Raw genomic sequence first — 112198 nt, forward strand, 5'->3', positions numbered from 1 at the left:
AACGATCGAGGCCAACGAATGCAAGAACTATTTCGCAAACGCCGGCTACGCTTCCGTCAAAACGTGAAACGCTCTAGGGCGTAGCAAGGAGCGAAGCGACGCGGCGCAGACCCTAGGATGACGAAGTTGAGGAAGGTGCGACGGTCGCGGTCTCCTACTCCGCCATCCTCAACCCAAGCGCCTCGACCATCGCCGGGTCCAGCGCTCGCGTGGCGTCGTCCATCATGCCCATGCCGTCGAAGAGGTCCCAGAACGCCCAGGGGAAACCGAACGACTCGGCGCTCTGCCTGACATCGGAAATGTAACGGGCACGGTCGGGGTTGGGCGCGGCGGTGTAGCGGGCGTCAGTGCGCAGCGCGCCGAATTCGCCCATGATGACGCGCGCCGGCGCGATGCCGTGGCTATCGGCCCAGTCGCGCGCCTGGCCGAGATATTTGTCGATGAACCAGCGGTCGGGCCGGGCGTCGAAATAGACCTTCAGCACACGTTCGGTTTGCGCATAGGCGGCTTTCTTGGCCTCGTCCGTGGTTTCGGTATCCTTGGCCATGCGCGCCCTGACGGAAGCCAGCGTCCGCTCGAGCGAGCCGGCGGATGCCGGCCAGGGCACATTGTTGAGCGCGCGGTAGACGGGTTCGCGCATCCAGGGCGCGCCCTGGTGGCTGAACAGATAGGGTTCGTAGAAGTGGAAGGTGAACAGGATCGGCTCGAAGGCGGCCAGCGGCGCCGGATCGAGTGCCGCCAGCCCACCCACCATCGAGCCGCAGCCTCCGGTGACGACCAGCGGCAAGCTACGGGATGACGCCCTGGCCGCCGTCAGAAGGGCTGCCTGGACCTGCGACCAGACGTCGGAATCGCAGGATTGCGGCGGCTCGTTGACCGGCTCCAGCGCCACCATGCCCGGCTGAAACCGTTCCAGCCTGCCGGCCAGTTCGCCGACCAATCCGCGATAGGCTTCGAATTCGGGCGCGGCGGTGCTGGAGACCATGCGATCGGGATTCCAGTAATGGGTGGCGCCATTGGCCTGGACGTTGACGATGATGCCGAGACCGGCCTCGAGCGCGGCGGCGACCGCCGCGTCGATCATGTCCAGCAGCTTGCCGCGCGTGGCGGGCTCGGCCGCCAGGAACGGGCCGGGATCGACGGGCAGGCGGATGAAGTCGAGCCCCGTCCGGCGCAGTCGGTGAAGGTCGTCCGGTGTCGGCACTGGGCGCTGCGACTGGAAGGGCGGCCAGTCATAGTCGGTGCGCGGCGCCGGGAATTCGCGCGTCAGCGCGAACCACGGCCAGGCATTGACGCCGCGGCGAAAACGCCATTCTGCGCTGGCGGCAAGGGCGGGCGCCATGGGCGAAAGCGGCGCCAGCGCGGCGGGCATCAGCGCCGTCGACAGCGCGGTGCGCAGAAGCCGCCGCCGCGACCAGCCCGTCATACGGCGCCGGGCGAGGGGCGCTCGATCGCGGCCGGCCGCGATCGAGCGCCGAGAAGCCGGTAGGCTTCATTCTCATAGGCAAGCAGGACGTCGTCCCAGCGGAAGGCTTCGCGCGCACGCTTCCTGGCGGCTTCACCACCGGCCTTGACCAGCGCGTCATCTTCCATCGCCTGCCGCATCCGCTCGGCGCAGCTCTGCGTGTCCGTGAAGTGGATGGCGGCGGTGCCCGCGGTCCATCTGTTGTACGGATTGTCATGGGCGATCACCATGTTGCCGGCGGCCAGCGCCTCGACCAGTGACGGGTTGGTGCCGCCGACCGTGTGGCCATGCAGATAGGCGCGGGCGTGGAACCTGAGAGCCTTCACCGTTGCCTGGTCATAGATGGCGCCCGGCAGGACGACCGAGCCGTTCGCCGCCTTGCGGACGGCGACATGGTAGGGAATGTCATCGGAAAGCGTGCCCAGCACCACCAGCTTCATGTCGCGCTTCTGGCTGCAGAAGGCTTCGACGATCGGCAGTATGTTGTTATCGGGCTCGATGCGCGCGATCGAGATCAGGTATTTTCCAGGCTCGAGGCCGAGCGCGCGCACCGGCGCCTCCGGTGCCGCTGTCACCGGGTCGGCGCCATAGGCGATGGTGGCGATGGCGCTGCGCGGCCGGCGCGTTGCCAGATGATCCGCGATGACGGGATGGTCGGCGATCAGGCGGTGCGAGGCCCAGGCGCCAAGCCACTCGTTGAGCCAGAACCATGTGCGCGCCGCGGCACCCCATTTGGGCCGGCGCCACTCGATGCCGTCCATGTTGGTGATGATCTTGCGCCGCATCAGCCTGAGCCAGGTCAGGAAGACCGCGCCATTATAGCCAAGCACGAGGCAGACGCCGGGCCGCCGGGCGGCGTCGAGCACGCATTGCCAGTCGAATTCCAGCGTCGCGCGCGGGCCTTTCGAGGCGACCTGGATGTGGATGAGGTCGATGCCGTTCCAGCTTGCGACGCGCACCCTCTGGTCGACCCGCGCAACCTCGTCCTGGCAGTAGACCCCGACCTTCCAGCCGCGCCCGACAAGAAAAAGCGCCAGCTTCTCGGCGAAGGTTTCGAAGCCGCCATGGGCCGCGGGGATGCCGCGCGTTCCCAGGATCAGGATGGAGGGCTTTTCCGATTTCATGGCCATTGGCGCTTTCAAGTCCGCTCGATCCGCGGTGCGAGGCTGTCTGATCTCGAAAGCTGGCATGCAACATGTCTGCCAGCTCCGACGCGGCAATTATCGCACCCGGGTTGTAAAATATTTCTTCCGAACGCCGGAGTCGTTTCACTATCGGTCAACTTTCCGCACGTATGTGTATCGAAACGAGGCATTGCCGGCCCTGGCGACCACCAGACGGAGAAATCAGGCCCGGCATGATCCTTGCTCAGGGATTTCTGTGCGTCAGAATCGGCGGAGGACGTGCGGAATGGTGTGGCTGATCCGGATTCGACATCCGCTTCATGACCATACCGGCAACCAGTGAAAGTCCAAAGGGTGTTGGGCTTGAGATTTCCAGTCGCCTGTACCGTCAGGCGGCGGGGATCGTCAAACTTCCCCTGGCAGAAAGATGCTTGGGAATATGCGGATTGCATGCGTCCATCAGGGCTATGAGCTCTATGGCTCCGACCGCAGCTTCGCGGAGAGCGTCGCCGCGTTGCGCGCCGCGTTTCCGTCCGCCGACATCGAGGTGGTCCTGCCGCGTAGCGGGCCGATCGTGCAGATCCTGGAACCTCACGCCAGCCGCATCGTCTTCGAGCCGCTTTGGGTGCTGAGGCGCCAGGCCATGGCGCGCCTCGCCACCATCGAGATGGCGCGGCTGCCGGTCGCGGCTTGGCGGGCATGGCGCCGGCTAAGGGATTGCGATCTCACCTATGTCAACACCTCGATCGTGGCCGATTACGCGCTGGCGGCGCGTCTTCTCCCGCACAAGGCATTGCTGCACATCCACGAAATTCCCGAAGGCGTGCTGCGCCGGATCCTCGTCGGGTTGATGCATTGGAGCCATGCCGATCTCATCTTCAATTCGAAGGCGACGCGCGCCGCGTTCGGCGATCCCGGATCGGCGCGCTCCCATGTCGTCTATAATGGCGTTGCCGGTCCGGCGGCGGCCGAAGCGATGACCTATGACGGCAAGCGCCCACTGCGCGTGCTGCTGCTTGGCCGCGTCAACAGGATCAAGGGCCAGGAGGTGCTGCTGGAAGCGATCGCCTCGCTGCCGGCGGAGCTGAAGCCGAGGATCGAGGTGCGGCTTGTCGGCGGCGCCTTCGAAAGCGTCGAGCGCGAGCGTGCGCTCGCCGAACTGGTCGGCGGCATGGGGCTCACCGAGCGGGTCAGCGTGCTGCCGTTCATACGGGACCCGTCCGAGCATTATCGCTGGGCCGACATCGTCGCCGTGCCGTCGCGGCGCCCGGAATCGCTCGGCCGCGTCGCCATCGAGGCGATGGCCCATGGCCGCCCGCCGCTGGTTTCGGCGATCGGCGGGCTGGTCGAAGTGGTCGCCGACGGCGAGACCGGCTGGCACGTTCCGCCGGGCGACGCAGCCGCACTCGCCGCGAAATTGCAGGAGATCGTCCTGCGGCCCGAAACCTGGCGCGGTTTTGTCGCCGCCGGGCGCAAACGCTACGAGACGCTATTCAGCGAGCCGGTCGCCGCGGCCGCGATCACCGCCATCGCCGCCGACAAACTGAAAGCGGCCATGGCAAGGCCGGCCAGGGCGGCAACCGCCCGCCAGGCGGAGACACGGCCATGAAATTTCCTGGCCATCTGGTGCGGCGGCTCGTGCTGATGATCGGCGGCGAGGCGATGCAGAGCGGCTTTCACTTTGCCCTCAACATCACGCTGCTGCACATGCTGTCGGCGCAAGGCTACGGCCTTTTCGCCATCGCCATGGTGATGGGCGGGGTCGGCCTGTCCTATATCAGGTCGCTGACCGCCGTTCCGGCCTCGATATGGATGGGCAAGAGCACCAACAGCGCCGGCGTCGACGCCCATGACGTGGCCTTCGGAACGGCGGCGCTGGTCGTGGCACTGCTGATGGCGATAGGCACGGCTGTCCTGATGCATCTCCTGGGCGACCCGAGCGGCATAGCCGCCGGCTGCTTCGTCGGCGCCTGGTCGCTGCGCAGCCACATGCGCACGGCATTCTTCGCGCGCCGCCTGCAGGTGATCGTCTCCATCAGCGATGCCGCCTTCACAATCTCCGGCACCGTGCTGGCCGGGCTGGCAGTCTGGTTTGCAAAGGACGCGCTGCAGGCCACGTTCTACGCGCTTACCGCGGCAAATCTGGTTGGCATCCTCGTCCTGGTCCGGCTGGCGCGCCGCACGCTTCGCATCAGCTTCCGCATGCCGACGCGGCGGCGCTATGCCAGGCTCTGGCGCCAGCTGTGCTGGTCGGCCTTCAGCGCGACCACCACCAACATCCAGGGGCAATGCCTGGCGCTGCTGGTCGCGGGCATCGCCGGGCCTGCCGCCTACGCACCGCTGGCGGCGGTGCTGGTGTTCTTTGCGCCGTTGCGCATCATCAGTCTTGCCTTCGTGAACATGACGCAGCCGGAACTCGCGAAGCTCATGCAGCACAATGAAACAGGCCGCGTCTGGACGCAGGCGAAGATCTGGTCGCTCGTCATGGGGCTGGGCGGCCTGGTCTATGGATGCGCTGTCATGTTCGTCCTGCCGATGGTGAAATCCCAGGCTCTCCAGGATGCCTCGGTCGGGTTCATCGGGCTTTTCGTGATCGCGAATTTCGTCCCGATCATGCTTTACATCATGCCCCGCATCGTCCTCGAAATCCTCGGCGATTTCCGGATCGTCGCCTTCATCACGATGGGCGGCGCGATCGTCGGGTTGGCGCTGATCGCGATCCTGCTGGCGATCGCCTCCCCACCCTGGGCGCTGCTGGGTTCGGCGGTCTCCGAGACCTTCGTGCTCGCGGCATCATGGTATTTCACGCATCACCGCATGTGGAACATCGAGCATCCGGACCAGCAGCACGACAGTCTGCCGGGTTCGTGGCGGCGGCGGGCGGTCACGTTCGCCGCGGCAAAACGATAGGAGAGGGATGTGGCAGGCCAGGCAGTGCGAATTGCTGAGGTGACCGACGTGCCCGGCGGGCAGGTCTCTCCTCCCGTCGCCATAGCCGCGAACGACATCTACACGGCACGATTGCACACCAGCCTCGAAACGGTCAGGCCGCTCTGGCTGCGTTTCCAGGCAGACGGCGTGTGCACCGCCCACCAGCATTATGCGTGGGCCGAGGAGATCATCGCGCGGCTGATGCCGAAAGGTGCCGAAGCGATCATCGTCGAGGTGAGGGACGCCGCGACGGGCGCGCCCAGGATGCTGGTGCCACTGATGCGGCGGCGCTCTTTCCACCATTGGGTGATCGAATGGTTGAGCTGCGGCGTCTGCGACTATTCGGCGCCGCTGCTGGCGGATGCGAACCCGTGGACCAGGCAATCGGCCGAGGCCGCATGGGCGGCGGTGCGTTCCGTGCTGCCGCCGGCGGACCGCGTCCACATCACTGGAATTCCGCAACGGATCCACGGCGTTGCCAATCCGCTGGCTTTGCTGCCGGCCACGCGCGATTCCATCCAGACCACCTTCGGCCTCGCCATCGACGGCGACCCGGAAACCGTCCTCAAGCGCCTGTGCAGGCCCTCCTTCGTCAAGGAGTTCGGCAAGGACTGGCGCCGCCTCGAACGGCTCGGCGGCGTGGAACTGGTCGAGGCCGATACGTCGGCCAAGGTGGAGGATACTTTCGGCGAGCTGGTCCGGATGCGGCTCGACCGCTTTCGCGAGCTTGGCCGCTTCGACCTGCTGACGCAGAAGCCGATTGTCGATTTCTACCTGAACGCAGCCATTCGGGCCCTGTCGGACGGTTCGGTGCGGCTTTTCGGCCTGCGCGTCGGCGAGGCCCTGATCGCGGTTCAATATCTGCTGGTCCATCAAGGGACCGTTCACGCTCTCCTGATAGCGATGGACCAGAGTGTCGTGCCCAACGTCTCACCGGGACTTGCAATCATGGGCAGGTTAATGAGCTGGGCACGCGAACAGGGGCTCGGCTATTTCGACCTGTCGGTCGGAAACCAGAGCTACAAGCAACATATGGGCGCCACGGGTTCGGTCCTGGCCGAACTCCGCCACGGGTTCACGATGCGGGGCAGTGTGGCGAGCAACGCCATCGAGTTCCGCAACCGGGCCGAGGCTTTCGTGCGCGCCAACCCACGGCTGCTCAAGGCGGTCCAGGGAACGATGCGGGGTTTGCGGCGCTTGCGTGGAGGAAGCTGAGGGCGGGCCAGAACGACAGGAGAAGCATGTGGCAAGCCAGGCAATGCGAGCGGCTGCGATGACTGATAGACCCGACGGGCCGGTTTCGCTGGTTGCCGCGGGCACCGGCACCTCCGCGCGCTATACGGCGCGGCTGCACACCAGCCTCGACAGCGTAAAGCCGCTGTGGCTGCGCCTCGAGGCGAATGGTTTGTGCACCGGCCACCAGGCCTTTGCCTGGGTGGAAGGGATCGCCAGATGGCTGATGCCCAAAAGTGCCGACCTGCTCGTCGTCGAGGTCAACGACGCCGCCACGGGCGCACCGGCCATGCTGCTGCCGCTGATGCGGCGCCGGGCGCTGGGCCATCATGTGATCGAATGGCTGAGCTGCGGAGTCTGCGATTATTCGGCGCCGCTGCTGGCCGACGCGAGACCCTGGACCCAACAGAGCGCGGACGCCGCCTGGGCGGCGGTCCGTGCCGTGCTGCCGCCGGCGGACCGAATCCATATCGCGGGGATCCCGCAACGGATCCACGGCGTCGCCAATCCGCTGGCGCTGCTTTCGGCGTCGCGCGACTCCATCCAGATCGCCTCGGGCCTGGCCATGGATGGCGAGCCGGAGACGCTGATCAAGCGCATCTGCAAATCGTCCTTCGCCAAGAATTTCCACAAGCACTGCCGCCGTTTCGAACAGATGGGCAAGCTCGATCTGGTCGAAGCCCGAACGCCCGATATGGTGGAGAAGCAGTTCGCGACGCTGCTGGAGCTCAGGCTCAACCGCTTCCGCGAGCTCGGGCGTTTCGACCTGCTGACGCAGGCGCCGGTCGTCGCGTTCTACCGCGACGCCGCCCTGCAAGGTCTGTCCGACGGCTCGGTGCGGCTGTTCGGGCTGCGTGTCGGGGAAGCCTATCTCGCCGTGATCTACGTGCTGGTCATGAAGGGCACCTTGCACGCCCTTCTGCTGGGGATCGACCAGGACGCGGTGGCCAACACCCCGCCAGGCCTGACGACGATCGGCAAGCTGATGATGTGGGCGCGCGCCCGGGGGCTCGACTATTTCGACCTGTCGGTCGGCAGCCAGGGGTACAAGCAGCATATCGGCGCTTCGAGCGCGGTGCTGGCCGAGTTGTGCGAGGCGATGACGCTGCGAGGCGGGGGCGCGACCGCCTATATCAAGCTGCGCGGAAAGACCGAACTTTTCGTGCGCTCCAGGCCGGGACTGTTCAAGGCGGTGCAGGGCGTGATGCGCCGGCTGCGGCGATTGAAGAACTGAGGTTCCCGCCAACACGGATTGACGGGCTCCCCGCAAACCATCACGCTGCCGAAAGAGCAACGGCTTCGGGGAGGGAATGATGGCAAGCCTGGTGGTGATGTATGGCACGCCCGCGGATCCGGCGGCGTTCGACGCCTATTATCGCGAAAAACACATTCCGTTGGCCAAGACCATCCCGGGATTGCGACGCTACGAAATCAGCAGCGGTCCGGTGATGACCCCAGCGGGGCCGGCAAAGGTCCATCTGGTCGCCACCTTGCGGTTCGACGATCTGGCCGCCATCCAGAATGCATTCGCCAGCGCCGAAGGGCAGGCGACCGCCGCCGACCTCCGGGTCTTCGCGACCGGCGGCGCCGATATGCTGATCTTCGACAGCGAGGATGTGTAAGGCGGGCATTCCTGCCTCAGCTCTTGATTCAAGCCGAGGCGCGAAGCCCTTCGAAGGTCTGGAAAAATTCCTCCCATCGCAACTCGCCTGACACCAGCGGGTCGTCAATCGCCGAAGGGCGTGGCCCACCAAATTGACAGGACAGCGCGTCTCCGTCATCCTTGAGCCCAGTCGCCGGGCCGCGGAAGCGGCCATGTTGCGTGTCAGGGCGACCGAGGGCAGCGTCATGTTCAGTCCCGTCACCGGCCAGAATGCCAAGCGTGCCGCCGTGCGCAAGGCGCTCGACCGCCACAAGGTCTACATCACCGCGCAGAGCTTTTCGGACGGCGCCTACCGGGCGCGCGTGCTGGTCGACGGCGAGGCCTATTGGGTCGACGAGTTCCGGCTTGCCCAGTTGCAGCAGGGGTTGACGCCGGCCGAACTCGAACTGACACCGGCTGCTGACGATTGAAGGGCTGTCCCTAGGATGAAAACGGCAAGGCCGGCGGGACAGCGCCCCCCTCTGTCCTGCCGGACATCTCCCCCACTTGGGGGGAGATTAACAGTTCCAGCGCCGGCGCTCCCTTTACAACGTCGGCGGTTAGCGAAGGCGGCGATGACATCTGATCTCCCCCCTTGTGGGGGAGATGTCCGGCAGGACAGAGGGGGGCGCGAAGGAACGCGGCGCTCATTGCTTACGCCTGCCATCACGCCTACCTAACCCATGCCCTCCAACCTCAAATCCTACCGCGCCAAGCGCGAATTTTCCCGCACGCCGGAGCCAGCCGGCAGTCTCGCCGGGCCAACCGGCGGCAACCGCTTCGTCGTGCACAAGCACCACGCAACCGCCGATCACTACGATCTGCGCCTGCAGGTCGGCGATGTGCTGAAGAGCTGGGCGGTGCCGCGCGGGCCTTCGCTCAATCCAGCCGACAAGAGGCTGGCGGTCGAGACCGAGGACCATCCGCTCGAATATATCGACTTCGAGGGCGTCATTCCCGAGGGCGAATATGGCGGCGGGCCGATGATCGTCTGGGACACCGGCACATGGGCGCCGATGGACGATGTCGAGAAGAGCCTCAGGACCGGCGCCTTCAAGTTCCGGCTGGCCGGCGAAAAGCTCAATGGCGGCTGGATGCTGACCCGCCTGAAGCCCAAGGCCGGCGAGGATGAGAACAAGAAGAACTGGCTGCTGTTCAAGGAGCGCGACCTCGCTTCCGACACCAGGCTCGACATCCTCGAGGCGCGGCCGGAGAGCGTGAAATCCGGCCTGCGCATCGAGGAGCTGGTGGCGCCGCCGAAGCCGGCGGCGAAGTCCGCGCCGAAGCCGGGTTCGCTGAAGCCCGGCACGCTGCCGGGCGCGGTCAAGGCGCCGGCGCTCCGGCGCATCGAGCCGCAGCTGGCGACACAGGTGCCGAAGCCGCCGGGCGGCGAAAGCCTTGCCGAGAACACGAACGAGCTCTGGCTGCACGAAATCAAATTCGACGGCTACCGCACCATGGCGCATCTGTCCGACGGAGAGGTGCGGCTGATCACGCGTGGCGGCATCGACTGGACGAAGCGCTATGGTGATCTCCCGCATGCCTTTGCCAGACTGCCTTGCCGCGAGGCGATCATCGATGGCGAGATCGTCGTGCTCGACGCCAAGGGCATTTCCCGTTTCGCGCTGCTGCAGGACGCGCTGGCCGAGGGCGCCGGCAGCAAGCTGCATTTTTATGCCTTCGACCTGCTGCATCTCGACGGTTGGGATTTGACGAAGGTGCCGCTCATCCGGCGCAAGGCGTTGCTGGTCGAACTGCTCACCGGCCTCGGCGCCAATTCCGCCATCCAGTTCTCCGATCATGTCGAAGGCTCGGGGCAGGGGCTCTATGACCAGGCTTCCGATCTGGGCCTCGAAGGGATCGTCTCCAAGCGCGCCACGGCCATCTACCAGAGCGGCCGCACCAAGAGCTGGACCAAGACCAAGGCGCTGAAGAACGGCGATTTCGTCATTGCGGGTTACACGACCTCGGAAGCGGCGGAAGGGCTGGCCGCGCTTGGCATGGCCGAGTGGGAGGATGGCGAACTGCATTATCGCGGCAAGGTCGGCACCGGCTTCGACGCCGAGACGGCGGCCGACCTGCTGGCCCGGCTGGAGCCGATCACCTCGGGCGCGACGGCGCCCGAGGGCGTGCCGCGCGAGATCATGCGCGAGATGCACTGGGTCAAGCCGCTGTTTTCGGCGCGCATTCACTACGCCAACCGCACGGCGGACAATGCGTTGCGCCATGGCGTGTTTCGCGGCCTCAGGGATGTCGGCCTGTCGACGCCGGTCTCGGCCAAGCGCAAGCGGCTGATCTCGGAAGCCGACCTTGCCACCATCTGGGTGACCAATCCGGAGCGGCGGCTGTTCGGCAAGACCGGGCCAACCAAGCTTGATATCGCCGTCTACTACGCGCTGGTCGGCGACTTCATGCTGCCGCATATCCTTGGGCGGCCGGTGTCGCTGGTGCGCTGCCCGACCGGCCTGCCCAAGGACTGCTTCTTCCAGCGCCACGCCTTCACCGGCATGCCGCCCTCGGTGGTGACGTTCCAGGCGACCAATTCCGAGGGCGAGACCAAATCCTATCTCTCGGTCGAAGGGGTCAAGGGCTATCTGGCGCTGGCGCAGTTCGGCGTCGTCGAGTTCCACACTTGGGGCACCCACCGCGCCAGCCTCGACAAGCCCGACCAGATTGTCCTCGACCTCGATCCGGGCGAGGGCATTTCGTGGCGCGAGGTGGTCGAGGCCGCCGTGCACATCAAAAGCGAGCTGGAGGGGCTGGGGCTGGTGCCCTTTGCAAAAACCTCCGGCGGCAGCGGCATCCACATCACCGTGCCGGTGACGCAAAAGCAGAACTGGAAGAAGCTGCACCAGGCGACCAGCGCGATATCAACGCATCTGGCGGCGACCGCGCCGGACACTTTCACCACCACCATGGGCAAGGACAACCGCAAGAAGCGCATCTTCATCGACTATCACCGCAACGCGCGCGGCCACACCTCCGCCGCGCCCTATTCGCTGCGCGCCCGCACCAATCTGCCGGCCTCGACACCAGTGAGCTGGGCGGACCTCGAAGCGATCGACGCGCCGCAGGACCTGAACTATTCGTCGCTGCCGGGCTTGCTGGAGACGTCGGGGGATCCCTGGGCGGAGATCGACGGGTTCGCCAGGGATTTGCCGACCCACCTTTCGTCATCCTAGGACGAAGCAAGGAGCGAAGCGACGCGCGCAGACCCTAGGATCCATGCCGTGACGTTGGCCGCAGAATACCACCGGCCTGAATGTCCACCGGCAATAACATCAAGTAGGGTCGCCTCATGGCCGGCTACGTTTACATGACCGCGAGCCAGAAGCGTGGCACGATCTACATCGGTGTGACCAACGATCTTGGCCGTCGAATGCCTGAGCACAAGTCCGGCCAGGGTTCGCGCTTTACCAGCCAATACGGCGTGCAAAGACTGGTCTGGTACGAAGAGTATTTCGATATCACCGATGCCATCCAGCGCGAGAAGTCTCTGAAACGCTGGCCTCGCCAATGGAAGATCGAGCTGATCGAGAAGGGCAATCCGGATTGGTTCGAACTCTTTCGCGGAACTGGGTGGTGACGTGGGCATTCCCTTCGTCATCCTCGGGCTTGACCGAGGATCCATGCCGTGACCGTGCTCGTGGAACCGACGGCTGCAGATTCTGCGCTGTCGCGGTGGTTCTGATGTCCCGGCATGGATCCTAGGGTCTGCGCGCGTCGCTTCGCTCCTTGCTCCGCCCTAGGATGACGAAGGAATGGGGCGCTTTGCTTCTATCGTGCACGGTATCGACAACGGTGTGGGTAGCGCGCCTGAAGCCCCTCCGATCGTCATCCTCGGGCTTGACCCGAGGATCCATGCCGTGTCAGTCGGCGGGGAGCGCGGCGGTGCGGAATTCCCGCAGCACCAGCACGGCACCCGAACCGTGGCAACGCTTCCAGGTTACGGCATGGATCCTAAGGTCCGCGCGTGTCGCTTCGCTCCTTGCTCCGCGCCAGGATGACGAAGCCTTGAGGCATTCGGCTGATCGCAAGCCCCCCCGCCATCGACGCTTCTTACAATTTGAATTATTCTCTGCCTCCGACCCCTCCGGCGGGCTAAAACATTTCGTCAGGATTTGCCGGTAAAGTGCGGGGTCGGTGTAGGATTTGCGCAGCCTTGATCGTCCTTCGGACGAACAGCGCTGCTTAGAGCATGGTTCCAAAAAGTGGGAACCGGTTTTTGGGACAAGACCATGCTCCAACAGATTGTCAGTGCATGGCCGCGTAGGAGTGTATCATGGCGCCCAGGGCAAGTTGGAAAGGTTACCTCAAACTCAGTCTGGTCAGCTGTCCAGTGCGGCTCTATCCCGCCACCAGCGCCAGCGAACGCATCTCGTTCAACCAGCTGCACAAGAAGACCCACAACCGCATCAACATGAAGCCGGTCGACCCGGAACTGGGGCTTGTCGAGCGCTCGGACCTGGTCAAGGGCTATGAGTACGAGGACAAGCAGTACATCATCATCGATGATGCCGACCTCGACGCGGTGCGCATCGAATCCAACCACACGATGAACATTGAGGCCTTCGTCGACGAAAGCGAGGTCGACGTCATCTACCAGGACGCGCCCTATTACCTGGCCCCGGATGGCGCGATGGCGGAGGAGACCTTCGCGGTGCTGCGCGAGGCGATGCGTAAATCCGGCAAGCTGGCGATCGCCCGGCTGGTGCTGTCCAGCCGCGAGCGGGTGGTGACGATCGGTCCGCGCGAGAACGGCATGTTCGTGTGCACGTTGAGGAACCCGAACGAAGTTCGCGGCACGGCTGAGTATTTCGGCAATATTCCCGCCGGCAAGCCCGACCCGGAAATGCTTGAATTGGCCGAAGCGCTGATCAAGCAGAAGGAAACCACCTTCGACCCGAAGAACTACGAGGACCGCTACGAGATCGCGCTGATGTCGATGATCCGCGAGAAACTCAAGGGCCACAAGCCGATCATCGCGGCCGCGCCCGAGCGCGGCAACGTCATCAACCTGATGGATGCGCTGAAGGCGAGCCTGTCGCAGTCGAAGCCACCGGCCAAGTCGAAGAGCAAGGCCGAGGAGGCGCCCGCCAAGCCCGCCAAGAAGGCGGCAGCGGGCGGTGCGCCTGAAAATCCGCTGAAGGCCAATCTGCTGAAGGCGGTCGGCAAGAGCAAGAAATGACGGCACGAGCCGTCTTGGTCCCGGGCGCCGTCTTCGGCACGATCGGCGCGCTGGCGGCGTTTCCGCTGCGGCTCGCCGCGCGCGAGGTCGAGCGCCAGCACGGCCAGCTCCGGCGCGGCATCACCAGACGCACCACTCATATCGTGTTCGGCCGGACTTTGCTTGCCAAGGCAGGGCTGACCCGGAACGGCGATGCCGGGATCGAGCGCCGCATCGCCGCCGAGCAGGCGGCCGGGCGCACGCTGATCAGCGAGAACGGCTTTTTGCGCCTGCTCGGGCTGATGAAGGCGCCGGAAGCTTCGTCCCTGTCCAGGCAATCGCTGATCGAGCAATCGCGGCTATCCGGCGCCGACCTTGATCTTTTGTCACTGTTCGATGCCTTCGAACACGACGCGGAACCCTATTCCTTCCGCGACCTGATCCTGGCGCGCAAATATGCCGGGCTGGTCGCCGGCGGGGCGACGTGGGTCGCCATCGCGCGCTCCGTCCACCGCTCCGGCCCGGTCGCCTCGCTCACGGCGAAGTCGCTCAATGTCGGTTCGCAGCATGGCCGGCCGGACGCGATCTATCTCGAAGGCGGCCAGAGCGAGCTCGACGGCCAGTTGCTGTTCGATCTGGGTGCGGCCGCGCAAGGCGACGACACGCTGGAAGAGCTGTTCAGCGACGCCGAAGCGGCGGAGGAGGGCGGCGACCATGACGGGGCCGCCGCGCTCTACCAGCGCTGCCTCGCCATCGATCCCAGCGATGCGATCGCCGCCTTCAACCGCGCCAACTGCCTGCGCGCCGGCGGCCACGCGCGGGAAGCCGCGCACGACTATGCCCGCGCGATCAAACTCGACCCGGCCTTCGTCGAAGCCTGGTTTAACCTTGCCGGGCTGATGAGCAAGCAGGGCCGCGACGCCTCGGCGCGAAGGCACTTGCAGAAAGCGATCGCGCTGGACAGGAATTATGCCGATCCGGTGTTCAATCTGGCTCGGCTGGAGTTCGACGCCGGCAATCTGGTTGAGGCACGGCGGCTGTGGGGGCGGTATCTGGAACTAGACTCCGAGTCCGAATGGGCTGGCGTGGCCACCAGGGGCGTGCAGTTCGTGGACATGCAACTGGCGCAGAAGTCGGCGGGGTGAGGGCGCCGACGCTGGTCTTCCCTTCTCCCCTTGTGGGAGAAGGTGGATTGGCGCGCAGCGCCAAGACGGATGAGGGGTGTTGGAAGGAATGAGGCGTTGGTGCTTTCTAGAGCACCCCTCATCCGACCTCGCTTCGCGAGGCCACCTTCTCCCACAAGGGGAGAAGGGGTCACCAACGCCGAGCCATGGAGCTCCATGTCATGACCACCAGCTTTCTCTTCGACGGCGACGACACCGCGCCCGTCACCATCCTGCTCGCGCATGGTGCTGGGGCGTCGATGGATTCGCCCTCGATGACCGCCACCGCCAAGGCGCTGGCCGTCGCGGGGTTCCAGGTCGCGCGCTTCGAGTTCCACTATATGGCGGCGCGCCGCTACGGCCACCGCAAGCCGCCGCCGCGCGCCGAGACGGTGAACCCGGAATACATCAAGGCGATCGCCGATCTGAGGGCCAGGGGCGTGAGCGGGAAGCTGATCATCGGCGGCAAGTCGATGGGCGGGCGCGTCGCCTCCATGGTCGCCGACGAGATGTTTTCCAAGGGCGAGATCGCCGGGCTGGTGTGCCTGGGCTATCCCTTCCACCCGCCGGGAAAGCTGGAGCAGCTGCGGACAAAACATCTCGCCGGGCTGAGGACGCCGACGCTGATTTTTCAAGGCACGCGCGACGAGTTCGGCACCAAGGACGAGGTGGCGGGTTATGGGCTGTCCGATGCGATCGAGGTGATCTGGCTGGAAGACGGCGACCACGACCTCAAGCCGCGCAAGGCGATCTCCGGCTTTTCGACCGCCGATCATCTCAAGACGGTGGCGGAGACGGTGAAGGTATGGGTGGCACGACAATCAGTGTCGTCATCCTAGGGCGGAGCAAGGAGCGAAGCGACGCGCGCAGACCCTAGGATCCATGCCGTGACGATAAGGCGATGCAACGGTTCGGAATTCTGCCCCGCCGCGTTCCACCGTGAGGGTCACGGCATGGATCCTCGGGTCAAGCCCGAGGATGACGAAGCGAGGGTCGCCTTCGGTATTCAAAAATGAAACTCGCCACCTTCAACATCAACAACATCAACAGCCGGCTCGAAAACCTGCTGGCGTGGCTGGCGGCCGCAAGACCCGATGTCGTGTGCCTGCAGGAACTCAAGGCGCGCGACACGCAGTTTCCGCTGACCAGGCTCGCCGCCGCCGGCTATGGCGCGGTGTGGAAGGGGGAGCCGACCTGGAACGGCGTCGCCATACTCGCGCGAGGATCCGAACCCGTCCTGACCCGCGACGCGCTGCCCGGCGACGATGCCGACCGGCAGAGCCGCTACATCGAAGCGGCGGTGGACGGCATCGTCGTCGCCTGCCTTTATGCGCCGAACGGCAATCCGCAGCCGGGGCCGAAATTCACCTACAAGCTTGCCTGGCACGCGCGCCTGGAAGCCCATGCCGAACAGCTGCTCGACACCGGCCTGCCGGTGGTGCTGGCGGGCGATTTCAACATCGTGCCCGAGCCGCGCGATATCTACGCCACCCGCTCCTATGACGACAACGCGCTGGTGCAGCCGGAAAGCCGCGCCGCCTTCGCCGCCCTGCTCGAACAGGGCTGGACGGATGCGCTGCGCAAGAAGCATCCGAAGGAAACGCTCTACACCTTCTGGGATTACCGGCGGAACCGCTGGCCGCGCGATGCGGGCCTGCGGCTCGACCACATCCTTTTGTCGAAGACGCTCGCCCGCCGGCTGAAAGGGGCGGGCATCGACCGCGATGTGCGCGGCGAGGACGGCGCCAGTGACCATGCGCCGGTGTGGGTGGAGCTGAAGTAATCAGCCGACGTCGTCGGCCAGCGCCGTGATCCGCTCGCCCGGCGCCTACCGCTTCGCGGTTTCGACCCCGCAGGGCGGGCGCTCGCCGGCGCCAACGCGACGCAACCGCAGGATTTCCGGCTGGCGCCCGGCTCGCCCGCCGGGCTGGTGTCACAGGACCTGCCACGGCCGGTCGGCCTGGCGCCGGCGCCCGGCCTGGCCGGCGGGCTGGCCGACGCCACGCATGAGAAGCTGTATGGCGCCGGACGCCATGGCTGACGCGGGCGGGGGGGCGCACGTTGGGGTATGCTGGGCGCCCGCGTCAACCAGGGCGGCTCGTACCGCCGCAACGACACCATTGCACATTGCCTTATGTTTGAAACTTCCGCGAAAGCGGAATAGGCAGGAACGGCAGCGCGGCGTCGCCGGTGCGCAACCGATGGCAGGCAGGAAAAGTGGCCCGGCGGCCAGATGCCGCCTGCCGCGCTTTCATCAGTTTTTCGCCGCGCGATCGGCCGTCTGCACCGATCGGGCCGGCACGGAGGAGAGCGCATGCTGATTGGACGGCTGTTCGCCGAGATAGAGCGCGCCGCCCAGGACGAGGAAAACGATGCCGACCACCACCAGCCCGACCGTCAGCACGGCAACCGCCGTGCCCGGACCGTGACCTGTCTTGATGATGATGGATCGATGGGACATCACTTCCTCCCGGGGATGAGCCCGGTTTGCAGACCCTTGCAAACGGCGGCAGGGGCCGGATGTTCCCGGAGGAGGGGCCCTCATCGGCCCTTTGCGTTTTCTTCTAAGACTAAGGTCTTGGGTGACGCACGCAAAGGTCCGAGGGGGCCTGTTCGGTTCCGGCAATGTCCATTGGACGTTCCGCTATTTTAGCCAATTGCAATATAAAACCTTTACCTTGTTGAGAGGTGAACGCGGGCGTTGGGACGGGCAAAAAGGCGATGCGCGGCCTCCCATTTCATCGGGAGAAGGGCCTCTTTCAGGCAGGTTCGGTGGGCTCCCGCGCAAGGCGGACGGCGATGCGAAAAGGCCCCTGCCGATCTCCACGAATTCAAACTTGCAGGCCTCGCGCCGGTTGGCCGGCAGCGCCACGTCGCGGCTGCGCACCGGTATCGCGAAGCCGAATTCGCCGCCTTCCCGTCCGCCGCGGTCGATCCAGTACCGGTCCATGTCGGCGCGCTTGCCGGCGCGCTTCCTGGGGGTGCGGAAGTTGATGGTGTGCCTGGCGTCGGAGACGCCGAGCAGATGACGGGCGCCGCCGCCGGTCGCGATCCCTTCCATGACCAGGAGTGCCGCATCCTTGGGCCTGAGCCCGCACAGGTCGCGCGTGGCGTCGATGACGGCCCGCTTGGCGCCCGGCTCGCGGCTGCCCTGGAGTCCGCCGATCGCCACGGTGTAGCGGCCGTTGCCGAGAGAATAGAGAATGAAGCTCAGCCGCAGCAGGTCGAGTCGGTCGCTCTGCCGTGTCAGCCTTATCGAGAAGGCGCCTTCATGGCTGGTGCCGGAATGAACCGACAGAAGCATGGTGATCGCATAGGCATCGAGCCGTCCGGTCACATGGCCGATATCCACCGCCCGTCCGCGCCAGGCCGCTTCCAGGACGTCGCGTGGCAGGCCCGTCGCAGCCAGATTGAAATGGTCGACCAGCAGCTCGAAACCGCGACGGCCGGGCAAGCCAAGGGCAAGGAATTTGTAGGGCTTCTTGCGCAGCAGATCGTCGCTCGGGCAGCCCAGCCCATGCCGCCGCCGGAAACCCGCGAGGAAGCGGAACCATTTGAAGAAGCTCACTGGTTTGCTGGCAAAACGGGTGAGGAAAATCCTGGACTGTCCGATCCCCAGCCGCCTGCAAAGACCGAGGACCTGGCCGAAGACGCCGGCCGTTTCCCGCAGCAAGGCGCGCTCGCTCGTTTCGGTGATCAAGATACATCCCACATGGTTGTCGTGGGGCGGGTTAGCTCCAGGGCATTACGCGGACATTGCGGGGTGAGCGTCTCGTTCCCGATCGGACCGGCCAAAAGGTAAGCTGATGGTTTCCGGGTTCACTGGATTTCGGGGCGAAAAACTCGATGATGAAATTTCTTTCCGGAAACTGCCATCGAAGCTTGGCCTCGTGGATTTGCCTCGGCACCGTGCCGAGGGAGACAAGCTTGTCGGCCCCGCCCCAATTCGCCAAAGATCCTTCAATCGGCGAAGTTATACCGGATTCGGCGGCAGGGAATTTCCAACGATCGAATCACGTCTCGTCGAAGCGGCCCTCAAGGCCGGGACGGCGGGCGATTGCGGCTTCTTCCTCGTCGTCGGGCAGGGCCTCGTCACTCTCCTGGTAGGGATTGTCGTCATCCTCTTCCGGCAGGTCGCCCTCTTTCTCGGTGCCGTAGCGCATGTCGCCGTTTTCCGGCACGCTGTCGGGCAGGATCTGGCCACCCTTGACCGCGTCCCAATCCTGCTGCTCGATGGTCGGGCTATCCGCCTGCGGGCCGTCATCATCGTCGGTGCGGGGTTTGCCGCGCGGTGCCATCGTGGCCTCCAATAGTTGTGAAGACTGGAGGCAAAACTCGGGCTGCCGGCGTTTGTTCCCGCACTCGCGAGTACGGGCCTGGCCCATCACGGATTGCCGTCTGCCTTGGTGGCGGGCTACCGCAGCCACCACCACAATGCGGCGACCGCCGCCGCGACGGCCGCCACGCTCAGCCCCAGCATGATGTAGGAGCCCTTGATGATGTCGCGGATGATCTTCTTGATCGTTTCGCGGTCGTTGAGGTTGGGGAAGGGTTCGTTGGGCACGGCGACGCCCAGAAAATCGCACAGCGGGCCCCAGCCTTCTGTCACCTTATAGACCAGCAGCTTTTCGGGCGGCACCGCGGCCTTCACTTCGTCGATATAGGCGTTGTAGCGCGCCACCGCCCTAGCGCGGTCGTCCATCACGCCCTTGAGCGCGCGGCCCCACACCAGCTTCTTCGACATGTCGCCGAATTTCCAGCCGAACGGCGTCAGCCATTCCAGGATCTTGAACTGCCAGACATTCTCGGTGAAATAGATCGTGTCGATCGTGCTCTCGTACCAGGCTTCGGCGCCGCGCGGGTGCAGCGTCAGCAGCACCTTGGCGTCGGGATAGGCGACGAGCAGTTCCCGCCACACGCAGCAACCGGGATTGTCGACGGTGGCCGTATAGTTGGCGAACACCCGGTTCCAGTCGTGCTGGGTGCCGGGCGGACTGTTGGCCACCATGCGCCAGAAGTCGAGATGGCCCTTGTTGGCCTTGTTCATGATCACTTCCTGCATGTGGTAGGAAGGCAGGCCGAGCCTGTTCAGCGCGGCAAAGGTCGACCACGTGCCGGTGCGGCCGAAACCGGCCCCGATCAGCTTGAGCGCCATTTCCCCACTCCCATCGGACTTGTTTTCTTTGTTGCCCGGTCCGTGAGCATCAAATTGCTCCCGACAGGGCCACGGTGCAACAAATTTCGAGAGTCGGCGCCAAGCCGATCCTGTAAGGACCGATCACACACTTGCGCCGTTGCTAAAATAATGAAACGTTGGGCGCGGGTATCGGGAATTCGGGCAGGGGAATCGGCCGAATTGGGACGTTCGGCGATTTGCGCATCGATGTATGTTGGGCGGTTTCTCGTGGGGATGTCGGCGACGACCATCATTGTCGCGGTCTGGGCGTATATGGCCACCGGTTCGTTCTGGAAGGCGCTCACCTGGACGGTGGTGACCCTGGTTGTCCTGCAGGTCGGATATTTCGTGCTCGTCGTGGGGCTGATCCATAGGCGCGCACAAGATGCCGCAACGAGCCAGGATTCGATCGACGCAGTCCCGCCGTTACATCGGGATGGTGTCTCGTTCTGACGCTCGCGCCAGGCCTGGGCTATGGCCGAGATGGCCGACCCTGCGGTCGGCCGGTCGGCGCGGCGATCCTGCCGAACTGGCTGTAAGCGGCAGCCCTGCCTCAGCCACTATCCATTCGCCAGTGCGCCAGCAATTCCCTGCAAGGGCACCGCCAGCGCGATAACGACGGACATCAGCGGGAAAGATGCTTGATCACGCGGGTCGGGGGCCGCATCGCCTCCTTGGTGGAATTAGGACGACGTGGGTTGCATCACACCGGCAGGCCACGTCGCATACCGGTGGGAACCATAAGCCGAAGCGGGCGTTTTCCCGATGTGACCGGTGAGGTCGCCACCTCCGCCGGTTATTGAAGGCTCGTCCTGCCCCTGGCAGGGCGGGCCTTTTTTTGTGCACAGGGTTGTGGCACCTGGAACGACACCGCACGCTCCACGTTAGCTGTTGCTAAGGCAGAACAGTGGGTTCAGCATCGACGAGGCGCGCCTGTGCTGTCACGGGGGGCCTTGTGTGCATCTCCGATTATTCCGTAATCCAACGAAATTTACATGCGAATTTTCAAAGCATATTCGCTGATGTCATGCGTGGATGCTAGCAATTGAAGCGATCTTGCGATTTTGCGTTGCCACATTTATTCCAGAATCGCGGATGGAACCTTGGAGCGGCGATGGAGTTTCCTTGCAGGGTGGCTTTCAGATATCCCGACAAGGAGGTTGTTATGAAGTATTATCTTTCAAGTGCGGCTGCTGCGATCGTTCTGATGGGCGGCGTTGGTGCGGCCCTGGCCGAAACCGTTGTCCTGCAGCCGGAACAGGAGACAGTCGTACGCGAATACGTCAAGAGGGAGCCGCTGGCGTCGGTGAACCTTTTGGGCCTCGAACTCAAGCTTGGCTCCCCGGTACCGGACAAGGTTGAACTGCGCGAGGTGCCGAACGTCAAGTACCGCGTCGCGGTCATCAATCACGAGACCGTGCTGGTCGATCCCGACACGCGTCAGATCGTCGAAGTCCTGCACTGAGTCGTATCGTAGGCTCGCCTTGGAAAAGCCCGTCACGATCCCGTGACGGGCTTTCCTTTTCGAATCCCTTTTGAGACAGGCTTTTGAACCAGGCCTTGGGCAGGCACCAGCCGCGTGGCCGGGCTGGCAAAGCGGCGCGCCAAGGGGCATGGTCGCGCTCGTGCGAAACTTCCCGCGCGCCAGCTTGCGCCCGAGGCGGCAGACGTTGCATGGGAGCGCGGCCCGCCGCTCGGCTGAGACCTGAAAGCCTTCGATGACCATCCAGCCAGCCGAGATGAATGTTCGCGAGGGCGCCCGCGTCATCCTTCTGCTTGGCAGCGCCCCCGACGCGGTGCGTTGCGAGCCCTGGCCGAAGCAGGCCTTCAGCCGGATCGTCGCCATCAACAATGCCTGGCGCGTGCGCCCCGACTGGGATTTCCTCGTCCATGCCGGCGATTTCCCGCCGAACCGCCTGCCTCACGACGCGACCTTGCGGCAGGCCCAGATATTCAGCGCCACCCAGTATGTCCCGGCCCAGAACGCCTTCGGTGGCTTCGTCTATGCCGGCGCCACGATGGCGCTGACGGCAGCCTATTGGACCATTCACAGCCAGAAGCCGGATGTGCTGGCATTCCTGGGCTGCGACATGATCTACGACCAGCCGGGCAAGACGCATTTCTATGGCATCGGCCGTGCCGACCCTCTGCGCGATGACGTTACCCTGCGCAACCTCGAGGCCAAGTCGGCGCGCCTGCTTGTCCAGGCCCTGAAGCACGACTGCCTGTGCATCAACCTGTCCGACCTGCCGCGCAGCCGGCTGGTCTTTCCCAGCCTCGCCTTTGACCGGCTCGGCGGCCTGTCGCCAGCGCGGATCGCCGAAATGAAAGCGGAAATTCTGGGCACCATCCAATTCGACCAGGCCGAAAAGGCCGAACGGATCGAGAAGGATCTCGGCTATTTCTATGAGGATGGCATGTACTGGAACCATCTCGACGAGATCGACGAGACGGTTCTTGCCGACATCGACCGGCTATGGATATCGGCCGTCGAGCAGAGAGCGGTGGGTTGAAGCGGCTGACCTCCCCCCACAGGGAGGAAGGCCGACGCGTCGTCCGTTCAGCTCACTCCGCCGCCAGCCTGTCCTGCGTCCGGGTTTCGAAATCGCTGGCGTCGTGGCGCTCGTGCAGCTGCATGGCCGGCTCGCCGAAGGCACGGTTGACCATGCGGCCACGCTTGACAGCCGGGCGCTCGTCGATCGCCTTCGCCCAGCGCTGCACGTTCTCGTAATCCTGCACCGACAGGAAAGTGGCGGAATCATTATACTGCCGACCGAGCGCCAGTCCGCCATACCAGGGCCAGACCGCCATATCGGCGATGGTGTAATCCTTGCCGCCGAGATATTCCACCTCGGCCAGCCGCCGGTCGAGCACGTCGAGCTGACGTTTCACCTCCATCGAGAAGCGGTCGATGGCATATTCGATCTTCTCCGGCGCGTAGGCGTAGAAATGGCCGAAGCCGCCGCCCAGATAGGGGGCCGAGCCCATCTGCCAGAACAGCCAGGACAGCACTTCCGCGCGGGCCGGCTGCTCGGCGGGCAGGAACTCGCCGAATTTCTCGGCGAGATAAACCAGGATGGAACCGGATTCGAAGACCCGCACCGGAGTGGCGCCGCTGCGGTCCATCAAAGCGGGGATCTTGGAGTTGGGATTGACCTCGACGAAGCCGCTGCCAAACTGGTCGCCATCATTGATCCGGATAAGCCATGCATCGTATTCGGCGCCCTCGTGGCCGCGCGCCAGAAGCTCCTCCAGCATGACGGTCACCTTGACGCCATTCGGCGTCGCCAGCGAATAGAGCTGCAGCGGGTGCTTGCCGACGGGCAGTTCCTTGTCATGCGTCGGCCCGGCGATCGGCCTGTTGATGCTGGCAAAGGCGCCGCCATTTGCCTTGTTCCAGGTCCATACTTTCGGCGGGGTGTAGTCGGTCATGTCGAGCCTCGGGCGGTGGGAAAAATGGATAGGTCGCTGTACAACTAGGGTTGGCGAGGTGGAAGTTCAACTTGTGTTGAACTATTGTTGATATGGCGCTGGGGCTTCTTCCTTCTCCCCTTGCGGAAGAAGGTGGCCTCGCGAAGCGAGGTCGGATGAGGGGTGCCAAGCTTGGCACCCACCGCATTCCTTCCAACACCCCTCAACCGTCTCGGCGCTGCGCGCCGATCCACCTTCTCCCACAAGGGGAGAAGGCCAGCTCTCACCCCTTGCACCATGCCCCCCGAGGCATACCTATAAGAGAAGCCGCCAAGGCATTTTGCATCGCAGGACAAAAGCATGACCATCAATCCCAATCCGCGCTCCGTCGTCGCCGTGCGGGCCACCGTGCCGGAGGATGCCTTCACGGCCGGCGCGCTGGGCACGCTCAGGGAAGGCAGCGGCGTCGTCATTCGCGACGACGGGCTGGTGCTGACCATCGGCTATCTCATCACCGAGGCCGAGGAGGTCTGGCTGACTTCGCATGACGGCCGCGTCATCCCCGCGCACGCGCTGGCCTACGACCAGGAATCAGGCTTCGGCCTGGTCCAGGCGCTCGCGCCGGCCGGCCTGCCGGCGGTGGCGCTGGGCGATGCCGGCAAGGCCCGGATCGGCGATGCGGTCGTGCTTGCCGACGGCATCGGCCGGGCGGTCGAGGCCAGGATCGTCACCAAGCAGGAATTCGCCGGCTATTGGGAGTATCTGCTCGACGAGGCGATCTTCATCGCGCCCGCGCATCCGTCCTGGGGTGGCGCGCCGCTGTTCGGCGCCGATGGCGCGTTGCTCGGCATCGGTTCGCTGCGCCTCCAGATGAGCCGTGCCGGCGAGGTCGCCGATATAAATATGATCGTGCCGATCGACCTGTTGCCGCCCATCCTCGACGACCTGCTGACGCGCGGCCAGGTGGCCAAGCCGCCGCGTCCATGGCTCGGCGCGCTGTCGGCCGAAAGCGACGGCAAGGTGGTGGTGATGAGCGTGACCGAAGGCGGCCCGGCCGCCAAGGCCGGCCTGCGCGAGGGCGACGTGATTTCCGAAGTGCGCGACGGCGCGGTCGACGGGCTCGCCGATTTTTACCGCAAGCTGTGGGACAGCGGCTCGGCGGGTGCGGAGATCCCGATGCGCGTCGTGCGCGACGGACGCGAGACCTGGCTGCGCGTCAAGTCCGCCGACCGCGGCAGCTTCCTGAAAAAGCCGCAGCTGCAATAGGCCGGGCGGCGGGCAAGACTGACGCCGGCAGCGCCGCCACCGGCATAGTTACCTTGCCATTCGAGGCGGGAGGGATATGCCCAGGCGGGCATTCCAGCGTTTGATAGAATCGTTGACCCGCTCTAACTCGTTCTTTTTACGCAGTCCCGGACGGAAAACCGCTACGCACTTTTCCTGGAATTGCTCTAATCCCGCAGTGCACTCGCAAACACCACCAGGTTCCCGTCGGGATCGCGCATGCGCATGATCCAGAAATCGTCGGCCTCTTCGATCGGGCCGGGTTCGAGGCCCGCCTTCACCAGCCTCTGTCTTTCGGGCGCCAGCGGCAGCACGCCGAGCGTCAGCGTCGAGGTGCCGGCCTTGTCCTTGTCTTCGAAGAGTTGCACCTCGGCGCTTTCGGTGAATTGCCATTCGGCCAGCCCCGGCATCGGCCGGCGCAGCGGCGCCTTGCCGAAGAGCTTTTCATACCAGCCGATGCTGGCCTTCAGGTCGGAGCAACTGACATGGGCAAAAATGGTTTGTATTGCCATGGCGATCTCCCTGGGCGGTGGCACTCTTGCCGCAACGCGACGGCGGTTGGTGCGTTCCGTTGCCTTGCGGCAGCGTGCCCCACTGCTGACGAAAGCTGACAGTAAATCATGCAATAATGCCGGAAATCGTATGATGCCGGAGGCAAGATGACAGTGACGCCAACACCGAACAGGCAGGCCGCCTGATGGCCCCGGTCAAGGTCGATCCCGCCAAGGTCCGGGAATTTCCCGACGCGGCCAGTTTTTACACCTGGCTCAGCGAGCACCACGCCACGGAAACCGAAGTGTGGATCAAGGTGCACAAGGTCGGTTCGGGGCTGAAGTCGATAACGCCCAAGGAGGCCATCGACGTCGTGCTGTGCTTCGGCTGGATCGACGCGGTGCGCAAGGGGCTGGACGAGAACAGCTTCCTGCAGCGCTACACGCCGCGCGGCAGGAAGAGCATCTGGAGCAAGATCAACATCGACAATGTCGCGCGGCTGGTCGAGGAGGGCCGCATGACCGAGCATGGGCTCAAGCAGGTCGAGGCGGCCAAGGCCGACGGGCGCTGGGCGCGCGCCTATGGCAGCGGCAAGGAGATGAAAATCCCCGACGATCTGCAGGCGGCGATCGATGCGGAACCCGAGGCCAAGAAGATGCTGGAAAAGCTCAGCGCGCAGAACCGCTTCGCGCTCGCCTTCCGCACCCACAACATGAAGACAGAGGCCGGCCGCAGGAAGAAGATCGAGACCTTCGTCGCGATGCTGAAGCGCGGCGAGACGATCCATCCACAGGGCAAGAAGTAGAGCTCTCAGGCTCCAGAATGTGGGTCGATGCCATAGGGATGGACCGGGTAGCCTGGACCGATGGCTTCGCGCACGCGGCCGGCCCAGGCGAGCAATGCCGGGTAGTCCGGAAGAGAGAATCCGCAATCCCCGGCGCGGTGGCTGTAGGCATGGACGGCGATGTCGGCGACGGTGAGATCGTTTCCGGTGAGGAAGCGCGTCTCGCCAAGGCCGCGGTTCAGGGCGGCGAGTGTTCGTGCTCCGGCTTCGCGCTTGCCGGCCACCATGGCCTGGTTGCGCTCAAGTCGTCCGGTCAGGGTCCAGAAGCGCAGCGAGCCGATGACGGGCTCGACATTGTATTGTTCGAAGAACAGCCACTGCATGACCTTGGCCCGCCGGTAGCGGTCGGCCGGCAGCAGGGGCGTGCCTTCGGCGAGATAGGTGAGGATCGCATTGGATTCGGCGATGGCGCTGCCGTCTTCGAGCTGAAGCACCGGGACCGCGCCCGCCGGGTTGAGCGCCAGGAACGCGTCGGTATGGCTCTCGCCCTCGAAAATCGAGACGATGCGCGTGTCGTAAGGAATCTTCAGCAGTCCGAGCAGGACGCGGACTTTCCAGCCATTCTGCGATGGCAGATAATCATGAAGCGTGAGCATGGCCGATCCTCGTGATGGATCGATGCTCGCATGGTGCGCTGCGCGCCGACACCCGATTCATGCGTTCGGTCAGTCCACAGGGGCTATGTGCCGCTGCTCGGATATGTCGGCACTTGAACACCCCCCTCTGGCCTGCCGGCCATCTCCCCCGCAAGGGGGGAGATCGGCAGCTTCAACCTTGCCACCCGGCACTGGGGAATTTGGCGATTGGTGAGAGCCGCGGTGACGTCCAATCTCCCCCTTGCGGGGGAGATGTCCGGTAGGACAGAGGGGGGTGTGACGGAACGCAACGTCGCGAAAAAAGCGGGCCATTCACTGTTCCTCGAGGTGATGGTTGCTGTCACTGGTCGAGGTCGACCGGTGTCACGCCCAGAAGCTTCAAGGCGTTGGCGTAGGTCCGGATGCCTTGCGCCTGCTTGCGCTCGGCACAGAACCGGTTCGCTCTGTCCTGGAGTGCCGTTGCCTGGGCGATCTGGCTCGCATTGGCACCGGGTGCGGCTTTGGTCCGGATGGCCCCGTCAAGTTGAAGACCGAGCCGGCTGCAATATTCGCTCCGGGTAACCGCCGCTTCCGCGCTCGACTGTGCGACCGCAAGCATGGCGAGAGAAATGCCGGTTACGGCACCGATCCATCCGGTCGAACGTCGTTGCATTGTCAGGCCATCCCTTTGCGTCGGCGCGGCGGGCCGCTGTCCGGTTGCCGCGGGGCTGCTTATGCCTGCTGATGTTTTCCTTAGTTTTTCTGAGGTGTTGAATCTTGTTTCTGGAGTGTTTCCGGGAGGGATTTCCTTCTCCCCTTGTGGGAGAAGGTGGATCGGCGCGCAGCGCCGAGACGGTTGAGGGGTGTTGGACGGAGTGCCGTCGGTGCCAAGCTGGAGCACCCCTCATCCGACCTCGCTGCGCGAGGCCACCTTCTCCCACAGGGGGAGAAGGAAGAGTGTCGCGCTATCTGCGGCGCTTCTGCCTCTTCCCCCCGCACTGTCATTCGCGTAAGGGCGCGGGCAAATCCTCCAATCCGCTTGAGCTTCCCGGACCTCCCATGATCAGACTTGAAAGCATCGGCAAGCAGAACGGCCGACAGATCGTCTTCATTGAGGCCTCTGCCGCCTTGCAGAAGGGCGAGAAGGTCGGCCTTGTCGGTCCGAACGGCGCCGGCAAGACGACGCTGTTTCGCATGATCACCGGCCAGGAGCAGCCCGACGAGGGCCAGGTGCAGGTCGATCGCGGCGTCACCATCGGCTATTTCAGCCAGGATGTCGGCGACATGGCGGGCCACAGCGCGGTCACCGAGGTGATGAACGGCGCCGGGCCGGTGAGCGAGGTGGCGGCCGAGATGGCGGAACTCGAGGCCGCCATGGCCGATCCCGACCAGGCCGACCGGATGGACGAGATCATCGAGAAATACGGCGAGGCGCAGCACCGCTTCGAGGAGCTCGACGGCTATGCGCTCGACGGCCGGGCACGTGAGGTGCTGGACGGCCTGGGCTTCAGCCAGGAGATGATGGACGGCGATGTCGGCAAGCTCTCCGGCGGCTGGAAGATGCGCGTGGCACTGGCCCGCATCCTGTTGATGCGGCCCGACGTCATGCTGCTCGACGAGCCTTCCAACCATCTGGATCTCGAAAGCCTGATCTGGCTGGAGCAGTTCCTCAAGGGCTATGACGGCGCGCTCTTGATGACCTCGCATGACCGCGAGTTCATGAACCGCATCGTCAACAAGATCGTCGAGATCGATGCCGGTTCGCTCACCGCTTATTCGGGCAACTATGAATTCTACCAGCAGCAGCGGGCGATCGCCGACAAGCAGCAGCAGGCGCAGTTCGAGCGCCAGCAGGCGATGCTGGCCAAGGAGATCGCCTTCATCGAGCGCTTCAAGGCGCGCGCCTCGCACGCCGCGCAGGTGCAGAGCCGGGTGAAGAAGCTCGACAAGATCGACCGCGTCGAGCCGCCCAAGCGCCGCCAGGTGGTGAATTTCGAGTTCCAGCCGGCGCCGCGCTGCGGCGAGGATGTCGTGACCTTGAAGAACGTCCACAAGGCCTATGGCAGCCGCACCATCTATGAAGGGCTCGACTTCCAGGTCCGCCGCCGCGAGCGCTGGTGCATCATGGGCGTCAATGGCGCCGGCAAGTCGACGCTCTTGAAGCTGGTGGCGGGCGCATCCGACCCCGACACCGGCACGGTGGCGCGGGGGCCGAGTGTGAAAATGGGCTATTTCGCCCAGCACGCCATGGAACTGCTCGAAGGCGAGCGCACCGTGTTCCAGACGCTGGAGGACAATTTCCCGCAGGCCGGCCAGGCGCCGCTTCGCGCACTCGCCGGCTGCTTCGGCTTTTCCGGCGACGAGATCGAGAAGAAATGCCGGGTGCTGTCGGGCGGCGAGAAGGCGCGGCTAGTGATGGCGCTGATGCTGTTCGACCCGCCCAACCTGCTGGTGCTCGACGAGCCGACCAACCATCTGGACATCACCACCAAGCAGATGCTGATCGAGGCACTGTCACAGTATGAAGGCACGATGCTGTTCGTCTCGCACGACCGGCACTTTTTGGCCGCGCTCTCCAACCGCGTGCTGGAGCTGACCCCGGAAGGTATCCACACCTATGGCGGCGGCTACACGGAGTATGTGGAGAGGACAGGACAGGAAGCGCCGGGATTGCGGAGCTAGGGACGACCCATCGCGGCCACCCGGCTCGCGATTGTATACGCCGGCCTGGTGCAACCACGTCCCGGGCTGCCTTATCAGAGCGATCTCCTTGTGGGGCAAGAGTTCCATGTACTCTCTGCAAAGGCTGGGAAAGGCTTCGGGATGAGCATTGCGGTGAGACTTGCAATGTCGGTGGCATTGGCCGCGGCAGTGGCTGGGTGTGCGACCTCTCCGGTCGACTACGGAGCGTCGCTTTCGCCGCGGGACCAGAAATGGGCGTCGCCGGAATGCCAGCGGGCCCGGGCGGCGGCGGCTGATTACGAAGTTCGCGAAAAGCAGCACCCGGGTTGGGAATTCGCGGCGCTTGGCCCGTACGGGCTGGGGCTCATAGCAGCCGTCAAGGAGCACGAGCAGAAGCAGCGAAAGCTGTTCGCCCGCAACGTGCATCTGCAATGTTCAAGCCTCCCCCTGCCGAAGGAGTTGCAGGGGATTTGAGCCCCGCCGGCGAAAGTCAGGCGAAATATCCTTAGCCATGCTCGCCCTCGAAGCTGAGGTGCCTCCCGGCTTCATCCACCGTTCGATGCGTTGGTGAAAACCGCCAGCTGGGCGGCGAAGGCGCGCTGGAAGGCAGGCCGCGCTTCGCCGCGCGCGACATAGGCTGCGAGGTTTGGGTATTCCTCCAGCAAGCCCGACCGCTTCAACCGGCGCAGCACCATTATCATCAGAAGGTCGCCGGCGCTGAAGGCACCGTCGAGCCACTCGGCATCGCCGAGCCGGTCGGAGAGTTCGCCGAGGCGACCGCGGATCCGGTTCTCGACCATGGGCAGGCGCTGCTCGTGCCAGCTCTCCTTGCCTTCGACGAGCACGGCGACTTCCCGTTCGACGATCGCCGGCTCCATCGTGCTGACGGCGGCAAACATCCACATGACCGCGCGCGCTCGGGCATTCGAGTCATTGGGCAGCAGGCCCGCATGGCGCTCGGCGATATGGAACACGATCGCGCCGGAGTCGAACAGAACGAGATCGCCTTGCTCATAGGTCGGAATCTGCCCGAAAGGCTGCAGCGCACGGTGCGCGGGCTCCTTCATCGCGCGGAACGACACGAGGCGAACGTCGTAGGGCTGGCCCACTTCCTCCAGCGCCCAGCGAACGCGCATGTCGCGTGCCTGTCCGCTGCCGCGGTCGGGGGATCGTGCAAAGGCGGTGATGGTGGGGGTCATCGGAAAGGCTCCGGATGGGGTGATCGGTCGGGTGTCGGTCGTTGCGCTTGGCACCCATAGGACGAGCGACCGGTGTCGTTCCCGACAAGTTGTTCCGGGTTTGCGCCGTTCGGTCTCGCGGGCCGAACCCGCTGACTCCCCCCAGGTTAGCGGAGCAGTCCTTCCGCCTCGAACGTGTCCCAGCCTTCGAGCTTTGGCGCTGGAGCATCGTCCTTTGCCGAATTTCTGGTCTTGCGAGCCTTGTCCGTCCGCTTGCCTGCACGAGTGAGCGCCGCCTTGCCGGCCCCGCGCCGTCTGTTTTCGGACACTTCCCGCGCATCGTCCTCCCGCCAGGCGGTCGCCAGGTCACGATCGAGAATGTCCTCGATGTGCCGTGGGTCGAAGACATGGAAGGTTACCTTCCTGGATCGCCCGCGCATCTTCACGGTGCGCGTGCCGATGCTCTTCAGGCGGCCATCCCTCAGCCATTTGTGACGCTCGCGCGAAGAGATGGTGAGAATATCCTCCGCCTCTCGCGGAAGCACGGCCAGGGCTTCGATCCCCTCCAGCGTGGTGGAGATGGCCGCCGAAGCGGACTGGAACGCATCCGCGTCGGCTTGCGGCATGCGCAACACGATGCGGCCCGTCTCGGCCCTGGCGAATTTCCTCACCGTCCACGGCAGCCTGGCGCGGATTTCGCGTTCGATGCCCTTGAGGCGCAAGGAGGAGCCAAGCGTCGCCGATGGCGGCAGCGGCCATTCGGCGACCGTTGACGGGGTGGCGGTGCTCATGCCGCGCTTCGCTGGGCGGTCAGGGGCGGCGATCGCCGCAACAATGCCGCTCAGGATATCGCGAAAGGAACCGCGCTGTCTTTTCGCCGGGTTCATGTCTCATCTTCGCTCTTCAGGTGCCTCCGTGGAACGGCGGTTCGCACAGCAGACAACCGAAACCGGGCTCAAACAGTTCCTTTAGCACGGGGAACCGCTGGAAGGCTCGATTTCATCGGCGAAGGTCGCCGTGCCAAGCCAAGGCGTTACGTTGATCCGCAACGGGTAGGACGGACGCGCGAAAGGACAGGCAAAGACGAATTGCCGTCGTTGATTTTTTCAACGGTCGCTCGCGATAGTGCCCGGTCATCATTTGGAACACCGATCTCCAGCCGCTCGCACCTGACAGCCTCGACCGCCCTACGAAATCCGCCGCCCGCTTTCGTCCAGAAGCACGCAGCCTTCGGGGTCGAAGCCGAGGTCGATCACCTCGCCTTCGCGAAGCACGCGGCCACTGATCGATGCGTTGGCGCGGATGTTGGTCCTGCCGCCGATATCGACCTCGTAGATGGCGCTGCCGCCCAGGTAGGAGGCGGAGACGACACGGCCGGACAGCCGGTTGGCGCTCGCCGCCGCGCCGACCGACAGTTTCTGCGGCCGCACCACCACCGTGACATTGCTGGCTTGGGCAAGCGGCCTTGGGCAGGCCACGTTGATCGTCTGGCCGGTGGCAAGCACCATCGTCGCTGTGCCCTGGCCGGACACGCTCACCGTCCCGGCAAGCATGTTGGCCTTGCCGAGGAAATCGGCGACGAAGGCGGTGGCGGGCCGCTCATAGACTTCTTCCGGCGTGCCGATCTGCTCGGCCGAGCCGGCGTTCATCACCACGATGCGATCCGACATCGAAAGCGCTTCTTCCTGGTCGTGGGTGACGAAGATGGCGGTGATGCCGGTTTCCTTCTGGATCTTCTTGATCTCGACGCGCATCTCCTCGCGCATGTTGGCGTCGAGCGCCGACAGCGGCTCGTCGAGCAAAAGCACCTGCGGCTCGAAGACGATGGCGCGGGCGAGCGCGATGCGCTGCTGCTGGCCGCCCGACAGTTGCGACGGCAGTTTCTTCTCGCTGCCCGGCAGCCGCACCATCTCGAGCGCCTTGCCGACCCTGCGCTTGATCTCGGGCTTCGGCACGTTGCGGTACTTCAGGCCGAAGGCGACATTGTCGAACACGGTCTTGTGCGGGAACAGCGCGTAGCTCTGGAAGACCAGGCCGATGTTGCGCCTGTAGATCGGCACGTCGTCGACCCGCTGCCCGCCGATCATGATCTGGCCGCCCGAAATGTCGACCAGGCCGGCGATGGAGCGCAGGATCGTGGTCTTGCCGCAGCCCGATGGCCCGAGCAGGGTGACGAAGCTGCCCTTGCGGATCGACAGCGAGAAGTCGCGCACGGCGACGAACTTGCCATAGGCGATGTCGATGTTGCGGAATTCGACCGCCGGGCTGTTCGCCTCGGCGCCGACCGGGGCGGGTCTCGCCGCGCCGGCTTTGGCCACCCCGGCCGTTTCCGGCCGGGGTGCTTCGGTCAGGTTCTGGCTGTCAGGCACCTTTGGAGATCCTGTTCCACTGCTTGGTCCAGGCGTCCTCGTTGGTCGCCCAGTAGACCGGATCGGCGAAGGTCAGCGTCTTCATCGTCCCCGTCTTGTCGAAGGCCGGCAGCTTCTCGATCTTCTCGGTCAGCTTGACCTTGGTCGGGTCGAGCGACGGCGGATAGCTCTGGCCTTCCGCCACCGCGATCGAGGTCGCCGGGTCGAGCATGAAGTTGATCAGCTCCTCGCACTCGGCCATCGGCGAGCCCTTCAGGATCAGCATGTCCTCCATCCAGGCATAGGAGCCCGCAGGATCGAGATAGCCGATCGGATGGCCCTGGTCCTGCAATGCGGCGACCCGGCCCGACCAGGCGTCGGTCACCACGATCTCGCCTTTGGAAAGCAGGTCCATCAGTTCCGCGCCGGAACTCCAGAACTTCTTGGCAAGGTCGCGCGTCTCGCGCACCTTGGCCCAGATCGCGTCCATGTCCTTGATGTTGTTGGGGTCCTGTCCGGTGGCGAGTGCCGCGTACCAGACCCGCGTCGTCATGTCGTCATAGCCGCCGACCTTGCCGGCGTACTTCTTGTCGAGCAGAAGTGCCGCGCCCTTTTGCTTGGCCTCTTCCGGCGAAATCACCTTGGTGTTGTAGGCGATGCCTGTCGTGCCGTAGTCGTAGGGCACCGCCGACAGCTTCGGCGTCAGCTTGCGGAACGGCTCGATCATCGGCTGCAGCACATTCACCATGTTGGGAATGTTGGCCTCGTTGATCTCCGAGGTCAGGCCGCCGTTGACGTATTTGATGTAGTAGTTGACGCCGGAGGAATGGATGACCTGGTAGTCGCCGGGCTTGGCGGTCTTGATCTTGGTGATGATCTCGTCCTCGTCGCCGAACGTGCCCTGGACCACCTTGATCTTGGTCTTGGCCGTGTAGGGCTGGAAGGCATATTTGTCGATCGCGTCCTGCACCGTGCCGCCCCAGCCGTCGAAGCGGACCTGTTCGACGGCCGCGAGCGCCTGCCGCATCCATGGCATGTCGAGGCCCGCCGCGGCGGCCGCGGCAGCCGTCAGCGTCAGGAAGGTGCGGCGGCTGACACCGCCATTCATGTATCGGTCTTGCAGCCGTTCCAGCCGCTTGCTGTTGGTGAGTTTCATTTCATCTCCTCCTTTGGTTCGCCACGTCTTTTCAATCTTGTCAGGCTCTGCAGGATCAGACCGCCGAGCAGCGGGATGCCGACGGTCACCAGGATCATCACGGTGCCGAGCGCGTTGATCTCCGGGCTGATCGAGATCTTGAGCATCGACAGGATCTGGGTGGGCATGGTCTCGACGCCCGCCGGCCGCCAGAACAGGCTGGCCGACGTGTTGTCGAAGGAGATGGTGAAGGCGAGCAGGGCGCCGCCGACAACGGCCGGGATGAGCAGCGGCAGCGTGATTTCGCGGAAGGACGAAAGCCGTGAGGCGCCGAGCGAGAGTGCGGCCTCCTCATAGACGCGCCTTATGCCGACCATGCGCGCCTGGGTAATCAGCACCACATAGGGCACGGCAAGCAGGATATGGCCGAGCACCAGCAGAAGCATGGTCCTTGGCTGATCGATCGCCTTGATCAGCACCAGCAGGCCGACGCCGAGAATGGTTTCCGGCACCAGCGCCGGCAGGATCACCAGCGTGCTCAGCGCCTGCTTGCCGGGGAATTCGAAGCGCACCAGTGCGAACGCGGTGACGACGCCTATCGCGGTGGTGACGGCGGCGGTGACCAGCGCGATCCACAGCGAGGTGCGGAAGGCGGCCAGCACGGCCTCATTGGTCATCAGCTTGCTGTACCATTGCAGGGAAAACCCGGTCATCGGGAAGCCGCCGAACATCGAGGCGTTGAACGACAGGACCACCGTCGCCACGATCGGCGCGAACATGAAGATGTAGACGCAGACCGTGACGAAGCCGGTCAGCCGCCAGGCCCATCTACCTTCCTGCTTGCGCCGTGTCCCTCTCATCCTGCAAGCCCTTTGACGATCTGCGACATGCCCATGTAGCGCGTGTAGATGGCGGCGAAGAAGCCGAGCACGACGAACAGCACGATCGAAAGCGTGGCGCCCATCGGCCAGTTCAATTCGCCCATGATGGTGTCGTAGATCAGATTGCCGAACAGCGCGTCGCGGCCGGAGCCGAGCAGCTGCGGTGTCACATAGCTGCCGGCGGCCAGCACGAAGCAGAGCAGCAGGCCCGCCGCCAGGCCCGGCAGCGACAGCGGAAGGGTGACCTCGCGGAACGCCTGCGCGCTGGTGCAGCCCATCGAGCGAGCCGCCGAGATCAGCGTGCGGTCTATGCCCTCGAGGCTGACATAGACGTTGAGGATCATGTAGGGCAGCAGGAAGTGCAGCATGCCCAGGATGACCGCGCCCTCATTGTAGAGCATCGGCAGCGGCTCGTTGATGATGCCCAGTTTCGGCAGCGCGACGTTGATGACGCCCTGTTCGCCCAGGATGTTGATCCAGGAAAAAGTGCGGATGGTGAAACTGATCCAGAACGGAACGATGAGCAGAAGCAGAAGCAGCCATTTGTGCTTGAAGGTCGTCGCCCAGATGAAATAGGCGGGAAAATAGCCCAGCACCCCGCAGAGCAGCGCGGTGATCGCGCCGACCCGCAGCGTCTTCAGAAGGAAGCCCGAATAATAGCTGTCGGTGAAGAATTCGTGCCAGTTCGCGGTCGTCAACGCGCTGGTTTCCACGCCGGCGGTGACGAAGGTGAAGAAGGTGTAGGCCGCCATCACGGCGATCGGCAGCACCAGGAAGAAGATCAGCAGCAGGAGCACCGGCGCGACCAGCATCCACGCCAGCCGCGGATCATACAATGTCCATCGTCGTTCCATGAGCACCCGGACGTCCGCGCTTTCTTTGAAGCGCCTGTTTTGTTCCCGGGCCAAGATTGGGTGATTGGCGGCCCGATGTCTACAGTCGGCGATTGAGCCAGTGGATATCCGGGTGTCGGCCCGATGGACCAGAACAATTATCGGCGAACGCAATACGACGGCTGGGGATGGCCGTCCGATCAGATGCGTTTGCCGGCGGCAGCCGTCTTCTAAGCCGGCAGGCCGGCCATGCGCAGGGCGTCGGTGACGTCGTCGATTATGCCAGGCGCAAGCCCGACGGCGGCGGCCCAGCGGCCGATGGTGAAATGCGGGTCGAGCGCCAGGAGCCGCGCGGCCGACGCCCTTGCCTCCTCGATCCGCCCGAGCCTCGCCAGCGGCGCCGCCAGCCAGCCGTGCAGGATGCTGAAACCGGGGTTCAGCTCCACCGCCCGCCGGCCGGCCGCGACGGCCTGTTCGTGCCGGCCGGACAGAAAGTTGCCGAAGCCGACAATGCCTTGCGGCACGCAGCTCATGGCGTCGAGCGGGGAGAGCCGCATCGCCTGCTCGCACCAATCGATGGCGCGCGCCGCGTCGCCGCCATAGGCCACCGGGACGCAGCCAAAAGTATAAACGAAAGCGCAGGAGGCGCTGAGCGACAGGGCCTGCGCGAACGCCTCGTCGGCCAGCCTGCGGTCGTGCTCGACCAGGCCGATGGTGAAGCCGGCCAGGGCCAGTGCCATGGCGTCGCCCGAGCCGTGCTCGATCGCGGCGTGGGCGTGGCGAGACGCCTTCTCGCGGTGCTGTGCCAGCATGCCGCCGCGGATGAAAAGGGTTTGGTGCGCCCAGGCGGCAAAGCCATGGGCAAGCGCGTAATTGGGCTCGATGGCCAGCGCCTGGTCGAGCAGCGGCAGGCCCTTGGCGGCGCCCTGCGGCATGAAGGTGTAGACATCGGGCAGGGCGCGCAGCAAGAGATCGTAGGCGTCGAGACTGTCGGGGCGCCGGCGCTTGACGCGCTCGATCTCGGCCCGGCGCAGATTGGGTTCTATGGCGGCGACCACGCTGACGGTGATCTCGTCCTGCAGCGCGAACACGTCGGTCAACTCGCGGTCGTAGCGTTCGGCCCACAGATGGCTGCCATCCTCGGCGTCGATCAATTGGCCGGTGATGCGCACGCGGCTGCCGACCTTGCGCACCGAGCCTTCCAGCACATAGCGCACGCCGAGCTCGCGCCCGACCTGCTTCACGTCGACGGCGCGGCCTTTGTAGGTGAAGCTCGAATTCCGCGCGATGACGAACAGCCAGCGGATGCGCGACAGGCCGGTGACGATGTCCTCGACCATGCCATCGGCAAAATAGTCCTGATCCGCGTCGCCGCTCATGTTCACGAAAGGCAGAACGGCGATGGAGGGGCGGGCGGGAATGCCGAGGCCAGGCTTCGGTGTTCCCACCGGCGCCGCCGCCTCGGCGCCGGCTTCCTCACGCACGGTGCCGACGAAACGAAAGCCCCGGCGCAGGATGGTGCGGACGAGGCGCTGCTGCTCGCCATTGTCCTGAAGGGCGCCGCGGGCGGCATTGACGCGGCTGGCAAGCGTGGCGTCCGAGACGATGCGCCCCTGCCAGACCGCATCGACCAGATCGTCCTTGCTGACCACCCGCTCGCGGTTGCGGATCAGATATTGCAAGAGGTCGAACACCTGCGGCTCGACCGGAACCAGCTCGTTGCCCCTACGCAGTTCGCGCCGGTCGCCGTCCAGAGCGAAATCCTCGAAAAGATACGGCAAATTGCTGGCTCCAGATGGGGCGGAAACGCTGACCTGGACACTGTAGACGTGTCGTGGCCGCAAAATCAAAGCCATCTCAAGACAAAATCAAGAGGTCCTGAAGGTCACCTCAAAGCGAGCGCGGCGGCCCCGGCGCATAGTCCTCCTGCAACCAACGCAAACAACGATTTGAAAAGGAGAACTCAAATGTCCAACACCGCAGCAAATTCCGTCGTCCTCGTCCATGGCGGCTTCGTCGATGGCTCCGGCTGGGAAGGGGTCTATCATCAGCTCAAGAAAGACGGTTACGACGTCACCATCGTCCAGAACCCGACCACCTCGCTCGCCGACGACGTCGCTTTCACCAAACGCGCCATCGCCGCCGCCCCAAGCAATGTCATCCTGGTCGGCCACTCCTATGGCGGCGTCGTGGTGTCGGAAGCCGGCACCGATCCCAAGGTTTCAGCCGTCGTCTACATCGCGGCCTTCGCGGCGGATGCCGGCGAATCGGTCGCGACCCTGATCGCCAACCCACCTCCCGGCGCCGCCGTGCCGCCGATCCTGCCGCCCATCAACGGCTTCCTGATGCTCGACAAGGCCCAGTTCGCCGCCTCGTTCGCCGCCGACGTGCGTCCCTCGCTCGCCTCCTTCATGGCGGACTCGCAAGTGCCGTGGGCCGTGGCCGCACTCGAAGGTAAGGTCACCACGCCGGCCTGGAGGGTGAAGCCGAGCTGGTATCTCGTCGCCACCGACGACCATATGATCCCGCCGCCAGCACAGCGCCAGATGGCAAATCGGGCTGGCGCGACAACGGTGGAAGTGCCCGGCAGCCACGCGGTCTACGTCTCCGATCCCGCATCTGTCGCCAAGCTCATCGAGCAGGCCGCCGCCGGCGTCGGCAAGAACTGAACCGGCATGATCGAGATGAAAAGCCCGGGCGCTTGGCGGCGCCCGGGCTTTGTCCTGTTCAAGCCATGAAGCGCCGCCTCAGCCCTTCGGCAGGCCGCGCTCGATCAGCCGGGCAAGGCGCTCCGAAAACGCCCTGGCGTCGGCCGGCTTGTCGCCGTCGAGCACGCGCGCCTCATCGTAGAGAAGATGGGCCGCATCGTCCTTGAAGGCCTGCTCGTCGTCGCCGAGGCTGGCCAGCGCCAGCACGCGTTCATGCCGCGGATTGATTTCGAGGATCGGCTTGGCGGCCTTGTCAAGGCGGCCGGCGGCGTTCATCAACCGCTCGAACTGCCGGTCGGGACCGTGCTCGGGGGCCACGAGGCAGACTGCACTTTCGGTCAGGCGGTCGGAGGCCTTGACGTCCGAGACGGCATCGCCAAGCGCCGTCTTGACGAAAGCCAGAAAGCCATCGACCTCAGGCGTCGCCGCCGTGTCGGGCTTCCTGGCCTCGTCGAGCAAGGGAATGTCCGAGAGCTCGGCCACGCCCTGCGTCACCGACTTGAACGGCTTGCCGTCGAATTCCGGCGTCATCGTCACCCAGAAACTGTCGACCGGGTCGGTGAGCAGCAGCACCTCGATGCCGCGCGCCTTGAAGCCTTCGAGCTGGGGCGAGGCTTCGAGCCGGGCACGGTCGTCGCCGGCCATGAAGAAGATCGCCTTCTGGCCTTCTTTCATCGCCGCGACATAGTCGGCAAGGCCGCGCCAGCCTTCGCCCGATGCGGTCGAGCGGAAGCGGGCAAGCTTCAGCAATTGCTCGCGCCGCTCGTAATCCTCGTAAAGCCCTTCCTTGAGGACGACGCCGAAATTGTCCCAGATCTTGGCGAAGGTTTCGGCCTCGTTTTCCGCCAGCTTGGCGAGGTCGCCGAGCACGCGGTTGGTCAGGCCCTTGCGGATCGCGGCGAGCAGCGGGCTTTCCTGGATCATCTCGCGCGAGACGTTGAGCGGCAGGTCGGCGGAATCGACCAGCCCGCGCACGAAGCGCAGGTAACGTGGCAACAGATCGGCGTCATCGGTGATGAAGACGCGGCGCACATAAAGCTTCATGCGGCCCTTGCGGTCCTGGTCGAAGAGATCGAATGGGCGCGAGCCGGGCACGAAGGCGAGCACCGAGTATTCCTGCCGGCCTTCGGCGCGGAAGTGGATGGTGGCGGCGGGCTCGTCATACTGGCCGGCGACGCCGCGGTAGAAGTCGGTGTATTCCTCGGGCTTGATCTCGCCTTTCGGTTTAACCCAGAGCGCGGTGCCGTCGGCGATGTCGCGCGCCTCGGCGCCGGGTTTTTCGACCAGCGTGATCGGCACCGGCACATGGCCCGACTGCGACTTGGCCAGTTGCTCGAGCCGGTAGGACCCGGTGTAGGACACGGCATCGTCCATGAGATGCAGCATGACGCGGGTGCCGCGCCTGGGTGCTGCTTCAAGAGGGGCCGGGGCGATCTCGTAGGAACCCTTGCCGTCGGACGACCAGCGCCAGGCCTCCTCGCTTCCCGCCAGCCGGCTGATGACGTCGACCCGGTCGGCCACCATGAAGGCGGAATAGAAGCCGACGCCGAACTGGCCGATGAGCTGCGTGTCCTCGGTGCCGGAGCCGACGCGCTCGATGAAGGCGCGCGTGCCCGAGCGGGCGATGGTGCCCAGCGCCTCGGCCATGTCGTCGCGGCTCATGCCGATGCCGTTATCCTCGACGGTGATCCGCTTGTTGTCCGCATCGGCCGAGATCGAGATGCGCGGCTTGGGATCGTCGGCCAGCAATTCGGGATGGCTGACGGCCTCGAAGCGCAGCTTCTCGCAGGCGTCGGCGGCGTTGGAAATCAACTCGCGCAGGAAGACGTCCTTATCGGAATAGACCGAGTGCACCATCATGTGCAGCAGCCGCGAGACATCCGCCTCGAACGCCCTGGTTTCCGTCGCTTTGGTATCCGTCGTCATTTCAAGATTCCCACATAGTCGTTCTGCCCGCCGCGCCATGCACGTTCCGGGATCATCCTTCAACCATTTTCAATTGCGCCGGCAACCGCGTTCAACAGGGGCCAGCGCGACCGACAATATCGTGACGTGGTTCGAAGGCGACAAGGGGTAAGGTGGGCGCGGCGTTGGAACTGCCGATCTCCCGCCTTGTGGGAGATTGGCAGCTTCGCCGCCGGCGCTCGTCCTGCGCCCTACTTGCCCGCCATGTGGTCGGCAAGCGACTGCGCCTGGCTGAGCAGCGCGGGGAAGGCCGGGTCGCCGGGCAGCTTGTCGCCCATGCATTTGCGATAGTCGCCGTCGCCTTTTTCCCAGGCGGCGTTGGCGGTGTCATAGAGCTTTTCGTCCTTGGTCTCGGAAGCCTGGGCGGCCAGTTTCTGGGCGGCTTCGTCCGCGGACGTCCACAAGGCCTCGCAGGCCGCGATCCTGGGAACAGGCGGCGTGGCGGGCGCCGAAGCGATCATGACGCTGTTGCCCTTGACGAGCGTGACGACGACCTGCTGCTCGTGGATCGGCCCGACATCCTGTGTCCAGCCGCCGAGCCGCGCCATGGCGATGTCGGCGCCTTCGGGCTTTTTCAGCGGAAAGTCGAGCGTTCCCATGAAGGCGGCGTCGCTGTTGATCGCCTGGGTGTAGAAGGCATCGAGCTTCAGCGCCTCATCGACGCTGGTGGGCAGTTTGAGACCCTCGTCGGTCTCGGCGGCCCGGGCCTGGAGCCAGCGATCCAGCAGCCCCCGCGTCGTGGCCACGAGGCTCGGGCCATCGCCGCTCTGGGTATATCTCAGCCCGTCGAGCATGCCGTATCCGACATCGGAGTCGCTCAGGCTTTCCAGATTGATGGTGCCATTTGCCGGGAAATCCTTGACCGCCAAGGGGCCGAGAAGGGCGGACAGGCGCCCTTCGAGGTCGGCCCGCGCCTTGGCATCGGCGGCATCGAGGGTTTCCACGGGTGCATTCGACTTGTTCAGCTCGGTGATGGCCGCGATCGCCTTGTCGCGCGCGGCGATATAGTCGTCCTCGGGCGACGCCGCGAAAGCGGCAGTGCTCGCGAGGGCAAACATGACCGTCCAGACCAAGCGCATGACAGAACCTTTCTTCCGATCAACAGGCCTGGCAGCCATCGGGCAGCTTTGCGGCGATTATCTGGCGGAGGGGCGCGAATGAGGCAGCAGCCAACGGACCAGCTAATCCGGTTGGCAAGGCGCGGCTAGCCGGGCCGAAAGGGCTGTCGGCAAAAGCATCGATTAGCCGGCTTACTGTTCGCCGGGTCGGCGGCGTGACGGTGGCGAAGCTTATGGCCGAGATGCTTTGAAGCTGTTTCGATAGCGCGCAGTATTGCGCCTACGCCGTATCAGCGCACGATCCAGAGGCCAGTTGGCTGAACAGGCAGGAATTATTTCGTTCGAACAAGGTTTGTGCTGTCGAGTGCTCATTCACCGTGTGAACGAGCGGAGCCTGTCCCGGCCAAGCCGGGGCGGGCTTTGTGTTTGGAACCTGCCGGCAGACGAGACGCCGCCGAGGATTGCGGTCGGCGCGGTGCTGGGAAATCCGCACGAAATCGCCCTGCTTGGGAAGGCGGTCTCGAATCTCAGTCCGCAGCGGCCGGGACGGATTGCGGAACGAGGCGCCAGAATCCGCGTTATTCAAGACCGAACTAATGGAGGTAACCGTGAGAAAACTGATACTCTCATCCGTGCTCGCGCTTGCTGCCACAGCCGTTGTGACGTCACCGACCAAGGCGCAATTTCTCTTCCCACCCTTCGGCGGCTATTTTGGTGGCTTCGGAGGGATGCCGTTCGCCTACCGCCCGTATTACAACCCGTATTACGGTCCGTATTACGGCGATCCGTACTACCAGCCTTACCGGCCGTACTTCGGCTACCGGCACAGGTATTACCACCGGTACTACTACCCGCACCGTTATTACCACCACAGGCGCCATCACAGGCACCACCAGCGGTAGCTATCGGTGTGCCAGCGTTGGCCCTCGGCGGAACGACCAATCGCTGGTGCTTATCGTGAGATAACGGCACTTATCGCCCAGGAGCCAAGCTTGCCTGCTCCGCGGCGGCCGGTGTTCGCCCCGGGATGCCGTCTTCCGCTCATCCGGCAGCTTTGATCAGCCGATCCAGTACGGGGAAATCCTCCAAGTCCCGGTAGGGCGTCAAATCGAGGTCGCGAGGGACGGCTCGCACCTTTTCCTCATCAATCGACTTTTCGTTGCGCTTCATCAAGGCTTGGTAGGCTCGCCATGAGACACCGGCCGCGCGAACGGCGTCCCGCTCGGTCCGCAGCGCTATCTGGTGGGCATGCAGATAGTGAAGGCGCAATTGGTCAAGGAGGGATTTCTCGACGATTTCATGTGTGACCAAAAAGGGTGCAAGCTCTACTGGCTGACCTTGCCAAGTCATGGTTCGCGGCAAGTGGCGGTCGATATAGACGGTTCGCCCGTCCTCGCTATAACCGGCGAGGTAAGGGATATCGAACCGGCGGTTCACCTCGATGCGTCGCTGCAAAGCCAGCACGACTTCCGCAAGGACGGCGTTGCTCACATCTTCGGATTTGTGACGGGCTTCATCCTCGAGCTTCATCGCGAGCATCCCAAAAGCAAACGTGCCGGTCCATCAACGAGGGCTTTCCCGCGTTGTTCCGTGCGATCGTGGCCTGAACCGGACCGGGAAGCAGGGAATGCCGGAGCAGGTGTCTCGTGCGAATCCGAAGCAACCTCAGCGAAGGCGAGAGAGAGCGGCTTCACCGTTGCGAGCGAACTGGCAGCGCCTCATACCCGATAGAATTCGCGATACCAGTCCACGAAACGCGGAACGCCGATCTCGATCGAGATATTCGGCTTGAAACCGGTCGCCTCCTCGAGCGAGCTGACATCGGCGAAAGTTGCCGGGACGTCGCCCGGCTGGATCGGCATCAGGTTGCGAATGGCTTTGCGCCCGAGTGCGTCTTCCAGCACATCGATCAACCGGCTCAACTGAACGGGCGTATTGCCGCCGATGTTGTGGATCCTGAACGGCGCGTTGCTGGTCGCCGGATCCGGCGCGGCACTTGTCCATTCCGGATTGGCCGTCGCGGGCTGCCGCATCACGCGGACAATGCCTTCGACAATGTCGTCGATATAGGTGAAGTCCCGCTGCATGTTGCCATGGTTGAAGACGTCGATCGGCTCACCGGCCAGGATGGCCTTGGCGAAGATGAACAGCGCCATGTCGGGCCGCCCCCACGGACCGTACACGGTGAAGAAGCGCAGGCCTGTCGTCGGCACCGCGAACAGGTGGCTGTAGGTGTGCGCCATCAGCTCGTTTGCCTTCTTGCTTGCCGCATAGAGGCTGAACGGATGATCGGCCGGATCGTGCACGGAGAACGGCATGCGCGTGCTGCCGCCGTAGATCGAGCTCGACGATGCATAGACCAGATGGCCGACCGAGGCGTGCCGGCATCCTTCCAGGATGTTGAGGAAACCGCTGAGATTGCTTTCCGCATAGGCGTGCGGATTGGTCAGCGAATAGCGCACGCCGGCCTGCGCCGCGAGATTGACGACGATCTCCGGCGCGGTTGACTGAAACAGCGCCGAAATACGGTCTCGTTCGGTGAGATCGACATGCTCGAAACGAAAATTCGGGAATGCTTTCAACCGGTCGAGCCGGGCCTGTTTCAGGGCGACGTCATAATATTCATTCATGGAATCGAGGCCGACAACCTGCCGGCCTTCGGCAAGCAGCCTCTGACTGAGATGGAAACCTATGAAACCGGCCGCGCCGGTGATCAGAACAGGCCTGCTTGATGTCACGGCGTATCCCCAGCTTTCGTTTCAGGCCGAGCCTCACAGACTCCAATATTCTATCTCGCCAGGAATTTCATCCGGCTTGATGGCAGGCTTGATGTCGAACAGCGTTCCACCCGGCCCGATCGTCTGAAAGATATGGACCTATCGCCCTCCAGATCATGCTTGTGGAGTCCCGCCAGAACAAGCCCCTGCAAATCGCACGAACGGCAGGATCGTTTGGCCATGATCGCACCGGTCGCTTTTAGTATCGCCTCCTGACCCGGGGAACCATCCCTTTTTGGAGAAGTTTTACCCATTGAAGGGCGAACCTTTCAAAGGAGATTACCTATGAAACATGTTCTCATCACCAGCATGCTCGCGATCGGACTCGGCTGTGGCACGGCAATGGCCCAGACGCAGCAGCCGGCCGACAACCAATCAGGGGCGGACACGAACTGCACCTCCGGAACGGCTAACTGTAAGCCCGGCTCGAAAATGAACGGCCAGGCCCAGGACAAGTCCACTACCAAAACGGACCAGCAGGCCCAGGGCAAGGCAAAGGCCCAGACCGATCAGCAGGCGCAGGGCAAGGCCGGCACCAATACGGACCAGCAGGCCCAGGGCAAGGCCAAGGTCCAGACCGACCAGCAGGCGCAGGGCAAGGCCGGCACCAGCACGGACCAGCAGGCCCAGGGCAAGACCAAGGTCCAGACCGATCAGCAGGCGCAGGGCAAAGCCTCCACCCAGGACAAGACTTCGACCGCCTCGATCAACAATGTGACGGTTGAACAGAAAACCGAGATCACGCAGGTGATCAAGGAGACGAAGGTCCAGCCCGTAGCCAATGTCGATTTCGACGTTTCCGTGGGCGTGGAAATTCCGCGGCACAAGATCAGATTGCACCGCTTGCCTGCTCGCATCGTCAAGATCGTGCCGGCCTACGAATCCTACGAATATTTCGTGCTCGCCGACGGGCGGATCGTGATCGTCGATCCGGATTCACTCAAGATCGTTCTCATTTTGACCTGATGCATGTCGCGCAAAAGTGACCTCGGTCGAGAACGACAGGCATAAAAACAAGACCCCAAAGCGCGTCGCCTGAACCGGTTTCGAGGCGACGCGCTTTAGAGCCATGAAAGGATATGGCCCGCCTTGCCATTTTGGCGGGGCGGGCCAAGCATATTCGGCCGGGAGGGACGATCGGCGCCATCGGCAAGCAAAAAGCAAGTCCTGCAGCGGCGGCAGTCAGTCACGCCGGCGGGGAGCCAAATGGCTGGCTCTCTATTGCAGAAGAGCCCGCGCTGAGCGTCGGCCATTCGTTTTAGCGCTTAAGTGGAACGCATGGAAAAGCCCCGCCGACCGGGAGTCAAGCGGGGCCCTTGGAGCAATCCGCAAGGGACTGGCTGCGGGATTACTCGGTGATCCGGTAGGATCATCTTCAATATGGTCTTTTGGACAAGGTGCCGCATCGGTCAAATAGATGAAGCGGACCACCTATTGTGCGGCGAGACCGGCGGAGAAGGCCTCTCACCGACATCTCTCAGTCAAACCGGAACAAAAGCGTTTGGCCGGTGTTTACCGGGTGAAGGGCATCTTGGTTTTTGGAGAATTCAAAATGAAAATCATGATCTTGGGAGCTCTGGCGCTGTGCTTGGCCGCGCCTGCGGTGGCTTCGGCGCAAGACGCCGTCGTCATCAACAGGTATCACCATCATCATCGCGCCAATGTGGTCATCAACGAGGACGGCCAGCGCCTGCATCACCGCCACCATGGCCAGATCGCATTCTACGATCACGGCCGCCGGCACTATCGGCACGACAATGTGGTCGTGACAGCGTCCGTATCGCACCGCCATCACCGTCATCATCACGTCGTGATCGAAAACGGCGGCTACTGATCTGGAGTCAAGTTGCCCCGGCTCCGCGATCTCGACGGAGCCGGGCAACGTGGTGGCGCAGCCGCGCCGGCTGGAACAAAAGCACTGGGGAGAGGTTAACGATCGAAGGGACCGCAACGGATGCGGAACAATGATAGAACTTATGAATCTGGAACTGGCGCGGGCAAGGCAGCGGGTCAAACGGGCTGAGCTGGCCCTGTCGCGGGCCAAGGAATTGATGGATGAAGACTGTGGTGTCGGCATCAATATCGCGCTGTGCAGCCGGATCAGGTCCGCGCAGCAATATGTGGCCCAAGCCAGGGCCCGCTTGACGAAGATCAAACCGCCTGCTGCCAATTCTGAGGGCGCCGACAGCCGGGTCTAGGCGCATCTCCCTGAGCCACGCTGCGCCTGAGCCATGTCGGGTTGGGTGACGGCGTTCGGCTTTTCGCGATTTCCTTGGATACAAGGGCTTGGTGTCTCCACCCCCCGATTGGGCGCCTCGTACGAGCCAGGGCGTCCATCGACGCGTCCGTCGACCCGGGGCGTCAATTCATCGACAGGGATGATCATCTCGGACTTTGCTGTCTGCGGGGCATTGTGGCACAGCCATTGGTGAAGAAAGTTGAGCCCGCGCGCTGGCGCCGCCCCTGAAAATGGCGGGCGGAGCGGGCGTTCATTCAGGGGGATTGCCTGTCTATGACGGCTCTGCCATCCATGGGCGAGCCCTTTGTGTCAGGTTTGAAATGAGTACTGCAGATGCCTAAGATGCCTCACCCCGGACAGCGCGTAGGCCTGCCGCCACTGACCGCTGCTCCTCGACCGATAATGGTTGACCGAGCCGGCGAGCACTGTCGGATCCGAACCCTCCAACAGGGTGAAGTGAATGAGCGGTTCACACGCTGGCTTGGCGACCCAGCCGTAGCCGCCGGGTTGAACATGCCCGGCGCGACCATGGGTCTTGATTCGTTTCGTTCCTACGTCGGCAGCTTCGACAACATATGGCGTAACCTGCTGGCGATCCGCATGCTCGACGACGAGCCGATCGGCTTGATCATGACCGAGATCGATCCACGCCATCGCATTGGGTCGCTGCATCTGATCGTCGGCGATGAGGCTCAACGGCGGCTCCAGACTTCGTTCGAAGCAACCCGCCTCGCCATCTGGCATATGTTCGTTGAGCGCAAATTGGAAAAGCTGACGTTCGAGCCGCTGGCCCGCAATCATGCGGCTGTGATGGCTTGCCGGCTTGGAATGCTGCGTCTGGAGGGGACACTGTTGTCCCACCGGCTCGACGCAAAAACGGGCGAACGCCTGGATCAGCTCATCTTTGCCTTGACCCTGGACGAGTTCAAAAAACGTGTCCGAGCTGTCCCGACCCTTCCAGTCTTTGAGGGGCCGGGATTGTCGCGCCACTTCGTGCGCGATACGGCAAGATCGTTTGGGCGCAGCTAGAAGTGGTATGAAATTCCGAAATTCAAAGTGCCAAACGATGGCTTGAACGTCACCTGGTCGGCGCCATTGCCTCCGACATGGACGTCGCTGAACAAATAGTGGACATATTCTGTCTTCAACGACCATTGCGGCGCGAACGCGTACTCGACACCTGCACCAAAGGCACCGCCGACTTTGGTCTTGTTAACGTCATCGGTCCCCCCGAAAACGCCGGTTGCTGACGAGGAAGCCGCTATGCGGGCAACGGCAACGCCGCCGGTGCCGTACAGCAAAAACTGATCCGACGCCAGGAAGCCTGCCCGTGCGCGTGCGGACGCCACCCAGGTCACATCGTAATTGTAGGAATGCGTCTTTCCCCCGAAAATCGGGTCGGTGACGATATGTGACGAATTCTGATCGTGAAAGCCGAGGAAATCCAGATTTGCGACGCCACCGTAAACGAACTGGCCAGCCTGCCAATCGTGGCCAGCATAGACGCCACCTATGAATGCCGTGTCGTCGAAATCAGAGCCACTCGCCGACGGGGAACCATCAAAGCCTGGGCGCGAAAACCCGGCCCCCAGTTCCGCGCCGACATAAGACCCCTGCCAGTGACCATCCTGAGCATTGGCGGGTAAAGCCAGAGCGGACAGAGCAACCGACGCGTAGAAAATCTTGATCATGAATCACCCCGACCCGTTGGTTCAACCATATCCCACATGGTATTGAAATGCTGTTGTAATGTCGTCACAGTCGCTTCCCGATTTGGCTGACCTATCGCGATCCTGAGGCATAAGACCCTGCCCAACGCATTCGCGATATTTGCGTGTCATCCCGTTGTAAGGGGGGACCGCCGCCACCATGACCGCAGTGGCAAGCCAGCCACAATCTCGACGTCTACGGCCCTATAGCCGCGCGCATGGGAGATGCATCGCCTGAAGCGGTCGCTCGGACGGGACCAAGCCAAGTCGGCCGCTTCGCTGGGCTGCCCCGGTTCACAACCAGCCGCGTCCTGTTCGTTCGGACAGCGCTTGAATTACGCCTTCTTCTGGCTGGTGAGCCGCTCGAGCGCATCGACGATCAGATCACAAAACTTCGCATGGTCGAGCTTCATCGCTACGGTGTGGCGGAAGTCGATCTGCTCGCTCGCCGTGCCGCCGAAATGGTGCATGCCACCCATCTTCTCGAAATTGCAGACCGTCATGCCCTTGGTCCACCGTCCGGCAATTTCGACGCGGATGTCGGCCTTCTCGGTGGTGAAGACGCTTCCGTCGATCATGGCCGCGACGCAGCATGCGTCGTGGACGGCGGGATACTCGATTTGCAGCAGGCCGCCATGCGTGGTCGCAACGAACTCCCAGATGTCGAGGATGAACCTGGCGATCGGGCCGCCGACGGCGCGCACCCTGTCCTGCAGCTCCGGGGTGGCCAGCGCCTGGTGCGTGAGGTCGAGCCCCACCATGGTGACGTCCCAACCGGCGCGGAACACCACGTCGGCGGCCTCCGGGTCGCCATAGACGTTGAACTCCGCCGCGGGCGTGATGTTGCCGCGCGTGTAGCTTCCGCCCATCGCGACCACCCGTTTCACCCGCTCGACGATGCGCGGGTCCTTGCGGACGGCTAAGGCGATGTTGGTGTAGGGGCCGACCGGGACAAGCGTGATCGTCTTCGGCTCATGCGCCATGACCGTGTCGATGATGAAGTCGACGGCATGCCGCTTGTCGAGCTCGAACGAGGCAGGCGGCAGCACTGGGCCATCGAGCCCGGTATCGCCGTGGATCTCGACCGCCAGCACCTGATCGATGATCAAAGGGCCGGGGGAGCCCTTCGCCACCGGCACCTTGATGCCATAGGCGGTGCACACGGAAAGCGCGTTGCGCGTGGTGTTCTCGACATTGTGGTTGCCCGAAACCGTCGTGATGCCGAGGAGATCGATCTTCGGATTGCCCGCCGCCAGCAGGATGGCGATGGCGTCATCATGCCCGGGGTCGCAGTCCAGGATGATCTTCTCCATGGTGGCACCTCTCTTGTCGGCGGATTCTGTTCGAACAAGAGACTGCCGCGTCCATGCAGTCAAGGTTGCGGTGCCCGAGCGACACAGGGCCACCCGCTCCCTGGGCAGGGCTGTCGCACGATCGCAATGATGGGACGGCGAAACGCTCTTCCTTCGTTCGAATGACAACAAGCAAGGGATTAGAAGGTAGCGTCCAGGCGGAGCGGCATAGAGTGCCCCTGATCGAACCAAGTGGAGAATAGAATCGCGGTGAGGGTCGCGATAGGTGGGATCAAGTGATGATTGATTTGCCGGGTACCAGATCAAAATCTCCAAGCAGTGACTTCACCTTTATCAAAAGACGACCTTTGATTTTAAGTCATGGGACATCTGGCAGGAGAAACGCCATGCTGTCCCTCGTTCCTTCAATCCTCATTCTGCTGTTGGCGTCCCCGGCCAACAGTCAACTGGCGCCCGAAGCGTCAGCGGTTGCCGCAACCAATGGCCACTCGCCGGTCGTGGTTTCCGACCACGCCGATATCGCGAAAGAACCGGACAAGGTGCCGCCCGGCCAGGATGAGGAGGCCTTGCGCCGCGAATTGGCCGCGGCGCGAGCCGAACTGGCCAGGCAAGCGCAGGTCCTGAAAGAGCAGCGGCAAACGGACGAAGCGCTCACGCTCAATCTCGAGACGGCGCAGCGTGTCATCGAAAACTTCAGGGCCGAAGCCAGTCTCTGGGACAGCGAGAAAGGCGCCATGGCTGAAGCGCACCCCGCGAGCGAAGCCTCTCAGGCCGCCGCGACGCGAGCGCTTGATGACGAGCGCCATAAGGCAGAGCTCCTGGAACAAGAACTCACCACGGCTCGCCAAACGATCGATGCCCTCAAGACAGGCGCAAATCTGGCCGCGCAGGAGCGGGCCAAGGCCGTGAAGGCCCGACAGCTGGCCGATGCCGCTTCGAACCAAGCGGGACAAGCACTCAAACTGGAACGTGAACGAGCCGATGCAGCCATGCGTGACCTTGAGAGTGCTCGCAAGGAAGGCGATGCCTTGAAGCAGAGCTCGATGGAATTGAATGCGGCGTTGGAGCAAGAGCGTGAAAGGGCCAACGGTTTAGCCCGCAGCCTCAGTGCCGCGCGTGAGGAAATCGATGTCGCGAGGGATAGGCGTCGGAGCGCGGCCGTTGAGCGCGCGCCCAAGGCACGTACCGCCACGAGTGCATTTGCAAGTTCATCGTCGCGTTCGGGCGCAGCCCGTAACCCGGGCTTGCCGAAAAAACAGAAAGTGAAGGGTCCAAAGCCGCCGCAAACGGTGGTGCTGGCAACCATTGCCCTTCCCGTTGCATTGCTCCCAACCCGACCACCCGCGCAGTGAAAGACAAGCGAACGACATGCATCCCGCAGGGGAGGATGATGATAAAAGAGTACTTCGCAGCCGCGTTGGCGATCGGTATCGCAATTGGGCCCGCCTCGGCTCTCGATGCAGGTACAGGCGGTAAGGTTGGCGGCCTGGGGGTCGGCGCTGGAGTGAGCGTCGGTTCGCAAGGCGGATCCGTGGGGGTCGGCACAAACGTGGACGGTGCAGGCGGAGCAAATGTCGGGGCGTCGGTCGGCGTCGGTAACGGGTCACCCGCCGCAGGCGTTGGTGCCAGCGGCAACGTTGGCAACACAAGCGGAAGCCCTTCGACGGGTATCGGCCTCGGCAACGCCCCGTCCGTCGAAAACGGTTCGGCGACCGCTCCCGGCAAGCCGGCCGCTGCCACGACAGCCACTGCCTCCGCCAAGGCCGCCAGGCAATCGAATTTCCTGCCGCCCATCCTCAGGCCTTCCAAAGCCGGCGAGGGCGACCCCAATCCGGGATATCCCCTTGGATCACCGGAACCCTTTACAGCGAAACCCGGCACGCCAACCGCGATCGCGCTAGCCTGCCGCGCGGCGATCATGTCCGCCGCGAAGCCGCTTGGCGCCGTGCGCGTCAATGCAGTCAGCGCGGGTGCCTTGCGCCACAGTGGGGGTGTACTCACGGCGCCGATCAAGGTGCGAATAGACTATGCAAGACAGGGCGGCATCGAAGTTCGGCAAGCGCGAGTCAGTTGTCGCCTCAATAAAGCGGGTAGGGTCACCGCGGTAACATAGCACCGAAGCTGAAAGAGGGCACGGCGCTTCGCCGACGTCGCTCGAGCTGGCCGGTATGAGCGGCCCGCTTCACCCTTTCCGCTTTTCGACCTCCGCCTTCCGCAGCAGGAACCGCTGGATCTTGCCGCTCGGGGTCTTCGGCAATTCGCTGACGAAATCGATCTCGCGCGGATAGGCGTGGGCGGAGAGCCGCTTGCGCACGTGCTGCGCCAGCTCCTCGGCGAGCTCGGGGCTGCCCTGATGGGCGGGCGCCAGGATGACGAAGGCCTTGACGATCTCGGTGCGCCGCGGGTCGGGCACGCCGACCACGGCCGCCTCGGTCACGGCGGGATGTTCGATCAGCGCGCTTTCGACATCGAAGGGGCCGATGCGGTAGCCGGACGAGGTGATGACGTCGTCGGCGCGGCCGATGAAGGAGACCGAGCCGTCCGGCTCGTATTCCACCGTGTCGCCGGTGCGGTAATAGCCGCCCGCGATGGCCGGCGTCTCGGCCTGGTGGTAGCCGCCGAACCAGCGCAGCGGCGAATTGGCGATGTCGACCGCGAGGATGCCGGGCTGGTTGGGGCCGAGTTCGCGGCCTTCGTCGTCCAGCACGACCATGCGGTAGCCCGGCATGGCAAAGCCGGCGGAGCCCGCGCGCACGGTGTGCGCGAGCCCATGATGGTTGTTGACCATCATGCCGTTCTCGGTCTGGCCGTAATGATCGTGGATGGGGGCGGCGAGATGGGCGTCGAACCAGCGGATCACTTCCGGGTTGAGCGGCTCGCCGGCGCTGCTCACCACGCGCAGCCGGCCCTTGACCCGGGCGGCCGCTTCCGGCCCTTCGGCGAGCAGCAGGCGGAAGGCGGTGGGTGAGCCGGCAAGGCTGGTGACGCCCAACCGCTCGATGATGTCGTAGGTGCTCCTGGCGTTGAAGGCGCCCTCGTAGAGGGTCGTCGCGATGCCAAGAAGCAGCGGGCCGGTGATGGCGTAATAAAGGCCATAGGCCCAGCCGGGATCGGCGATGTTCCAGAACACGTCGTCGGGGCGCAGCCCGATCGCGTCGCGCATATAGGCGCCGAAGGCGAGCAGGGCGCTGAGCGGCACCGGCACGCCCTTGGGCAAGCCTGTCGTTCCGGAAGTCGACATCATCATGAACAGGTCGCCGCCCTTGCGCATGACGGGTTCGCGGTCGGGAGAGGCGGTGGCGAGGGCGGCGCGGAAATCGATGTCGCCAGCGGGCAAGGCATCACCGGCACCGATGATGGTCGCGATGGGCGGGCAGGTCTCGATCTCGTCGAGCTTGCCGCGGTTGGCCGCATTGGTCACCACCAGTTTCGCCCCGCTGTAGCCGAGCCGGTGTTCGATCGCCTTCGGTCCGAAAGCGGTGAACAACGGCTGGTAGACGGCACCGATGCGCCAGGCGCCGAGGATGAGCGCCACCAGTTCGGGAATGCGCGGCAGCATGCCGGCGACGACATCGCCGGGGCCGACGCCCGATTGCCTGAGCAGGTTGCCGACACGGCCCGACATGTCGGCAAGGTCGTCGAAGCTGAATTCGCTCAGCTCGCCGCCTGCCGAGATCGCGCGCAGGGCCAGCCGGTTCTGGCCGATGTGGCGGCCGCAGCATTCGACATAGGCGTTGACGCCCATCGTCGGGTCACCATAGAGCGTGGCGATTTCGTCCTCGATGCGAAAGCGCTGAACGGCGTCCTCATAGCGCGGCAAGCCGGTTTCAGTCCTGGTCATGGCAATCCTCCCTGGCGGCGCCCCATCGCATGGCGCGCTGTCGCGGCGACAATGGCATCAGATGGCGCCGATGGGCAACGATCGACGCCTGTCCCTATCCTCTTTGTCGAGGGCGTCGGGCGGGAAGCGGCGGGGCTAAGACGGGTCCCTACTTCTTCAACGGAACGTCGAGCAGGGCGAGCGACATCCCTCCCAACAAATCGAACGCTCTTTGCATTTCGGCCGTCCCATCGTCCGTGGCTTTCACGCCGCCCGGATCGCGATTTGGCGACGGTGGCGCCACGGTCGTCATCAAGCCGATGCTTTTCGTGACTTCGATATAGCAGATGCCGTGCGAGACGCGGTCTCCGAAGTGCTGCACGCAACCGAAATCGACCACCCGTTTTTCTCCGTCCTTGGTCGTGAACGTCGCCTGCGACTTCCTGTCGAGATGGTCGGCGCCGCCTTCCTCGCGCGACCTCTTGTCGGCCATCGCCTCCATTTGCGCGAATACGTCCGATCCATCGACATGGTAGAGATCGACGACATCCGCTTCCGGACTGGCCGGATCGGTCACCGTCGCCGTGCACCTGATCTTGCTGTCGCCCGTCAGGCGGCCGCAGGTGAAAGTCCCCTGGAAACTGAAATTATTGCCCGTCTGGCCATTGATGTTGCCGACGCCTTCCGACAGGGCACCGTTCAGGGCCTCCTCGTTCACGCCGAATGCGTCGAGCGGGGAGGTCGGTATGTTCCGCGACGTCGATGACTGCACGGCCTCGGCGCGCGGCGCTGCCGTCTTTATGTGCCAGTCCGAAGTGTCGACATCGCGATTTCCCTCCAGGATGGCTGCCACGAGCGCGCCGGCGCCGCCGAGCTTGGCCGTCAGCTGGTCGAGCGTTTTCTCGTCGGGTTCGCCGGTAACCGGCAAGCCTGCTTGGCTTTGAAACGACTTCAACGCGCTCCTTGTATCCGATCCCGCGTGGGCATCGATCCGGCCCTTGTAGTAGCCCAGCCTGAGCAGCAGGACCTGCGCGAAAATCGTGCGGTCAAACAGCGCGTTGTCGTCCTGGCTGATGGACTGATTGCGCTCGGAGAAGGTGGTTTGCGTGTGGCACAAGCCTTTCACTGCGAAGGTGCATGCCAATTGGGCCTGAATGCGTGCATTGACCTCCATGGAGGCCTCACAGGCTATGCCATAGCCGCCATTGTCGCCCGTGGCGACCGCCCCCCATCCGCCCTGGCATTCCAAGGCCAACTGGCAATTTACGCCTTCTGCTCCCTTGCACTGCTCGAGCGCGCATTTGCGCGCGGCTTCCCTGCTTGTGTAGCCGGAGCACCAACCATAGGACTCATCATCGCCGAAGAACACCGCGCCGGCCGCCAGAGTGCTGCCGGCCGGCAAGAGACCAAGCAGAAGACAGCCAAGCATGAGGCAGAGGCGCTTCATCGCAGCCTCCGATTTGCGGCTCCGAACATCTTTCGCAGGCCGTGACGGCGGCAGCTGTATCCGGCGATGCCGCGGCCAAACGACCATCAATCTGCTCATGACGACCAGACCTGACCAGGTCCGCCTTTCGCGGCTTGGGTTTTCGGGCGAGCGTGTGTTTGCCTTGCCAGACATCATCTCACGGCCGCCGGCTCGCGTCCCCCTTCATAGTGATGAAGACCGCTGCATTTGCGGTGCCTCGCTGTCGGGTCGGTCGAAGCCGCGGCAGGGGAGGCACGCCGCGCAGCGCCTGGCCGGCCCGAGCGCGGCGGGCAGGGGCCGGATTGCGGGGCCTCTTACAAGTTCGCCTCGGCGAAGATACGCGCCGCCCAGTCGAGGAACACGCGCAAGCGCGGCGAGAGCTGCCGGTTCTGCGGGTAGAGCGCCGACAGCGGCGTCGGCGAGGGCGGGTAACCGGCCAGCACCTCGACCAGCGTGCCGTCGGCAAGGTCCTTTTCGAAGCGATAGCGCGGCGCCTGGATAAGGCCGAGCCCAAGCCGCGCCAGGTCGGCGGCGGTGTCGGAATTGTTGGCGGCGACACGGCCGGGCAGCCGAACCTCGACGGTCCTGCCGCCGACGGTGAACTCGAAGGGCAGCACCTCGCCGGTGCGCGACGACACGAAGCCCACCGCCTGGTGGCCGTCGAGCGCGTCGGGGGAGGTGGGCGTGCCGTGACGTTCGAGATAGGCGGGGCTGGCGCAGGTCATTTCGCGGATGACGGCGAGGCGCCGCATGATCATGCCGCTGTCGGGCGGCTCGCCGACGCGGATGACGCAATCGACACCCTCGCGCACGAGGTCGACCAGCCGGTCGCTCTGGCCGATCTGCAGGTCGATCCTGACATAGCGGGCAAGGAATTCCGGCAGGCGCGGCAACAGGAATGTGCGGGTGAGCAGCGTGCTGGCATCGATGCGCAGCAGGCCGAACGGCTCGGCATTGCGGAAGGCGGCCTCGGCATCCTCGATCTCGGCCAGGATCGACAGGCAGCGCCGGTAATAGGCTTCGCCGTCCTGCGTGGCGTTCACCTGCCGCGTGGTGCGCTCCAGAAGCCGCGCGCCGAGATGCTCCTCGAGCCGCCGGACCGCCTCCGTCGCGGTTGAACGGGGCAGGCCGAGGTCGGCGGCGGCGGCGGTGAAGCTGCGCCGCTCCAGAACGCGAACGAAGAGCCGCATCGTATCCAGGCGATCCATGGGCTTTGTTCGCAGTTTCCGAATAGTGATGTCAATAGATAGCTGATTATCCGGAGCATGGCTCGGCCTATGTCCGTGTCACCAACAACACGGAGAGACTTTCATGACCAATCAGCAGACCAGAGCGGCGATCGTGACCGGCGCCTCGAGAGGCATCGGCGCGGCCGTTGCGCGGCGGCTCGCCCGCGACGGCGTGGCCGTCGTCGTAAACTATGCGCGAGGCCGCGCGGAGGCCGAAGCGCTTGTCGACGCGATCGAAGCGGATGGCGGCAAGGCGGTCGCGGTGCAGGCCGATATCGCCGATCCCGCCGGCATCGCCAGCCTTTTCGATGCCGGCGAGAAGGCGTTCGGCGGCGTCGATATCCTCGTCAACAATGCGGGCATCATGAAGACGTCGCCGATTGCGCAGACAGAGGACGCCTCGTTCGACGCGCAGGTCGCGATCAATCTCGGCGGCGTGTTCCGTGGCATGCGCGAAGGCGCGCGCCGGCTTCGCGAGGGCGGCCGTATCATCAATTTCTCCAGCAGCGCCGTCGGCTTCCTGCAGCCGGGTTACGGCGTCTACGCCGCCACCAAGGCGGCCGTCGAGGCGATGACGCGCATCTTGGCCAAGGAGCTTGGCGCGCGCGGCGTCACCGTCAACGCGGTGGCGCCCGGACCGGTCGAGACGGCGCTGTTCCTCGATGGCAAGAGCGAGGCGCAGATCGAGGCGATCACCAGGATGATCCCGCTCGGCCGGCTCGGCCAGCCCGACGACATTGCAGGCCTGGTTTCGTTCCTGGCCGGGCCGGAAAGCGGCTGGGTCAACGGACAAGTGGTCCGCGCCAATGGCGGCGCGATCTGAGTCGACGGGCGCCGGCGCTCCTTCACCACGAAATCCAGCCTCGAACATAAGGGAAACGATCATGCCATTCGCCAATATCAAAATGCCGCAAGCGGCTCTCTCCCGGGCGCAGAAGGAAGACCTCATCCATCGCACGACAGCCATGTTCGTCGATCTTTTCGGGGAGGGGGTGCGCCCTTACACGATGGTGCTGGTGGAGGAGGTCGCCGATGGGGGCTATGGCCGGGCGGACGAAGTGTTCATCGTGCCGGATGCCCATCGCGCCGGTGAATAGGCGCGTGCAGCCATTAGCCACTCAGCTGCTTGTCGCACCGGCCCAGTCTGCCGCGATCTCGGCGAATAGCCAGTCGCGGAACGCCCGGACCTTCTTCTGACGCAGCGCGCCGTCGGGATAGACGACGTAGTAGCGGGCGGCGGATTTAAGCGCGAGGTTGAACGGCCGCACCAATCGTCCCGCCGCAAGGTCGGCCGAGACGAGCGCGCTGCGGCCGAGCAGCACGCCTTCGCCATGCACGGCGGCCTCCACCGCGAAGGTGGCGGAATCGAAGCGCACGCCGCGTTTGGGGTCGATGTCCTCGACTCCGGCCTGTTGCAGCCACGTCGTCCAGTCGATGCGAAAGGCGTCATGGATCAGCTTGTGATGCCGCAGATCCCCAGGCTGGCGCAACGGATGTTCCCCTTGCAGGAGTTCGGGGCTGCAGACGGGGAAGACCTCCTCGTCGGCGAGGAATTCAGCCGTCACGCCGGCATAGCCGCCCCGGCCATAGCGGATGGCGATGTCGATGCCGTCGCTGACGAAATCGGCGAGCACACCGGAGGTGGAGAGCCGCACGTCGATGTCGGCGTTGGCGCGGTGGAACCGGTGCAGCCTCGGTACCAGCCAGCGGCCGGCGAAGCCGTCCGACGTGCTGACGTTGAGGATGCGCGTCGAACGGTCGGGCGTGGCGGCAATGGTGGCGGCGGCGATCTGGTCGAGCGCCTTGCCGGTTTCGGCCGCATAGGCTGCACCCACGGCGGTCAGGCGCACGGATCTCGTCCCGCGATCGAAGAGCTGGATGCCCAGCCTGTCTTCGATATTGCGGATGGCGCGGCTGACCGCGCCATGGGTGACATTGAGCTCATCCGCCGCCTTGGAGAAACTCAAATGCCTGGCGGCGGCGTCGAAGGCGGGCAGGGCAGTGAGGGGCGGCAGTCGGCGCGGCATGATCTCGACCTGTGAGCGTTGCTCACAAATCCTGCACAAAGAGTCGTTTGTCGTCCAGCCCGAAAACACCCAATATCCGGGTGTGCCGCGCATCCAGATCGACCTTCGGAACACCGGATGCGCTGAAATGACCAATCACAGCGTGAGCAATCGTCATGCTCGCCCGTCAGGGCGGCACCGGCGCGCTTGCGCCGAGCGAAACAGGAGACGGACAATGACCTTGACCCTTGGACCCATCGGCGCCGCGATGAGCGGCCTTGCCCTGCGAAGCGCGGCAATGTTCGAGCGCCGCCGCACGCTGCGCCAGATTTCCCGGCTTTCCGACCGCCGCCTGCATGACATCGGCCTGGAGCGCGACTGGGACGGTTCCATCCTTGGCAATGGGAGGGGGATATGACCAGCACCCTTATCATCGGCGCCACCGGGCTGCTCGGCAGCGAGATGGCGAAGGCCAGCGCGCGCAACGGCGATAGCCTCCATGTTCTTCTGCGGCCGGCAACCGCCCGCAATGAAGAGCGGATGCGCCCGCTGAAGGAGCTCGGCGCCACCGTCCATGTCGGCGATCTCGGCGATTATGACAGCCTCGTGCGCGCTGTCGGCAAGGCCGATCGCGTCATCAGTTCGGTGCATGTGAGCTCGGCCAGCGAGATGACGCTGGTGCGCGCCGTCAAGGATGTGGGCGTTTCACGCTACGTGCCTTCCGCCGGCTTCGGCCTCGACTTTGCCGCCGCAGCACCGGGCTCGATCGAACCGCTAGACATCAAGAGAGCCGTCTTCGACGCCGTCAGGCAGGCCGATCTGCCCTATACGGTGATCTACACCAACGGCTTCTTCTCGACCTGGGTGGCGACGCTGGGCGACCTGACGCGCTACGGTTCGACGCCCCTGCCGCCGGACGAGGTGACGCTCTATGGCGACGGCAATGTGCCGGCGACATTCGTCAGCGAAAAGGATATCGCCGCCGTCACCATGCGCGCGCTGGAGGATCCCGGTGCTGTCCGCCGCGAAATCCGCATCGCGCAGAACAAGATCACGCAAGGCGCGATGATCGATCTCTGGCGCCAGGTGAGCGGCCGCTCGCCGCGCATCATGCGGCAGAGCGCCGAAGAGCTGGAGAGGATAATCGCGCAAGTCCCCGGCCTTGCATTGCTGCGGGCGTTCTGGATCCGCGGCGAGACGGCGCTGGAGACGGCCAATCCTGAAGCGGGCGCGCTTTATCCCGAGCTGATGTTCGAGACGATTGAAAGCGCCTTCGGGGCGTTGGTGGCGACGAGCGGAACAGGTGGCTAGGCTAGGCGCGGCGCCGCATGCCTTGAGTTCCTCGCCCCAGCCGAAAGCGGGGGAGAGGTGGCCGCGAAGCGGCCGGAGAGGGCCTTCGTAAAGCTCCGGCTTTGCAAATGGAACCTCTAGACATATGCGCGAGGCCGGCGCTGCCCCCCGCTCCGTCTCGGCTTCGCCGAGCCACCTCTCCCCCATTTCATGGGGGCGAGGAACCCAAGCTTTCTGGCCGTTTCGGCCAGCAAGAGCCTTCAGCCCTTGCCTCCAATGCTGTATTCAGCGGCCGGAGTGCAAGGAGCTTTGGATGACCGCAACCCTTACCGCCCCCGCCGACATCGCCTGGCAGGATGATATCCGCCAGGGCGTGCGCCATGTGCGCGACCTGGCCTCGCTGCCGCTGTCGCCCGCCGAGCGCGCCGCCGCGCAGGAGGCCGCCAGCCACCACAAGGTGCGCGCGCCGAAAGCCTATCTCGACCTGATCGACTGGAACGATCCCGCCGATCCGATCCGGGCACAGGTGATCCCGTCGCCCGGGGAGTTGGAAGAGGCGGAGGGCGAGCTTGGCGATCCGATCGCCGATCACGAATTCAGCCCGGTGCCCAGGCTGACGCATCGCCATGCCGACCGGGTATTGGTGTTCCCGACCTATCAATGCGCGGTCTATTGCCGGTTCTGTTTCCGCAAGGAATCGCTGACCTCGATCGGCCGGGGCTATACGCGCGAGGCGCTGGAGCCGGCGTTGGCCTATATCGCAGCTCATCCCGAGATCCGGGAGGTGATCCTGACCGGCGGCGACCCGCTGTCGCTGCCGGACAAGGCGCTGGCCGAGATCCGCGCCCGCATCGAAGCCATTGCCCATGTGCGGCTTCTGCGCGTCCACACGCGCGTGCCGGTGGCGCTGCCTTCGCGCATCACATCGGGGCTGGTCGAGGCGCTGCAGGGCCGGCTGATGGTTACAATCGTCACCCACTTCAACCACGCGCGCGAGATCACGGACGCTGCCGAGGCAGCCTGCCGGACGATGCGGCAGGCGGGCTTCGTGCTGCTCAACCAGAGCGTCCTGCTGAAAGGCGTCAACGACAATGTCGAGGTGCTGGAGGAGCTGTGCCGCGAGCTGATGTACCGGCTCGGCGTCAAGCCCTATTACCTCCACCATGGCGACCTCGCGCGCGGCATGGCGCACAGACGCACCACGATCGCGGAAGGGCAGGCGCTGGTGGAAGCGCTGAGGGGGCGGCTGTCGGGTATCTGCAACCCGGTCTATGTGCTCGACCTGCCCGAAGGCGGCGGCAAGGTGCCGCTCGGGCCGTGTCATCTCGAAGGACGGGTCGGGGACAGCTGGCGGATACGCGGGCTGGATGGCGCGATGAGAGATTATCGGGAGATCGTCGGCGGGCGGGAGGACCAGTCTCCGAAGAAACCTGCTGCCGGCTCGTAAGGACGGAAGGCCTTGAAGCCAGCATCGCGGCCAGCTCTTCACGCCCCGTTTACGGCACGGCTATCGCATATGGATTCTTACGCAGAAGGACCCCCACCCCTAACTTGCCGGGGCGAGCCACGGGTCTCGCCCCGGCAAGTTAGGGGTGGGGCCCCTCATAGGGCGAAAGCCTTGGCCCCATATGCGATAGCCCTGCCGTTTACGGGGAGAGATGTCCGGCAGGACAGCGAGGGGCAGCGCCAACGCAAATATTCTGGCTTCGGCCAGAAGCTCGTGAGGCACAGGGCAGGGATAATCGCGTCCGACCCTAAAGGTCATCCCCGTCGACAAACGCCAAAACCACCACGCGCGGGGCGACGCAGTAGGCGAGGCTGACCTTGCGGCCCGTCCTCGTCGTGGCGCGGCCCGCGCCGAGGTCCACGGCGATATCCTCATAGCCGAGGACCTGGCGGTCGAGCGGATAGGCCGCCTTGTAGACCGCCTCCTTGGCGCAGAACAGGATGCGGCCGGCAAGCCGCCGGTCGGCCGTGCCGATCCGGTCCGCGCTGGTCGAGACGATCGCGAAAATGTCATCGGGCAGGGGCAGCGCGGGTTCGACATCGATGCCGAGGGAGGCGATACGTCCGACGGGCGCGACCGCGGCCACGGCCATCTCGTCGTCATGGGCGAGCGAACCCGTTATGCCGTGCGGCCAGACCGGAGCGCCCGACGGCGCGCGCAAGATGGCGACGTCGCTCATTCCGATGTCGGCCAGCAGCCCGTGCGCGATCCAGCGCGCCGCGCCGCTGGCGCGCCGCATGGCCGGCTGGCGCGCCGGGATGGAACGCGTCTCCTCGGGGGTGAGATGGGTTTCGTCAGCCTCGCGTATCAACCGGCACCCGGTCCGGACACCTCCGGGCGCGATTGCCGCGATGGCCTTGATCAGCGCGCCTTCGGGGGAGGGCGGCCGCGTCAACGACCGTCCGCCGGCAGGACGAGGTCGGCGATCATTTCGCCATCCTCGTCGAGACCTTCCTCTAGGAAGCCGGCGGCGCGATAGAGACGGCGCGCCGCTTCGTTCTCCGGTTCGTAGCAGATCGAAACGTGCCCGACATGGCCGAGCCCCCCGATTTCGTCCAGCACAAGGCGCAACGCGGCCTTGCCATAACCTCTGCCCTGCCAGGCTCGGTCGATCATGAAGCGGTAGATGCGTGCCTCGTCGTCATCCTCGGGCGCCTCGTACATCAGGAAGCCGACGACATGGTCGCCGGCCATCACGACGCGGGGCCTTGCATCCCGGTCGGATCTGGCCTCGTCCAGCGACTCCGCGTTGGTCGCGACAAAATCCACCTGGTCCGGGGCGAGTTCCAGCGACGCGACCAGGGCCCGGTTGGCCTTGGTCACTGGAGCGAGACGGATATCCACGGTCCTGGCCGGACGATCCGTCAAGGCCCGGCCCTCGGCAGATCGAGATCAGCTCGCCGGATGGCCACGCCGAGCCTCAAACGGAGACCTTGGCGCCACTGTCCGTGACCGGTTCCACGAACCGGTGCAGCTTGGCCGGGTTGCCGCGCCAGATGGAATAGGGCTCCAGCTCCTCGCCCTTCATCACGAAAGCGTCGACATCGGCCACCGAGCCTTCGCCCATCACGACGCCGTAATGGACAAAGGCGGAGGGTCCGAGCGTGCAGCCCTTGCCGATGCGGATATAGTCGGACTTGAACGCACCTTCTTCCAGCGAGTGGGCCTGGATGACGCAGCCCTCGTTGAGGGTGACGTCGTCGCCGATCTCCACCAGGGAGCGTTCGGTCAGGTTGGCGCCGCCGTCATAGACGCGCTTGCCTACCTTGACACCCAGCAGGCGCAGGATCATCGGCCGGAAAGGCGTGCCGCTGAACAGGCGCACGATCGGCGAATCCGCGAGCTTCCAGTGGCGTTCATGGCGCCAGAACGTGACATCGTAGATCGTCGTCATCCGCGGCTTCAGCCTGCCGAAGCCGAGACTGGCTCGCTCGATCAGGATGTAGAACGGAATGGTGATCGCGGATGTCAAGAGCACGGCGACGAAGAGCGCGACCTCGGCCCATTCGGTATAGTAGTTCAGCGCGCGGTCCCAGATAGCCAGCGTGGCGAACAGCATGACCCATTGGACCGCCATGAACAGGGCCACCGTCACCAGATTGTGCAGGTTCTTGTGCGGGATGCGCTGACGCCGGTCTTCCTCGTCGATGCCGGCGATAAGCTCCTTGTCGCGGTTCACCATGCGGGGGATTTCGAAGGGAGGCGAGCCCAGGAGCCCGACATTCTCGCGCAACGGCCCGTCGACGGGGATCATCACCTTGGTGCCGAGCAGACAGTTGTCGCCCGTGCGTCCATCCGGCGGATAGTAGATGTTGTTGCCGAGATAGTTGCGTTCGCCGATCTTCGTCGGCTCCAGCCTGAAGGCGGTGGCGGATTTGTGCATGTTGATCATGAACAGCCCGTCCGACACCATGGTCTGGGTGCCGATCTCGCACAGAAGCGGGTTTTCGTGCTGCTGGTTGGAGCCGAAGTTGGAGCCGGTCTGCACCACCTTGTTCAGGTTCCAGCCGATGGCGCGCATGTAGTGCACGATTGCCGAGCTGTCGCCGAACAAGAGCCCGAGCACGCGGGAGTTGCTGGTGAATTCGGCGACGGTCTGCAGCCAGTAGCGGAAACCGTAGAGCGTGTAGGTGCGGCCTGGCTTCAGGATCAGGTTCGTCAGGCGCGGTATCAGCGTCGCGGCGAGGAAGGCCGCGGCGATGTAGCCGAACAGCGTGACCGTGGTGCCGATCGCGACCACGCCGATCGTCTCCTGATAGTCGTCGCCGACATTTTCCCAATAGCTGTGGAACAGCAGCGGCAGGGGGGTGACGATGGCAAACAGGCCCACCAGATGCGCCGCCTCGAAGAGGAAGCGGCGGATGTTGGACGGGTTGACATTGCGCATCTTGCAATAGTCCGCCGTGGTCGGAACGGCCGGCGAACCATGCCAGTGCTCGCCGTCGGGAATGCTTTGCCCGCGCTGCAGCGATGAGGAGTGGCCGAGCTGGCCGCCGTCGCCGATCGAGGTGTCGATGTCGATCGTGCAGCCGACGCCGACGAAGGCATCGTGGCCGATGGTCAGCGGCCCGGTGTGGATATAGCCGGACTGGGCGCGATAGCCGAGGATCATCGATTCCTTGCGCAGGATGGTCCGGGCGCCGATCGAGATCAGATCGGTGCAGACCGGCACGGAGCGGGATTCGATGACCGCGTTCTTGCCGATCCTGGTTCCCAGCAGCTGCAGATAGAGGCTGTAGAGCGGGCTGCCGCGGAACAGGACGACGGGCGCCGAGCGGATCAATGTCTTGACCACCCAGAAGCGATAGTAGCGCAGGCCCCAGATCGGGAACGCCTCGGCCTTCCAGCGGCCGACCAGCACCCATTTGGCGACAATGGCAAAGCCCGACATGCCGAAGAACACACCGGCCGAAAGCGCCACGCAGCGCAGATAGAGCTGGACCGGGTCGTCGAGCGCGTCATAGACCCAGTTGAGCCCGTGATTGACCGCCCAGAGCGCTAAATAGCTGTAGACCCCGTAGAACAGCAGCTGCGCCATTCCACAGGTCCAGTAGGCGAAATTCGATGCCTGGCGGATGAGGACGGGCTCGTTGGTGGCCGTCGTCATCTCTTCCGGCACGCTCAGGTGCTTGGCCAGGCGCGCCACCGTCGGGTAGAGATAGATGTCGCGCATGGAGGTCGTGGCCCATTCCTTCCTGGTGCGCACGCGCGCGCAGAAATGAGCCATGAGCAGCGAGTTGGCGCCGAGATCGTCGAAGAAATTGTCCTCGACGGACACGTCGTCGAATTTCAGCACGGCGCACAGCGCCTCGGCCAGGAAACGCTCGTCGTCATTGCCGGGCGGCACCATCGCGCGGCCGGCCGAAAGGCGCACGCTTGTCGGCTTCGGCAACTGGCGCAGGTCCACCTTGTTCGACACCGTCATCGGGATCGCCGGAAGTTCCTCCAGATAGGAGGGAACCATGTAGTCCGGCAGGCGCCGCTTCATCGTCTGCGCGATGTCGGCGCGCGACAGCGGCGGCAGGCCGGCCTTGGGCGCGTAATAGGCAACGAGCTCGACGCGGCCGGGCTCGATCTCCCAGGTGGTGACGGCGGCCTGCGCGATCTCCGGCTGGTCCAGCAGCACCGCCTCGATCTCACCCAGTTCAATGCGATAGCCCCGGATCTTCACTTGGGTGTCGATGCGCCCGTTATACTCGATCTCGCCATGGTCGTTGATCCGGCCAAGGTCGCCGGTGCGGTAGATGCGTTTCGACGGGTTGTTCGGCAGGCCGACGAAATCGGCGATGAACTTCTGTTCCGTCAGGTCCTGCCTGTTCAGATAGCCGACCGCGAGCCCGATGCCCGCAATGCCGATCTCGCCCAGTTCGCCAGGCTCGGCAAGTTGCGGCAGGGACGGGTCGAGGATGACGATCGAATAGGTGGGCAGCGGCGCGCCGATCGTTACCGGACTGTCCGGCGTCAGCTCGCTCATCGTCGCCGTGACGGTCGCCTCGGTCGGTCCATAAGTGTTGAGGATCTGCCGGCCCGGCTTCGACCAGCGCACCACCAGATTGTGGGGGCAGGCCTCGCCGCCGACCAGCAGCGTGCGCAGGCTCGGCACGTCGCTGGTCATGGACGACAGCAGCGTCGGGCTGCAGGCCATGCAGGTGATGTCATGATGGCGCAGGAAATCCGCCAGTTCCTCGCCTACCAGCGGCAGCTGGCCCGGCGCCGGCACGACGGTCGCGCCGGCGGCGAACGGCACCCAGATCTCCTCGGCCGAAAAGTCGAAGGCGATGGTCATGCCCTGGTAGACGCGGTCGCCCGGCCGGTATCCATAGGAGGCGGCGGCCACCCGGATGAAGTTGACGAAGCTCTGGTGTGTGATGACCACGCCCTTGGGCCTGCCGGTGGTGCCCGACGTGTAGAGGATGTAGCAGGTGTCGTCGGATGATGCCGCCGCATGCGGCGGCAGCGGTGCGTCGGACCGTGCGGCAATCTCGGCGGCGGCGCTGTCGATCAGCACATAGGGGACGGGCAGAAGTTCGGCCCGGGACGCGTAGGCGGCGATCGTGACGATCAGCCCCACGCTGGCGTCCTCGATGATGAGCGACATGCGCTCTTCGGGAAAGGCGGTGGCCAGCGGCACGAAGGCCGCGCCCGCCTTCATCACGCCGAGCAGGGCGATATAGGTTTCCGCCGACCGGTCGAGGATAAGCCCAACCCGGTGACCAGGCCGCACGCCGCGTTCGATCAGCAGGCGCGCGAACTGGTTGGCGCGCTTGTCCATTTCCTCATATGTCCAGACGCGTCCTCCGGAGATCACCGCCGGCAAGGCAGCGAAAGTCGCGGCGAGCTGCTCGAAGACCGCATCGAGCCGCTCACCGGGCAGACCCTGCCGGGCGAAATCAGCGCCCGTCAAAATCTGGGCGCGTATATCCGTGCCGGAACCGGAGGCAATCCTTACAAGCGCATCGACGCTGTCCAGGCGAGCCCCTTCGGGGTCTCTTCCCGATTGCTCCCTGTCCAGTTCGGCGATATCGACACCGTGATCCATTTCCAAAACTTTCTCGTCCTGACCGAACAGGCACATCTCGCTCATGCCGCCGCGCCGGCAGGCACTCGGCTGTGCCGCCGCTGCAATTTGACCGTTGTTGATGGAGGTGGAATGACTGGCGCCTTCATAGCAAAAGCGCCCGGAATTCCGACCGGCGATCGATGACCGCCGAGTCGCACCCCTCTTTGGCCGGCCCGATATCACATATTCGGCGCTCTGTCTTCACATGTTCGGGAGCATGGGCACGGAGCGTATCGCCTCGGCGCTGCCGGCGACGCGCGACATGCCGAGCAGCACCCCATCCTTCCGTTCGAACCTCGTTGCATTGCCCGTATCCGAGCGCCTTTGCGGCGGCCGATTTCCGGTCGCTGAGGGATGGTTATGCCATCCGATCTTTTCGCCAGTTTTTCCGAACTGTTGAATATTGTTTCTGGATTGTGTCTGGGCGCCCTCCCTGCATGGCCGCTGCCGCCAGATTCCAGCCTTCCAAAAAATCTCGCCGCACCCGGGAATAAAGCGGAGCCTTACCGGGTCTTCCCTACAGCGGGGCCGGTTCAGCGGCCCGCGCCGAGGAAACGGAACAAGGAACTTACCGAAATGACCAAGCTCGCTCTCAGCGTGGCTGCGATGCTGCTTGCCTCGAGTTCCGCCTTTGCCGGCAGCGTCCATCTTCCGGGGCGCCGCGCCAACCCGGCTGCCGCCACCATCGACGACACCTATATCGCCTCGATCCGAAAGCCCGACGGTTCCGGCCCCGGTCCGCAATCAGCGACGGAGGGCCAGGGGCCTGGCCCTCCGTCATTTCCATCCGTGCCTTTAGCCACCACGCAACAGAGGAGATCGCAATGTTCAGCATGACACGCCGCACAGTGCTTCAGTCCGCCGCCGCCGCTGCCGCCTTCGGCCTTGCCGGCAAGCTTGAATTCACCCGCCCCGCTTTCGCCGAAACGCCGGTGGAGCCGGCCGTCGGCTTCTACAGATACACGGTCGGCGACATCGAGGTCACCGCCGTCTATGACGGCATCTGGCGCAAGCCGCACGACCCGGCCTTCATAAGGGATGTCTCGGTCGACGACACCAAGGCGGCGCTTGCCAAGGCGGGGCTGACCACCGACTTCATGCCCATTCCGCTCACCGTCGTCGTGCTCAAGATGGGCGGCCGGCTGATCATGATGGATGCCGGCTCGGGCGTCGGGCAATGGCAGACCAACGCCACGCATCTGCCGGCCAACATGGCCGCCGCAGGCATCGACTACAAGGCGATCGACACCATCATGATCTCGCATTTCCACCCCGACCATGTCTGGGGCCTGATGGAGAAGGGCACCAACGCGCCGGTGTTCCCCAACGCCGAGCTGATCGTCAACGCCACCGAATACAACTGGTGGACCGACCCCAGCCGGCTGGCGAAGCTGCCCGAGGGCCGCAAGCCGGCGGGCAAGCGCATCGCCGAGAACTTCCCGAAATGGAAGAACTGGAAGTTGGTCGAGGATGGCGCCGAGGTCGCGCCCGGCATCCAGATCATCGCGGCACCCGGCCATACGCCAGGCCACTCGGTGTACCTCGCCAGTTCCGGCAAGGAGCAGTGCATGGTCTCGGCCGACACCATGTATGTGCCGGCGCTTCTCGCGCCGCATCCGGAGTGGCAGGGCAGCTACGACCAGGATGGGCCGACCGCCATCACCACGCGTCACAAGATCATCGACCGGGTGATTGCGGACAACATCCGCGTCTGCGGTTCGCACTTCCCGTTCCCGGGCACCGGCGTCTTCGTCAAGGACGGCGGTGCCTATGGCTTCACCCCGGTTCAAATTTGAGACCGTTTTGAAACCCTACTCTGGCGGCCATCCGAAGGCGTTTTCCGCGCTTCCGTTGCTCCCGGACCCAAACGTCCGCCGCGCTACGGTTCTCGAAACCACCAGCATATGACTCGCCAGGGCGAATTTCGAAACGGTCTCGCGATGCTGGCACTCAATCAAAGCGAGAAAGACAATGAAACAGTCTCTTTTGGGCAGAAACTCCCTGTTCGGCCTGCTCGGCGCGATTGCCGTGCTGACCGTCGTTCCCGTCGCCACGATCATGCCGGCCTATGCGGTGGATGACATAGAAGGCGCCGATGCGCCGGACCTCACCGCCGTCAAGGCCAAGATCGACGCCAAGGACTACAAGGGCGCGCTGGCCGACCTGCGCGATCTCGCGCAGGACAACCAGCAGGCCGATGTCTACAATCTGCTCGGCTTCACGCTTCGCAAGACCGGCGACACCAGGACGGCGCTGACCTACTACAGCAAGGCGCTGGAGCTGAAGCCCGACCACAAGGCCGCCCGCGAATATCTGGGCGAGCTCTATGTCGAGACCGGCGACATGGACAAGGCCAAGGAGCAACTGGCATTGCTGCAGAAGCTGTGCCCCGCCGGCTGCGACGAGCTTTCCGACCTGCAGAAGGCCATCGACACCAAGGTGACGAAATAGCAGCGGCTTTTTCTCCCCCCCCGCGGGAACCCTTGTGGGGTGGGGGTACTCGTAGGGCGAAAGCCTTGGCCCATATGCGATTGCCCTGCCCAAGGACGTAGGGAGAAGGTGGCCGCGAAGCGGCCGGATGAGGAGGCCTTGGCGCCGACGCCAGTCCCTACAAAAAAGTTTGGGCGCTCGTGGCTGGCGCCCATTGCCGGAGCCGGCATCCTCTCCCTCGCGCCGGCTCCGGCCCTTTAGCAAAAATGGAGGTTGACCATGATACCAACCGAAATCGCCGCGAGGCTGCACGGCCTCGTCACCAAGCTGTACCTGCGGGACGCGGCCCTGCTCGCCGGCCGGCTGCTGCTTTCCCTCATCTTCCTGCATGAGGGCGCCACGCTGGCCATCCATTTCGACGCCGCCGCCAAGGCGATGGCAGCGCTTGGCGTCGGCCTGCCGCTGCTCGTCGCCACCATCGCGCTGCAACTGGGGGCAGGGCTGTCCGTCGCATCAGGCCTGCTGACGCGGCTGGGCGCCATCGGGCTCGGCCTGTTCTGCTTGGCCACGGCCACGCTGTTCCACACCAACTTCGCCAGCCAGAACGAGTTGCTGCATTTCGAAAAGGACCTGGCGATATCAGGCGGCATGTTCGTGCTGGCCGCCGCCGGCGCCGGCAGGATCTCGCTGGACTGGCTGCTGGCCGGTTACCTCAGGCAGCGCCAGCGCGACAGGGACCTGGTGGCGGCATTGCTGGCGGTGGAGAACCACATGTCGGTGGAGGTCAGGCTGCCCGTTTGAGACGGGCCGGGCCTCGCTGCTGGCGCCCCGACTCCTCGAGAGGCAGGATAGTTGCTTCGGACTGCCAGTTGCCGAACTCACCGCCTGCTGGCGTCCCGGCAGGGCGATGAGGGGCAGTGCCAGCGCTTCGAACAGCCCGACGGCTTGCAGCACGCACTTTGCTGGAACCAGCCTTGATGCTCCGCATTTTATGAGCGAGGGCTTACGGAGGGTGACGTGAAAGCGATTTTTGGATTGGTCTGCGGCTTCGTCTTGACTCTTGCCGTTTTCGGCAGCGGGCTGGGCTTCGCCGCCTGGCTGCTTGCCGCCAAAGCCCCGCGTGAGGCAAGGCCGACCGTCAGCGTGTCGGAGCTGTGGACCAGAAACGCGCGGCCGGTGGACAAGGCGGCGCAAAATCTCGAACGCGTGCCGGCCGACCAGCCCGCGCCGACTGACCTGGCCCCCAAAGAGCCGGCGCCCGACCCGACCGTGACAAGCGCGGTTCCGCCGGTGGCGGCCGAAGGGCAGGCCGCGCTGCCGCCGTCGCATGTCCAATGGTGCGCCAGCCACTACCGCTCCTACAATCCGGGCGACAACAGCTACATGTCCTATAGCGGGCGGCAGCGCTCCTGCATCTCGCCCTATCTCGACGCCGGCGGCCAGTCCGCGCAGCCTTCGGCCGAAGTCAGCTATGCCGAGGCGGGCGGCGCCGGTTCGGCCGCCGCTACGGAGCCTTCCGCCGACCATGTCGATAGCTGTTTCAGCCGCTACCGCTCCTACCGGCCGGAGGACAACAGTTACCAGCCATATTCGGGCGGGCCGAGACGGCAATGCGAGTAGCGGGCCCGATGGCGATGAGAGGCGCCAGCGCCTTTCCCGTTCACGCAGATTTTTTGGATCGTTCGCCTCAGCGCGGCGTTCATTCCCCACACGGTGGAGGAACTGATATGAGCGACGACAGGAACGACAGGATCCGCGAGCGCGCCTACCAGATCTGGCAGCGCGAAGGCGGCGTGCATGGCGACCACGAGCGGCACTGGCATCAGGCCGAGATGGAGATCGACAGGGAGGCCGCCCTGCCGCTGACGGCCGGCGATGCACTGCCCCAGACACGCGAGATCGCCAGCTCGGACGTGCTGGCGGTGGAGGATCTCGCCATGCGCACCGGCATCTCGGGCGACGAGGCGCAGGAACTGCTCGACCGCCTGGGCAGCGACCGCGCCGCGATCGAACAGGCCGCGCGCAGCCTCGGGGCGAAGAAGCGCGCCAAATCCTGACGCCTTGTTTTCAGGCAGTTCGGGGCGGACAGGCGCCATGCACGGTTCCCCGAATTGCTGAAGCCGGCCATGAAAGCGCGGTGCCGGCGGGCAGCTAGGCCGGCGGCATGCGGCTGCCTGGCTGGCGTCGTCGACATAGGCGACAGCTCCTTCGCTTGCATCGGAACCCTTGGCCGCCTCGGAGGTTCACCCTGTCCCCCAACCAAGGAGATTGAAGTCATGGACCACACAAACCACGTCAGGCTGAGCCCGGCCGAACTGACTCCGGACACGCTCGAAGGCGCCACCATCTACGGGCCTCGGGACGAGAAGATCGGCTCGGTCGATCATCTGCACGGCAGCCAGGTCGTCATCGATGTCGGCGGCTTCCTCGGCATCGGCGCCAAGCCGGTCGCCGTCGCCGCCAGCGAACTCGATTTCATGCGCGACGAGGACGGCGACGTCCACGCCGTGACCAACTGGACCAAGGATCAGCTGAAAGCCATGCCCGAGCACCGCGACTGACAATCCGAAGGCCCGGCGGCGACCGGGCCCTTCGTCTTTTCGAAGAGGAGAGACCGATGATCAGGAAACTCAAGGACGGAAAATACCGGCTCTATTCACGCAAGAAGGACGAGAAGACGGGCAAGCGGCGGAACCTGGGCACGTTCGACACGCGCGAGGCGGCGGAGAAGCACGAGAAGGAGGTGCAGTATTTCAAAAGGCACTGAGGGGTAAATTCCCGGAGCGGCAGCAATGCGCCTCAACCATGACGTTGAACGTCCCGTATGGCGGTCCGATAAGCCGCCGTTTGCCTCGCACAATAGCCAGTGGTGAAGATTCAGGCCGACTTTCCGGAACGCGCGGAACGGCCAGCGGGCACGGCGGGACCACCGGCTCGAACCAACTCATCTCGAAAAACGAGGCGGCACGTTTTTCCATGGCACGCCATCCCGGCCCATTTCATAGCCTTTTTCGAACAGAGCCCGCATGAACTTGTTCTCGAACGGGGTTTTCGGCTCATCGGTGAAGTCGGCCGGAACGTCTATGAAGTTGTAGGCGATGCCGTCGCGCCTGGCGATGGCGTAAAGCCTGTAAAGATCGCCGATCCCTTGCGTCTTGATGAGGGACGAGACCGCCTTCTCCGCGATGTCGGGCAATGTGGCCTTCACGATCCCAGGCACCGGCGTCGTCCGGCCATTGCGGATGATATAGAGGCGCGCCTTGACCCGGGCGTGGAACGTCCGATCAAGCTCGCGCATGCTCAAGCCGGCGGGCATTAGAAAGACCTGGTTGCTGGTTCCGCCATCGACATGCATTTCGTGGTACGTTTTGCCGGAGGCGGTCACTTGCAGCTCGACGGGAGGGAATATCCCTGGAATGGCGGTCGAGGCCAGGATGACTTGCTTGAAGAGCTTCAGCCGGTCCGGCCGGCGGCTCGCCGCGATGGCGCCCATGTCCCAGATCACTGGCCGATCCGCATCGAGATTGGTCGTTCCGATGAAGAGCCTGCGTCCCTTGCCGGATTCTGCGGCGATCTGATCGAGCATGTCCTCGGTAACTTCTTCGTCGAGCATTTTGGCAAGGGGAGCGTTGCTGGTGATCGAGGCGCTCGACAGCACGCCGAGGAAGCTGTGCTCGGTGTAGATGTTGGCGTCCTTGATCGTCGTGAAGGCATGCTTCAGGCGATCGTCATAGGCCGGGCCAAGGAACGCGAAGGGCGCGATCAACGATCCGGTGCTGATGCCGGTGACGATGTCGAACCTGGGCCTGGTACCGGACTTGGTCCAGCCGGCGAGAATTCCCGCGCCGAAGGCGCCGCTGCTGCCGCCGCCCGAAATCGTAAGCGCGTCGAGCTCTCGCAGCTTGATCGAAGGGTCGGCCTTTGCCGCCTTGATTCTCTCGTCGCGGAACTTGATGAGACGATCGGGCGGGAAACTTTCGTCGGAATCGCCCCAGACGCGTATGTCCCGGGGATAGCCACTCACTTCGGCGGCAGTCATGCGTTCCGTCGGCACGCCATCGCGCGGATAGGCGGCGATGCAGCCTGTGAGCTGAGCTGCACACAGGCAAAGCAGGATGATCCTCAGCATAGCCGTCGGGGCCCCTGATGTGGTTTCTTTTCAAGCTAAGGCGAAGCTGCGAAAAAGCTGTTCGCCTCCGAGCACGGCGAAGGAGACGACGGTCATCAGCAGGGCGCGGTGGAAACGTGCCTGTTTGATCTCCCTCACGCGTGAGGTCTTCAGCAGTTCGGCAGCTATCACCGAGGTCCAATCGGATTGTACGGCCAGGTGGACCAGGTCGCGCACATCGGCGAAAAATCCTGGATCCACATGGTAGATGGGCGGGACCGCGCAGGCACCGGTCATTTTGCAGTTGAGTTCCTTGTCCGCCCGCTTGCGGCTCGGATAGAGCACTTGCCCGAACTGCACGATCGGCATGATGACGATCCCCCAGACGGCCATGTAAAACAGCGGCCCGAGCGGTGCATGCGAGGGCAGCAGGTCGCCGAAGCGCAGGATCAGGTTGAGGGCGAGAATGTAGCCCACGCCCACGATCTGCGCCTTAGTGTCATAGGAACGCGCCACCGATTGCGCCTCCTGCAGCGCTCCGGCCAGCATCTTGTCGACATATTCACGCGTCGTCCGGTCGGGTTCCGCGCACCTGGCGGCATCGGTCGTGAGAAAGCGGTCAAGGAGAGTGGGGCGTGTTTCCAGCATGGCTGCCTCCTTCATCGATCCGACAAGGCCAGGATCGGGATTGCGTCGGCGCTGGGCTCGGGCGCCGCCAACGGCTCGTCGCTTTCCCGGATTCCGTTCACCATCACATAAAGGGCTGGCAGGAAAACCAGCGTCAGCATGGTGGCGACGGCGAGCCCCCCGACGATGGCGTATGCCATCGGTCCCCAGAAGACGTCGTGCATGATCGGGATCATGCCGAGGATCGCCGCTGCCGCGGTGAGCATGATCGGCCGGAACCGATGGACGGTCGCATCGATCACCGCCTTCCACGGTTCTACCCCTTGAGCCCGCTCATGCTCGATCTGGTGCACCAGGATCACCGAGTTGCGGATGATCATGCCGGCGAGCGCGATGATGCCGAGCGTCGCGATGAAACCCATCGGGGTGCTGGTGGTCAGCAACGCGGTGGCAACTCCGATAAGCCCGAGAGGCGCCACGCTGATGACCATGGCGACCTGCCGGAAACTCCCGAGCTGGACCATCAACACCGTAAGCATCAGGGTGATCATCAGCGGGAACTGGGCCAGCAGGGCGGCGTTGCTGAGCGCGGTCTTTTCCACCGTGCCGCCGGTCTCGATCGACGTTTCAGCCGGCATCGACTTGGAAAGCGTGTCCAGCGCAGCGGCAATGTGCTGGTGAACGAAGGCCGGCTGCAGTCCCGGCAGCGGCTGTGCCTGGACTGTGATCGTGGGCAGGCGCCGACGCCTCCAGACATAGCCTTCATCGAGGTCGTATTTGAAATCGGCGAGCTCCCGCAACGGAACGGATGCGCCCGTCGGGGTGGTGATCTGAAGGTGGCGCAGGGCTTCGATGCTGGAACGCTCGTCGTTCTGGGCGCGTGCGACCACGTCGACCAGGTAGATGGAATCGCGCAGTTGCGTGACCGTCGAGCCGTTGAGCACCCGGTTGAGCGCTTGGGAAAGCTGTTCGGAGCTAAGCCCCGCCTGCCGGACGCGGTCCTGGTCGACGACGATGCGCAACGTCTTGTTCTTCTCGCCCCAGTCGAAGTTGACGGTTTGCACGAGGCCAGAAGCCCGCAGGATATCGGCCACCTGCTCGCCATATTTCCTGGCTTCGTCGGGAGTAGGCGCGCTCACCCGGTACTGCACGGGCCAGCCCACCGGGGGGCCCAGTTCCAGGCGCGAAATGCGCGCGGTCACGTCCGGAAAACTGTCGGCGAACAGCGCCTGCAGTTTGGCCTGCACGCGATCGCGCGCCTGAAGGTCCTTGGCCACGACAACGGTCTCGGCCATGAAGTCGTTGTCGAGCTGCACATCCAGGGGCAGATAGAACCGGATGGCGCCGCCGCCGACATAGGAGGAGAAGTGGTCGATATCGGCGTCGCCCGCAAGCGCCTCCTCCAGCCGTTTGGTTTGCGTCTCGGTAGCGGTGATCGAGGCATTCTTGGGCAGCGTCATCGTCACCAGCAGTTCAGGCCGGTTGGAGGCCGGGAAGAACTGCTGCTGGACGAAGCCCATGCCATAAAGCGAGAGGCCAAAGGCAGCGAGGGATGCGGCGATGGTGAGAAAACGGTGCCGCATGGTGAACGCAAGCAGGCGTCGGAACAGCCGCATGAGTGGTCCTGGCTCCGCCGCCCCATGCGCTTTCATGTGTTTAGGCAAGAGGGTCAGCCCGAGCACCGGCGCGAAGAGGACGGCGACGAACCATGACGCGATGAGCGCCACGCCTATGACTGCGAACAGCGAGAAGGTGTATTGTCCGGTATTGTTGTTCGCGAACCCGATCGGCAGGAAGCCGAGCAGCGTGATCAGTGTTCCCGTCAGCATCGGGAAGGCGGTGGACGTATAGGCAAAGGTCGCTGCCTTGATCTTCGGCATGCCTTCTTCGATCTTGGAGATCATCATCTCGATCGTGATCATGGCGTCGTCGACCAGAAGGCCGAGCGCGATGATCAGCGCACCGAGCGAAATGCGCTGCAGGCTGATTCCCGCCGCTTCCATGAATGCGAAGACGATGGCGAGGACGAGCGGAATGGACAGGGCGACCACCAGGCCGGCGCGCAGACCGAGGCTGAGGAAGCTCACCACGAGCACGATTGCGACCGCTTCGAGGAGAGCCTTGGTGAATTCGCCGATGGCCTCACGCACGACTTCGGGCTGGTCCGATACCAGATTGAGCTCGATGCCGACAGGAAAGCGCTGCTTCAGCCGCTCCGCCACCGCGTGCAGTCCCTTGCCGAAGTCGAGATTGTTGCCGCCGTCGCGCATGTTGATGCCGATGCCGATGGCCGGCTTGCCGTTGACGCGAAACATCTTGCTGGGCGGATCGCTATAGCCGCGCTGCACCTCGGCGATGTCCGAGAGCTTGTAGAAGCGCCCGTTCACGGAAAAATTGAGCTTGGCTATGTCGCCCGGCGCCAACGCGGAGCCGGTCATGTCGACCAGCACGTTCTCGCTGGGCGTGTTGATGATTCCGGAAGGCACGACGGCATTCTGGTGGGCGATCGCCGTCAGCACGTCATCGAGGCTGAGCTTCAGGTTGGCGAGCTTCTGCGGCGAGAAATTCAGGTAGAGCTTTTCGTCCTGGTCGCCATAGATGTCGACCTTGCCTACGTCGGGAGCACGCAGGAACTCGGCCCGCGCGGTCTCGGCGAAATCACGTGCCTGACGCGGGCTGAAACCGTCATAGCTTATGCCGTAGATGGAGCCGAAGACGTCGCCGAACTCGTCATTGAAGAACGGCCCGACCACGCCTTGCGGCAGGGTCTGACTTATGTCGCTGACCTTCTTGCGGACCTGGTACCAGATGCCGGCGAGGTCGCGCTTGCGAGTGGATTCCTTCAGGTAGACGAAAATCGTCGCCTGGCCCGGCTTGGTGTAGCTTTTGAGGTAGTCGAGGTTCGGAGTTTCCTCGAGCTTCTTCTCGATTCGGTCCGTCACCTGCTGCATCGTGTCGGCCGCGGTGGCCCCGGGCCAGTTTGCCTGGACCACCATGGTCTGCACCGTGAAATCCGGGTCTTCCTGACGGCCAAGACGCTCGTAGGAGGTGATTCCAGCCGCCACGCAGACGAGCATCAGGAAGACGACGATCGAGCGGTTGTGGACGGCCCATTCGGAAAGGTTGAAGCTGGCCATCACTCGACCTCCGCATTGGGCTTGACCGCTTCGCCGTCAGCGAGCGAGTTCACGCCGGCGACCACCACCTTGTCGCCCGCGACCAGTCCCTGGCTCACGGTGACGGAATTTGCATCGAACTGCAGCAGTTGGACCTTGCGACGCTCCACCTTGTCGTCTTTGCCAACCACCCAAACCTGCGGCTCGTTTCCCGACTGCAGCAGCGCGCTCGGGGGAAGCGTCGCAACCATGGGACCCCCGTCGCTTTCGACCCGGCCGACAACGATTGCTCCCAGCCGCATTTCCGGCGGCGGAGCAGGTATGGCAACCCTCACCTGATAGGTGCCGGTGGCGCTGTCAGCCTCGGGCGAAATCTCGCGGACCGTGCCGGTCACCGCGATTTCAGGGTGGGCCTGAAGCGCAACGTTCACCGGCATGCCAAGGCTTGCCCTGACGACGTCCTCGCTCGCGACGGCAAAGACGGCTTCGCGCTCGTCATTGCGCGAAATCTCGATCACCATCTGTCCGGCGACCACCACCTGGCCAGGGTCCGCCCCGGTCGCGGTCACGATGCCGTCGTCGGGCGCCTTGAGCTCCGTATAGGCAAGCTGGTTCTGGGCGATGCGCAGATTGGCCTCGGTCGCCTGAACTTGCGCTTGCGCGCTGCGCAGCGACTTCAGCGCGTCATCATACTGCGAATGCGTGGCGAAGCCCTTGGCGAGGAGGGCCCGAAACCTCTCCTCCTGGGCGGCGGCCTGGGCGAGCGCGGCCTTGGCTGCGTCGAGGTCCGCCGCGGTGGCGGTCACCTTGTTCTGGTAATCCACGGCGCTCAGTGCCGCGAGCTTCTGGCCCTTCTTGACCGTTGCGCCGGCGTCGACATCGCGTGAGACGAGCCTGCCGCCGACCTCGAAACCGACCTGGCTGACATAGCGTGATTGGATGCGGCCGGCGCCTTGCGTTACCAGCATGAACTTGTGGGGCGTTATCACCACCACGCGCGCCGTTCGCGGCGCTGCCGGCGCCTCGGCCTCCTTTTGTGAACAGCCGGCAAGACAAAGGCCGGCGATGCCGGCCAAAAGGGAAAGACGCCACGACAGGCGCATGGAAGCCTCCGCTCGAAAGATCGGGTTGCAGGGAACTGAAAAAGGCGAGCCACGGGCCGAACTGAGTGGCTGATTTCGGTTTAGACTACTAAGTCAAATCGACTATGTAGTCAATATGAGTTACACGCAATCGTGCCATGCAAAAAGGCCATGGCGAATGGAAGGCGACCTCGAAGGAGATGGGAAGCGAGACCAGGGCGCCGAGCCGACGTCCGCGGCGCTTCACGGGGGCCTATGTATCGTCGTCGGCTCGGTTTCGAAGTCTTGGCTACTGCATCGACCATCCGTGGCTGACCACCAGCGACTGGCCGGTCAGCGCGCTGGACGGGAAGGCCGCGAGAAACAACGCTGCTTCCGCCACGTCCTGAACAGTCGTGAACTCGCCGTCGACGGTTTCCTTCAGCATGATGTTTTTGACGACTTCCGCTTCAGATATCCCGAACGCGCGGGCCTGTTCCGGAATCTGCTTTTCCACCAGCGGCGTGCGAACGAAACCGGGGCAGATCACATTGGCACGAACTCCATGGGCGGCACCCTCCTTCGCTACGACCTTAGCCAGACCGATCAGGCCATGCTTGGCTGTCACATAAGCCGCTTTGAGCGGCGATGCTTCCTTGGAATGTACCGATCCCATGTAGATGATGCTGCCGCTGTTCTGCTTGTACATCTGCCGCAAGGCGGCGCGGGTGGTCAGGAAGGCGCCATCGAGGTGGATGGAAAGGAGTTTCTTCCATTTTGCGAATTCGAATTCGACGAGTGGGCCGACGATCTGGACACCGGCATTGCTGACCAGGACGTCCAACCGGCCGAAGGCTTGGATCGCTTGGCCCATGCCGATTTCGACTTGCTCCTCATCGCCGACGTCCATCGCGACTCCGAGCGCACGTTTGCCCTCGGGATCGATCTCGGCCGCGGTCCTTTGGGCCGCCTGCCGATCGAGATCCGCGATGACCACCTTTGCCCCCTCACTGGCAAAGGTGAGTGCAATTTCCCTGCCGATGCCGCTCGCGGCTCCAGTGATCATCACGACCTTGTCCATAAGACGGCCGTCGGGATCCGCAGCCTGCTTGACCGACAACGTTTCATTCAGCGAACGCATGGGTTTTTCCTTTGCTAAACATTGGCTTCGCGTCGGCAAGATAGTCATGGACAACCGTCCCGAGCGGCAGGGTCAGATCGGCAACGATGTGCATCGCCGATACCACTTCCAGAACCGGCAGCTCCGCCACGGGGGCCAGCGCGTGCGACCAAAGATCGAGCGATGCCGGGCCGTGCCAGGCTTCCTTGAGATCGATGTCTTCCAAACGGTATTCGACCAGTTCACAGATGCGCGGCCTGCCGTCGACATGGGGGATGATCTTAAGCAGGAAATTGGGTCCGCCGAGTGAGGTCCTTACGGATGCGAGTTCGGCAGCCCGATGCTTGTAGCCCATCGTTGCGGTGGCGACACGGACCGGGCCGTAGTCGAGCGTGCCCACAAGAGTATCGGTCTCCACGCGGAGCGTGGGACTGGCCAGCTTCTTTGGGAAACCCCACAGTTCGCGGCCACCTGCGATCGGCGGGTGATCGTCAAGAAACATGCAATGGGTGTAGCTGCCATGGCGGCCGCGAAAGGAGACAGGAATGACCTGTCCACTTTCCGTGTAGTCGCCAAAGCCCGAAGAGTCGGGCATGCGTATGAACTCGAACTTCACCAACGGGTCGGGCACATCAAGCGGTTCCGGCACAAGCTCGCGCAACTTCCTCGGATCCGTCCGATAGGTGATGATCAGATACTCGCGATTGCGGAAACGATAGGGGCCGACTGGATAGGCGGGGTTGGTCAGAGGCATGGCAAAGGCCGTTTCCCTGACAGTGTCTTGGTTCATGGCTGGGTGTTCCTTGGGTGGAGCGGTCTGCCGGGTTTCACGAGAAGCCCGTTTGAGCTTGGAGGATTGGAGCACGATCTCGATCGCGCGGCCGCGTCGCGGCCGCTACTCCTGCCCGTAGTCGGCGAGATCGTACGTGCTGACTCCCTCCAGATTGTCCGGTCTGCTTAGTGCCTCTGGCTGACGCAGCGTGCGCACCGCGTCGCTGTAACCGGCTTGCCAATGGTCCTCCATCGACAGCCTGGAAAATTCGTAATCCTTCGAGTGCGTCTCGTACTGTCTGGATCGATAGATCAGGTGAACCAATTTGTAGACCTTGTGGTCGGCAAGAGAGCTCAGCATGGTGGCTTCATCGCTGCCGAGCAGGTCGGCGGGAAGCTTTGCAAGTAAGCCCGCAAGCGCGTGCCGGGACCGCTGGTGCTGCTTGAACTGCTCGGTGTTGGCGCGCGTGCGGCTGGAATACTGGATTTCCTTCTGCCTGGTCGCCACGTCGGCAAGATTGCGAGGAAAATCACCCTGGGCGCTCCATAGGTCCACCTGGAAGGCGAGCGTGTCCTGCCGAGGCCCGTTCTCGGCCACCCATTGCAACGGAGTGTTCGAGATGAGGCCGCCGTCCCAGTAGAATTCCCCCTCGATCTCAATGGCCGGGAAGCCTGGCGGGAGCGAGCCGCTGGCCATCACGTGCTCTGGACGGATCGTATGGGTTTGATTGTCGAAGTAGACGAAATTACCCGTGCACACGTTGACCGCGCCTGCGCTGAAACGCATGCCGCCTGCGTTGATCCGGTCGAAGTCGACGAGCCGCTCAAGCGTGCTCTTCAGGTGGGTGGTTTCGTAAAAACTTGTGCCCTCGATTGCTCCACCCGGGCGGAGCCAGGGAGCGGGTTGCCGGAGGCTGAAAAAGCCCGGCGCGCCGGCAATTGCCGCGCAGGCCGCGCTGAACTGATTGAAGATCGCGCGGGACAGGTCGCCTTTGGGAGCCAGCGCATCCGCGGTGCTAGCCCAGTCGAGCAGAGGGTTCGCCGTAATCTCGCGCCAGAACGCACGTAGCTTTGAGACCCGTTCGGAAGGAGCGTTACCGGCAATGATTGCCGCGTTGATGGAGCCGATGGACACGCCGGCAACCCAGTCCGGATGAATGTCGGCTTCCGCAAGAGCTTCATAGACTCCCGCTTGGTAGGCCCCGAGCGCGCCTCCACCTTGCAGCACCAGGGCAATGCATTCGAACGGCAGCGGCCTTGATTTGAAGTGCTGGGACTGAACATTCATTGATGCCATTCCTTATTGTCAGATACGCTTGTGTTGCGAACACCGGAGCTCGAGCTGCTGCCCGAGCTCGCTGGGCAAGTTTCATATTGTACAAATGCGTCAAATCGACTATTTGGTCAATATGATATTTGCGTAATGGTGCAATGCAAAAAAGGCAGGACGGAATGGCAAAGGTTGATTTGGCGCGCAGGGCGGAGATCGGACGGGAGAAGCGGGAGAGAACGCGTACGCTGATCTTGGATGCCGGGATGATGCTGATGGGAGAACGCCCTCGCGAGGCCGTCACGATCGATGCCGTGGTCGAGGCCGCCGGGGTCGCGAAGGGGACCTTCTACTACCACTTCCAGAGCATCGACGAGCTGGCCGCGGCTGTGGGGGAGAAACTCGGCGAGAGCTTCGACGCGGTGCTGACGGATGCACGCCTCGCACTGGAGGATCCTGTCAAACGCCTGTCTTTCGCCTTCGCGAAGTTCCTGGAAAAGGCGATCTCGGACCCCAACTGGGCACGGCTGGTCGTGCAGAGTTCTCAGTCGCGCGCCGAGTATGCGCGAGGTGTTCGGGCGAATCTGAAGGCGGATATTAGTCAGGCAATAGCCCAGGATCGCGTGAGCATACGCGACGCGGAGCTCGCGGTGGACATCGTCACGGGTATATGGCTGCAGGTGACGCGAGGCATCCTCGATCGTGGCCCCAGGCCCGAACTGACACAGCGGACTATCGAGGCGGCACTACGGGCGCTCGGCGCATCGCGGTCGGACCAGCAGAACGCCTGGAACCAATGGGCATGACCGCACGGGTCGGCGCCACACTGGAAAGGCGACTTTCCAGCCAATCTCCCGAAAGCGGACGTTCCGCTTTTTTGACCCAGTGAAGACGTTCGCCGCGTCATGGGCAGGCGTGCGGCACCGGCCTTGAATTCTCTCCGTGGCTGCCAAGTTGATCACCTCCATTAACCATTTGTTAACCATTCGGCCGGCACCCTTTAACCATTGAGTAAGGATTCGCCAGCCGTGACCTTTGCCGCCCCCCTTGAGGCCAAATCCATTCGTTTCCGCGCACGCTCTTTCGTCGCGTTCACGCTGACGCCGGAGGCGCCGATTTCTGATTGGCTGGAGGGGCTGGATCACTGGATCGGCAATTCGCCGGGCTATTTTTCCGGGCGGCCGGTGGTGCTCGATCTCAATGTGCTGAAGCCCGCCGTCGAGGACATCGCGCTGCTGGTCGCCGCGCTCTGGGCGCGCGGCATCCGTGTCTATGCCATCGAGATGGAGGGGGCTTCGCTCGGGCCTGATCTGCCGCCGATACTGGCCGGCGCCAAGGAGGCGACGGCCGAGGGGCTGCTTGGCCGGGCCGCACGCAAGGCGCGGGCGGAAGAGCTGGAGGCCGCCGCCGCCGAGGCGCCGGCCCGGGCGGAACCGCCAGGGCAAGAGGCAGCGCACGCGCAGGCCTTGCAGGCCGAGATGGCGGATCCCGCGCTGGCAAGGCTCGAAGCGGTCAGGATCGAACCGGCCCGGACGGAAGCAGCCAAGACGGAAGCAGCCAGGATGGAGGCGGCCAGGACGGATGCGGCCGGGACCGAGGCTGCAAGGGCGGGGCAGGGTGCTGTCCAGATGCCCCCCGAGCCCGCCGCCGGCACGCTGATGATCAAGGCGCCGATCCGTTCCGGACAGTCGGTCTTCCATCCGCATGGCGACGTCATCGTGCTGGGCTCGGTGGCGTCGGGTTCCGAGATCGTCGCCGGCGGCTCGATCCATGTCTACGGCACGCTGCGTGGCCGGGCGATCGCGGGCTCGGAAGGCAATATTTCGGCGCGCATCTTCTGCCGCAAGAACGAGGCGGAGCTGCTCGCGGTCGACGGCTGGTACACCACGGCCGAGGAGATGGAAGGGGTGTCGCGCGGCAAGGCGGTGCAGGCCTTCCTCGAAAACGATGCGCTGTGCGTAATGCCGCTCGGCTGAAGCCGGTTCTCGGGGCGCAAGCTTCGGGCCGGCTTCGCGTGCGAGTGTCGGCGGTTCTGATCAGGCGCCGTGCTGGCCACGGCGAAACGAAAACATAAAAACGCCAACGGAGGCTGGATTTATATGGGCAAGGTAGTGGTGGTCACTTCGGGCAAGGGGGGCGTCGGCAAGACGACCTCGACGGCCGCACTCGGCGCTGCCGTGGCCAAGACCGGCAAGAGGGTGGCGCTGGTCGATTTCGACGTCGGCCTCAGGAACCTCGACCTCATCATGGGCGCCGAGCGGCGCGTGGTGTTCGACCTCGTCAACGTCATCCAGGGCACCGCCAAGCTGTCGCAGGCGCTGATCCGCGACAAGCGGCTGGAGACGCTCTATCTGCTGCCGGCCTCGCAGACGCGCGACAAGGACGCGCTGACCGAGGAGGGTGTGGCCGAAGTCATCGCCCGGCTGCGCCAGGTGTTCGACTATGTGTTCTGCGACAGCCCGGCCGGCATCGAGCGCGGCGCCCAGCTCGCCATGCGCTTCGCCGACGAGGCGGTCATCGTCACCAATCCGGAGGTGAGCTCGGTGCGCGATTCCGACCGCATCATCGGCCTGCTCGACGCCCGCACCATGCGCGCCGAACAGGGCGAGCACATCGCCAAGCACGTGTTGGTCACCCGCTATGACGCGGCGCGCGCGGCGCGCGGCGAGATGCTGTCGATCGACGACGTGCTCGAAATCCTCTCGGTGCCGCTGCTCGGCATCATTCCCGAAAGCCAGGATGTGCTGAGGGCCTCCAACCTCGGCGCGCCGGTGACGCTCTCCGAACCCACCAACGCCGCCGCCAAGGCCTATCTCGAAGCGGCACGGCGCCTGGAAGGTGAAGACCTGCCGGTGATCGTTCCCTTCGAGCGCAAGGGCTTCCTCGACCGGCTTCTCGGAAGGAGGGCCGCATGAGCATCCTCGACCTCTTCAAGCGGCGCACCAGCGCGCCGGTGGCGCGCGAGCGGCTGCAGGTGCTGCTCGCCTATGAGCGCCGCAGCCGTGGCCAGCCCGATCTCGTTTCCGTTCTGCGCGAAGAGATCCTGGCTGTCATCGCCAAGCATGTGCAGATCGACCAGGACTACATCCAGGTCTCGATGGACCGCGGCGAGACCATGTCGACGCTGGAAATCGACATCCAGATCCCCAACAAAAGCGCCGTGCCGCTGGCGATGGCGGGTTAGCTCAACTGATCTCCCCCTCGAGGGGGAGATGTCGACGAAGGCGACAGAGGGGGTCGTCTCGCACGGATCGCCGGCATGATTTGGTCCAACAAAGGGTGTCGCGCTTCACGCGAGGCGACCCCCTCTGGCCTGCCGGCCATCTCCCCCTCGAGGGGGGAGATTGCGCACCCTTACACCGCGTCAAACAACACCGTCTGCGCCAGTCCGCCGCCCGTGCGGTTCTCCAGCGTGACCGTGCCGCCGTAGCGCTCGATGATTTCCTTGGCGATGGCGAGGCCCAGTCCGGCACCGGGGACGGATTGCTGGCGGCCGGGGTCGACGCGGAAGAAGGGCTCGAACGCCTTGTTGATGAGGTCGGGCGGAATGCCCGGGCCGTTGTCGAAAATGGTCAGGACCGCGCGCCTGTCGGAGACGGCAAGGGTGATGGTGCAGGCCTTGCCGTGGGTGGCGGCATTGACGATCAGGTTGCGCAGCGCGCGGCGCAGGCCGAGCGCGCCGGCGCGGATCGAAACCTTGTCCAGATGCCCGATCGAGACAGCATGGCCGAGCGAGGCCATTTCGGCTGAAATGTCGCGCACCATCTTTTCCAGGTCGATCGGCTCGACGGCATCCTGGTTCACCTCCTCGCGCACCAGGCGGATGGCGCTGTCGGCGATGCGGTCGAGTTCGTCGAGGTCGTGGAGCCATTTGTCGCGCTCCTCGTCGAGGAACTCGGCGCGCAGCCGCATGCGCGTCATCGGCGTGCGCAAATCGTGGCCGGCGGCGGCGACCAGCCGCATGCGGCTTTCCATTGATGTCTTCAGCCGTGACGAGAGCTGGTTCAGCGCATGCGCCGTCGCCTTGACCTCGGCCGAACCGACTTCCGGCACCGCGGCCAGCATGCCGTCGCTGCCGATCTTGGAGACGGCTGCCTCCAGCATTTCCAGCGGCCGGATCAGCACGGCGGTGAAATAGACCGAGACGGCGGTGGCGCCGGCCACGATCAGCGAGATCCAGCCGGCCAGCACCAGCCATTCGCGCCCTGGCGGCTTGAGGTGCGGCACCTCCATGATCGCCCAGCGGCTGTCGGGCAGTTGCACCGACGCGACATGGCCGGGTTCGTCCGGCTTCGCGCTGACGATGGCCAGCAGGTCGAGGCCGCGGCGGTGCAGGATGTCGTTGAGCATCGCCGTTTCCGCACGATCGACCTTGCCGCCGGCCGGACGCTCGGCGAACTGCACCCTCAGCACGTCCGGAATGGGCCCCGGCAGCAGCCGCGCCACGAGTTCCATCTGCTGGGCGACCCACGGCACGGTCAGCTCCGGCGGCGGCCCGCCGCCGCGCACGCTGATGACGGCGGCGGTCGCCAGGCCGACGACGCCGACGATCGAAAGGACCAGCAGCAGGATGAGGCGGCGGCGCAGCGAGTTCACGCCTGCGCCTCCACCGCCTCGACGCGCGCGGTGAGCTGGTAGCCGCCATTGCGCACGGTCTTGAACAGCGGCCCGTCGCCTGTATCGGCGAATTTGCGGCGCAGCCGGCTCATCAGCACGTCGACCGAGCGTTCCAGCGGATCACGCTCACGGCCTTGCGTGAGATCAAGCAGCTGGTCGCGCGACAGCAAGCGGCCGGGGCGGTCGAGGAACACCTGCAAGAGGTCGAACTCGGCGCCGGTGAGGTCGATGCTCATGCCTTGCGCATCGATCACCTTGCGGGTGTCGGGCTCCAGCCGGTAGCTGGCGAAGCGGTAGATGCGGGGCCGAGAGGCCGGCGCCTCTTCCGGCACGGCACGCCGCAGCACGGCGCGGATGCGGGCGGTGAGTTCGCGCGGGTTGAAGGGCTTGCCGAGATAGTCGTCGGCGCCGAGTTCCAGGCCGATGATGCGGTCGACATCTTCCTTCAGCGCCGTCAGCAGGATCACCGGGATCCGCGGCTTGCGGTCGCGCAAGGCGCGGCAGATGTCGAGCCCCGAACCGTCCGGCAGCATGACGTCGAGCACGACGAGGTCGAACTGGCCCGAGGCCAGCTTCTGCTCGCATTCGCGCCGGTCCGCCGCCACGGAGACGCGAAAGCCCTGGCCGTCGAGGTAGCGGCCGAGAAGCGTCCTGATCTCGCGGTCGTCGTCAACGACGAGGATATGGGGTTGTGCGTGCATGATCGTGCCCTTGCTTGACCGTGATTATAGGAAGAGCGCGCGCCAGCGGCATGGAAAATTGCAACGCAATGTTGCCAGCGGGCCGCCGGAAACATTCGGAAACAAATTGCCCCTTTGCGGAAACCTTCGGCAACAACCCGACGCGAAGCGGACAAACAGCCTTCCTATTCTCATGGCCATCCGATGCATGAGAGAAAGGAACACGTCATGCGAAGCAGACTTCTTGCGCTCGGCCTGTTTTCCGTCGCCGCCGTCCATCCAGCTCTGGCCGCGCAGTCCGATCCCGGCGCGCCCGGTGGGCCACCAGCCATGGCCATGCAGGATGGGCCTGACCATGGGCCGATGGCCTCGTGCGGCCAGAACGGGCCTGGCCCTCAGGGCTTTGGCCCGCATGGGCCGATGCGGCACGGTCCACGGGCCTGGGGCCCGCAGGGTTGGGGTGGGCAGGGCTTTGGCCCGGAAGGCTTTGGCCCGCACCGCATGGGGCCGCCGCCGGAATTCATGCTGGCGGCAAGGCTGGCGGTGCTCGAGACGCGCCTCGGCATCCGCGGCGAACAGCTCGACGCGTGGCGCGACTATACCAGCGCGCTGCAGGCGGTGCTTGCGCGTCCCGATCATGGTCCTGGCGGCTCCGAAGGCCCCGGTGCGGGTCCCGGCGGCAAGGCCGATCCCTTCGCCTTCCAGGAAAAGTTGGCCGACGACGTCACGGCGCGCGCGGCTTCGGCCGCCAGGCTGAAGGATGCGATCACCGCGCTGCGCGCCAAGCTCACGCCCGAACAGCTCGAAATCCTCGCTTCGGCGGAACGCCCGCATGGATCACCCCCCGGTCCCCTGGGCGGCCCGCCGGATGACGCAGCCGGCCAAGGGGGCCTGCCCAATGATGGCCCACCGCCGCCCCAGCCCGGGAACGGCGGATAATCCTGACCGGCCGCGCCGGCCGGCCCGATGTCCAACCCGTTCTCGGGCCGGCCGGTTCTCCTGGAATGGCGGCTCCGTGCCGCCATCCCACCGTTCGATCCCCCATGAAAGCACGGCAATGTGGGAAGCGCTGATGATGCTGCGGCTGATCGCGTCGGTCAGCCCGAAACTCTCGTTCGGCACGGCCGCGCCCGCGCGCATCATGCCGCTGGCCCTGCCGGTCGACACGCTGAAGGGCGCGATCCGCCTGGACTTCGCCGCCTGGCACCTGTCGCTGCCGGTCTCGCGGCCCAACGGCCACGGAGCTCATGACCGCAAGATCGCTTAAGGCATCGGCAAAGGCGCTTGGCATGTCTTCGATCATCGGCATAATGGCGCGGATGGGCATCGCGGCCACCAACTCGAACGTGTCGGGTTTATTTGGCCGAGAAGAAGGAGCGCGGCATGAGCCGCTTCGAAGTCTTGTTCGACGCGGGCCGTGTACCGGCGCGGCTTTCGCCATGACATCGATCGCCATTACCGGCGCACTCGTCGATCCTTTCAATTCCACCTTCGCGGACAGCCAGACGGCGACCAAAACTCCAGGGAGAGATCCAGGCCATGCCGATCCAGTCTAGTCATCCACGCCGCGTCGCCCCCTGGACGGCGGCGCTCACCGCTGCCCTTCTGCTGGCGGCCTGTTCGCAGGAGCAGGGCAAACCGCCCGCCGGCATGGGCGGCGTCGGCAAGCCGGAGGTCGGCGTCGTCACGCTGCATCCGCAATCGGTCGCGATCACGGCCGAATTGCCGGGACGCACGGCGGCTTCGCTGATCGCCGAGGTGCGGCCGCAGGTCGACGGCATCATCCAGCAGCGCCTGTTCAAGGAAGGCGCCGAGGTGGTGGTGGGACAGCCGCTCTATCTCATCGACCCGGCCAGTTACCAGGCCGCCTATGACAGCGCCGTCGCGGCCCAGCAGAAGGCGGAAGCGGCGGTGCCGACCGCGCAGGCCAAGTTCGACCGCTACGCCGGGCTCTTGAAGCAGAACGTTGTTTCCAAACAGGATTATGACGATGCCGCTGCCACGCTGGCGCAGGCCCAGGCGGATGTGGCCTCGGCCAAGGCCAGCGTGGAGACCGCGCGCATCAGCCTCAATCGCACCTCGATCACGGCGCCGATCGCCGGCCGCATCGACAAGTCCACGCTGACGCCGGGCGCGCTGGTCACCACCAACCAGGCTACCGTGCTCACCACCATCCGTTCGCTCGACCCGATCAATGTCGACGTCACGCAGTCGAGCACCAATCTGCTCAATCTGCGCCAGGCGATCTCGGAAGGGCGGCTGAAATTCAGCGGTCCCAATGTCAGCGTCAAGCTGAAGCTCGAGAACGGCACCATCTATGCGCAGACCGGTAAGCTGGAATTCGCCGGCGCCAATGTCGACCAGACCACGGGTACCTTCGCGCTCAGGGCCGAGTTCCCCAATCCCGACCGCCTGCTTCTGCCGGGCATGTATGTGCGGGCATTGGTCGAGGAGGGCGTCGCCCAGAACAGCTTCCTGGTGCCGCAGCGCGCCGTGACCCGCAACACCAAGGGCGAGGCGACCGCCATGGTCATCAACGCGCAGGGCAAGGTCGAGACGCGTGTGCTCGCGGTGCGCAACAGCGTCGGCAACAACTGGCTGGTGGATTCGGGCGTCGGCGACAACGACCGTGTCATTGTCGAGGGCCTGCAACTGGTGCGGCCCGGCGGCGATGCGACGGGTGTCGAAGTGACGATCGACGAGGCGACCGGCGAGGTCAAGGATCGCGGGCAGACGTCGGCCGCATCCGCCCCATCCAAGGTGGCCAGCGCCGGCCAGCAACCGGCGCCCGCCGCCTCGACCGGGAACTGAGCGATGTCCACATTCTTCATCAACCGGCCGATCTTCGCCTGGGTGATCGCCATCGTGATCATGCTGGGCGGACTGCTCGCGCTCACCACGCTGCCGATCTCGCAATATCCGCAGATCGCACCGACCACGGTCAACATCAGCGCCACCTATCCGGGCGCGGACGCCCAGACGGTGGAAAATTCGGTGACCAAGGTCATCGAGCAAGGCATGACCGGCATCGACAATCTCGATTACATGACGGCAACGTCGACCTCGACCGGTTCGGCCTCGATCACGCTGACCTTCACCAGCGCCGCCAATCCCGACACCGCCCAGGTGCAGACGCAGAACAAGCTGCAACTCGTCCAGTCGCAGCTGCCGCAAGTGGTGCAGAGCAACGGCATCACCGTCTCCAAATCCTCGACCGGCTTCCTGATGGTCATCGGTTTCGTCTCCAGCGACGGCAAGATGAACTCGACCGATCTGGCCGACTATATCGACTCCACCATCAACGATACACTGAAGCGCGTCGAAGGCGTCGGCTCGACGCAGCTTTTCGGCTCGGGCTATGCCATGCGCATCTGGCTCGACCCCGACAAGCTCGCCAAATATGCCTTGATGCCGAACGACGTGGCGGCCGCCATCCAGGCGCAGAACACGCAGGTCTCGGCCGGCCAGCTCGGCGGCCTGCCGGCGCGCAAGGGCCAGGAACTCAACGCCACGGTGACCGCCAAGAGCCGGTTGCAGACCGCGGAGCAGTTCCGCAACATCATCCTGAAGAGCCAGACGGACGGTTCGCTGGTCCGCCTCAACGATGTCGCCACGGTCGAGCTCGGCGCCAAGAGCTATACGACGCAAGCCCACTATAACGGCAAGCCGGCGGCCGGTGTCGCCATCAACCTGGCGACCGGAGCCAACGCCATCAACACCGCGGAGGCGGTGCGCTCGACGATCAATCGTCTGAGCTCGACCTTCCCGCAAGGAGTCGAGGTCGTCTATCCCTACGACACCTCGCCCTTCGTGCGGTTGTCGATCGAGGAGGTGGTCAAGACGCTGGCCGAGGCGATCGTGCTGGTGTTCCTGGTGATGTTCATCTTCCTGCAGAATTTGCGCGCCACCATCATCCCGACCATCGCCGTGCCGGTGGTGCTGCTCGGTACGTTCGGCGTGCTGTCGCTGTTCGGCTATTCCGTCAACACGCTGACCATGTTCGCCATGGTGCTGGCCATCGGCCTGCTCGTCGACGACGCCATCGTGGTGGTCGAGAATGTCGAGCGCGTGATGCAGGAGGAAGATCTGTCGCCGAAGGAGGCGACGGAAAAATCGATGAACGAGATCACCGGCGCGCTGGTCGGCATCGCCACCGTGCTTTCGGCCGTGTTCGTGCCGATGGCGTTCTTCGGCGGTTCCACCGGCATCATCTACCGGCAGTTCTCGGTGACCATCGTCTCCGCCATGGTGCTGTCCGTGCTGGTGGCGCTGGTGCTGACACCGGCCCTTTGCGCCACGATCCTGCGGCGGCCGAAGAACCATGCGACGCAGACCGGTCCGTTCGGCTGGTTCAACCGCATGTTCGATCGCGGCACGACAGCCTATCGCGATGGCTCGCATGGCATCATCAACCGGTCGTGGCGCTTCCTCGCCGTGTTCCTGGCCATCGTCATCGGCGTCGGCTGGCTGTTTGCCAGGCTGCCGAGTTCGTTCCTGCCGGAAGAAGACCAGGGCATCCTGATCACCAGCGTGCAGCTGCCGGTCGGCGCCACCCAGGACCGCACCGAGCGCGTGCTGGCACAGGTGACCGACCACTATCTGAAGGACGAAAAGGACGCGGTCGCGGGTGTCTTCACCGCATCGGGCTTCGGCTTCGGCGGCGCCGGGCAGAATGTCGGCATCGCCTTTGTGCCGCTGAAGGCTTTCGACCAGCGCAAATCTCCGGCCATGGCCGCGCAGGCGATCGCCGGCCGCGCCATGGGCGTGTTCAGGAAGATCAGGGACGCGCAGGTCTTCGCGCTTGCACCTCCGGCCATCCAAGGCTTCGGCAACACCAACGGCTTCGACTTCTACCTGCAGGATGTCAATGGCGCCGGTCACGACGCACTGATCCAGACGCGCAACCAGCTTCTGGGCCTCGCCGCGCAGAGCAAGGTGCTCGCCAATACCAGGCCCAACGGCCAGGAGGACCAGCCGCAATTCTCGGTCGACATCGACCAGGAAAAGGCAAGCGCGCTGGGCGTCAGCCTCGCCGACATCAACAACACGCTCTCGACCGCCTGGGGCAGCAACTACGTCAACGATTTCATCGATCGTGGACGGGTGAAGCCGGTCTATTTGCAGTCGGACGCCAACTTCCGCATGCAGCCGGAAGACCTGGACAAATGGCAGGTGCGCAATCCGAGCGGCGCCATGGTGCCGTTCTCGGCCTTCGCCTCCAGCCACTGGACCTTCGGCTCGCCCCGGCTCGAACGCTACAATGGTTCGGCGGCGGTCGAGATCCAGGGCGCGGCGGCGGCCGGGGTAAGTTCGGGTGCGGCGATGGACGAGATCGACAGGCTGGTCGCCCAGCTGCCTCCCGGCCATTCGCATGAATGGACCGGGCTGTCGCATCAGGAACGGCTTTCGGGCAACCAGGCGACGTCGCTCTATGCGATTTCGGCGCTGGTCGTGTTCCTGTGCCTTGCGGCACTTTATGAAAGCTGGTCGATCCCGTTCGCGGTCATGCTGTCGGTGCCGATCGGCATCTTCGGCGCGCTGCTGGCGGCAAGCCTGTTCGGCCAGACCAACGACGTCTATTTCAAGGTCGGCTTGCTGACCACGATCGGCTTGGCCGCCAAGAACGCCATCCTGATTGTCGAGTTCGCCATCGAGCGGCAAGCGGCTGGCATGGGGCTCGTCGAGGCGACGCTGGAAGCGGCGCGACAACGATTGCGGCCGATCCTGATGACGTCGCTGGCCTTCATCCTCGGCGTCACGCCGCTCGCGATCGCCAGCGGCGCCGGTTCCGGCGCGCAGAACTCGGTCGGCATCGGCGTCATGGGCGGCATGATCGCGGCGACCGTGATCGGCGTGTTCCTGGTGCCGCTGCTGTTCGTGACGGTGCGCAGGATCTTCAAGGGCAGGGCGGCCAGACAAGATCCGGGGCAAGATACCGACGAAACGCCGGTGACGGCCACCCAGCCATAGGGAAAGGTCCCATGACAGGTTTGGAACGTGGTCCGGTGGCCGCGGGGCGGCTCATTGCGCCCATGATATCGGAACGGCGCTGTCGACAGCAACAAGCCCGAGATCATCGACATCAAGACCGCGTCAAGGCTGGCCGGCCAACTCGTCACGCAGTGACTAAAATGTGTAAGCCGAAGCATCAGATGTTCGTTTATAGTATCGTCGAGGCCATGAAATGTCGCGCATTTACGATCTTGCATCCGATGTGATCCGGCGTGTCTATGAAAAACGGATAGACGCGCCGGCTATCCTTGATGCCGCCACCGAATTTCCGAACGCGGCGAAATTCACCAGCGCCTGGCGTGACATTCGAGGCGAGGCGCTTGGCGTGCGGCTGGGCCAGGCGCCGCGCTTCCACGACATCATGCCGGAGCAGGCCGAAATCTCGGCCAATGACGGTCTCGACTGGCGCATGTTCGTGCTCAAGGCCTACGATATCGCGGTGCCGGAGAACCTCGCGCGGATGCCGGTTCTTGCCCGGCTGCTGGCCGAATGCCCGGAAGTCAAATCGGCGGCGGTTTCCTTCCTGGCACCGCGCAAGCACATCCCCAGCCATCGCGGGCCTTTTCGGGGCATCATGCGATTTCACCTTGGCCTGGCCATTCCGCGGCAAGCGGATGGCCGCCCGGCAACCATCATGATGATCAATCATCAGGAGAAACGGATCACTGATGGCGAAGGCATGCTGTGGGACGACACATACCCGCACGAGGTGATGAACAACGCCGACGAGGCCCGGGTCGCCCTGCTGCTCGACGTCTGGCGCCCAAGCATGCCGCTGGACATGGAGATCCTGTCGCGGCTGATCCTGCTTGGCGTGCAAGCCGGGATGCGCCGCCGGGGCGTGTCATTTGCGGGCTGAGGCGGCGGCGACAGGCCGTTCGCCTCGCGCACCGGTCCTGACCCCATCAAGCCGTCTCCACTGCCTCACGACAGGCGGGCCGGTTCGGCCTATCCCGAGGCCGCCAGGGGCTGACGCCCCGCGGCATGGAGGATAACATCAAGTGACATTGACCCCGGTTGCCCGTCGCGAAGCGGCGCCTTTGCCCGTCGCGGCGCTGATGGGCGCCATGGTATCGATCCAGATCGGCGCCACCTTCGCCAAGACCCTGTTTCCCGTCATCGGCGCGCAGGGCACGACGACGCTGAGGCTGGTCATCGGCGCGCTGATGCTGATCGCGGTGCTGCGGCCTTGGCAGGTGCGGCCGTCGCGCGCCACCTTGCCGTGGCTCATCGCCTATGGCGTGACGCTTTGCGCGCTCAACCTCCTGTTCTATGCGGCGCTCGCCAGGATTCCGCTCGGCGTCGCGGTGGCGCTGGAGTTTTCCGGGCCGCTTCTGGTGGCGGCGCTGACCTCGCGGCGCGCCAGCGACTTCGCCTGGATCGCGCTGGCCGTGGCCGGGATCATCCTGCTTTCGCCCTTTGTCCACTCGCTGCAGCCGCTTGATCCGACCGGGGTGATGCTGGCCCTGGCGGCCGGCGGCTTCTGGGCGCTCTACATCGTGCTCGCCCAGAAGGCGGGCGCGGAACTCGGCAGCCGCACCACCGCCTACGGCATGGCGATCGCTGCCGTGCTGGTGCTGCCTTTCGGCGTGGCGGAGGCCGGAACGGGGCTGCTCGCGCCGTCGATCCTGGTCAGTGCGCTGCTGGTCGGCCTGTTCTCCAGCGCGCTGCCGTTCTGGCTGGAAATGGTGGCGCTGACCCGGATGCCGGCCCGCATCTACGGCACGCTGACCTGCCTGGAGCCGGGGCTCGGCGCACTTGCCGGCTTCCTGTTCCTGCACGAGAGGCTGGCCATGCCGCAACTTGCCGGCATCGCCGCCGTCATCGTCGCGGCCACCGGCACCGCGCTGACCTCGAGGCCGCCGGTGCCGTCGCCGGAGTAGGGGGATCGACGCACGTGCCGACTCATGCTGCAAAGCCGGCCCTAATCAAAGAGATAGAGCATGATGTCACACTTTTCGCCATCATGCTCCAGAGCGGTTCAGCGTTTGAGAGAACGTTGACCCGCTCCAACTCTTTGCTTTTACGCAATCCCGGACGGAAAACCGCTACGCACTTTTCCTGGATTGCTCCGGTTCAGAACCGCAGGCCCAGATTGATCTTCGCGCCCTGGTCGACCGTGCCGCCGCCGAATTGCCCGGTATAGGACAGGCCGAGCGTGGCATTGGCCGATATACCGAGGTCGAGGCCGGCCTCGACCACCGCCGCGTCCCTGGCGACAGGCACGCCGGCGATGGTGAAGGCGTCTCCGCCCTCGAAGGCGAAGCTGGAAGTCGGCGCGACATCGCCGATAGCGTGGCGCCAGCCGAGCATGCCGCGCGCGGTGGCGTCGATGCCGCCGAGCATGAAGCCCGTCGAGCCCCGCAGGCCGAGCGTGGTGAAGGTGGCGTTGGTGCTTGTGCCGGTGCTGGTCAAAGCCGACGCGCCGCCCGTTTCGGTGAAGCCGTCGGTATGCAGACTGACATAGGCCAGGTTGGCGAAGGGTTCGACCTTGAAGCGCCCGGCATCGGCCTTGTAGGCGAGTTCGCCGAACGCTTGCGCCGTGCCGGCGTCGTAATCGGCCGAGAGCTGATCGGCAAAACCGGTGAAGGCGACGGAGCGCTTTGTCGAGAGGCTGCTCCAGCTGTAGGCCGCGCCGCCGCGGAAGGCGATGGCACCCCAATTGGTGCCGCCATAGAGGCCAAGATGATAGCTGTCGCTCTTGCCGGAGGCGTTTCGGGCGTCCGCATCGAAAGAGGAATGGCTGTAGCCGCCGATGAGGCCGACGCGCCAGCCGCCGACCAAGGTGTCGGCGCCGGCCAGCAGGCCGCCGGTCGAGCGGTCGAAGGCGGCGGCGTTACCATCGCTGTCCTTGTTGCCCCAAGAACCAAAGCCCTGGCCCCAGACGGCGAAGCGATCGGTGTCGGCGGCGACCATCTCCGGTCCACCCTCGCCATAAGCCATGACCGGCAGTGCCGCCGCACCACTATCGCCGAAGGCCGCGGCGATGCGATTGCTGGCGGCGTCGCGGATGAAGCGGCTGTCGTCGAGCAGCATGCCCTTGGCAGAGGCGTGGATCTCACCCGAGAGCTGGTCGAAGGCCGCCTGGGCAGCGGTTTCGCTGGGCAGGCCCATAATGGCATCAAAGAGCGGATTGCCGCCGCCAAGGCTCTCGGCACCGCCGCCGGTGGCGCTCTGGTTGGGCGTCAGGCCGACCTCGGCGAAGGACTTTGCCTGCACCACATCGAGATAGACATGCGTCGGGTCGTAATTGGCGATAAGGCCGATGAAGGGGCCGGCCCCGCTGAGCGTGTAGGTGCCGGTGACGCCGGTATCGGCCTGCAGCACGGTGTAGTGCGTGCCCAGCACGTAAGGCGCGGCATCCGTCTTGACCACGTCGAGGACCGCGCCGGCGGCGAGCGTCGCCGTGCCCGTCGCCTGGATGAGGTCGGACTGGCCGGTCGATGTCAGTTCGACCTGGTAGATCGAGCCCGCCGCCTGGCCGATGTCGCCCGCGACAGCGAGGGTGCCGATCGAATTGCCCGGTGCGATGATACCGCCCGACTGCGCGACGATGCCGCCAACCGTGCCGTTGCCGCCCAGCGTGCCGCCCGAGATCGTCACCAGAGAGTTGGCCAGCGACCCATTCACGGCCAGCCGCCCGCCGCTCACATTGGTTGCACCGGTGAAACCGCTCGAATCGGCGGTCAGGTTCGTCGTGCCGGCGATCTGGTTGACCATGCCCGCGCCGCTGATCGCCGACGCGAACGTGTAGTTCGTGTCTGTGTGATTGAAGTTGATCGCGCCGGTTCCCGCACCGAACTGGATGCTCGAAGCGTTCAGCGTGCCGGCGGCCGCCGCGGGCGATCCGCTCGCCGCGCCGATGTTCAGCGTGCCGACGGAGCCCGCCAGGGCGGCGATGTTGACCACGCCGCCGGCCGACACCACGCCGCCATTCGCGATCGTCAGTGTGCCAGTGCCACTGATGCCGACATTGAGATCTCCGCTATTGGTCCAGGTTGAGCCCGCGCCGCCGACGTCAGCGGTACCGGTGGACCCGGCATAAAAGCCCAGACAGCCATCGGTGTCGGCGACCTTGCCGCCATTCGAGACGATCAATGAGCTCGTGCCGCGCTGACCGACAATAAGGAGGCTGCCGCTGGTCCAGGTTGAGCCCGCGCCGCTGACCGTCGCCGAACCCGTCGACGCGACATCAAAGCCCAGATAGCCGGCATTGCTGGTGACTGTACCGCCGTTCGAGATCGCCAGCGTGCCGGTGCCGTAATCGCCGACAACCAGCAATCCGCTGTTGGTCCATGTCGAGCCCACGCCGTCGACGAATACCATGCCGGTCGAGCCTGCTTTTGCGCCAATGGTCCCCGCGCCATTGCTGACGGCGCCGCCATTCGAAATCGTCAACGTGCCCGTGCCGGCGTCCCCGACAAAGAGGCTCGACGCGACGCTCCAGATCGAACCTATGCCATCGACCGTCGCCGCGCCGGTCGAGCCCGCATTGGCACCGACAAAGCCGATGTTGCTGCTGACAAGACCGCCGTTCTGGATGCTCAGTATGCCAGTGCCGTCATTTCCAACGTAGAGGCCGTCCGTGTCGCTCCAGGTCGATCCGCTTCCGGTGACCGTAAGGGTGCCGCTCGAACCGGGATTGACGCCGATGTAGCCCGACGCAGCGCTCACTGCGCCGCCGTTCTGGATCGTCAGCGCGCCGTCACCGCGATAGCCGATGGAGAGAAAGCCGGAATTGGTCCAGTGCGAGCCCGCGCCGTCCACCGTCGCGGCGGCAGCCGGGCTGAAATTGGCGCCGATATAGCCGTTGGTGTTGCTCACCATGCCACCGCTCTGGACCGTCAGCGTGCCGGCGCCGTCCCAGCCGACATAGAGCTCGCCGGAATTGGTCCAGGACGAGCCGGCGCCGGCGACTGTCACAGCGCCGGTCGTGCCGGATTTGGCGCCGACGATGCCACTGTCGTTGCTCACCACGCCGCCGTTCTGGATCGTCAGCGTGCCGGCGCCGCCCCAGCCGACAAGGAGATTGCCGGAATTGGTCCAGGACGAGCCGGGGCCGGTCACCGTCGCTGCGCCATTGGAACCGGCCTGCTCACCAATCGAGCCGAAGGAATTGCTGACAGCGCCGCCATTGGAGATCGCCAGCGTGCCGGTGCCGGCATGGCCGATGAAGAGCGCCCCGCTATTGGTCCAGGTCGAGCCGGGCCCGTCGACCGTCACGGTGCCGGTGCCCAGACCGTAGCCGACATGACCCACGGTGTCGCTCACAGCGCCACCGTTCGAGATCGTCAAGGTGCCGGTGCTGTTCGTACCCGAGGCAAGGAAAAGGTCGGAACTGTTGCTCCAGATCGAGCCTGCTCCAATGACGCTCACCGTGCCGCTCGCGTTCGAAACGTAGCCGAGATAGCCGGCGGTGTCGGAGAGGGTGCCGCCGTTCGTAATCGTCAGCGAGCCTGTGTAACCGGCAATGGTGCCGACAAACAGATAGTGCGCGGCTGCATTCGGCGCATTGACCACCGCCGGATGCGGGAACGTGGCATCGAGAGTAACGTCGTCGCTCGATATCGGAACAGCGGCGGGGTTCCAGTTTCCGGGGGTAAACCAGTTCGTGGAGGCGGCGCCGGTCCAGCTATCGGCGGCCGATGCGGCGATCGACTGGCCAAGGCCGATCAGCGCCGTCGAAGCCAACGCCAGATATTTCAACGCCTTCATCTTGCGGCCTTCAAATCCATTCTGCGGCATTCAATCCCCTGACCTGGCAGTCGTTGCACCCTGAGGCTGACATGTCATCGGCGCCGGCTGTTGTCTTGGGCAGGGCAGCACTGGAATTGGACTGGAGTGAAATGCCGTGCCTTTTCCGCGCACTGTGGCCGTTTGGTTCCATCGATCGCCGCCGGCGCCATGGCTTTTCGGCCTTTCAAGGAGAGGGAATCAGACATGGCGCGCCGGTTTGCCGGTTGCCGGAGGGTGTCCAGGTCTATCTGGCCCCGGTCGGCGTGTGGCCGAAGCGGCGACGGAAGCAGCGGTTGAAATAGGACACGTCGCTGAATCCGCTTATCATGGCGATGTCGCTGACCCGCATGTCGTCATTGTGTCTGTGCGAAAGCATCTTGTGGGCTCGCTGCAAGCGCAGCTCGAGAACGCGCTCGGTGAAGCTGGTGCCCGTCTCCTGAAGGAGATCGTGGACGTAGCGCGCCGACAGGCCGAGTTCTTGCGCGACACCTTGGGCGGAGATGCCGGGGTCGGCAAAGTTGTCGGCGATCTTCGACAGGATCGCCTGCAGCCTGGCGGCGCGCAGGCCCCGAAGGCCGGCCAGTTCGGCAGCCTGACCTTTGGCGCCGGTCACCAGGCCAATCAAATCGACGATCGTCTCCGTCGCGTGGGCTATGAGATCGGGCGAGGCGAGCGGGCGGCCGGTTTCAAGAAGCAGGCAATACCGCTTGAGAAGATCGAGAGCTTCGTTGTCGGCGTCGATCTTCAACGCCAGCCTGTCGTCGATCTGCGGGAAGGCCTTGGAAAGGATGGCGCTCGGGACCACCACATTCGCCCATACATTCCTGTCCGCGCCGCCCATTTTCAGTGCTTCCGACGCGGTGACCAGCACGGCTTCTCCCTGACCGATGCCATATTCGCGGCCGACCTGAGCCCCGGACAACACGGTGTCGGCCTTGTTGATCAGCAGCAGATAGCCGTCATTGTCGTCTTCGGCGATGTTGCTCGCCTTCCTCGTCGCATGCTTGATGGTTCCAGACATCTGGCCAAGAACCAGCGGCCCGACAGCCGTGGCTTCGATCGCGGCTTCGAACGGCAGATTTTGCGATATGCCGTACTCGACCGACCATATTTCCGCGACATGAATGTCTTGCCAGAGGGAAAATCGTTCGCGTTCGTCAAGATGTGATGGCAATTGAGCCGATGAAAACACCGTCTTTCGCGACAATGTAGGACCCCAACAGAGCACCCAGTTTCAAAAAAATCGAACGCGATGCTTTCCATTGTGAGAATAACCGGCAACAGTGGCCGCCTGGCGTTCAATTGATCGAATTGAACCTTTAATCGAGAGCGACCGCGCCTGGCGTCATCCGAAAGTATGACGCCGCAAGATCCGCCAGCGGCGGGATCGGGGGCATGCTTGGAGGCGTGATGGAGAGACCAAGCAGCGAAGTCCTTTCTTCGATTATCGGCGATATCTATGATTGCGTTTTGAACCCCGACGGTTGGGCCGGGGTGATGACCCGGATCACAACGGCTGTCGATGCCGCCTATACCACCATCGCGCTTGCCAGCACCGACGGTAATCATGGCCGCTTCGCGGCCCAATCGCCCTGGGATCCGGAGCAAATGCGCGTGCTCCAGGATGATTATGACTTCGACACGATTCCGGGGCTGAAGGCCGCGGTCGTCGGAGACGTCGACACTCCTGTCGCCACGCTGTCTCAGATGAGCGAGGCCGAACTCCAGCAGACGCCGTTTTTTCAGAATTGGGCCAAACCGCAGGGGTTGCGTGAAGGCTGCATCACCAAGTTCGTTCATACATCGGACCGGATCGGGCTCGTGGGCTGCACCACGCGGGCCACGAGGGCGGCCATCTCAGCCGAAGATCAGCGTTTCCTGGCATTGCTCTCGCCGCATCTGCGCCGTGCGTCGCTGATTGGAGACCTGCTCGATCAGACACGCGTTACCGCCAATCTTTATCGCCAGGCGCTCGACCATCTGGCGGTGCCTGTCGTTCTGACCGGCGCCAATGGCGCCATCCTCCACGCGAACGGGGCCGCCGAACGGATGTTTTCGATGCAAGGCCCGATTCTTTCGAGGAAGGGCCTGCTTCAGGTGCAAAATCCGGCGGTGGCCCGTCCCCTGCTGGATGCGATCGCCAGTGCCGCGAGCGCGGATGCCTCGCTTGGCGCCCGAGGCATAGGCCTGCCCATTTCGGCCCCAGGTCAGCCGCCGGCCGTCGCCTATGTACTGCCGTTGACCGAAGGAACCGCCCGCGCGGTTTTCCGGCCCGCATGCGCCGCCGTCTTCGTGTCGACCACGACGTCCGCTTCGCCACTGCCGGAAGCCGTTCTCACCACACTGTTCGACCTTACCCCCGCGGAGGCGCGGGTGCTGCTGCGCATCGGCAGCGGATTGTCCGCGTCGCAGAGCGCATCGTCGCTCGGCATCGGCGAAAACACCCTGAAGACACACCTCAACCGCATCTTCGCCAAAACCAGCACGAGGCGCCAGGCCGATCTCGTCAAACTCGTTTCGGACATCGGCACGCCGCTGGCAGCTGATTGGCGCTGAAGCCGCCGATCTGCTCCGCAGGGGAGACCGGCGATTGGGCGCGTTCGCAGTCCCGAGCCCCGTGATTTGCGCTCGCTCCTGAGGGGCCGGAATTCTTGGCGCGTTCTCTCCGGCCTGCCGGCCACCTTGCCATCTCGGCCGTCGCTTCGGCCGCGACGATCGCCGATGTCCTCTATGGACTCGCCAAAATACAACCCCATATTGAATCGATGGAGCTTTGAGCGTGACCTTCGCGCGGGTGGCCCTTCTTGGCGCGGCCTTCGTCGTCGCGGCTGTCCTTTGTCCCTTCTCTTCGGCCGGGAGCGAGAGGGTTGCCTTGAGCGTCGCCATTGACGGCGCCATCGGGCCGGCAAGCAGCAGGCAGCTTGAGGAAGCGCTTGATGCCGCGGCCAAACGGGACGCGGCAGTGCTTATCCTGCAGCTCGATACGCCGGGCGGGCTGGTCACCTCGATGCGCGAGATGATCGCCGACATACTGGCGTCGCCGGTGCCCGTCATCGGCTATGTCGCGCCGGCCGGCGGCCATGCGGCGAGCGCCGGCACCTACATCCTTTACGCCACCCATCTCGCTGTCATGGCGCCCGGCACCAATCTGGGTGCCGCGACGCCGGTGGAGATTGGCGGGCTGCCGTCCCTTCCAGGCGGGGACAAGGGCGACCAGAAGGGCCAGGGCGACCAGAAGGACGCCAGTGGACGGCCGGCGGGCGACGCGATGATGGCAAAGGTGACCAATGACGCCGTCGCCTTGATCCGTTCGCTCGCCGAACTGCGCGGTCGCAATGGCGACTGGGGCGAGAAGGCCGTGCGCGAGGCGGCGAGCCTTTCGGCCAATGCGGCGCTGCAGGAACATGTGATCGACTTCGTCGCCCGCGACACCACCGAGCTCCTGCAACTGGCCGATGGGCGCACCGTCGATGTGGCCGGCAGGAAAGTTGTGCTGGCGACGAAAGGGTTGCCGGTCGAGACGCTGGAGCCCGGCTGGTTCATCCGGCTGCTTTCCATAATCACCGATCCCAACACCGCCGTCATCCTGATGCTGGTCGGCGTCTATGGCATCGTCTTCGAGTTCACCAGCCCGGGTGCCGTGGCGCCCGGCGTCATCGGCACCATCTGTCTCGTGCTCGGCCTCTACGCGCTCGATCTCCTGCCGATCAACTATACCGGCCTTGCGCTGATGTTGCTCGGCGTCGTCTTTCTCATCATCGAGGCCTTCAATCCCACCGTCGTGCTTGGGCTCAGCGGCGTGGCCGCCTTTCTGTTCGGCGCCACCATGCTGCTCAGGGTCGAAGGGCCGGGCTTTGCCATGTCATGGGCGGTCATTGGTCCCGCCGCCGCGCTGACGCTTGGATTGGCGCTGCTGAGCGGCACCTATCTCTGGGCGGCGCGCAAGAACCCGCCGCGCGTCGGCGGCGAGGCGATGCGCGGCCAGCCGGCCGAGATCCTCGACTGGCAGGGCGGCGAGGGCCATGTGTTGGCCCTGGGCGAGCGCTGGCGGGCGAAGGCCGACGAACCGATCGCGGCCGGCGACAGCGTCGAGGTGACCGGCATCGCCGACCTCGTGCTGACCGTGCGGCGGCGCGACACGGGAAGGAATGGAGCAAGACAATGATGATTGGTTACGTGGCCTATCTGATCGTCGCGCTGGTCGTGATCATCTTCCTGTCCGCGTCCATCCGCATCCTCCGGGAATATCAGCGCGGCGTTGTCTTCACGCTCGGCCGCTTCACCGGGGTCAAGGGGCCGGGTCTCATCATCCTCGTTCCCTTCGTCCAGCAGATGGTGAAGGTGGACCTGCGCGTGGTGGTGCAGGACGTGCCGCCGCAGGATGTGATTTCGCGCGACAACGTCTCGGTGAAGGTCAACGCGGTGCTCTATTTCCGCATCGTCGACGCCGAGCGGGCGGTCATCCAGGTCGAGGACTTCATGGCCGCCACCAACCAGCTGGCGCAGACCACGCTGCGCTCGGTACTCGGCAAGCACGAGCTCGACGAGATGCTGGCCGAGCGCGACAGGCTCAACAGCGACATCCAGGAAATCCTCGACCAGCGCACCGATGCGTGGGGCATCAAGGTGTCCAATGTCGAGATCAAGCATGTCGACCTCAACGAAAACATGATCCGCGCCATCGCCAAGCAGGCCGAGGCCGAGCGGCTGCGGCGCGCCAAGGTGATCAACGCCGATGGCGAGCAGCAGGCGGCGGCGAAACTGGTCGAGGCGGGCCGCATGCTGGCGGCCGAGCCGCAGGCCATGCAGCTGCGCTATTTCGAGGCCTTGCACGATATCGCCGGCGAGCGCTCCTCCACGGTGGTGTTCCCGTTGCCGGTGGATCTGCTCAGCCAGTTCCTGAAGCAGGGGACGTGATGGAGGAGTGCGTAATCTCCCCCCTCGAGGGGGAGATGGCCGGCAGGCCAGAGGGGGTCGGTTCGACCGGGCTGGCCTTGCCTGCGCCGCAAGGGGAGTCGGCGCTCCACGCGCGGCGACCCCCTCTGTCGCCTTCGGCGACATCTCCCCCTCGAGGGGGGAGATTATTCAGTTCTAAATCAACTTCTCCAGCGTGATCGGCAGATCGCGCACCCTCTTGCCCGTGGCGTGGAACACCGCGTTGGCGATTGCCGGGGCGACGCCGACGATGGCGAGTTCACCGACGCCCTTGCCGCCGAGCACCGAGGAATGCGGGTCGGGGATGCCGACCGAGATCACCTCGATGTCGGGAATGTCGGCATTGGTCGGCACCAGATAGTCGGCAAGGTTGTTGTTGACGATGCGGCCGTGGCGGCGGTCCATGATGCCTTCTTCGAGCAGCGCCTGGCCGATGCCCATGATGATGCCGCCCTTCCACTGGCTTTCGGCGAGCTTCGGGTTGTAGAGCCGGCCCGAATCCAGCGCCGACACCACGCGCGACACGCGCACCGTGCCGAAATCCTCGTCGACGCGCACCTCGACGAAATGCGCGCACCAGGAGTGGCGGGAATAGTCGCCCTCGGTATGCGGCAGCGCCATGGCGATGGTGGTGTAGTTCTTGTAGCGGTCCTCGGCGCTCGAATTGGCCGGCATGGTGTCGCCCATCGCTTCGATGTGGTCGCGCCCAACGTTTTTGAGCAGTTCGGCGATCGAGACATCGGGGCCGTCGCCGCGCGGCGCGGTGATACGGCCGTTGGCGACGACCAGCGTGTTGGCCTGCAGCGCGTGGAAGGGCGAGCGCGGATCGCTGATCGCCAGCCCCACCAGCTGGTCGAGCGCCGCGCTCGCCGCCTTGTGGACCGCACCCGTCATGACGCCTGCCAGCCGCGAGCCGCCGGCGACGCCGGCGCGGGGAAAGCGGGAATCGCCGAGCTTCACCACCACGTCGTCGGCGGCCACGCCGACCGTCTCTGCGGCGGTCTGCGCCAGGATGGTGTAGGTGCCCTGGCCCATGTCGATCGAGGAGCTTTCGACCTCGACCGAGCCGTTGGCCAGGATGCGCACGACCGCCTCGCCATAGGCGCGCCGCACCGGATAGGTGCCGGCGGCGACACCCCAGCCGATCAGCTGGTTGCCGTCGCGCATCGAGCGTGGCTCCGGCGTGCGCCTGGCCCAGCCGAAGCGCTCGGCGCCCACGGCAAAAGCCTCGCGCAACTGCCTGGTCGACCAGGCTTTTTTCGCTTCCGGATCCTGTTCGGCGTAGTTCCGCAGCCGGATCTCCAGCGGATCGATGCCGACCTCGTAGGCGAGTTCGTCGATGGCGCTTTCGATGCCGAAGGCGCTCGGGTTTTCGCCCGGCGCGCGCATGGCGCCCGGCACCACCGAATTCACCCGCACGACATTCTGCCTGGAGGAAAAATTCGGCGTCGCATACATGATCGAGGTGACCGATCCGAGAGGCTCGACCCACATGCCGTCGATCGATGTTTCATTCACGCCGCGATGCACGATCGACTGTATCAGGCCGTCATGGTCGGCGCCGATCGTCACCGTCTGCCGGGTCGCGGCGCGGCCGCCGTAACCGGTGAAGGTTTGCGGGCGCGTCATCACCAGCCGCACCGGACGGCCGAGCATCTTGGCGGCACATGCCGCTACCGCGCCATGGCTGAGCGCCAGCGCCTTGGAACCGAAGCCGCCGCCAATATAGGGCGAGACCAGCCGCACATTCTCGAACGGCACGCCGAACCATTCGGCATAGGTGCGGGCCATGCCGTCCAGCCACTGGCTCGGCTCCCACACGGTCAGCCTGTCGCCCTCCCAGCGCGCGATCAGGCCATGCGGCTCCATCGGCGCCTGGTATTCGCGCGGCGTGTTGTAGGCGGCGCAGATCCGCACCGGGGCCGAGGCGAAGGCGGCCTGGGCGTCGCCCCATTCCTTCGTCATGGCGTCGATCGAGATGCCGTCGCCGGCCTTGCCGTCGCTGAGGTCGACGATGGCCGGCGTTTCGTCATAGCTGACCTTGACCAGCGCCGCCGCGGCGGCCGCCTGCTCGAAGGTCTCGGCGATGACAGCGGCGACATGCTGACCCGAGAAGGCGATGTCGCGCGCCAGCGGGCAATAGGGCTTGTCCGGCGGCGGCGTGCCGAACCAGTCCGACGCGCTCCTGAGGCTGATGATGGTGTCAGGTGTGAGCACTCGCAGCACGCCCGGTGCCGCCTCGGCCGCCGTGGTGTCGATCGCGCGCACCTTGCCCGATGCAATCGTGCTTTCGACCAGCACGCCATAGGCGAGGCCTTCGAGCTGCTGCTCGACGGCGTATTTCGCCGCGCCGGTGATCTTGGCCGGGCCGTCGACGCGCGACAGCCGGCCGCCGACGGCTTCCGCCAGCGCGCCATCGGACGCATCGCCATGTCTTGTGTGAACGGTCATGCCGCTTCTCCCAATTTGAGGATGGCGCGCGCGACGACGCGCGGCGCGAGCTCGATCTTGTAATGGTTGGCGCCATGGTCGACGGCGCCCTCGACGGCGAGCCGGCTGGCGGCCCGCACCGCGTCCGGCTCAAGCACCTTGCCTTTCAAGGCGTCTTCGACCGCGCGCGCCCGCCAGGGCTTGGTCGCGACGCCGCCGAGCGCCACGCGCAGGTCGCGGATGGTGCGGCCATCGGCTTCCAGTTCGAGCCCGACGGCGGCACTGGCCGCGGCGAATTCGTAGGACTGCCGGTCGCGGATCTTTAGATAGGTCGAGCGGCGGGCTGCGGCGGAGGAGGGGATTTCGATGGCGGTGATCATCTCGCCCGGTTCGATCGCGTGTTCCCTGTCCGGGGTGGTGCCGGGCAGCAGGAAAAAGTCATCCACCAGGATACGCCGATCACCGAGATGGGCGGTCGCGTCGAAGGCGACCAGCGCGGTGGCGAGGTCACCGGGGTACATGGCGATGCAGGCTTCGCTGGTGCCGAGCACGGCGTGTCCCCTGGTGACGCCGCCGATCGCCGAACAACCGCTGCCGGGCTGCCGCTTGTTGCAGGCCGGAAAGTTGGCGGGGTCGCGGAAATAGGGGCAGCGCGTGCGCTGCATAAGATTGCCGCCGATGGTCGCCATGTTGCGGATCTGCGCGGAAGCCGCCTGCCACAGCGCCTCCGAGACGGCAGGGAAGCGGCTCTTGATGTCGGCATGGTCGGCGACACGACCCATGCGGGCGAGCGCGCCGATGGTGGCGCCGCGCTCGTCGACCGCGATCCGGTCCAGCCCCTTGAGATGGGTGATGTCGACCAGCGTGTCGGGTTCGGCGACGCCGCATTTGGCGAGGTCGATCAGCGTGGTGCCGCCGGCCAGCAGCATGGCGCCGGGCAGGGCGGCGGCCTCGCGCGCTGCGTCCGTCGAGGTGGCTCGAAGATAGGAAAAATCCCTCATGACGCGACCTCCAGGGCTGCCTGGCGGACGGCGGCGACGATGTGTGGATAGGCGCCGCAGCGGCAGAGATTGCCGGCCATGTATTCGCGGATCTCATCATCCGAGCCGGCATGGCCCTCGCGGATGCAGGCGACCGCCGACATGATCTGGCCGGGCGTGCAATAGCCGCACTGGAAGGCATCCTGTTCGAGGAAAGCAGCCTGCACGGGATGCAGTTCGCCCTCCCGTGCAAGCCCCTCTATGGTGGTGATGGCGCGGCCCTCGGCCTGCGCGGCCAGCGTGAGACAGGCCAGCACGCGCTCGCCGTCGACATGCACGGTGCAGGCACCGCACTGGCCGTGGTCGCAGCCCTTCTTGGTGCCGGTCAGGCCAAGGCGGTCTCGCAAGGCATCGAGCAGCGTGACACGCGGCTCGATCCGCAATTCGTGATGGTGGCCGTTGATGTCGAGATGGACGGGGATTGTGTTTGTCATGGGCGTCTGGCTCCAGTTGCTTGACGCGGATCGGAATGAATTGGGGTTGGGCTAGGTGAGGGCAAGGGCGCGAAGGGCGTAATCTCCCCCCTCCAGGGGGAGATGGCCGGCAGGCCAGAGGGGGTCGGTTCGCATGGAGCGCTAACCGGCAACCGTCGCAAGAAGCCGCGTCCGGTCGAACCGACCCCCTCTGTCGCCTTCGGCGACATCTCCCCCTCGAGGGGGGAGATTAAACGCTCGGCGGTTTGCGGACGTGACATACCGGTTCCCCTGCTTATATGATAAAGGCACTCCACTAAAGCGGAGGCGCCTCCGTTTATTACGTGGGGGCTGACCCGGCCGGGTTCAAGCCCCATATTTCGACAGTGGAGAAAAAGTTGGCCGTTGAGCCGTCGATCATTACTGAACAAACCGCCACGGCGGGCAAGCCGCTGCGCGCGGATGCCCGGCGCAACCGCGACCGGCTGGTCGAGGTGGCGGCGGAGGTGTTCGCCGAGCGCGGCATCGATGCCTCGCTGGAGGAGATCGCACGTCGCGCCGGCGTCGGCATTGGCACGCTCTACCGGCATTTCCCGACGCGCGAGCATCTGGTCGAGGTGGTCTATAGGCGTGAGGCGGAGGGGTTGTGCGCGGCGGCCGGCGAGCTTGCGGCCAAATATCCCTCCGATGTCGCGCTGGAAGAATGGATGCGCCGCTTCGTCGACTATATCGCCACCAAGCGCGGCCTGGCGACCAGCCTGCGCATCCTTCTCACCACCAATTCGACGCTCTTCTCCGACACGTCGGGACGGGTGTCGCAGGCGCTGCGGCATCTGGTCGAAGCGGCGGTGGCCGACGACACCATCCGCGGCGACGTCGACGCCTCGGACGTGCTGCACGCGCTCGGCGGGATCTACTCCGCGCCGGACACGCCGGAGTGGCGCGACCGCTCGCGCCGGCTGGTCAAGCTGTTGATGGACGGCTTGCGGTTCGGGGCGGGCACATCAATGAAGGCCGATCGCTGACCGAGGCCAACAGCGGCCAACGCTGCGATCCGCCCGCCGGGCCACAAGGCTCGCACAAGCGCCGGAGCCCAAAGTGCCACCGCACATCGTGCAGGCGGCGTGGAGGCTGAACCGGCCGTAACCACCGCGTGGCAGAAGGCTTGAGGGCTTGAAAAGCGCGGCAGTTCAAATCGAGACGTTCGACGATCGGAATCTGATCATGGGCAAGGCGCCCATCGTGCGGGCCGTCTTCGAGGGGCGGGATATCTCGCCATTGTGGAACGGGCTGTTCGGGCGCATTTCCGCCGATGTCACCGATGCCGTGGCATTCCTGGACGTGTCCATCCTGCTTCATGCGATCGGCGAGGAAGACAAGGCGGCGCTCAGCCAGAAGGCGGCGCTCGAGATCAGCCGCCAATACCGGGTCCGCAATGGACGCGGTACGGGCCTGAACGTCCTTGTCTTCATGACGGCCGGCGACTTCATGGCCAACACGCCGATCGAATTCCTGCTCGAGGATTCCGACACGAACCTGCTGCTCTATTATGTCGATGCCGACACGGCCGATCTGAAGGACGTGCCCGAGCATGACGTCGCGTTCGTGGCTGTCGGCGAGTCGGCGGCAAATCTGGCCGTGCTGGCGAACCTCGACCGGCTGCTGCGCGATTGGGCCGGGCCCATCGTCAACAACGCGCCGCGCCGCATCATGGCGCTGTCCAGGGACGGCGTCGCCGAGGCGCTGAAGGAAGAGCCTTCGATCCTGGCTCCGCCCGCCGCGCGCATTGACCGGGCCGTGATCGAGAGGCTGGCTCGCGGGGAAATCGAGGTCGGGGCAATCCTCGCGGCGAAGGCGTTTCCGGTGATCGTGCGCCCGGCCGGCACGCATGCCGGCAAGGGGATGGAGAAGATCTCCACGCGATCGGAGCTTTCGGCCTATTTGATTTCGCATGCCGAGGCCGAATTCTATGTCACGCCATTCATCGACTATAGCGGGACGGACCGCAAATTCCGCAAGCAGCGTGTCGCGTTCATCGACGGGCGCCCCTATGCCAGCCATCTCGCGGTTTCCGAACATTGGATGGTCCACTATCTGAATGCCCGCATGACCCAGCACGAAGGCAGGCGTGCCGAGGAAGCGGCGTGGATGGCCAGCTTCGACAGCGATTTCGCGGTGCGCCACGCGCATGCCTTCGAAGCCCTTCACCGGCGCCTCGGGCTGGACTATTTCGCCATCGATTGCGCTGAACTCGCCGACGGCCGGCTGCTGGTGTTCGAGGCGGATGTGGCGATGATCGTCCATTCGATGGATTGGGAGAGCATCTTTCCCTACAAGAAGAGCGCCATGCGCAAACTCTTCGCGGCATTCGAAAATGCGCTGGCACGGCGCACGGCGCGCGTGAACTCGACGCCGCTTTGATCGCAATCAACTCACCACCGCCCTGACTTCGGAGACCATCATGCCTGCAATTCAGCGCGGGATATTGCCGGTGCCGACGGGCCCGGACCTGGAAACGATCGGCCGCGACCACCGCGCGGATTCGTCGGCATCCGTTTCGTTCCTGCTGCAGACAGGCGGCGACAAACGCATCTGGCCGGATGCGATCACGCGGCGCAACCGCTATGGCACGCGCGCCACGCCGGCGGACGACGAGATCTCGTTCTCGTCGACGACGGCAAGCAACATCTCCCGCGAAGGGTTCCAGGCGGCCAGTGCCGGGCTCGCGCGTCTCATCGATATCGCGTCGCCTTCCCCTGTCGCCTCCGAGCAATGGTTCGCCGACATCCGGGACCGGATCGCCGGCAATCTCGGCTGCGCGGGCGCGCAGGTGGTGCTCGCGGCTTCCGGAACGGATGCGGAGCTTCTCGCGCTCTGCATGGTCGCGGGCGTCTCCAGGCGCCCCTTGACCAATGTGCTTGTCGCGCCCGATGAAACGGGAAACGGCGTTCCACGGGCGGCGGCAGGATTCCATTATTCGGATTTGACCGCCCTCGGCAGCACCGTCGAGGCTGGTGCGCCGCTTGAGGGGCTGCCGCCGGACCGCATCGAGGTGCGCACGATCGCCATCCGCAACGAGACGGGGGAGCCTCGCCACCAGCATGACATCGATGCCGACATCATCGCCACCGTCGAAATGGAGCTGAAGCGGGATCGCGATGTCCTCGTCCATGTGCTCGATGCGTCCAAGACCGGGTTGCCGGCCGTAACCCGGCAGGCGGCGCGCCACGTCGCGGCCCTTGCCCCGGACCGGGTGCGGGTCATCGTCGATGCCTGCCAGTTCCGCGGCTCGATCTCGCGATTGAGGCAGGACCTTGCGGATGGTTTTCTGGTGGCCTTGACCGGATCCAAGTTCGTCGCTGGCCCGCCTTTTTCCGGCGCTCTCCTTATCCCTACGGCATTTGCCGAGGAACTTGCCGCCAGATCCGACATTCCAGCGGGCCTTGCGGAATACAGCGCGGCGCAGGACTGGCCCGCGGCCCTTCGCCAACGGACGCGGTTCGGCTTCAAGTCGGAATTGAACCTGGGACTGGGGTTGCGCTGGGTCGCGGCGCTCGCCCATCTCGACCGCTACGCCGCGATCGACGAATCCCGGCAAAGCCTCGTCAAGGAGCAGTTTGTCCGGCTGGTGCGGTCTCGAATTGGTGCGGTGAAAGGCATCTCGCTGCATCAGGATGATGAAGGCGACCACCTCGGCTCCCGTGCCATGGTCCCGTTGACCGTCATGAATGGGGCCGGCGCTTTCGCGTCGTTCGAGGAGTGCCAGAGCATCCAGCTGTCGATGCGCGGTCTCGACGGGGGGCCGATCTGCCATGTCGGGCAAGCCGTGCGGCTCGGTTCGCGCACGGTCCTGCGCGTCGCCGCGTCCGCTCCCGACGTGATCGGCGTTGCGCAGGCGATGTCGGCCGGCCAGCCGCTGCACCAGGCGTTCGCTCCGATGGAAGCCAGGCTCGACGTCTTCTTCCACAAATTGTCGGCGGCCCTTCATCATCACCGAGGCGCCTGATGTCGCGGGCGATCGAGCAGGAGCGCGTGGCGGCAACAGAAGCGGCCGTCGGCAGCCTTGATCCATCTGACTGGGATCAGTTTCGCGAGCTCGCGCACGGCTTGCTGGACGACATGATCGCCCATGTCGAAACGATCAGGCAGAGACCGGTATGGCAGCGGCCCAGCGATGAGGCGCGCGCCAGGTTTGTCCGCCCGCTGCCGAAGCAGTCCCGCGAACTGGGCGATGTCCTGGACGACGTGCGCGCGCACATCGTGCCGTTCGCCACCGGCAACCTGCATCCGTCGTTCATGGGATGGGTCCATGGCGCGGGCACGCCGATCGGCATGGTCGCGGAAATCGTCGCCAGCGGCCTGAACATGAATTGCGGCGGCCGCGACCATGCCGGTCTCGTGGTCGAACAGCAGATCGTGCGCTGGATGAGCGAGGCGCTCGGCTATCCCGCTGGGGCAAACGGCCTGTTCCTCACCGGCTCGTCAATGGCAAACTTCGTCGCGGTGACGATCGCCAAGACCGAGGCGCTGGGTCAGTCCGTCCGCGAGGCCGGGCTGCGCGACTGTGACCGCCAGCTGGTCGCCTATACATCGGCCGAAGCCCATTCCTGCATCGCGCAGGCAATGCAGCTGTCCGGCATCGGATCGGCAAATCTGAGGACAGTCGCCGTCGACGATGCCGGGAGGATGCTGCCTGGCGCGCTGTGCGACACTATCGGGGAAGATCGGGCGGAAGGCTTCTTGCCGTTCCTGGTCGTGGGCACGGCGGGAACGGTAAACACCGGGGCGATCGATCCGCTGGCGGAAATCGCTGAAATCGCGTCCAGGGAGAAACTCTGGTTTCATGTCGATGGAGCGATCGGTGCACTCGCCGTGCTGTCCGATTCCCTGCGCGAACTGTTCAAGGGCATCGAGAATTCGGCATCGGTGGCGCTCGATTTTCACAAATGGGGCCAGGTTCCCTACGATGCCGGATTCCTGCTGGTGCGCGACGGCGATGCCCAGAAGCGCACGTTCGCACAGCCGGCCGCCTATCTGCAGCGCGGCGACCGCGGGCTCGCCGCCGGCGAAACCTGGCCCTGTGATCTCGGCCCGGACCTGTCGCACGGGTTCCGCGCCTTGAAAACATGGATGACGATCGAAGCGCTTGGAACCGATCGCATCGGCGGCTCGATAGCACACACATGCAGGCTCGCCCGCCATCTCGCCGAAACCCTGGGACGCCACCCTGCATTCCAGCTGAAAGCGCCCGTGGCGCTCAACATCGTCTGTTTCGGCATTCGCGGGGCGGGCTCTGAATTCATCCGCGACCTGGTGCTGGATCTTCAGGAATCCGGCCTGGCCGCGCCTTCGTGGACGACCCTCAATGGCGAGCTGGTGGTGCGCTGCGCCATCGTCAACCATCGCACGACAGAGGCCGACATCGACGGGTTCGTGGATACTCTCGACAGGTATTTGGCCGATAGCGCGTTTCGTCCCGCGCCCGACGCGCCGGTTCGTCCCTGCTGATCGTTGGTGGCACTGCGCGAGAGGGACAATTACCTTTCCCGGAGCTCCGCCGGAGCGCCAAGGCTTGCCCGCACACGTCTTTTCAGGCTGACACGGGTCGGCTCAGGGCTA

104 protein-coding genes (1 of these 104 cut by a window edge) are annotated in these 112198 nt (G+C 64.6%); 58 read left to right on the top strand and 46 right to left on the bottom strand.

Annotated elements, in window-relative coordinates; all coding sequences use genetic code 11:
• Positions 1 to 154 precede the first annotated feature (154 nt).
• Positions 155 to 1426: a cellulase family glycosylhydrolase gene (locus FJ930_RS15715; protein ID WP_141838852.1), complete on the bottom strand. Its 1272-nt coding sequence runs from the start codon at positions 1424 to 1426 to the stop codon at positions 155 to 157.
• On the bottom strand, positions 1423 to 2589 hold the full coding sequence (locus tag FJ930_RS15720; RefSeq protein ID WP_141839111.1) for a DUF1972 domain-containing protein: 1167 nt from the start codon (positions 2587 to 2589) through the stop codon (positions 1423 to 1425). Before FJ930_RS15720 ends, FJ930_RS15715 begins: the two co-directional genes overlap by 4 nt.
• 439 nt (positions 2590 to 3028) lie before the next feature.
• Here FJ930_RS15720 and FJ930_RS15725 point away from each other — a divergent pair, with 439 nt between their 5' ends.
• The 12 genes from FJ930_RS15725 (at position 3029) to FJ930_RS15785 (ending at position 16508) form a co-directional block, all read left to right on the top strand.
• On the top strand, positions 3029 to 4198 hold the full coding sequence (locus FJ930_RS15725) for a glycosyltransferase family 4 protein (protein WP_141838854.1): 1170 nt from the start codon (positions 3029 to 3031) through the stop codon (positions 4196 to 4198).
• Entirely contained in the window at positions 4195 to 5499 is a 1305-nt protein-coding gene (locus FJ930_RS15730) for a hypothetical protein (protein ID WP_141838856.1), read from the top strand. Before FJ930_RS15725 ends, FJ930_RS15730 begins: the two co-directional genes overlap by 4 nt.
• Before the next feature lie 9 nt (positions 5500 to 5508).
• Positions 5509 to 6735, top strand: coding sequence for a GNAT family N-acetyltransferase (locus FJ930_RS15735; RefSeq protein ID WP_141838858.1), 1227 nt, complete (start codon positions 5509 to 5511; stop codon positions 6733 to 6735).
• Between the two features lie 58 nt (positions 6736 to 6793).
• Positions 6794 to 7987 carry a GNAT family N-acetyltransferase gene (locus tag FJ930_RS15740; RefSeq protein WP_246676926.1) on the top strand — a complete coding sequence of 398 codons (1194 nt, stop codon included), beginning with the start codon at positions 6794 to 6796 and terminating at the stop codon, positions 7985 to 7987.
• A 79-nt stretch (positions 7988 to 8066) separates the two neighbouring features.
• Positions 8067 to 8375 (top strand): EthD family reductase, encoded by a 309-nt coding sequence (locus FJ930_RS15745; RefSeq protein ID WP_141839114.1) that lies wholly within the window; start codon positions 8067 to 8069, stop codon positions 8373 to 8375.
• A gap of 226 nt (positions 8376 to 8601) precedes the next feature.
• Positions 8602 to 8826, top strand: a complete 225-nt coding sequence (locus FJ930_RS15750) for a hypothetical protein (protein ID WP_140611511.1) — start codon at positions 8602 to 8604, stop codon at positions 8824 to 8826.
• Between the two features lie 252 nt (positions 8827 to 9078).
• Positions 9079 to 11577, top strand: a complete 2499-nt coding sequence (gene ligD / locus FJ930_RS15760) for a DNA ligase D (RefSeq protein ID WP_141838862.1) — start codon at positions 9079 to 9081, stop codon at positions 11575 to 11577.
• A gap of 116 nt (positions 11578 to 11693) precedes the next feature.
• Complete coding sequence (locus FJ930_RS15765; protein WP_141838864.1) at positions 11694 to 11981, top strand: GIY-YIG nuclease family protein; 288 nt, start codon at positions 11694 to 11696, stop codon at positions 11979 to 11981.
• Positions 11982 to 12677: 696 nt separating this feature from the next.
• Positions 12678 to 13583: a Ku protein gene (locus FJ930_RS15770; RefSeq protein WP_140741333.1), complete on the top strand. Its 906-nt coding sequence runs from the start codon at positions 12678 to 12680 to the stop codon at positions 13581 to 13583.
• Positions 13580 to 14707: a tetratricopeptide repeat protein gene (locus FJ930_RS15775; protein ID WP_141838866.1), complete on the top strand. Its 1128-nt coding sequence runs from the start codon at positions 13580 to 13582 to the stop codon at positions 14705 to 14707. Before FJ930_RS15770 ends, FJ930_RS15775 begins: the two co-directional genes overlap by 4 nt.
• 200 nt (positions 14708 to 14907) lie before the next feature.
• Entirely contained in the window at positions 14908 to 15564 is a 657-nt protein-coding gene (locus FJ930_RS15780) for an alpha/beta fold hydrolase (protein ID WP_141838868.1), read from the top strand.
• Between the two features lie 173 nt (positions 15565 to 15737).
• Positions 15738 to 16508, top strand: coding sequence for an exodeoxyribonuclease III (locus FJ930_RS15785; RefSeq protein ID WP_141838870.1), 771 nt, complete (start codon positions 15738 to 15740; stop codon positions 16506 to 16508).
• A gap of 471 nt (positions 16509 to 16979) precedes the next feature.
• On the opposite strand, the gene FJ930_RS15795 is transcribed toward FJ930_RS15785, so the two are convergent.
• From FJ930_RS15795 to FJ930_RS15810, 4 genes are all read right to left on the bottom strand, one after another.
• Entirely contained in the window at positions 16980 to 17186 is a 207-nt protein-coding gene (locus FJ930_RS15795) for a hypothetical protein (protein WP_141838872.1), read from the bottom strand.
• A 183-nt stretch (positions 17187 to 17369) separates the two neighbouring features.
• A complete protein-coding gene (locus tag FJ930_RS15800) occupies positions 17370 to 18425 on the bottom strand; it encodes a DUF535 family protein (RefSeq protein ID WP_181763389.1) in 1056 nt (351 codons plus the stop codon).
• A gap of 313 nt (positions 18426 to 18738) precedes the next feature.
• Positions 18739 to 19023: a hypothetical protein gene (locus FJ930_RS15805; RefSeq protein WP_140741346.1), complete on the bottom strand. Its 285-nt coding sequence runs from the start codon at positions 19021 to 19023 to the stop codon at positions 18739 to 18741.
• Positions 19024 to 19139: 116 nt separating this feature from the next.
• On the bottom strand, positions 19140 to 19880 hold the full coding sequence (locus tag FJ930_RS15810; RefSeq protein ID WP_140741347.1) for a sulfotransferase family protein: 741 nt from the start codon (positions 19878 to 19880) through the stop codon (positions 19140 to 19142).
• A gap of 150 nt (positions 19881 to 20030) precedes the next feature.
• Between FJ930_RS15810 and FJ930_RS15815 the strand changes: the two genes are divergently transcribed.
• The 3 genes from FJ930_RS15815 to FJ930_RS15825 all read left to right on the top strand — a co-directional run bounded on the left by FJ930_RS15815 (position 20031) and on the right by FJ930_RS15825 (position 22414).
• Entirely contained in the window at positions 20031 to 20354 is a 324-nt protein-coding gene (locus tag FJ930_RS15815) for an exopolysaccharide production repressor protein (protein ID WP_348642196.1), read from the top strand.
• A 712-nt stretch (positions 20355 to 21066) separates the two neighbouring features.
• Positions 21067 to 21366 carry a DUF1236 domain-containing protein gene (locus tag FJ930_RS15820; protein WP_140741349.1) on the top strand — a complete coding sequence of 100 codons (300 nt, stop codon included), beginning with the start codon at positions 21067 to 21069 and terminating at the stop codon, positions 21364 to 21366.
• A 253-nt stretch (positions 21367 to 21619) separates the two neighbouring features.
• Entirely contained in the window at positions 21620 to 22414 is a 795-nt protein-coding gene (locus FJ930_RS15825) for a hypothetical protein (RefSeq protein WP_246676927.1), read from the top strand.
• 52 nt (positions 22415 to 22466) lie between these two features.
• Here the strand turns inward: FJ930_RS15825 and yghU are convergent, their stop codons facing one another.
• Positions 22467 to 23333: a glutathione-dependent disulfide-bond oxidoreductase gene (gene yghU / locus FJ930_RS15830; RefSeq protein ID WP_141838876.1), complete on the bottom strand. Its 867-nt coding sequence runs from the start codon at positions 23331 to 23333 to the stop codon at positions 22467 to 22469.
• Between the two features lie 339 nt (positions 23334 to 23672).
• Here yghU and FJ930_RS15835 point away from each other — a divergent pair, with 339 nt between their 5' ends.
• Positions 23673 to 24578, top strand: a complete 906-nt coding sequence (locus FJ930_RS15835) for a S1C family serine protease (RefSeq protein ID WP_140741352.1) — start codon at positions 23673 to 23675, stop codon at positions 24576 to 24578.
• A 185-nt stretch (positions 24579 to 24763) separates the two neighbouring features.
• Here the strand turns inward: FJ930_RS15835 and FJ930_RS15840 are convergent, their stop codons facing one another.
• Positions 24764 to 25108 carry a VOC family protein gene (locus FJ930_RS15840; RefSeq protein ID WP_141838878.1) on the bottom strand — a complete coding sequence of 115 codons (345 nt, stop codon included), beginning with the start codon at positions 25106 to 25108 and terminating at the stop codon, positions 24764 to 24766.
• 185 nt (positions 25109 to 25293) lie between these two features.
• On the opposite strand from FJ930_RS15840, the gene FJ930_RS15845 reads away from it, so the two are divergent.
• Complete coding sequence (locus FJ930_RS15845; protein WP_141838880.1) at positions 25294 to 25893, top strand: YdeI/OmpD-associated family protein; 600 nt, start codon at positions 25294 to 25296, stop codon at positions 25891 to 25893.
• 5 nt (positions 25894 to 25898) lie between these two features.
• On the opposite strand, the gene FJ930_RS15850 is transcribed toward FJ930_RS15845, so the two are convergent.
• Positions 25899 to 26528 carry a glutathione S-transferase family protein gene (locus tag FJ930_RS15850; protein ID WP_141838883.1) on the bottom strand — a complete coding sequence of 210 codons (630 nt, stop codon included), beginning with the start codon at positions 26526 to 26528 and terminating at the stop codon, positions 25899 to 25901.
• A gap of 340 nt (positions 26529 to 26868) precedes the next feature.
• On the bottom strand, positions 26869 to 27180 hold the full coding sequence (locus FJ930_RS15860; RefSeq protein ID WP_181763390.1) for a hypothetical protein: 312 nt from the start codon (positions 27178 to 27180) through the stop codon (positions 26869 to 26871).
• Between the two features lie 386 nt (positions 27181 to 27566).
• Here FJ930_RS15860 and FJ930_RS15870 point away from each other — a divergent pair, with 386 nt between their 5' ends.
• Together FJ930_RS15870 and FJ930_RS15875 are read left to right on the top strand one after the other, a co-directional pair.
• Positions 27567 to 29189 carry an ABC-F family ATP-binding cassette domain-containing protein gene (locus FJ930_RS15870; protein ID WP_141838887.1) on the top strand — a complete coding sequence of 541 codons (1623 nt, stop codon included), beginning with the start codon at positions 27567 to 27569 and terminating at the stop codon, positions 29187 to 29189.
• A gap of 141 nt (positions 29190 to 29330) precedes the next feature.
• Positions 29331 to 29663, top strand: a complete 333-nt coding sequence (locus tag FJ930_RS15875) for a hypothetical protein (RefSeq protein WP_181763391.1) — start codon at positions 29331 to 29333, stop codon at positions 29661 to 29663.
• 71 nt (positions 29664 to 29734) lie between these two features.
• On the opposite strand, the gene FJ930_RS15880 is transcribed toward FJ930_RS15875, so the two are convergent.
• From FJ930_RS15880 to FJ930_RS15910, 7 genes are all read right to left on the bottom strand, one after another.
• Positions 29735 to 30388 (bottom strand): glutathione S-transferase family protein, encoded by a 654-nt coding sequence (locus tag FJ930_RS15880; protein ID WP_141838889.1) that lies wholly within the window; start codon positions 30386 to 30388, stop codon positions 29735 to 29737.
• Positions 30389 to 30534: 146 nt separating this feature from the next.
• A complete protein-coding gene (locus tag FJ930_RS15885) occupies positions 30535 to 31254 on the bottom strand; it encodes a hypothetical protein (RefSeq protein ID WP_141838892.1) in 720 nt (239 codons plus the stop codon).
• 300 nt (positions 31255 to 31554) lie between these two features.
• A complete protein-coding gene (locus tag FJ930_RS15890) occupies positions 31555 to 32736 on the bottom strand; it encodes an ABC transporter ATP-binding protein (RefSeq protein ID WP_246676928.1) in 1182 nt (393 codons plus the stop codon).
• Positions 32729 to 33871 (bottom strand): ABC transporter substrate-binding protein, encoded by a 1143-nt coding sequence (locus tag FJ930_RS15895; protein ID WP_141838894.1) that lies wholly within the window; start codon positions 33869 to 33871, stop codon positions 32729 to 32731. Before FJ930_RS15895 ends, FJ930_RS15890 begins: the two co-directional genes overlap by 8 nt.
• Positions 33868 to 34710 (bottom strand): ABC transporter permease, encoded by an 843-nt coding sequence (locus tag FJ930_RS15900; protein ID WP_141838896.1) that lies wholly within the window; start codon positions 34708 to 34710, stop codon positions 33868 to 33870. Before FJ930_RS15900 ends, FJ930_RS15895 begins: the two co-directional genes overlap by 4 nt.
• On the bottom strand, positions 34707 to 35585 hold the full coding sequence (locus tag FJ930_RS15905; protein WP_141838898.1) for an ABC transporter permease: 879 nt from the start codon (positions 35583 to 35585) through the stop codon (positions 34707 to 34709). Before FJ930_RS15905 ends, FJ930_RS15900 begins: the two co-directional genes overlap by 4 nt.
• A 209-nt stretch (positions 35586 to 35794) precedes the next feature.
• Positions 35795 to 37345, bottom strand: a complete 1551-nt coding sequence (locus tag FJ930_RS15910; protein ID WP_141838900.1) for a winged helix-turn-helix domain-containing tetratricopeptide repeat protein — start codon at positions 37343 to 37345, stop codon at positions 35795 to 35797.
• 186 nt (positions 37346 to 37531) lie between these two features.
• Here FJ930_RS15910 and FJ930_RS15915 point away from each other — a divergent pair, with 186 nt between their 5' ends.
• Entirely contained in the window at positions 37532 to 38233 is a 702-nt protein-coding gene (locus tag FJ930_RS15915) for an alpha/beta hydrolase (RefSeq protein WP_141838902.1), read from the top strand.
• 78 nt (positions 38234 to 38311) lie between these two features.
• On the opposite strand, the gene htpG is transcribed toward FJ930_RS15915, so the two are convergent.
• Both htpG and FJ930_RS15925 read right to left on the bottom strand, forming a co-directional pair.
• Entirely contained in the window at positions 38312 to 40198 is a 1887-nt protein-coding gene (gene htpG / locus FJ930_RS15920; RefSeq protein ID WP_141838904.1) for a molecular chaperone HtpG, read from the bottom strand.
• Positions 40199 to 40428: 230 nt separating this feature from the next.
• Positions 40429 to 41295 (bottom strand): hypothetical protein, encoded by an 867-nt coding sequence (locus FJ930_RS15925; RefSeq protein WP_246676929.1) that lies wholly within the window; start codon positions 41293 to 41295, stop codon positions 40429 to 40431.
• A gap of 608 nt (positions 41296 to 41903) precedes the next feature.
• Between FJ930_RS15925 and FJ930_RS15930 the strand changes: the two genes are divergently transcribed.
• Positions 41904 to 42197 carry a hypothetical protein gene (locus tag FJ930_RS15930; RefSeq protein ID WP_141838908.1) on the top strand — a complete coding sequence of 98 codons (294 nt, stop codon included), beginning with the start codon at positions 41904 to 41906 and terminating at the stop codon, positions 42195 to 42197.
• A 139-nt stretch (positions 42198 to 42336) separates the two neighbouring features.
• Here the strand turns inward: FJ930_RS15930 and FJ930_RS15935 are convergent, their stop codons facing one another.
• On the bottom strand, positions 42337 to 42825 hold the full coding sequence (locus FJ930_RS15935; RefSeq protein ID WP_141838910.1) for a hypothetical protein: 489 nt from the start codon (positions 42823 to 42825) through the stop codon (positions 42337 to 42339).
• Positions 42826 to 43013: 188 nt separating this feature from the next.
• Complete coding sequence (locus tag FJ930_RS15940; protein ID WP_141838912.1) at positions 43014 to 44033, bottom strand: NAD-dependent epimerase; 1020 nt, start codon at positions 44031 to 44033, stop codon at positions 43014 to 43016.
• A gap of 324 nt (positions 44034 to 44357) precedes the next feature.
• Between FJ930_RS15940 and FJ930_RS15945 the strand changes: the two genes are divergently transcribed.
• The 4 genes from FJ930_RS15945 (at position 44358) to FJ930_RS15965 (ending at position 47340) form a co-directional block, all read left to right on the top strand.
• A complete protein-coding gene (locus FJ930_RS15945; RefSeq protein ID WP_141838915.1) occupies positions 44358 to 45038 on the top strand; it encodes a DUF1236 domain-containing protein in 681 nt (226 codons plus the stop codon).
• A gap of 451 nt (positions 45039 to 45489) precedes the next feature.
• Complete coding sequence (locus FJ930_RS15950; protein ID WP_348642197.1) at positions 45490 to 45906, top strand: hypothetical protein; 417 nt, start codon at positions 45490 to 45492, stop codon at positions 45904 to 45906.
• 142 nt (positions 45907 to 46048) lie between these two features.
• Entirely contained in the window at positions 46049 to 46270 is a 222-nt protein-coding gene (locus tag FJ930_RS15955) for a hypothetical protein (RefSeq protein ID WP_246676930.1), read from the top strand.
• 554 nt (positions 46271 to 46824) lie between these two features.
• Positions 46825 to 47340: a GNAT family protein gene (locus tag FJ930_RS15965; RefSeq protein ID WP_141838917.1), complete on the top strand. Its 516-nt coding sequence runs from the start codon at positions 46825 to 46827 to the stop codon at positions 47338 to 47340.
• Here the strand turns inward: FJ930_RS15965 and FJ930_RS15970 are convergent.
• Together FJ930_RS15970 and FJ930_RS15975 are read right to left on the bottom strand one after the other, a co-directional pair.
• Positions 47337 to 48002, bottom strand: a complete 666-nt coding sequence (locus FJ930_RS15970; RefSeq protein ID WP_141838919.1) for an outer membrane beta-barrel protein — start codon at positions 48000 to 48002, stop codon at positions 47337 to 47339. The genes FJ930_RS15965 and FJ930_RS15970 overlap by 4 nt on opposite strands.
• A 353-nt stretch (positions 48003 to 48355) precedes the next feature.
• Positions 48356 to 49333, bottom strand: coding sequence for a nucleoside hydrolase (locus FJ930_RS15975; protein ID WP_141838921.1), 978 nt, complete (start codon positions 49331 to 49333; stop codon positions 48356 to 48358).
• Positions 49334 to 49611: 278 nt separating this feature from the next.
• On the opposite strand from FJ930_RS15975, the gene FJ930_RS15980 reads away from it, so the two are divergent.
• Both FJ930_RS15980 and FJ930_RS30510 read left to right on the top strand, forming a co-directional pair.
• On the top strand, positions 49612 to 50685 hold the full coding sequence (locus tag FJ930_RS15980; protein ID WP_141838923.1) for a hypothetical protein: 1074 nt from the start codon (positions 49612 to 49614) through the stop codon (positions 50683 to 50685).
• A 41-nt stretch (positions 50686 to 50726) separates the two neighbouring features.
• On the top strand, positions 50727 to 51446 hold the full coding sequence (locus FJ930_RS30510) for a hypothetical protein (RefSeq protein WP_246676940.1): 720 nt from the start codon (positions 50727 to 50729) through the stop codon (positions 51444 to 51446).
• Between the two features lie 69 nt (positions 51447 to 51515).
• On the opposite strand, the gene FJ930_RS15990 is transcribed toward FJ930_RS30510, so the two are convergent.
• The 3 genes from FJ930_RS15990 to FJ930_RS16000 form a co-directional block, all read right to left on the bottom strand.
• Complete coding sequence (locus tag FJ930_RS15990; protein ID WP_141838927.1) at positions 51516 to 53174, bottom strand: acyl-CoA synthetase; 1659 nt, start codon at positions 53172 to 53174, stop codon at positions 51516 to 51518.
• Between the two features lie 148 nt (positions 53175 to 53322).
• Positions 53323 to 54600 carry a peptidoglycan-binding protein gene (locus FJ930_RS15995; protein ID WP_181763392.1) on the bottom strand — a complete coding sequence of 426 codons (1278 nt, stop codon included), beginning with the start codon at positions 54598 to 54600 and terminating at the stop codon, positions 53323 to 53325.
• Between the two features lie 335 nt (positions 54601 to 54935).
• Positions 54936 to 55829 carry a LysR family transcriptional regulator gene (locus FJ930_RS16000; RefSeq protein ID WP_141838931.1) on the bottom strand — a complete coding sequence of 298 codons (894 nt, stop codon included), beginning with the start codon at positions 55827 to 55829 and terminating at the stop codon, positions 54936 to 54938.
• Between the two features lie 103 nt (positions 55830 to 55932).
• Here FJ930_RS16000 and FJ930_RS16005 point away from each other — a divergent pair, with 103 nt between their 5' ends.
• Positions 55933 to 56673, top strand: coding sequence for an SDR family oxidoreductase (locus FJ930_RS16005; protein ID WP_141838933.1), 741 nt, complete (start codon positions 55933 to 55935; stop codon positions 56671 to 56673).
• 61 nt (positions 56674 to 56734) lie between these two features.
• Complete coding sequence (locus tag FJ930_RS16010; RefSeq protein ID WP_141838935.1) at positions 56735 to 56947, top strand: 4-oxalocrotonate tautomerase family protein; 213 nt, start codon at positions 56735 to 56737, stop codon at positions 56945 to 56947.
• Between the two features lie 21 nt (positions 56948 to 56968).
• On the opposite strand, the gene gcvA is transcribed toward FJ930_RS16010, so the two are convergent.
• Both gcvA and FJ930_RS30740 read right to left on the bottom strand, forming a co-directional pair.
• The gene (gene gcvA, locus FJ930_RS16015; protein WP_141838937.1) at positions 56969 to 57877 is read right to left on the bottom strand and encodes a transcriptional regulator GcvA; all 909 of its coding nucleotides are present in this window, start codon (positions 57875 to 57877) and stop codon (positions 56969 to 56971) included.
• Between the two features lie 22 nt (positions 57878 to 57899).
• Positions 57900 to 58034 (bottom strand): hypothetical protein, encoded by a 135-nt coding sequence (locus FJ930_RS30740; protein WP_281408910.1) that lies wholly within the window; start codon positions 58032 to 58034, stop codon positions 57900 to 57902.
• Between the two features lie 57 nt (positions 58035 to 58091).
• Between FJ930_RS30740 and FJ930_RS16020 the strand changes: the two genes are divergently transcribed.
• The 3 genes from FJ930_RS16020 (at position 58092) to FJ930_RS16030 (ending at position 60593) form a co-directional block, all read left to right on the top strand.
• A complete protein-coding gene (locus FJ930_RS16020; protein WP_141838939.1) occupies positions 58092 to 58274 on the top strand; it encodes a DUF1127 domain-containing protein in 183 nt (60 codons plus the stop codon).
• Positions 58271 to 59167 carry an NmrA family NAD(P)-binding protein gene (locus FJ930_RS16025; RefSeq protein ID WP_141838941.1) on the top strand — a complete coding sequence of 299 codons (897 nt, stop codon included), beginning with the start codon at positions 58271 to 58273 and terminating at the stop codon, positions 59165 to 59167. Before FJ930_RS16020 ends, FJ930_RS16025 begins: the two co-directional genes overlap by 4 nt.
• Positions 59168 to 59459: 292 nt before the next feature.
• Positions 59460 to 60593, top strand: a complete 1134-nt coding sequence (locus FJ930_RS16030) for a KamA family radical SAM protein (RefSeq protein ID WP_141838943.1) — start codon at positions 59460 to 59462, stop codon at positions 60591 to 60593.
• A 307-nt stretch (positions 60594 to 60900) separates the two neighbouring features.
• On the opposite strand, the gene FJ930_RS16035 is transcribed toward FJ930_RS16030, so the two are convergent.
• From FJ930_RS16035 to FJ930_RS16045, 3 genes are read right to left on the bottom strand one after another with little or no spacing between them, the layout of a single operon-like run.
• Positions 60901 to 61548: a 4'-phosphopantetheinyl transferase superfamily protein gene (locus FJ930_RS16035; RefSeq protein ID WP_141838945.1), complete on the bottom strand. Its 648-nt coding sequence runs from the start codon at positions 61546 to 61548 to the stop codon at positions 60901 to 60903.
• Positions 61545 to 62021, bottom strand: a complete 477-nt coding sequence (locus FJ930_RS16040; RefSeq protein WP_141838947.1) for a GNAT family N-acetyltransferase — start codon at positions 62019 to 62021, stop codon at positions 61545 to 61547. The genes FJ930_RS16035 and FJ930_RS16040 overlap by 4 nt, the downstream gene beginning before the upstream one ends.
• 52 nt (positions 62022 to 62073) lie before the next feature.
• Positions 62074 to 66192 (bottom strand): Pls/PosA family non-ribosomal peptide synthetase, encoded by a 4119-nt coding sequence (locus FJ930_RS16045; RefSeq protein WP_181763398.1) that lies wholly within the window; start codon positions 66190 to 66192, stop codon positions 62074 to 62076.
• A 381-nt stretch (positions 66193 to 66573) separates the two neighbouring features.
• Between FJ930_RS16045 and FJ930_RS16050 the strand changes: the two genes are divergently transcribed.
• The 8 genes from FJ930_RS16050 to FJ930_RS16085 all read left to right on the top strand — a co-directional run bounded on the left by FJ930_RS16050 (position 66574) and on the right by FJ930_RS16085 (position 71410).
• Positions 66574 to 67050, top strand: a complete 477-nt coding sequence (locus tag FJ930_RS16050; RefSeq protein WP_141838949.1) for a hypothetical protein — start codon at positions 66574 to 66576, stop codon at positions 67048 to 67050.
• Positions 67038 to 68009, top strand: a complete 972-nt coding sequence (locus FJ930_RS16055; RefSeq protein ID WP_141838951.1) for an MBL fold metallo-hydrolase — start codon at positions 67038 to 67040, stop codon at positions 68007 to 68009. The genes FJ930_RS16050 and FJ930_RS16055 overlap by 13 nt, the downstream gene beginning before the upstream one ends.
• A gap of 175 nt (positions 68010 to 68184) precedes the next feature.
• The gene (locus FJ930_RS16060) at positions 68185 to 68664 is read left to right on the top strand and encodes a tetratricopeptide repeat protein (RefSeq protein ID WP_141838952.1); all 480 of its coding nucleotides are present in this window, start codon (positions 68185 to 68187) and stop codon (positions 68662 to 68664) included.
• A 258-nt stretch (positions 68665 to 68922) separates the two neighbouring features.
• Positions 68923 to 69444: a DoxX family protein gene (locus tag FJ930_RS16065; RefSeq protein WP_141838954.1), complete on the top strand. Its 522-nt coding sequence runs from the start codon at positions 68923 to 68925 to the stop codon at positions 69442 to 69444.
• 216 nt (positions 69445 to 69660) lie between these two features.
• On the top strand, positions 69661 to 70263 hold the full coding sequence (locus tag FJ930_RS16070) for a BA14K family protein (RefSeq protein WP_141838956.1): 603 nt from the start codon (positions 69661 to 69663) through the stop codon (positions 70261 to 70263).
• A 107-nt stretch (positions 70264 to 70370) separates the two neighbouring features.
• Positions 70371 to 70700, top strand: a complete 330-nt coding sequence (locus tag FJ930_RS16075) for a DUF2934 domain-containing protein (protein ID WP_141838958.1) — start codon at positions 70371 to 70373, stop codon at positions 70698 to 70700.
• Between the two features lie 219 nt (positions 70701 to 70919).
• Positions 70920 to 71204, top strand: coding sequence for a PRC-barrel domain containing protein (locus tag FJ930_RS16080; protein WP_140611503.1), 285 nt, complete (start codon positions 70920 to 70922; stop codon positions 71202 to 71204).
• A 56-nt stretch (positions 71205 to 71260) separates the two neighbouring features.
• On the top strand, positions 71261 to 71410 hold the full coding sequence (locus FJ930_RS16085; RefSeq protein ID WP_010910556.1) for a hypothetical protein: 150 nt from the start codon (positions 71261 to 71263) through the stop codon (positions 71408 to 71410).
• A gap of 177 nt (positions 71411 to 71587) precedes the next feature.
• Here the strand turns inward: FJ930_RS16085 and FJ930_RS16090 are convergent, their stop codons facing one another.
• The 7 genes from FJ930_RS16090 to FJ930_RS16120 form a co-directional block, all read right to left on the bottom strand.
• Complete coding sequence (locus FJ930_RS16090; RefSeq protein ID WP_141838960.1) at positions 71588 to 72772, bottom strand: patatin-like phospholipase family protein; 1185 nt, start codon at positions 72770 to 72772, stop codon at positions 71588 to 71590.
• Between the two features lie 30 nt (positions 72773 to 72802).
• On the bottom strand, positions 72803 to 73399 hold the full coding sequence (locus FJ930_RS16095) for a hypothetical protein (protein ID WP_140741427.1): 597 nt from the start codon (positions 73397 to 73399) through the stop codon (positions 72803 to 72805).
• Between the two features lie 11 nt (positions 73400 to 73410).
• On the bottom strand, positions 73411 to 76515 hold the full coding sequence (locus FJ930_RS16100) for an efflux RND transporter permease subunit (RefSeq protein ID WP_281408911.1): 3105 nt from the start codon (positions 76513 to 76515) through the stop codon (positions 73411 to 73413).
• A complete protein-coding gene (locus tag FJ930_RS16105) occupies positions 76515 to 77597 on the bottom strand; it encodes an efflux RND transporter periplasmic adaptor subunit (RefSeq protein WP_141838964.1) in 1083 nt (360 codons plus the stop codon). Before FJ930_RS16105 ends, FJ930_RS16100 begins: the two co-directional genes overlap by 1 nt.
• A 268-nt stretch (positions 77598 to 77865) precedes the next feature.
• Entirely contained in the window at positions 77866 to 78636 is a 771-nt protein-coding gene (locus FJ930_RS16110; protein WP_246676941.1) for a 3-hydroxybutyrate dehydrogenase, read from the bottom strand.
• A gap of 43 nt (positions 78637 to 78679) precedes the next feature.
• Complete coding sequence (locus FJ930_RS16115; protein ID WP_141839132.1) at positions 78680 to 79465, bottom strand: acetoacetate decarboxylase; 786 nt, start codon at positions 79463 to 79465, stop codon at positions 78680 to 78682.
• Positions 79466 to 79570: 105 nt separating this feature from the next.
• The gene (locus FJ930_RS16120) at positions 79571 to 80734 is read right to left on the bottom strand and encodes a patatin-like phospholipase family protein (protein WP_141838966.1); all 1164 of its coding nucleotides are present in this window, start codon (positions 80732 to 80734) and stop codon (positions 79571 to 79573) included.
• 164 nt (positions 80735 to 80898) lie between these two features.
• Between FJ930_RS16120 and FJ930_RS16125 the strand changes: the two genes are divergently transcribed.
• The 4 genes from FJ930_RS16125 to minE all read left to right on the top strand — a co-directional run bounded on the left by FJ930_RS16125 (position 80899) and on the right by minE (position 83900).
• A complete protein-coding gene (locus FJ930_RS16125; protein ID WP_141838968.1) occupies positions 80899 to 81522 on the top strand; it encodes a TetR/AcrR family transcriptional regulator in 624 nt (207 codons plus the stop codon).
• Positions 81523 to 81744: 222 nt separating this feature from the next.
• Positions 81745 to 82692 (top strand): septum site-determining protein MinC, encoded by a 948-nt coding sequence (gene minC, locus FJ930_RS16130; RefSeq protein ID WP_141838970.1) that lies wholly within the window; start codon positions 81745 to 81747, stop codon positions 82690 to 82692.
• Between the two features lie 123 nt (positions 82693 to 82815).
• Positions 82816 to 83631, top strand: coding sequence for a septum site-determining protein MinD (minD, locus tag FJ930_RS16135; protein WP_141838972.1), 816 nt, complete (start codon positions 82816 to 82818; stop codon positions 83629 to 83631).
• Positions 83628 to 83900, top strand: a complete 273-nt coding sequence (gene minE / locus FJ930_RS16140) for a cell division topological specificity factor MinE (protein WP_140612058.1) — start codon at positions 83628 to 83630, stop codon at positions 83898 to 83900. The genes minD and minE overlap by 4 nt, the downstream gene beginning before the upstream one ends.
• Before the next feature lie 170 nt (positions 83901 to 84070).
• Here the strand turns inward: minE and FJ930_RS16145 are convergent, their stop codons facing one another.
• Complete coding sequence (locus FJ930_RS16145) at positions 84071 to 85312, bottom strand: ATP-binding protein (protein WP_141838974.1); 1242 nt, start codon at positions 85310 to 85312, stop codon at positions 84071 to 84073.
• Positions 85309 to 86034 carry a response regulator gene (locus tag FJ930_RS16150; protein ID WP_141838976.1) on the bottom strand — a complete coding sequence of 242 codons (726 nt, stop codon included), beginning with the start codon at positions 86032 to 86034 and terminating at the stop codon, positions 85309 to 85311. The genes FJ930_RS16145 and FJ930_RS16150 overlap by 4 nt, the downstream gene beginning before the upstream one ends.
• A gap of 207 nt (positions 86035 to 86241) precedes the next feature.
• On the opposite strand from FJ930_RS16150, the gene FJ930_RS16155 reads away from it, so the two are divergent.
• From FJ930_RS16155 to FJ930_RS16185, 7 genes are all read left to right on the top strand, one after another.
• On the top strand, positions 86242 to 86952 hold the full coding sequence (locus FJ930_RS16155; RefSeq protein WP_141838979.1) for a hypothetical protein: 711 nt from the start codon (positions 86242 to 86244) through the stop codon (positions 86950 to 86952).
• A gap of 133 nt (positions 86953 to 87085) precedes the next feature.
• A complete protein-coding gene (locus FJ930_RS16160) occupies positions 87086 to 87280 on the top strand; it encodes a hypothetical protein (RefSeq protein WP_246676931.1) in 195 nt (64 codons plus the stop codon).
• 22 nt (positions 87281 to 87302) lie between these two features.
• The gene (locus FJ930_RS16165) at positions 87303 to 87569 is read left to right on the top strand and encodes a hypothetical protein (protein WP_141838983.1); all 267 of its coding nucleotides are present in this window, start codon (positions 87303 to 87305) and stop codon (positions 87567 to 87569) included.
• Positions 87553 to 88824 (top strand): efflux RND transporter periplasmic adaptor subunit, encoded by a 1272-nt coding sequence (locus tag FJ930_RS16170; RefSeq protein WP_141838985.1) that lies wholly within the window; start codon positions 87553 to 87555, stop codon positions 88822 to 88824. Before FJ930_RS16165 ends, FJ930_RS16170 begins: the two co-directional genes overlap by 17 nt.
• 3 nt (positions 88825 to 88827) lie before the next feature.
• Entirely contained in the window at positions 88828 to 91983 is a 3156-nt protein-coding gene (locus tag FJ930_RS16175; RefSeq protein WP_141838987.1) for an efflux RND transporter permease subunit, read from the top strand.
• A gap of 214 nt (positions 91984 to 92197) precedes the next feature.
• The gene (locus tag FJ930_RS16180; protein ID WP_141838989.1) at positions 92198 to 92884 is read left to right on the top strand and encodes an aspartyl/asparaginyl beta-hydroxylase domain-containing protein; all 687 of its coding nucleotides are present in this window, start codon (positions 92198 to 92200) and stop codon (positions 92882 to 92884) included.
• A 142-nt stretch (positions 92885 to 93026) separates the two neighbouring features.
• Positions 93027 to 93908 carry a DMT family transporter gene (locus FJ930_RS16185; RefSeq protein ID WP_141838991.1) on the top strand — a complete coding sequence of 294 codons (882 nt, stop codon included), beginning with the start codon at positions 93027 to 93029 and terminating at the stop codon, positions 93906 to 93908.
• 193 nt (positions 93909 to 94101) lie between these two features.
• Here the strand turns inward: FJ930_RS16185 and FJ930_RS16190 are convergent, their stop codons facing one another.
• Positions 94102 to 97770, bottom strand: coding sequence for an autotransporter domain-containing protein (locus tag FJ930_RS16190; RefSeq protein ID WP_141838993.1), 3669 nt, complete (start codon positions 97768 to 97770; stop codon positions 94102 to 94104).
• A gap of 235 nt (positions 97771 to 98005) precedes the next feature.
• Positions 98006 to 98935 carry a helix-turn-helix domain-containing protein gene (locus FJ930_RS16195; protein ID WP_246676932.1) on the bottom strand — a complete coding sequence of 310 codons (930 nt, stop codon included), beginning with the start codon at positions 98933 to 98935 and terminating at the stop codon, positions 98006 to 98008.
• 323 nt (positions 98936 to 99258) lie between these two features.
• Between FJ930_RS16195 and FJ930_RS16200 the strand changes: the two genes are divergently transcribed.
• The 3 genes from FJ930_RS16200 to FJ930_RS16210 all read left to right on the top strand — a co-directional run bounded on the left by FJ930_RS16200 (position 99259) and on the right by FJ930_RS16210 (position 102678).
• Entirely contained in the window at positions 99259 to 100317 is a 1059-nt protein-coding gene (locus FJ930_RS16200; RefSeq protein WP_246676933.1) for a helix-turn-helix transcriptional regulator, read from the top strand.
• 223 nt (positions 100318 to 100540) lie between these two features.
• On the top strand, positions 100541 to 101926 hold the full coding sequence (locus tag FJ930_RS16205) for a nodulation protein NfeD (RefSeq protein ID WP_141838999.1): 1386 nt from the start codon (positions 100541 to 100543) through the stop codon (positions 101924 to 101926).
• Positions 101923 to 102678, top strand: coding sequence for a slipin family protein (locus FJ930_RS16210; protein ID WP_141839001.1), 756 nt, complete (start codon positions 101923 to 101925; stop codon positions 102676 to 102678). Before FJ930_RS16205 ends, FJ930_RS16210 begins: the two co-directional genes overlap by 4 nt.
• Positions 102679 to 102852: 174 nt before the next feature.
• Here FJ930_RS16210 and FJ930_RS16215 read toward each other — a convergent pair whose 3' ends face one another.
• The 3 genes from FJ930_RS16215 to FJ930_RS16225 are packed head-to-tail and all read right to left on the bottom strand — an operon-like array spanning position 102853 to position 106600.
• Positions 102853 to 105147, bottom strand: coding sequence for a xanthine dehydrogenase family protein molybdopterin-binding subunit (locus FJ930_RS16215; RefSeq protein WP_141839003.1), 2295 nt, complete (start codon positions 105145 to 105147; stop codon positions 102853 to 102855).
• Positions 105144 to 106127 (bottom strand): xanthine dehydrogenase family protein subunit M, encoded by a 984-nt coding sequence (locus FJ930_RS16220; protein WP_141839004.1) that lies wholly within the window; start codon positions 106125 to 106127, stop codon positions 105144 to 105146. The genes FJ930_RS16215 and FJ930_RS16220 overlap by 4 nt, the downstream gene beginning before the upstream one ends.
• On the bottom strand, positions 106124 to 106600 hold the full coding sequence (locus FJ930_RS16225) for a (2Fe-2S)-binding protein (protein WP_140741468.1): 477 nt from the start codon (positions 106598 to 106600) through the stop codon (positions 106124 to 106126). Before FJ930_RS16225 ends, FJ930_RS16220 begins: the two co-directional genes overlap by 4 nt.
• A 377-nt stretch (positions 106601 to 106977) precedes the next feature.
• Here FJ930_RS16225 and FJ930_RS16230 point away from each other — a divergent pair, with 377 nt between their 5' ends.
• From FJ930_RS16230 to FJ930_RS16245, 4 genes are all read left to right on the top strand, one after another.
• Complete coding sequence (locus FJ930_RS16230) at positions 106978 to 107604, top strand: TetR/AcrR family transcriptional regulator (protein ID WP_141839005.1); 627 nt, start codon at positions 106978 to 106980, stop codon at positions 107602 to 107604.
• A gap of 199 nt (positions 107605 to 107803) precedes the next feature.
• Complete coding sequence (locus tag FJ930_RS16235) at positions 107804 to 109000, top strand: tetratricopeptide repeat-containing protein (protein WP_246676934.1); 1197 nt, start codon at positions 107804 to 107806, stop codon at positions 108998 to 109000.
• A 40-nt stretch (positions 109001 to 109040) separates the two neighbouring features.
• Positions 109041 to 110585: a hypothetical protein gene (locus FJ930_RS16240; RefSeq protein ID WP_141839007.1), complete on the top strand. Its 1545-nt coding sequence runs from the start codon at positions 109041 to 109043 to the stop codon at positions 110583 to 110585.
• Positions 110585 to 112087, top strand: coding sequence for an aminotransferase class V-fold PLP-dependent enzyme (locus FJ930_RS16245; RefSeq protein ID WP_141839009.1), 1503 nt, complete (start codon positions 110585 to 110587; stop codon positions 112085 to 112087). Before FJ930_RS16240 ends, FJ930_RS16245 begins: the two co-directional genes overlap by 1 nt.
• 108 nt (positions 112088 to 112195) lie before the next feature.
• Here FJ930_RS16245 and FJ930_RS16250 read toward each other — a convergent pair whose 3' ends face one another.
• Positions 112196 to 112198, bottom strand: the 3' portion of a protein-coding gene (locus FJ930_RS16250) for a hypothetical protein (protein WP_140741478.1). 270 nt of this gene lie beyond the right edge of the window; only the last 3 of its 273 coding nucleotides appear in the window; its start codon lies off the right edge, out of view; it ends in the stop codon at positions 112196 to 112198.

The organism is Mesorhizobium sp. B2-4-15, from assembly GCF_006658505.1.
In the GTDB taxonomy this organism is placed as follows: Bacteria; Pseudomonadota; Alphaproteobacteria; order Rhizobiales; family Rhizobiaceae; genus Mesorhizobium.

What these genes read in the sequence shown, in the direction of transcription:
- FJ930_RS15715 (WP_141838852.1), bottom strand. Translation starts at nt 1,426, where the DNA reads ATGACGGGCTGGTCGCGGCGGCGGCTTCTGCGCACCGCGCTGTCGACG.
- FJ930_RS15720 (WP_141839111.1), bottom strand. Translation starts at nt 2,589, where the DNA reads ATGAAATCGGAAAAGCCCTCCATCCTGATCCTGGGAACGCGCGGCATC.
- FJ930_RS15725 (WP_141838854.1), top strand. Translation starts at nt 3,029, where the DNA reads ATGCGGATTGCATGCGTCCATCAGGGCTATGAGCTCTATGGCTCCGAC.
- FJ930_RS15730 (WP_141838856.1), top strand. Translation starts at nt 4,195, where the DNA reads ATGAAATTTCCTGGCCATCTGGTGCGGCGGCTCGTGCTGATGATCGGC.
- FJ930_RS15740 (WP_246676926.1), top strand. Translation starts at nt 6,794, where the DNA reads ATGACTGATAGACCCGACGGGCCGGTTTCGCTGGTTGCCGCGGGCACC.
- FJ930_RS15745 (WP_141839114.1), top strand. Translation starts at nt 8,067, where the DNA reads ATGGCAAGCCTGGTGGTGATGTATGGCACGCCCGCGGATCCGGCGGCG.
- FJ930_RS15750 (WP_140611511.1), top strand. Translation starts at nt 8,602, where the DNA reads ATGTTCAGTCCCGTCACCGGCCAGAATGCCAAGCGTGCCGCCGTGCGC.
- ligD (WP_141838862.1), top strand. Translation starts at nt 9,079, where the DNA reads ATGCCCTCCAACCTCAAATCCTACCGCGCCAAGCGCGAATTTTCCCGC.
- FJ930_RS15765 (WP_141838864.1), top strand. Translation starts at nt 11,694, where the DNA reads ATGGCCGGCTACGTTTACATGACCGCGAGCCAGAAGCGTGGCACGATC.
- FJ930_RS15770 (WP_140741333.1), top strand. Translation starts at nt 12,678, where the DNA reads ATGGCGCCCAGGGCAAGTTGGAAAGGTTACCTCAAACTCAGTCTGGTC.
- FJ930_RS15775 (WP_141838866.1), top strand. Translation starts at nt 13,580, where the DNA reads ATGACGGCACGAGCCGTCTTGGTCCCGGGCGCCGTCTTCGGCACGATC.
- FJ930_RS15780 (WP_141838868.1), top strand. Translation starts at nt 14,908, where the DNA reads ATGACCACCAGCTTTCTCTTCGACGGCGACGACACCGCGCCCGTCACC.
- FJ930_RS15785 (WP_141838870.1), top strand. Translation starts at nt 15,738, where the DNA reads ATGAAACTCGCCACCTTCAACATCAACAACATCAACAGCCGGCTCGAA.
- FJ930_RS15795 (WP_141838872.1), bottom strand. Translation starts at nt 17,186, where the DNA reads ATGTCCCATCGATCCATCATCATCAAGACAGGTCACGGTCCGGGCACG.
- FJ930_RS15805 (WP_140741346.1), bottom strand. Translation starts at nt 19,023, where the DNA reads ATGGCACCGCGCGGCAAACCCCGCACCGACGATGATGACGGCCCGCAG.
- FJ930_RS15810 (WP_140741347.1), bottom strand. Translation starts at nt 19,880, where the DNA reads ATGGCGCTCAAGCTGATCGGGGCCGGTTTCGGCCGCACCGGCACGTGG.
- FJ930_RS15815 (WP_348642196.1), top strand. Translation starts at nt 20,031, where the DNA reads ATGAAACGTTGGGCGCGGGTATCGGGAATTCGGGCAGGGGAATCGGCC.
- FJ930_RS15820 (WP_140741349.1), top strand. Translation starts at nt 21,067, where the DNA reads ATGAAGTATTATCTTTCAAGTGCGGCTGCTGCGATCGTTCTGATGGGC.
- FJ930_RS15825 (WP_246676927.1), top strand. Translation starts at nt 21,620, where the DNA reads ATGACCATCCAGCCAGCCGAGATGAATGTTCGCGAGGGCGCCCGCGTC.
- yghU (WP_141838876.1), bottom strand. Translation starts at nt 23,333, where the DNA reads ATGACCGACTACACCCCGCCGAAAGTATGGACCTGGAACAAGGCAAAT.
- FJ930_RS15835 (WP_140741352.1), top strand. Translation starts at nt 23,673, where the DNA reads ATGACCATCAATCCCAATCCGCGCTCCGTCGTCGCCGTGCGGGCCACC.
- FJ930_RS15840 (WP_141838878.1), bottom strand. Translation starts at nt 25,108, where the DNA reads ATGGCAATACAAACCATTTTTGCCCATGTCAGTTGCTCCGACCTGAAG.
- FJ930_RS15845 (WP_141838880.1), top strand. Translation starts at nt 25,294, where the DNA reads ATGGCCCCGGTCAAGGTCGATCCCGCCAAGGTCCGGGAATTTCCCGAC.
- FJ930_RS15850 (WP_141838883.1), bottom strand. Translation starts at nt 26,528, where the DNA reads ATGCTCACGCTTCATGATTATCTGCCATCGCAGAATGGCTGGAAAGTC.
- FJ930_RS15860 (WP_181763390.1), bottom strand. Translation starts at nt 27,180, where the DNA reads ATGCAACGACGTTCGACCGGATGGATCGGTGCCGTAACCGGCATTTCT.
- FJ930_RS15870 (WP_141838887.1), top strand. Translation starts at nt 27,567, where the DNA reads ATGATCAGACTTGAAAGCATCGGCAAGCAGAACGGCCGACAGATCGTC.
- FJ930_RS15875 (WP_181763391.1), top strand. Translation starts at nt 29,331, where the DNA reads ATGAGCATTGCGGTGAGACTTGCAATGTCGGTGGCATTGGCCGCGGCA.
- FJ930_RS15880 (WP_141838889.1), bottom strand. Translation starts at nt 30,388, where the DNA reads ATGACCCCCACCATCACCGCCTTTGCACGATCCCCCGACCGCGGCAGC.
- FJ930_RS15885 (WP_141838892.1), bottom strand. Translation starts at nt 31,254, where the DNA reads ATGAACCCGGCGAAAAGACAGCGCGGTTCCTTTCGCGATATCCTGAGC.
- FJ930_RS15895 (WP_141838894.1), bottom strand. Translation starts at nt 33,871, where the DNA reads ATGAAACTCACCAACAGCAAGCGGCTGGAACGGCTGCAAGACCGATAC.
- FJ930_RS15900 (WP_141838896.1), bottom strand. Translation starts at nt 34,710, where the DNA reads ATGAGAGGGACACGGCGCAAGCAGGAAGGTAGATGGGCCTGGCGGCTG.
- FJ930_RS15905 (WP_141838898.1), bottom strand. Translation starts at nt 35,585, where the DNA reads ATGGAACGACGATGGACATTGTATGATCCGCGGCTGGCGTGGATGCTG.
- FJ930_RS15915 (WP_141838902.1), top strand. Translation starts at nt 37,532, where the DNA reads ATGTCCAACACCGCAGCAAATTCCGTCGTCCTCGTCCATGGCGGCTTC.
- htpG (WP_141838904.1), bottom strand. Translation starts at nt 40,198, where the DNA reads ATGACGACGGATACCAAAGCGACGGAAACCAGGGCGTTCGAGGCGGAT.
- FJ930_RS15925 (WP_246676929.1), bottom strand. Translation starts at nt 41,295, where the DNA reads ATGTTTGCCCTCGCGAGCACTGCCGCTTTCGCGGCGTCGCCCGAGGAC.
- FJ930_RS15935 (WP_141838910.1), bottom strand. Translation starts at nt 42,825, where the DNA reads ATGAAGCTCGAGGATGAAGCCCGTCACAAATCCGAAGATGTGAGCAAC.
- FJ930_RS15945 (WP_141838915.1), top strand. Translation starts at nt 44,358, where the DNA reads ATGAAACATGTTCTCATCACCAGCATGCTCGCGATCGGACTCGGCTGT.
- FJ930_RS15950 (WP_348642197.1), top strand. Translation starts at nt 45,490, where the DNA reads ATGAAGCGGACCACCTATTGTGCGGCGAGACCGGCGGAGAAGGCCTCT.
- FJ930_RS15955 (WP_246676930.1), top strand. Translation starts at nt 46,049, where the DNA reads ATGAATCTGGAACTGGCGCGGGCAAGGCAGCGGGTCAAACGGGCTGAG.
- FJ930_RS15965 (WP_141838917.1), top strand. Translation starts at nt 46,825, where the DNA reads ATGCCCGGCGCGACCATGGGTCTTGATTCGTTTCGTTCCTACGTCGGC.
- FJ930_RS15970 (WP_141838919.1), bottom strand. Translation starts at nt 48,002, where the DNA reads ATGATCAAGATTTTCTACGCGTCGGTTGCTCTGTCCGCTCTGGCTTTA.
- FJ930_RS15975 (WP_141838921.1), bottom strand. Translation starts at nt 49,333, where the DNA reads ATGGAGAAGATCATCCTGGACTGCGACCCCGGGCATGATGACGCCATC.
- FJ930_RS15980 (WP_141838923.1), top strand. Translation starts at nt 49,612, where the DNA reads ATGATTGATTTGCCGGGTACCAGATCAAAATCTCCAAGCAGTGACTTC.
- FJ930_RS15990 (WP_141838927.1), bottom strand. Translation starts at nt 53,174, where the DNA reads ATGACCAGGACTGAAACCGGCTTGCCGCGCTATGAGGACGCCGTTCAG.
- FJ930_RS15995 (WP_181763392.1), bottom strand. Translation starts at nt 54,600, where the DNA reads ATGAAGCGCCTCTGCCTCATGCTTGGCTGTCTTCTGCTTGGTCTCTTG.
- FJ930_RS16000 (WP_141838931.1), bottom strand. Translation starts at nt 55,829, where the DNA reads ATGGATCGCCTGGATACGATGCGGCTCTTCGTTCGCGTTCTGGAGCGG.
- FJ930_RS16005 (WP_141838933.1), top strand. Translation starts at nt 55,933, where the DNA reads ATGACCAATCAGCAGACCAGAGCGGCGATCGTGACCGGCGCCTCGAGA.
- FJ930_RS16010 (WP_141838935.1), top strand. Translation starts at nt 56,735, where the DNA reads ATGCCATTCGCCAATATCAAAATGCCGCAAGCGGCTCTCTCCCGGGCG.
- gcvA (WP_141838937.1), bottom strand. Translation starts at nt 57,877, where the DNA reads ATGCCGCGCCGACTGCCGCCCCTCACTGCCCTGCCCGCCTTCGACGCC.
- FJ930_RS30740 (WP_281408910.1), bottom strand. Translation starts at nt 58,034, where the DNA reads ATGACGATTGCTCACGCTGTGATTGGTCATTTCAGCGCATCCGGTGTT.
- FJ930_RS16020 (WP_141838939.1), top strand. Translation starts at nt 58,092, where the DNA reads ATGACCTTGACCCTTGGACCCATCGGCGCCGCGATGAGCGGCCTTGCC.
- FJ930_RS16025 (WP_141838941.1), top strand. Translation starts at nt 58,271, where the DNA reads ATGACCAGCACCCTTATCATCGGCGCCACCGGGCTGCTCGGCAGCGAG.
- FJ930_RS16030 (WP_141838943.1), top strand. Translation starts at nt 59,460, where the DNA reads ATGACCGCAACCCTTACCGCCCCCGCCGACATCGCCTGGCAGGATGAT.
- FJ930_RS16045 (WP_181763398.1), bottom strand. Translation starts at nt 66,192, where the DNA reads ATGGATCACGGTGTCGATATCGCCGAACTGGACAGGGAGCAATCGGGA.
- FJ930_RS16050 (WP_141838949.1), top strand. Translation starts at nt 66,574, where the DNA reads ATGCCATCCGATCTTTTCGCCAGTTTTTCCGAACTGTTGAATATTGTT.
- FJ930_RS16055 (WP_141838951.1), top strand. Translation starts at nt 67,038, where the DNA reads ATGTTCAGCATGACACGCCGCACAGTGCTTCAGTCCGCCGCCGCCGCT.
- FJ930_RS16060 (WP_141838952.1), top strand. Translation starts at nt 68,185, where the DNA reads ATGAAACAGTCTCTTTTGGGCAGAAACTCCCTGTTCGGCCTGCTCGGC.
- FJ930_RS16065 (WP_141838954.1), top strand. Translation starts at nt 68,923, where the DNA reads ATGATACCAACCGAAATCGCCGCGAGGCTGCACGGCCTCGTCACCAAG.
- FJ930_RS16075 (WP_141838958.1), top strand. Translation starts at nt 70,371, where the DNA reads ATGAGCGACGACAGGAACGACAGGATCCGCGAGCGCGCCTACCAGATC.
- FJ930_RS16080 (WP_140611503.1), top strand. Translation starts at nt 70,920, where the DNA reads ATGGACCACACAAACCACGTCAGGCTGAGCCCGGCCGAACTGACTCCG.
- FJ930_RS16085 (WP_010910556.1), top strand. Translation starts at nt 71,261, where the DNA reads ATGATCAGGAAACTCAAGGACGGAAAATACCGGCTCTATTCACGCAAG.
- FJ930_RS16090 (WP_141838960.1), bottom strand. Translation starts at nt 72,772, where the DNA reads ATGCTGAGGATCATCCTGCTTTGCCTGTGTGCAGCTCAGCTCACAGGC.
- FJ930_RS16095 (WP_140741427.1), bottom strand. Translation starts at nt 73,399, where the DNA reads ATGCTGGAAACACGCCCCACTCTCCTTGACCGCTTTCTCACGACCGAT.
- FJ930_RS16100 (WP_281408911.1), bottom strand. Translation starts at nt 76,515, where the DNA reads ATGGCCAGCTTCAACCTTTCCGAATGGGCCGTCCACAACCGCTCGATC.
- FJ930_RS16105 (WP_141838964.1), bottom strand. Translation starts at nt 77,597, where the DNA reads ATGCGCCTGTCGTGGCGTCTTTCCCTTTTGGCCGGCATCGCCGGCCTT.
- FJ930_RS16110 (WP_246676941.1), bottom strand. Translation starts at nt 78,636, where the DNA reads ATGGACAAGGTCGTGATGATCACTGGAGCCGCGAGCGGCATCGGCAGG.
- FJ930_RS16115 (WP_141839132.1), bottom strand. Translation starts at nt 79,465, where the DNA reads ATGAACCAAGACACTGTCAGGGAAACGGCCTTTGCCATGCCTCTGACC.
- FJ930_RS16120 (WP_141838966.1), bottom strand. Translation starts at nt 80,734, where the DNA reads ATGAATGTTCAGTCCCAGCACTTCAAATCAAGGCCGCTGCCGTTCGAA.
- FJ930_RS16125 (WP_141838968.1), top strand. Translation starts at nt 80,899, where the DNA reads ATGGCAAAGGTTGATTTGGCGCGCAGGGCGGAGATCGGACGGGAGAAG.
- minD (WP_141838972.1), top strand. Translation starts at nt 82,816, where the DNA reads ATGGGCAAGGTAGTGGTGGTCACTTCGGGCAAGGGGGGCGTCGGCAAG.
- minE (WP_140612058.1), top strand. Translation starts at nt 83,628, where the DNA reads ATGAGCATCCTCGACCTCTTCAAGCGGCGCACCAGCGCGCCGGTGGCG.
- FJ930_RS16150 (WP_141838976.1), bottom strand. Translation starts at nt 86,034, where the DNA reads ATGCACGCACAACCCCATATCCTCGTCGTTGACGACGACCGCGAGATC.
- FJ930_RS16155 (WP_141838979.1), top strand. Translation starts at nt 86,242, where the DNA reads ATGCGAAGCAGACTTCTTGCGCTCGGCCTGTTTTCCGTCGCCGCCGTC.
- FJ930_RS16160 (WP_246676931.1), top strand. Translation starts at nt 87,086, where the DNA reads ATGATGCTGCGGCTGATCGCGTCGGTCAGCCCGAAACTCTCGTTCGGC.
- FJ930_RS16165 (WP_141838983.1), top strand. Translation starts at nt 87,303, where the DNA reads ATGTCTTCGATCATCGGCATAATGGCGCGGATGGGCATCGCGGCCACC.
- FJ930_RS16170 (WP_141838985.1), top strand. Translation starts at nt 87,553, where the DNA reads ATGCCGATCCAGTCTAGTCATCCACGCCGCGTCGCCCCCTGGACGGCG.
- FJ930_RS16175 (WP_141838987.1), top strand. Translation starts at nt 88,828, where the DNA reads ATGTCCACATTCTTCATCAACCGGCCGATCTTCGCCTGGGTGATCGCC.
- FJ930_RS16180 (WP_141838989.1), top strand. Translation starts at nt 92,198, where the DNA reads ATGTCGCGCATTTACGATCTTGCATCCGATGTGATCCGGCGTGTCTAT.
- FJ930_RS16190 (WP_141838993.1), bottom strand. Translation starts at nt 97,770, where the DNA reads ATGCCGCAGAATGGATTTGAAGGCCGCAAGATGAAGGCGTTGAAATAT.
- FJ930_RS16200 (WP_246676933.1), top strand. Translation starts at nt 99,259, where the DNA reads ATGACCCGGATCACAACGGCTGTCGATGCCGCCTATACCACCATCGCG.
- FJ930_RS16210 (WP_141839001.1), top strand. Translation starts at nt 101,923, where the DNA reads ATGATGATTGGTTACGTGGCCTATCTGATCGTCGCGCTGGTCGTGATC.
- FJ930_RS16215 (WP_141839003.1), bottom strand. Translation starts at nt 105,147, where the DNA reads ATGACCGTTCACACAAGACATGGCGATGCGTCCGATGGCGCGCTGGCG.
- FJ930_RS16220 (WP_141839004.1), bottom strand. Translation starts at nt 106,127, where the DNA reads ATGAGGGATTTTTCCTATCTTCGAGCCACCTCGACGGACGCAGCGCGC.
- FJ930_RS16225 (WP_140741468.1), bottom strand. Translation starts at nt 106,600, where the DNA reads ATGACAAACACAATCCCCGTCCATCTCGACATCAACGGCCACCATCAC.
- FJ930_RS16235 (WP_246676934.1), top strand. Translation starts at nt 107,804, where the DNA reads ATGGGCAAGGCGCCCATCGTGCGGGCCGTCTTCGAGGGGCGGGATATC.
- FJ930_RS16240 (WP_141839007.1), top strand. Translation starts at nt 109,041, where the DNA reads ATGCCTGCAATTCAGCGCGGGATATTGCCGGTGCCGACGGGCCCGGAC.
- FJ930_RS16245 (WP_141839009.1), top strand. Translation starts at nt 110,585, where the DNA reads ATGTCGCGGGCGATCGAGCAGGAGCGCGTGGCGGCAACAGAAGCGGCC.